The following is a 113,630-nucleotide window of genomic DNA, read 5'->3' as shown; positions in this document are numbered from 1 at the left end:
CCCCGGGGGATCTTATGCGGCGCCCCCGCCGCGCTCGGGGGGGGCGGCGCCCGCGGCGCCGACATCGGCTTCGTCTTCCAGGACCCGCTCAGCAACCTTCATCCGCTGAAGACCATCGGCCAGCAGATCGCCGAAGCGATCACCGCCCACCGCAGGGTGGGACGTGGGGAGCTGCGTCAGCGCGTTCTCGATCTTCTGGCCGATGTCGGCATCCCCGACCCTTCGGCCCGCGTGAACGACTATCCCAGGCAGTTCTCCGGCGGCATGCGCCAGCGCGTGATGATCGCAGCGGCGATCGCGCTCAATCCCGGTCTGATCATCGCCGACGAACCGACGACCGCGCTCGACGTGACCGTGCAGGCGTCGATCCTCGATCTGCTGAAACGAATCCAGCAGGACCACGGCACGGCAATGATCTTCGTCAGCCACGATCTGGCCGTCGTTTCGGACATTGCCGACGATGTCCTGGTGATGCGCGCGGGGCACGTCGTGGAGCAGGCGCCGGCCGAGCTGATCTACAGGGCACCGCGCCAAGCCTACACCAGGGAGCTGCTCGGTGCGGCGCGGCTTGGCGGCCTGGTGGCCCGCGCGGCGCGATCATCGCTACTCCCGGCGCTGCCGTCGATGCCCGATTTGCTCTCCGTCTCGGCAATCGCGCGTTCGTTCGCAGGCCGCTCCGCCGCAGGCGGTCTGATCAGGCCGGTGCTCACGGATATCTCGTTCACCGTCCGCGAAAACGAGATCGTCGGCCTCGTCGGCGAATCCGGTTCCGGCAAGTCGACAATCGGCCGGCTGATCGCCGGGCTCGACCGGCCGGACGAGGGCAGCATCTCCCTGCGGGAGCGTATCTATTCGCGTCCGGGTGTCGGCGGCATCGCCATCGACCGGCAATTGCGGTCGGACATACAGGTTATCTTTCAAGACCCCTATGCAAGCCTCAACCCGCGGCGGCGCATCCGGTCCATTCTGGCGGAACCCTTCATCATCGGCACCAGACTGGACACCGCGGCGATACGCCGGCGCGTGCAGGATCTGGTGCGCGACGTGGAACTTCCCGACGACGTGCTGGATCGTTTCCCGGCCCAGCTTTCAGGTGGCCAGCGGCAGCGTGTCGCCATTGCGCGCGCCATCGCGCTCGAACCCTCGCTGATCGTCGCCGACGAGCCGGTATCGGCACTCGACATCACGACGCAGGCGAAGATCATCAGGCTGCTGCAGACCATTCGCCGGCAGCGAGGCCTGTCGCTGCTCTTCATCTCGCATGATCTCGGCGTCGTGTCGGAACTGTGCGACCGCGTCATCGTGCTGGAGAAGGGCGTCATCGTGGAAGCCGGCGAGACAGGCCGTGTCTTCGGCGCTCCCCGGCATCCCTACACGGTCAGGCTGATAGACGCGATCCCCGGCAAGGTCCTGCGGCGCAACCCGGTTCCCGAGCGGATCGCCGCGCATGCCTGAGATCCGTGCCCTGGCGTCCGTCCAGGACCACGTCCTGCTGGGGCATGGCGAGGTGGTGAATTCCTACAGGTCGCTGCTTCTGCGAGCGCTGCTGCGCGAACGGTCCTTTCGCATCGGCGCGCTGATCATAGGCTTCGTCACCGCCGGTGCGCTGCTGGCGCCAGTGGTCGCATGGCTGCTGGGGCACGGGGTGACGGAGCAGTTCCGCGATACGGCGTTGACCGAGATGGGACTGCCGAGTGGCCCCACGTTCGAATTTCCACTTGGCGCCGACGGCAACGGCCGCGACGTGCTGGTCAGAACGCTCTACGGCGCGCGCGTATCTCTGGCCATCGCCATCCCGGCGACCACGCTTGCCATGATCATCGGCACCGCCATTGGCCTCGTCAGCGGATTTCTTGCCGGTCGCGTCGACCGCGTCATTTCGCAGGCGGTGGACGTCGCTTTGTCGTTTCCGTTCATCGTCACCGCGCTCAGCCTCCTGTCGCTGAACCGGGGCGTCGATGGCAAGCCGTTTGTTGCGCCCTCCCTGGTGGTGGTGCTGATCATAACCCTGTTTTCCTGGACCTACTTTGCCCGGCTGACGCGTGGCCTGGTGTTTGTCCTGCGCCGCAGCCCGCTGGTGGAAGCCGCGCAGACGATCGGCGCCTCGAAGACCAGGATCATCATGCGCGAGATCCTGCCCAACATCGCGCCGGTCATCCTGGTCTACTGGGCGGTACAACTGCCGACCAACATCATCGCCGAAGCGACGCTCTCCTTCCTCGGCGTCGGCGTGCAGGCGCCGCAGCCGAGCTGGGGCAATATGATCGCCGAGGCGCAGCGCTCATCCCTCTACCAGTTGCAGCCATGGTTCCTGCTCGGACCCGGCATCGCGCTGTTTCTGACCGTGGCCGGCTTCAACACGCTGAGCGCTGGCCTGCGCAACGTCCTCGACCCCCATCGCCGCAGCGGGTGACGCCATGATCCGGCACACAGGCAGGCTGATCTTCCGGGCGCTCTCGACGCTGCTGATCGTGCTGGTGATTGCGTTCTTCATCACCCGCATAGCCTATCGCAATCCGGCCGCGATGCTGGCGCCGCGCAACGCCAGCCAGCAGGCGATCGATGCCATAGCACACGCGCTGCGGCTCAACGAGCCATGGTATCTGCAGTTGTGGTACTATCTCTACCGCGGCCCCGACATCCAGGGCGCGCCGATGGGGATCGCTCACTGGCCGCCGGCGCTGGGCTACTCCTTCCGCAAGCAGACACCGGTGACAGACCTCATCCTGTCCAAGGTGCCGGTGACGCTTTCGCTCGCCCTTGGTGCCGTCGTCATTTGGATGACGCTGTCGATCCTGCTTGGCGTGATTGCCGCGCGCCGGCAGGGCTCCTGGCTGGACAGGCTGATATCGGGCTTCGCCTATGCGAGCCTGTCGGTGCCGACGTTCCTCTCCGGCATCCTGATCTCCTATTTCCTGTTCTTCCAGCTCTCCAACCATGGGGTCTTCTGGTTTCCAAGCAGCGGTTATGTGCCGCTGACGAAAGATCCGTTCGAATGGGCCCGGCATCTGGCCCTGCCGTGGCTGACGCTGGCACTTGCCGAGATCGGCATTTTCCAGCAGCTGATCCGCGCAAGCATGCTTGAGGTTCTGGGCGAGGACTACATAAGGACGGCGCGCGCCAAGGGTGTTCCGGAATGGCGGGTCTATTACGATCATGCGTTGAAGGCCGCGCTCAATCCGGTGATCACGCTGGGTGGCCTGGAGCTTGCCGTCATCATGGGTGGGGCGATCGTCACGGAGACGATCTTCGGATTGGACGGCGTCGGCCGGCTGGCGATCAACTCGGCGCTTGAAGGCGATTTTCCGGTCGTCATCGGGACGACGATCTTCGCCGCGGCATCGTTCGTGTTCTGCACCTTCGCCGTCGACATCACAACCAGATGGCGCGACCCGGCGAGCCTGTCGTGACCGCCCGCCATCGGGCAATTCGCTCTCATTTCAGCACGGATATTGGGAAAAATATTCGCTCTGGCTGACATCGATGAAGCATGTTCCCTTATCATAATCCCCTTTGTCTATAATCTTACTACACAAATTCGCACCGCAATTCGCAAGCAGATCGGCCGCGTCATTCGGTGGAGCCACACTCTCCTGCGGAGCGACATCTCAGGCTCCGCGATCAATTACTCGACAAGGTGAATTCACGATGATCTCCCGCCTGTTGCGAACCATCATGCTGTCTCTGGCAGCCACGCTTCTGACGCTGACCGGACTTGCGGCACAGGAGGCAGGCGGGACGCTCAACCTGATCGTCCAGCCGGAACCGCCGACGGTCAATGTCGGCGTCAATCGTCTTGGTCCGACGACTTATGTGGGCAACAAGATCTACGAGAGCCTGTTGACCTATTCAGCCGACCTGAAGCCGCTGCCGCGGCTGGCGCAAAGCTGGTCGATTTCCGATGATGGCCTCGTCTACACCTTCAACCTGCGCCATGACGTCAAATGGCATGACGGTCAGCCCTTCACGGCCAAGGACGTGGTTTTCAGCTTCCAGAAGTTCCTGCCCGCGCTTCAGGCCCGCTCTCGGCTCAATCTGGCGGAGGTGAAGGACATCGCCACGCCGGACGACTACACCGTGGTGTTCACGCTCAAGGCGCCGTATCCGGCCTTCATCTATGTGCACAACACCGCCGTGCTGCCTGCCCATCTCTATGAAGGGGTGAGCGACTTTCGCACCGCCGAGGCAAACAGCAAGTTCATCGGCACCGGGCCGTTCAAATTCGCCGAGTGGAAGAAGGGGTCCTTCATCCACCTTGGCCGCAACCCTGACTATTGGGATGCCGGCAAGCCCCATCTGAACGACATCTTCTTCCACGTCATCCCTGACGCCAACAGCCGCGCCATCGCTTTCGAAACCGGTCAGGTGGATGTGCTGCGCGCCGGCGACGTCGAGAACTTCGACATTACGCGGTTGGCCGGGCTCGATGGCGTGCAACTGACCGAGGCAGGCTGGGAATTTCTTCAACCGGTCGGCTACATCCACCTCAACAACCGCCACAAGCCGCTCGACGATGCGCGGGTGCGCCGGGCGATCGCGCATGCGATCGACCGCCAGTTCATCATCGACACGATCTTTGGTGGATTCGGCCACGAGACCAACGGCCCGCTGTCGCGCCTGTCGCGGTTCAAGGACACATCGGTCGAAACGAAATATGAATTCGACCTGGCCAAGGCGAACGCCATCCTCGACGAGGCCGGCCTGAAGCCCGACGCCAACGGCGTGCGCTTCGAACTGCAGTTCGTTCCGCTGCCCTATGGCGAGCTGTGGCAGCGCGAGGCGGAATATGTCCGGGAGGCGCTGGCGTCTGTCGGCATCAAGGTCAACATCGTGGCGACCGACGTGCCGGGCTGGTTCAAGCGGCTGACCACCTTCGACTATGATCTTGCCGAAAACTTTGTCTACACCACCCCTGACCCGGCAATCGGCATCAGCTATGCCTACACCACGCTCGAAGGCGACAATGCGGGCACGACCGGCGGCAATGTGCATGGCTATTCCAACCCCGAGGTCGACAGACTGCTGGCCGACGCCGCCCATGAGAACGACTTCGACAAGCGCAAGGCGCTCTATTCGCAAGCCCAGAAGATCATCTCCGCCGACGTGCCGCTCATCTGGACGCACGACATCGTCTTTCCGACGCTCTACCGAACCAAGGTTCACAATCTGATCGCGACCGGTCTCGGCACAGATGAAAACTTCGCCGATGTCTGGCTGGCGAAATAGCTGGCGGGCTGGGTAGGATGGATCGTCTTGGCTTCCTGACGGGACGGGCCGCCCGCGCGGTTCTCATCCTGTTTGGGGTTATCGTGCTCAACTTCGTGCTGCTGCGCCTCGCACCGGGAGATGCGGCATCCGTCCTGGCCGGGGATCAGGGCGCGGCCGACCCGGCCTTTGTCGCGGAACTGCGCCACGATCTCGGGCTTGATCGCTCCGTGCCCGAGCAATTGTGGATCTACACCAAGTCGCTGGCGCGTCTTGACTTCGGCCAATCCTACCGCGACCAGCGTCCTGTTATCGATATCATCGCGGAAAGGCTGCCGGCCACACTGCTTCTGACATTGACCGCCTTTGGCTTTGCGTTGGGGACCGGCATTGCGCTCGGGTCTATCGCCGCCCGGCACGCCGGCAGTCTGCTCGACACCGTGCTGACCGGCATTTCGGTGATGTTCTTTGCCATGCCGCTGTTCTGGACCGGCCTGATGGCGATCCTGCTGTTTTCGGTCTGGCTGAACTGGCTGCCGTCCTACGGCATGCAGACGGTAGGCGAGGGCGGGTCGGATCTCTCGCTTGTCGGGGATGTCGCCGTTCATCTCATTCTTCCGGCTCTGACGCTCGGCCTGTTCTACATGGCCATCTACATGCGCGTGACGCGCGCCTCGGTGCTCGACGTGCTCGATCGCGATTTTGTCCGTACCGCCAGGGCCAAGGGCCTGAAACCGGGATTGATCTGGCGCCAGCATGTGCTGAGGAACGCGCTGCTGCCGATCATCACCTTCGCCTCCTTGCAGGCCGGACAACTGATCGGCGGGTCGATCCTGATCGAGACGGTGTTCGCCTGGCCGGGCGTCGGGCGTCTCGCCTTCGATGCCCTCATGCAGCGGGACTACAACCTCTTGCTGGCGATCTTCTTCATCACCTCGACAATCGTCGTCGTCATCAACCTGGCCGCGGATTTTCTCTACGTTGCCGCCGATCCGCGCATCGAAATGGGAGCTTGAGGCGATGGCCTTGCCGCGAACCCCGTTCCTCAGGCATCCGGGCGCTGTCGCCGGCGCGCTGATCCTGATCGCGATCCTCCTGATGGCGATCTTCGCCGGTATACTCTTTCCGGGCGATCCCTGGCGCATGGTTGCGCGCCCGAACCTGCCGCCCTTCAGCCCGGGTCATCTGTTCGGCACCGACATGCTCGGCCGTGATCTTGCGGCCGGCATCGCCCACGGGGCGCAGGTCACGCTGCTGATCGCTCTGGCGGTGACGCTGCTCGCCGTCGCCTTCGGCACGGCGATAGGTGCTGTCGCCGGCTATTTCGGCGGCTGGGTCGACGACGTCGCCATGCGGTTCACCGAGTTCTTCCAGACCATCCCGAGCTTCCTGCTGACGGTCGTCATCGTTGCGATCGTCGCGCCTTCGCTGGCTTCGATCATCCTGGCCATCGCAATCGTCAGCTGGCCGCAGATCGCCCGGCTGGTCCGGGCCGAGGTGCTGAGCCTCGTCAACCAGGACTTCGTGCGGGCGGCACGGGTTGGCGGGCTGTCGACTGCCCGGATCATCTGGGGGCACATCCTTCCCAACGTGCTGTCGCCCGTGATCGTTGCCGCTTCGTTGATGACGGCGACCGTCATCCTGATCGAATCGGGCATCAGCTTCCTTGGTCTGGGCAATCGCGAGTTCGTCTCCTGGGGCTATCTGCTCGGCACCGGCAGGACCGCCTTTCGCGTCAACTGGTGGCTGTCGACCATTCCGGGCCTGGCGATCTTCCTCACCGTTCTTTCCCTGAACCTCGTCGGCGACGGCCTGAACCATTGGCTCAACCCTCGCAACAGCAATCGCGGTGGGCGCGCATGAGTGCCCTGGTCGAGATCGACGGTCTCTCCATCGCCTTGCCGGTCGATGCCGATCGGGCATTGGCCGTCGAGGGCGTATCGTTGCGCATCGACCGTGGCGAAGTGCTTTGCCTGGTCGGCGAATCCGGGTCCGGCAAATCCGTGCTGGCCGCGGCTATTGCCGGCCTGTTGCCTGCCAAGCAGCTCCGGATCGCCGCCGGTACGATCCGTTTCGATGGCCGCGACATTGCCGGGATCAGCGAGGCTTCGTTCCGCCTGCTGCGCGGCAAGCGCATTGGCTTCATCTTCCAGGAACCGATGAGCGCGCTCAATCCGGTGCTGACCATCGGCCGCCAGATCGAGGAAGCGCTCGCCGCGCATGATGGCGGCGACCGCAAGGCGCGCACCGCTCGCGTGCTGGAGCTGGCGCGGGCAACCAGGCTTCCGGATCCCGAGACGATCATTCACCGCTACCCGCACCAGCTCTCGGGCGGACAGCGGCAACGGGTGATGATCGCCATGGCGATCGCCAACGATCCGGACCTGCTGATCGCCGATGAACCCACCACCGCGCTCGACGTCACGACGCAAGCGGAAATCCTGCGGCTGATCCTTGAAATCCGCGAAAGGCTCGGTCTCGCCGTTCTGTTCATCACCCATGATATCGGCGTGGTCGCCGATATCGCCGATCGCGTCATGGTGATGAAGGAGGGCCGGGTGATTGAGAGCGGCAGAGCAGACGACGTCCTCGAAGCGCCATCGCAGCCCTACACACGCCGCCTGATCGAAGCCGTTCCGGTTCTTCATACCAGTGCAATTCAAAGACGGGACGCAGGGGATCCGTTTCTCGTTGTCCGCGGGCTGACCAAGACCTATCGTGATCGCCGCGCCCCTTGGCGGCGGCAGGCCTCCGCCACCAGGGCGCTGGACGGTGTCAATTTGACGATTGGGCGCGGCGAGACGGTCGCCCTCGTCGGTGAATCCGGTTCGGGCAAGACGACGCTCGGCCAATGCGTCGTCGGACTGGCCGACTGGGATGAAGGCAGCCTGAGCTTCGACGGTGGCGATCTCGCCGGCACGACAAGGGAACGCACTTTACGTCCGCGTATCCAGATGGTGTTTCAGGATCCGTTCGCCTCCCTCAACCCGCGCCATCGCGTCCGCCGCATCCTTACCGAAGCCGCCATAGTCAACGGCCTTTCACGCGAGAGGGCGGAGGAGCGCATGTCCCGCCTCCTTGTCGGCGTCGGACTTGACCCCGGTGCGGCCGATCGTTTCCCGCATGCCTTTTCGGGCGGCCAAAGGCAGCGTATTGGCCTGGCGCGAGCACTCATGCTTGAGCCCGACCTGCTCGTCGCCGACGAACCGGTCTCGGCCCTGGATGTCTCGATACAGGCGCAGATTCTCGACCTTCTGGCGGAAATCAAACGCGATCTTGGCCTGTCGATGCTGTTCATCACGCACGATCTTCGTGTCGCCTCGGCGATCGCCGACCGCATCGTCGTCATGCAGAGCGGCAAGATCGTCGAGGACGGACCCGCCGAGCAGGTTTTGACGCGCCCCCGATCCGACTATGCGCGTGCGCTGCTGGCGGCGGTCCCAGGCCTGTCCTGGGAGCGCGGCCGCGAGCGGATCCGGGCGGCCGCGGAGTAGAGATCAACACGTGATACCGGTCACAAATCAAAATCTACCAATCTTGTAGAATTAACAAAAACGCGCTGCCTGTCCTGCACAGGCGATACTGGAATTTCCTCACCTGCCGCCGAAAGGGATGACGTTTTCTTTGTTTCCATCGCCTGCGGTGCGACGCTTCGATCACCAAACGTGAGGATCGACATGAGCAGTTCTGCAGACAAGAGAACGATTCCGGTATTGGATTTTTATCGCTACGAAGCCGATCCGGTGTCTCGCAAAGAATTCATCGAGGGATTGCGGCGGGCTGCACGCGATGTCGGCTTCTTTTACCTGACGGGACATGGCATCGCGCAATCGCTGATCGACGATGTGCTTGGCGCGTCACGACGTTTCTTTGCCTTGCCGGACAGGGACAAGCTCCAGATCGAGATGGTCAACTCGCCGCATTTCCGCGGCTACAACCGGATTGGACAGGAGCTGACGAAAGGCCAGAGGGACTGGCGCGAGCAGGTCGACATCGGCTCGGAGGCACCGGCGCTGCCGCGCAATGCCTCGCTGCCGGCCTGGACGCGCCTGCAGGGGCCGAACCAATGGCCAAGCGCCTTGCCCGAGCTGAAGCCGCTTCTGCTGGAGTGGCAGGATCGCCTCACCGATCTTTCGACGTGCCTGCTGAAAGCCTTTGCCATTGTCCTGGAGCAGGATGAGGGTGCTTTCGAAGCCATCTATGCCGGCACGCCGAACCACCTCATCAAGATCATCCGCTATCCCGGCCGTGACGCGACCGAAAGCGAGCAAGGCGTCGGTGCGCACAAGGACAGCGGCTTCCTGACGCTCCTGCTGCAGGAAAGGCAGAAGGGGCTGCAGGTCGAAAGCGCCGATGGCGATTGGATTGACGCCGAGCCGCGCGCCGGCACCTTTGTCGTCAACATCGGCGAACTGCTGGAAATGGCGACCGATGGCTACCTGAAGGCCACCGTGCACCGGGTCGTAACGCCGCCAGCCGGCACCGACCGGCTGTCGGTCGCCTTCTTCCTCGGCGCTCCGTTCGATGCCGAGATTCCGCTCCTGGATCTGGCGCCGCACCTGAAGGCGCAGGCGAACGGGGTCACCCGCGATCCGCAGAATCCGCTCTACCGCAATTCCGGGCAAAACGCGCTGAAGAGCCGGTTGCGCTCGCATCCCGACGTCGCGCGGCGCCATCACGCCGATCTGCTGGCCGCCCAGGCACGCGCCGAAGCTGTCCCGGTCGCTTGACCGCCACAACCATCAGGAAGGAACGATAAATGACCCTGGAAAATCTTTCTCCCGAGACCCTTGCCCTTCACGGCGGCTCCTGGCGCGCCGATCCCGCCACCGGCGCCGTTGCCGTACCTATTTACCAGACCACGTCTTACCAGTTCCAGGACACCGGCCATGCCGACCGGCTGTTCGCCCTCGATGAGATCGGCCATATCTACACGCGCGTCTCGAACCCGACGCAGGATGCGCTGGAGACTCGCATCGCGGCGCTGGAAGGGGGTGCTGCTGCCCTTCTTGTGTCCTCCGGCCAGGCGGCCTCAGCCTATTCGGTGCTGAACCTTGCCGGCGCCGGCGACAACATCGTCTCCGCCACCGATCTCTATGGCGGCACCTGGGCGCTGTTTGCTGCCACGCTGAAGCACCTGGGCGTGGAAGTACGGTTCGTCGATCCGTCCGACCCTGAGAATTTCCGCCGTGCCACCGATGCGCGGACACGCGCCTACTATGCGGAATCGCTGCCCAATCCGAAGCTGCAAGTCTTCCCGATCAAGGAAGTCGCTGACATCGGCCGGTCGCTCGGCGTGCCGTTGATCGTCGACAACACCGCGGCACCGCTGAGCATCAGGCCGTTCGACCATGGCGCGGCTGTCGTGGTCTATTCGGCGACGAAATACATTGGCGGCCACGGAACCTCGATCGGCGGCATCGTCATCGATGGCGGCAACTTCCCATGGGAAGACCATGCCGAACGCTTCCCGACGCTGAACCAGCCCGATCCAAGCTATCACGGCAAGGTTTGGACCGAGGCGGCCAAAGCGCTTGGACCGGTGGCGTATGTACTGCGCATCCGCACCGTGCTTCTGCGTGACGTCGGTGCCGCGATCAGCCCGTTCAATGCCTTCCAGCTGCTGCAGGGCCTGGAGACGCTGCCCTTGCGCATCCGTCAACACAATGAGAACGCCATCAAGGTGGCGGAGTTTCTGCGCGGTCATCCAAAGGTCAGCAACGTCATCTTCCCACGCTACCAAAGCGGCGAGAGCAAGCGCCGGGCCGACGCCTATTTCCGTCAGGGCAGCTACGGCGCGCTGGTCGGGTTCGAACTCAAGGATGGCCGCGAGGCTGGACGTTCCTTCATCAACGGGTTGAAGCTGCTCTACCACGTCGCCAACATCGGCGATGCACGCTCGCTGGCTATCCATCCATCGACCACGACCCACTCGCAGCTTTCGCCGGAAGAGCAGCTCGCGACCGGCGTGACGCCCGGTTATGTCAGGCTTTCCGTCGGCATCGAGCATCCCGACGACATCATTCGCGATCTTGAACAGGCGCTCGATCAGGCCGTCGGCGATCGCGAATTGAAGGCCGCCTGAGGCATTTCTGCTGGCGAACAAATCGTCGGCTCCACATCGATCCGGTCACAGGAGGGTACAATGACTTCCAGCAGGAAAATCGGGGCAACATCGAAGATCTCGCGGCGCGGCGTGTTGCGCGCCGCCGGCACACTCGGTGTTGGCGCCGCGGCTGTGGCCCTGCTCGCCAGGCCGACCAGCTACGCCATAGCCGGCAATGCGACCAAGGTGCGGTTGTCATGGACCGAGTTCGCGGCCTGCCATTCGCCGATCGCCTTCGCCCTTTCGAAGGGCATCTATGCCAGGCATGATCTCGACATCGAACTCTACTATCAAGGTGCCAGCGGCCAGACGCTGATCCAGTCGATCGCCACCAACAAGACGGATGCCGGCGCCGGCTTGCTCTATGACTGGATCAAGCCGCTGGAGCAGGGGCTGGACGTCAAGCTGTTCGTCGGCTCACATGGCGGCTGTACAAGGCTGCTGGCGTCAAAGGCCTCCGGCGTCACCACGCTCGAAGGTCTGAAGGGCAAGACCATCGTCTCCTACGACGTCGCCAGCCCGCCAAAGCACTCCTTCCAGGTTGCGCTGGCCAAGGCAGGCCTCGATCCCGAAAATGATGTGAACTGGCTCAACGTGCCGTTCGATCTGGTCGGCGAAACGGTTGGCAAGGGTCAGGCCGATGCGCTGGCGCATCTCGATCCGTGGGCCTATTCCCACAAGAAGAAGTTCGACCTTGTGGAAGTCGCCAACACGCAAACCGGCTCGTTCGAAGGTGCAGTCTGCTGTGTGCTTGGCGTCAATTCGGCTTTCCTGGATGCCAACAAGGATGCCATCCGGCGGTTGGCCGAGGCCGACATCGAGATCCACGAATATGCGGCGGCGCATCCAGATGAGGTGGCAAAGTGGTTCGTCGACAATCTCAACCCGGGCTTCCCCTTTGAAGATATCCGCGACGAGATTGCGTCATGGGTGTTGCACAACCATCCGGTCGGCAAGGATCTGCAGGATCAGGTGAAGCATGCGGCCGCTGATCTGTCGCTGATCAAGGTGCTCGATCCCACCACCGACCCGGCGGAACTCGCGCAGCGGGTGACGGTCGACATTCTGGCCTGACGGTTGCGGTGATGAGCGCAGCGATCGACGAGGACGCAGGCGAAAAGAGTGTTTCTTCCGCTTCTGCCGGGCCGGTGTGGAAGCACGGGCTCTATGCCGCCTCGGCTTGGCTGCTCGCTGCCATTGTCACGATTGCCTTCCCCGATGTCGTTCCGTGGGGTAGCCGCGATGTCTTCGTCGCCCTGCTGGTCGCCGGAGCGATGATCCTGGCCGGTCTTGCATTCAGCGTCGAAAAGCTTGGCGGATTTGGCCGCGGGCTGATGCACTACGGTCCATGGCTGATTGTGCTGGGCCTTTGGTTCGCGGTCTGGGAGTTGATCACCGCCAAGCTCGGCTGGATGCCGAAACCATTCTTCACGCCGCCGCACGGCCTCCTGCATGTCTATATCGTCGACTGGCAACGCATCCTCATCTGCATCGCTTACACCGCGCGGCTGTGGACCATCGGTTTCTTCAGCGGCATCATTGTCGGCTTCATCGGCGGCGTGGCGCTAGGCTGGTCCAAAAACTTCGCCTATTGGGGCATGCCGGTGCTGAAGCTGATCGGCCCCGTGCCGGCGAGCGCCTGGATCCCGGCAACCTTCTTCCTGTTCCCGACGACGTTCCAGGCGAGCCTGTTCCTGGTCGCGCTTGCATCCGGCATACCGGTCGCGATCCTGACCGCGTCGGGCGTCAACTCGGTCAACCGCTCCTTCTACGACGTGGCGCGTACGCTTGGCGCCAGCAGCCGCTATCTGGTTCTTCGCGTGGCGATACCGGCCGCTCTGCCGCATGTCTTCGTCGGCCTGTTCATGGGGCTGTATTATTCCTTTGCCGTGCTGGTGGTCGCCGAAATGCTCGGCGCGAAATACGGTCTGGGCTGGTATCTGCAGTTCCAGACGGCCTATTCGGCCTACGCCAACGTCTACGCGATGCTGATCGTCATGGCATTGCTCTGCTCGGGTCTGGTCAAGCTGCTGTTCGTCGCGCGCGACCGGCTGCTCGGCTGGCAGAAGGGGGTCGTGCAATGGTAGCCCTTGCCGCCACCCGCGCCGCATCCGATAGCTCTACCGGCCTCGCCATCGACTTCCAGGCCGTCTCGCATCAGTACGATCTGGATGGACAGCCCTTGCCGGTGCTGCGCCAGATCGACCTGGCCGTGGCGCCAGGCGAGTTCGTGGCGCTGCTCGGTCCGTCCGGCTGCGGCAAGTCGACCCTGCTGCGGCTGGCGGCAGGGCTGGAACGGCCAAGCAGCGGTGAGGTGCTGGCAAACGGGACAATCGTCGCCAGACCGGATCCGTCGCGCGTCCTGGTGTTTCAGGACCCGACGCTGTTTCCGTGGCGGACCGTTCGCGACAATGTCGCCATCGGGCCGGAAGCGCGCGGCGTCCTGCCTGGCAGTCAGAAGCGGATCGATGGTGCGCTTCGCCTGGTCAAGCTCGAGGCTTTCGCCTCCGCCTTTCCGCACCAGCTGTCCGGCGGCATGGCGCAACGCGCCGCGCTGGCGCGTGCCCTGATCAACGACCCGCGCCTGCTGTTGCTCGATGAGCCGCTGGGCCGGCTGGACTCACTCACCCGGCTGACCATGCAGGAGGAGCTTTTAGCGCTCTGGCGGCAGGCCGGATACACGGTCATTCTGGTCACCCACGATGTCGAAGAGGCGCTGCTGTTGTCCGGGCGCGTCATCGTGCTGACCGAGCGCCCGGCACGCATCAAGGCCGAGGTCGCGGTCGATCTGCCCTACCCCCGGCGGCGTGACGATCCGCGCATCGTAACCCAACGCCAGCACATCCTCGAGATTCTCGGGTTCTCGGCATGACCGAAAATACGTCGGCATCGGTCAGAAAACTGTTTTCGCCGCGCTGGCTGGAAGCGGCGGGAATTGTCCTGACGCTCATTGCTCTCGTCTGGTGGGCGATCGTCTACGCACAGGTCATGTCGAACACCGGATTTCCAATCGAGCGCACCCTGCCATGTCTGCTGCAGACGTCTGACCGCTGCTCGCTTGCCATGTCGTTGTGCAAGACTTGGCATTTCCTCGGCATCCGGCGCTATTCGCCCGCACTGTTGTGGGCCGGAGCGATCATTTCCAGCTTCGCGCTTCTGTGGGGGAGCTTCATGCAAAATCCAAAGCAGACAAAAGAAGGAAACTGACCATGCCCAGAATTGTGCCGGTGCTCGATCTGAGCCGTCTCGAACAAGGTGCCTCCGAATATCGTACCTTTCTCCTGGACCTGCGCACGGCGGCGCGAGACGTTGGCTTCTTCTACCTCAGCGGCCACGGAATTTCCGCCTCGGAGATCGACGACGTGCTCGATGCCTCGCGCCGGTTCTTCGCGCTGCCGGAGGCCGACAAGCTGGCGATCGAAATGGTCAAATCCCAGCAGTTCCGCGGCTACACCCGCGCCGGCGGCGAACTGACCAGGGGCGCGGCCGATTGGCGTGAGCAACTCGATTTAGGCGTCGAGCGCCAGCCCATAGCGCAGGGACCTGGAATTGCACCATGGACAAGGTTGCAGGGACCGAACCAGTGGCCGTCTGCACTGCCGGAGCTCAAGCCGGCACTGCTCGCATGGCAGGCCAAGGCGACCGCGGTGGCGATTCGGCTGCTGAAGGCCTTCGCACTATCGCTCGATCAGCCCGAGGGCGCCTTCGACGCGATCTACCGGGACTCGCCCAACCATCGCATGAAGATCGTCCGTTATCCCGGCCGTGACGCGACAGAAGGCGACCAGGGCGTCGGTGCGCACAAGGATGGCGGTTTCCTGACCCTGCTGCTGCAGGACGACACCAAGGGGCTGCAGGTCGAATATGACGGAAGCTGGGTGAATGTGGATCCGCTGCCCGGAACACTGGTCGTCAACATCGGCGAACTGCTCGAATTGGCATCGAATGGATATCTACGGGCCACCGTGCACCGCGTCGTGACGCCGCCTGCCGGCGTCGAGCGGATTTCCGTCCCCTTCTTCTTCAGCGCGCGGCTCGATGCGACCATCCCGCTTCTTGGCCTTTCGGAGGAACTGGCGGCACAGGCGCGCGGACCGGCAAGCGATCCCGACAACCCGTTGTTCCGCGATGTCGGGACCAATGTGCTCAAAAGCCGGCTGCGTTCACATCCCGACGTGGCACGCCGCCACTATGCCGATCTTCTCGAGACCGGAACGGCGGGTTCGTGAGCTCAGCGGCGCATGAATTTTTGCCGTTTCATTTGTTTTTTGGAATGCCATTCGTCGCCAAGGCTTCGAAATAAGCCCAAAAAGGTAAAATCGTTCGGCGGTTTCCTCCCATTTCGCCGAACGGTGTTCCCCTCTGAAGGTTTTGACCTTCTTTTTGGCCGGGCCGTATTCGAGCCCGGCCATTTTTTGCTGCGCGATCTCCATCTTCAGCGGCGCGAACATATCCTTCGCATAGCAATCCATTCGGGAACAGCGCGGTTCGCATTCGCCGCCAATGTGCATTTTCGAAGCAATCTGCTTTCCGGACAGGCAAAAAAATGGATTGCCGTTCCTTAGTCTACCAAAATTATAGAGTTAACTTCGGGGCAGTCGAACAGAGCGGGGGACGTTCCGCGATCGGCTGACAACAATGAACCTCAGGAGTTGACTGACATGACGATTGCAATGCGGCTTGGCGCCGGTTGGAGGACGGCACTGGCGACGACGCTGGTGGTGGCGGCGGGATTGTTTTCGACCGCGACCTATGCGGGCCCGACGCTCGACAAGATCAAGGAGCGTGGCTCCATCAAGGTCGGTGTCGGCACGACACCCGGTTTCTTCTCGCCGGACAGCAACGGTCGCTGGCAAGGCTTCTTCGCCGACTATGGACGCGCCCTGGCGATCACTGTCTTTGGCGACCCGGACAAGGTGGAGTTCACCAACTCTTCGCCGCAGCAGCGCCTGCCGGCGCTCCAGGCCGGTGAGTTCGACATTCTGCTGTCGGGCGTGACGGTAACGATCACGCGTGCCTTCCAGCTCGGCTTCCATTTCGGTCCGACGGTTTTCTACGACGGCCAGGGCATCCTTGTGCGCAAGGACCTCGGCGTCACCAAGGCTGCCGACCTGGACGGTGCCACGATCGGCGTTCAGAGCGGTACGACCGGCGAGTTGAACATCGCCGATTTCTTCCGCAAGACCGGCAAGAAGTTCACACCGGTGACGATCGAGGATACCGGCGAATTCATCAACGCGCTGGAGACAGGGCGCGTCGACGCCATCACGCAGGACTCGTCCGATCTCGTTGGCAAGCGCACCCAGCTGAAGAAGCCCGATGACTACATTATCCTGCCCGAGCGGCTGTCGAAGGAGCCGCTCGCACCGGCAATCGCCGGTGGCGACGACCGCTGGCTCGAAATCGTCAACTGGACGGTCAACGCAACCATCCAGGCCGAGGAATGGGGCATCACCAGCAAGAATGTCGACGAGTTCCTGAAATCGCCGGATCCGGCCATCCAGCGCTTTCTCGGCGTAGACCCGTCGCTCGCCCAGGCGATCGGCCTCGATCCGAAATGGGCCTATAATATCGTCAAGACCGTCGGCAATTACGGCGAAATCTATGACCGGAACCTGAAACCGCTCGGTTGGGAGCGCGGCTACAACAGCCTGTGGACCAACGGTGGTCTGCTGTACTCACCGCCGTTCCGCTGAGACCCTTCAGCCAATGTCATTGACGGACGAAACCGTGCCGGGTCCAGACGGACCCGGCATGTTACGCAAGTTGTCCAGGTGGTGGGGCGACTGGCCGCTGACCCAGATCGCGGTGATCGCGGCTGTCATCGCCCTGTTCTGGCTGCTCGGCCACAACACCGCCGCGACCATGGCGCGCATCGGCATCACGCCGGGGTTCGACTTCCTCGGCAGGCCGGCGAATTTCGAGATCGGCGAGGCGCCGATCGCCTTCAGGGCGGGCGACCCCTATGCGCGCGCGATCCTGGCCGGTCTTCTGAACACGCTGACGGTGGCAGCGCTTGGATGTCTGCTCGCCACGATCCTCGGCGTTGCTCTCGGTGTTGCCGGCCTCTCAGGCAATCTGTTGCTGGCCGCGCTCGTGCGCTGGTATGTCGAGATCGTCCGCAACACGCCGCTTCTGCTTCAGCTGTTCTTCTGGATTTCGCTGGCAAAATCGTTTCCCTCGCCACGCCAGGCGCTCTCGGTCTTCGGCAGTTTCTTCCTCACCAACCGGGGCGTGTTCGTTCCCGGGCTCGCCTTTCATGGTGTGTCGGCGCCGACGCTCTGGCTGCTTGTCGGCCTAGCCTTGGCCTATATGGCTTTCCTTTGGAGGGCGCGGCGCGAGGGCAGCTTGCCTGCCAGGCGGCTGGGCATCGCAACCGCGGGGCTGCTGGCTGGCGTTGTGCTGACCTTTCCTCTAACCGGAGCCGGTGCGAGCTGGGAGATACCGGCGCTGGCTGGCTTCAACATTCGCGGCGGCTACAATCTGACGCCGGAATTCACGGCACTGTTGACGGGCCTGGTGGTCAAGTTTTCGGCGGCAATCGCCGAGATCGTGCGAGCCGGCATCCAGTCGGTCGACCGTGGCCAATGGGAAGCGTCCCGGGCGCTTGGCCTGCACAGCGGCCAGATCATGCGGCTCGTCGTGCTGCCGCAGGCCTTGCGCGTCATCACGCCGCTGACAACGTCCAGCTACCTGGACCTGACCAAGGATTCCAGCCTTGCGGTTGCCATCGGCTACCCTGATCTCGTCAGCATCATCAACACCACCGCCAACACGACCGGGCAGTCGCTGGAAGCGCTGACACTGCTGATAGGCATCTATCTGGCGATCAACCTGTCCGTATCGGCCGCCATGAACCACTACAACCGGCGTGTCGCTCTCAGAGGAATTGCGAGGACATGAGCATCTCCGACACTGTTTACCTACCACCGTGGCGATCGTCGGCAACGCTGCGGACGTTGAAGATCGGGCTTTTCGGCACCCCGCTCAATTCAGTCATCACCCTGGTTACGGTGGCGTTGCTGGGCTGGATCGTACCGCCACTGCTGCGCTGGGGCGTATTCGACGCGACATGGACCGGAACCTCAGCCGACTGTGCACTCGCCAACGGCGCATGCTGGGCGTTCGTGGGGGCGAAATTCCGCTTCATCCTGTTCGCCTTCTATCCGCCGGCGCTGCAATGGCGCCCGCTCGTCGTCATGGTGCTGCTGCTGGGGCTCCTCGTCATCACCGCTCAGCCGCGATTTTGGCGCAAGGGATTGCTCGTCGCCTGGCCTGTCGTCGTCGTCGCCAGCTGGATCCTGATGTCCGGCACGCTGGTGCCTCCCGCCGTCCCATCGAACCAGTGGGGCGGGCTGGCCGTGACGCTGTTCGTATGGTCGGTCTGCTTCGGACTGGCGACGCCGCTGGCGATCCTGCTCGCCCTGGCGCGGCGTTCCGGCATGGGCGGCCTGCGCACGCTTGCGATCGCCTTTATCGAACTGATGCGTGGCACGCCGATGGTGGCCATCCTCTATGTGGCGATGCTCATCCTGCCAATGGCCATTCCGAATGGCCAGCTGATCGACAAGAATGTCCGGGCGATGATCATGATCACGCTGTTCTGGTCGGCCTATGTCGCCGAGGTCGTTCGTGCCGGCCTCCAGGCGATACCGGCGGGCCAGCACGAGGCCGCGACTGCGCTTGGCCTCGGCTATTGGCGCACGATGCAGCTCGTTGTCCTGCCGCAGGCGCTGCGTCTGGTCATTCCCGGCATGGTCAATCTGGCGATCGGCTTCCTACTGGCGACATCGCTGCTTGCCGTCATCGGCGTTTTCGACCTGCTCAATGCGGCCCGATCCTCGGCGGCCGATCCGCAGTGGCTCGGCTACTACGACGAGGCCTATCTGTTCGCTGCGCTGATCTATTTCGTGCTGTGCTTCGGCGGCTCACGCTACAGCCTCTGGCTGGAGACATATCTGCGCCGGTCGCAGCGACACTGAGCCCATAAAGCTCGCCGGCGGAGCGCTGTGCCATTTTGCGCTGGCGGCGGGGAAGCGAATGCTGCGGAAGCGCGTGGCGGGGGAACGCAATACCTTCCCCGTGCCTTGATGGAGGTCGATCCTCGTCGAGATTTGTTCAATCTCCAACGTCCGAGATATCCGCCACATGACACGAAAACAATTGCGCCTCGGCGCCTTCATGCGCCCCGTCAGTCTGCACACCGGCGCCTGGCGTTACCCGGGCGCCTATCCCGATGCCAATTTCAATTTCGCGCATCTGAAACGCTTCGCCCAGACGCTGGAGGCGGCGAAATTCGACGCGTTCTTCATGGCCGACCATCTGGCCGTTCTCAACATGCCGATCGAGGCGCTGCGGCGCAGCCACACGGTCACGTCGTTCGAGCCATTCACGCTGCTGTCGGCGCTCGCCGCCGTCACCGACCATATCGGGCTGGTCGCTACCGCATCGACGACGTTCGACGCGCCCTATCATGTTGCCCGCCGCTTCGCCTCGCTGGACCATATCAGCGGTGGACGCGCCGGCTGGAACATTGTCACCACGTCCAACCCTGACGCGGCGCTGAACTTCGGCCTCGACGAGCATGTCGAGCATGATGAGCGTTATCGGCGGGCACGGGAATTCTACGATGTCGTCACCGGCCTGTGGGACAGCTTCGCCGACGATGCATTCATCCGCGACGCCGAAAGCGGGCTCTATTTCGACCCCGCAAAGCTGCATGTGCTTGACCATAAGGGCGAGCATCTTTCGGTGCGCGGTCCGCTCAACATTGCGCGGCCTATCCAAGGCTGGCCGGTCATCGTCCAGGCCGGCGCCTCGGAGGCGGGGCGACAGCTGGCTGCCGAAACGGCGGAAGTCATTTTCGCCGCCCATGCCGATCTCGCCTCGGGGCAGCGTTTCTTCGCCGACGTCAAAGGCCGTGCGGAGAAACTTGGCCGCTCGCGCGACGACATCAAAATCCTGCCCGGTGCCTTTGTCGTGGTCGGCGACAGCGTCGAGGACGCGCAGGCCAAACGGGCCAAGCTCGACAGCCTCGTCTATTACGAGAGCGGCATCGCCTCGCTGTCGATCGCGATCGGACATGATGCGTCCGGTTTTGATCCCGACGCGCCCTTGCCGGAGATTCCCGAAACCAATGCCAGCAAGAGCGGCCGCGAGCGCGTCATCGAACTGGCGCGCGAGGAGAACCTGACCGTCAGGCAGCTTGCGCAAAGGCTGGGCGGCTATTCCGGGCTTGCTTTTGTCGGCACGCCTGAAACAATCGCCGACGAGATGGAGGAATGGCTGGTTGCCGAGGGCTCCGACGGGTTCAACATCATGTTTCCCTACCTGCCGGCAGGGCTCGATGATTTTGCCGAGAAAGTGGTGCCGGAATTGCAACGGCGAGGCATCTTCAGGCGGCAATATGAGGGGTCGACACTGCGCGAGAATCTCGGCCTGAAGCGGCCGCCCAACCGGTTTTTCGAGTAGAACATCCTTCGCGGAGAGGTCTCCATGTCAATCCAGTCCAACACCCGCATCGTGCTCGCGGCGCGACCGCAAGGCCGGCCAAAGCCGGATCATTTCCGCATCGAGACGGTTGACCTTGACCAGCCGGGAGAGGGCGAACTGCTGTTGCAGATCCTTTATCTGTCGCTCGATCCCTATATGCGCGGTCGTATGAACGCCACCAAATCCTATGCCAGGCCGGTCGATGTCGACGGTGTGATGGAGGGCGGCACCGTCGCGCGTGTGATGATCTCTCGCCATCCGGAGTTTGCTGAAGGCGACATCGTCCTGTCCCACTCCGGATGGCAGAGTTTCGCCCTGTCCGACGGTGTCGGGCTGCGCAAGCTCGATCCCGCGGCGGCGCCCATCACGACCGCACTGGGTGTGCTCGGAATGCCGGGCTTCACGGCCTATGCCGGTCTGCTCACCATCGGACAGCCGAAGCCTGGCGAAACGGTCGTCGTGGCGGCCGCCAGCGGTGCGGTCGGGTCGGCCGTCGGCCAGATCGCGCGCATCAAGGGAGCGCGTCCCGTCGGCATTGCCGGCGGTGCCGAAAAGTGCGCCTTCGTGCGAGACGAGCTGGGCTTTGACGCGGTCGTCGATCACCGGGCCGACGATTTTGCCGAGCAATTGAAGGCAGCTTGCCCCGGCGGCATCGACATCTATTTCGAGAATGTCGGCGGTCCTGTCTGGGACGCGGTGTTTCCGCAGCTGAACGAGTTTGCGCGTGTGCCGGTCTGCGGGCTGATCGCGCAGTACAACGTCATCGCGGATGCCGGCACCGACCGGTTGCCGACATTGATGCAGCAAGTGCTGCACCGCAGCCTGACGATCAGGGGTTTCATCCAGCGCGAATTTGTCGACCAGCGCCCGGCCTTCTACCGCGAGATGGCCGACTGGATAGCATCCGGCCGGGTTCGATACAGGGAAGATATCGTGGATGGCATCGAAAATGCGCCACAGGCCTTTCTTGGCCTTCTCGAAGGCAGGAATTTCGGCAAGCTGATCGTGCGTATCGCGAAATAATTGTTGCGCAACGATCAGTCGGGGCTGCCTCGAGCAATTTCAGGAAAAGTGTGAAACGCTTTTCCGTCCGGAATTGCGTAAACAAGGAGTTAGAGCGGGTCGCCGTTTCCGTGAAACGGTGAACTGCTCTAGAATAGGCAATTTCTGCCGCAGCCGTGGCCGCGCCTTTCTGTTCACCACATCATGAAGGAGGCGACGTCCGCGTCCGAGACCTCGCCGGCGTTGACGTCGGCGATCGCCTGGTCGACGATCGCCACGCCCTCCGCCACTTCGTCTTCCGTCAGCGTCAGCGGTGGCATGAACTCCAGCACATTGGCCTTCAACCCGACATAGGTGAAGGCTGCACCCAGCTCATAGCCGCGATAGATGATCTTGGCCGTGGTCGCCGCCGCAACCGGCTCACGTGTCGTGCGGTCCTTGACCAGGTCGACGCCGATGGCAAGGCCGCGCCCGCGCACATCACCGATGATCTCATGCCTGGCGGCAAGGGCTCGCAGCGCGTCGGAAAACAGCATGCCGATCCGCGCCGAGCGCTCGACCAGGCCGTCCGTCTCGATCGTCTTCAGCACCGCGTTGCCGGCCGATGTCGCCACCGGATTGCCGGCGGTTGTCTGCAGCGCGAAGGCCGGCGCATGGTCCATGATCTCCTTAGGGCCGATCACGGCCGACAACGGCAAGCCACCGCCGATGCCTTTGCCGAAGACGACGAGGTCCGGCGTCAGTCCTTCATGCTGGAAGCAGTGCATCATGCCGCTGCGAGCGAGCCCGACCTTGACCTCGTCGACGACAATCTTGATGTCGTGCCTGCGGCAACGCTCCTGCAATGCCTTGAGAAAGCCAGGCGGTGGCACGATCAGCCCGCCATCCGACATCAACGGCTCGATGAACACCGCCGCGACCTGATGCGGCGGGCAGGTGGTCTCGAACTGGTAGTCGAGCAGGGCAAGCACGTCCTCGCTGCTGAAATTCGGGCGGTACGGATCGGGATAGGGCAGCAGAAGCACGCCCGGCCGGGGTAGCGTGTGGGTCATGGCGGTATGGCCGCTGATGCCCATCGAGCCGGAGAGATTTCCGTGATAGGAGCCGATGAACGATATGAAGCGCGAACGGCCGGTGGCCGCCTGCAGCACGCGCACCGCGCAGTCGTTGGCATCCGACCCGGAATGGCCGAACCAGACGCGCCGTTCGCCTTCTCCGGGCGTAATCGCCAGCAGCCGCTCCGCCAGCGATACGGCGGGCTCGTTCGGGTAGAGCAGCAGGCTGGCGCCGGCCATGTCGCGGATCGACGTCTCGACCGCTTCGACGATGGCCGGATGGCCGTAGCCGAGCACCGCCGGACCGGCCGATCCCGACAGGTCGAGCAAGGAGCGGCCGTCTTCCTCGATCAGCCGGTTGCCCCGGCCGCCGATGACGCTGAGCGGCGAGAAACGCAGCTTGCCGATCTGGGCGATGGTCGCGGCGTCACGTTCGCGCAAGCTGAGATTGCTCACGACACTTTCTCCGCCTTCTGTGCCGGCAGTGCCGCCGCCAGCCGGTCCGCCCATTCCTCGATGCCGCGCCGTGTCGACAAAAGGTCCTGCCGGATCTCGACGAGGACGGCGGCGATGCCGCGATCATCGCCATGGATGGGCACGGCGTAGTCGGCGTCACGGCTGATCACATAGGGCACGTTGGCCGCGACATTGAGCCCGGCGTCGGTGCGCAGGCCCGAAAGGATCGCTTCGGCGAGATCTCTTGCTTGGTCGTGCAGCACGCCGGCATGCCAGGGTCTGCTGACACCGAGGAAGACCGGCGTGAAGGAATGGATCGTCACGATCCGCGTCCGCCGGCCTGCCTGTGCCCGGCAGTCGAGATGCGCGGTCACCCGGTCATGAAACGGCGAAAAGATGATCTCGGCACGCCGGGTCCGCTCCGTCGCGTCGATGCCGACATTGCCGGGAATGCCGGTATCTTCCGACAGCACCGGAATGCTGCCCTGGGTATTGAGCGGCCGGTTGAGGTCGATCAGCAGCCGGGAGTAGCCGCTGAGGAAAGCTGGTGAATCGAGCTTCGCGGACAGCAGGCGGGTCACCTCGGCGGCGCCGATATCCCAGGCGATGTGGCGCTGCAGATGATTGGCATCGAGGCCGAGCTGTCGATACTCGGCCGGCATGTGGTTGGAGGCATGCTCGCACAACAGCACGATATCGGAACGGCCGTGCTCGTTGAGGACCTCGACGGCCTCCGGCCAATCTTTTTCGGTCCGTGCGGTCATCAATAGAGCGTCCGGTAGAGATCGCAGATGGAGGCCGGATCGAGACCGGCAAGACGCTCGGCTTCATGTCGCTTGAGGCCGACGAAAGTTTCGATGAAGACAGGCGCGAACCATCCCGTCACGGTGCCGTCGGCCAGCAACGCGTCCAGTGCCGCGGGCAGGGTTTCGGGCAGGCGCACTAGACCGAGACTTGCGCGCTCCGCCTCGCTCATCAGTGTCGGGTCGCCGGTGACCAAAGGTGGCGACGGCAGGCCCGCCTTCAGCCCTTCCAGCCCGGCGCGGATAATCGCCGCCAGCGACAGATAGGGATTGCCGGTGGCGTCCGCCGCCCGGTACTCGATATTGTACTGCCGCGCCGGATCGCGTCCGCCCATCGTCACAGTCGGGCAGATGCGCAGCGACGCCTCGCGGTCGCGGTCGGCAAGCCAGGTATAGGACGAACTCCAACTGTGCGGCTTCAGCCGGTAGAAGGACGACACGCTCGACGCCGTCATCGCGGTCATTCCAGGCAGATGGCGCAGCACGCCGGCACAGAAGGCGCCGGCTTTGGCGGAAAGACCTCCGGGCTGCGTTGGATCGTATGTCACCGGCTTGCCGGCCTCGTCGACGAAGCTGAAATGGATGTGGACGCCGTTGCCGACGGCAGTTGGCGCTGTCTTGGGCGCGAAGCTCGCACGCCAGCCGGCATTGCGCGCCAATTCGCGCGTGATTTCGCGGATGGCGACGGCGCGGTCGGCTGCCGTCAGCGCGTCCGCCGGCTCGTGCGTCACCTCGAACTGCTCGTCGCCGAATTCGGCGATGACCACTTCGGGTGCGACGCCGGCCTCCTCCAGCGCCGCCATCAGGTTGGGCGCGAAGGGGTCCGTGCGGCGCAATGCGGCGAAAGACATCGAATGCGCCGGCGCGAAGCCGCCGTCGGCGACATTGAATTCATGCTCGAAGGCGGCGATGACCGACAGGCCGGTTGCGGCTTTCAAATCGGCCGACGCCTCTTTGAGCATCGTGCGGGTGCAGCCGAGCCATGGGCTGCCGTCGAGCTCGACGATGTCGCCGGCGACCATGTCGAACGGCGTCGCCGATCCGGTGCGTGTCGTGCGAAAGCGCGCCTTGAGATCGGGGATCAGCCGCAGGTCGCCCGACGAGCCCCAGGGGTTGGGATCGACGATCGAGTTGAACGGCGTCAGCGACAGATTGGCCTGCAGCCAGCCGACCCCGGTCGTGGCGGTCTTCTGCAACTTGCTTTCGGCAACGAAACGGCCCCGCGTGACGGCGGAGAGATCCGTGGTGACGACGGCAACCAGAGGCTCGACGGTCGATGTCATGCCGGTTTTCCCAAAGCGTTGAAGCGGTCGACGACCGTGTCGGTGTCGGCCACCCAGCAGTAGCCGCCGAAGGCCTTGAGCGCGATGTCGTGGCGTTCCTGGGTGATGGTGGCGCAAGCATCCGATACGCAGGTGACGAGATAGCCGCGGTCGGCGCCGTCGCGCACCGCCATGTCGACGCATTGATCGGTCAGCACGCCGACCACGACGAGATAGCGGATGCCGAGGTTCTTGAGGAGATAGTCGACATTGGTCGAATTGAAGATGCCCGACGACGTCTTCGGCAGCATGATCTCGTCGCCAACCGGCGCCAGCGATGCCACCGGCAGTCCCTCGGGGAGGCTGGGTGCAATATGGATCGGTGTCAGCTTGTGGTCGAGCGAGCGGTCGCGGCCGTCTTCGGTCAGGCTCTGGATGATGGTGTGCAGCACCTCGACGCCATTGGCCCGCGCCGCGGCCAGCAGGCGCTCCTGGTTGGGGATCGTCCGCGAGGATGTCTGCCGGTAGAAATAATGATCGGGGCCACGCTCCGGATGCGACGGATCGGCGCCCGGCTCCAGCCAGATGCGCTGCATGTCGACGAGCAGCAGTGCCGTTTCGCCGGCACGGAAGGCTTCGTCTCGTTTGGGTAGGGCCTGGGTCATGCTTTGCCGTCCTGCTTTGCTGATTTGGGTCCCGGTGTCTTGCGGGGGCCGGGTGTCTTGCGCGCGCCGTTCTCTTGCGGGTCGCTGTCGAGCGTCACGGCATTGGCATGCCGCACCCTTTCGAGCCGCTCAATGCGGGCGCGGGCCTCGTCGCCCAGCGTCGAAACGATATGGGCGACCAGCGCCTCCATCTGGGCGATCGCCGGCGCCAGCGTGTCGTAGGGCGAGGCGACTTCGAGCGGGCTGACGATGGTGACTTCGGCGAGATCTGATATCGGCGACAGCCATTGGTCGGTGAAAAGGACGATGCGCACATTGAGCGCTGCCGCTTGGCTCGCATAGGCCATCACATCAAGCTGATAGCGGCGATAGTCGAACACGACGAGCACGTTGCGGCGGTCGAGGTCGGCGAGCGTGTCGAAGGTCTGCGGGGAGAGCACACCAAGATCGCGAACCCCGGAGCGAAACTGCACGAGATAGCCGGCCAGCATGCCGGCGATGTGGCGGCTGAACCGGCCGCCTACCATGACAATCTCGCCCTTGACCTCCATCAGCAGGCGGGCCGCCCGTTCGTATGTCTGGATGGGTGTCGCGGCGGTGGCTTTCTGCAAGGCCGTGGTGACGCTATCGAGATAGGCCAGCACGGCGCTGTCGTTGGAACCGCTCTGCCGCTTGGCCTCCATCATCAGCAGCGGCGAGTGCAGTCTTGCCTCGACTTCGGCCAGAAGCTTCGCCTGGAAGTCCGGAAACCCTTCATAGCCGAGTTTTACGACCAGCCTCACCACGGTCGGATCGCTGACGCCAGCGCGCCGCGCAAGCGACGAAGCGGTGCCGAGGCCGGAGGTCGGATAGTCCGTCAACAGCAGCCGGACGATCTTCTCTTCCGACGGCGTCAGCGCAAGATCCCCGCGCATCAGAACATCGCGTATCGCCATGGGCCTCCCCGAAATCCATGTTCTCTTGTTTTGTCGAGTTTATTACAGAGATTTAAATCTTGGTCAACAATGAAGAGATGTTGACATTGCGTGATCGCTGGCCCTACCTTGTCGGAAAGCAGCCAAGAGACTGTGGGGAACAGCCATGCGAAACGGAAGCGACGTCATCGTCGTCGGTGCCGGTATTGTCGGATCGAGCGCCGCCTATCATCTGGCCAAGGCCGGTGTGAAGGTCACGCTGGTCGAGCAGACCCACCCCGCCGGCGGCCCGTCGGGCAAATCGTCGGCGCTGCTGCACGCCTTCTACCTGATGCCGGAACTGTCGCAGCTGTCCATCCGTGGCCGAGAGATCCTGGTGTCGCTGCCGGAAATCGCGGGCGAAGGATCCTTTGTCACCGAAATCGGCATGATGTGGGTCTGCGGCAACGACAACAAGGTGAGTTGGACGGCGGCAGCCGAACGCATCCGCGGCGAGGGCGCGCGCATCGAGACATTGTCGCCGCAGGCCTTTGCCGACGCGGCACCCGGCTTTGTCCTGGACAATGTCGCAATGGCGCTGTGGGAGCCGGAATATGGCTACGCCGATGCCTTCGGCGCCACCAACGCCATCGCCCGTGCCGCCCGCGCCAACGGTGCTGGGATCATGCAGAACACGTTGGTCGAGAGCCTCCAGCGGCAGGGCGACCGCATCACCGGCGTCACCTTGACCGATGGAACGGTGCTGGAAGCCGGTACCGTCGTCCTGGCCGCCGGGCCATGGACGCGCCGGCTGCTGGCGACAGTGGGCCTCGATCTGCCGCTGCATGTCGAGCGCCATCCGATGGCCGTGCTGGACGCTGCCGGCAAGGCAAGGCAGGTCATGCCGTTCGCCTGGTGCGACGACATTTCCTGCAACTATGCACGGCCCGACAATGACGGCGTCATCCTGGCCGGCACCTGGGCCGGCGGCGGCACCGGCCTGCGCCATGAGCATGCAGGCCGTCCGCGCCTTGTCGAAAATCCCGACAACTACATGGAAGGTGTCGAGGAAGCTGAATCGGTCGAGATCCTGGAGACCTTCGCCAGCCGCTTGCCGGCCATGGCCGAACTTGGCATCCGCCCCGGCTATGCCGGGCTCTACGACATGAGCCCCGACGATCTGCCTGTCATCGGCGCCATGCCTGGGGTCGAAGGGCTGGTCGTTTCTGCCGGATCCTCCGGCCACGGCTTTAAGACCGGTCCAGCCGTCGGCGAGGCCGTGGCCAGGCTGGTCACCGAGGGAGCACAGCCGATCCTGGCGCCGTTTTCGCCCGATCGCTTCAGGGCCGCGTGATGGCGTCGCCGACGATGAGCGAGAGCAACTCACGCGGCCTCATGCCGGCCGCGTTTCGCAACGCCACCGCCGATGCCCTGTGCATGGTCGCGGTGCTGCTGCTGGTGGCGCTTGCCGCCTTTGTCTTCGGCAGCGCCGCCATGCAACGTGTGGTCACCTATGCAGCGATCATGCTGACGGCGGTGCTTGGCCTGCAGATATTCTCCGGCAACAGCGGCATCGTCTCGTTCGGCCAGGCCGCCTTTGTCGGCCTAGGCGCCTACGCTACGGGCATCCTCACCATGCCGACCGCATTGCAGCGAACGGCGCTGCGCGACCTGCCGCAATTCCTCGCAGGCCATCAACTCTCCTTTGTCGCGGCGCTGGCCGTCGTCCTTGCTCTCGCGGTCATCGTCGGCCTGTTGACCGGCACGCCGCTGCTCAGGCTTTCCGGATCGAGCGCTTCGATCGCAACGCTTGCCATGCTGATCATCGTCTACACGCTGCTGGTCGCCGGACGCGAAATCACCCGCGGCAGCCAGCCATTTTACGGCGTGCCGCGCGAGGTCGGGCTGTGGACGGCTGCCGCTGTCGCTTCGGTGGCGCTGGTGGCGGCGAGGTTGTTTCGCGAAACCTCCTTCGGCCTTGCCACCCGCGCCGCCGCCAATGACGAGCGTGGTGCGGCCGCCGTCGGCGTCGACCAGCGCACGGCGCGTCTGGCCGCCTGGGTGGCGGGCGTCGTCGCCGCCATGGCCGCCGGCGCCATGATGGCGCAATTCCTTGGCGCGTTTTCGCCGCGCGATTTCTATTTCGACCTCGGCTTCACCATGCTCGCCATGCTGATCGTCGGCGGCATGACCTCGTCGCTCGGCGCTTTCGCCGGCGTCATCGTCACCATCGTTTTGGTCGAAGTGGTGCGCCGCTTCGAGGGCGGCGGCGAGGTGCTCGGCCTGCATCTGCCTGTCCTGTTCGGCTTGACCCAGGGCGTGCTGGCCATCGCCATGATCCTGGTCATCTGGCGACGCCCGACCGGTCTGTTCGGCGAGCGTGAGCTCAACCTTTTGCGCCGGCCGGGACGCCAGGCCGTGACGGCTTCGGCGGCACCTCCGCAGCATGTCGAGAGTGACCGGCTCACCGCCGACCATCTGTCGCGCCGCTATGCCGGCGTCGTTGCCGTCGATGACGTCAGTTTGAGCTTCGGGACAGACAGCATCACCGGCATCATCGGCCCCAATGGCGCCGGCAAGACGACGCTGCTCAACATGCTGGCCGGTGATATCAAGCCAAGTGCCGGCACCGTGTCGGTGGGTGGCGTGGTCCGGCAGGCTTCGGCCTTCCGCTTCGCCCGCTCCGGCGTTGCCCGCACCTTCCAGAACATCCGCGTTTTTCCGCACATGACGGTGCTCGAAAATGTCGTTGTCGCAGCACGCCAGGTGGAACCTGATCTCGGCCATGCCGAGGCGGCGGCGATGAGCGAGCTTGCGCGCATGGGGCTGGAGAGATTTGCCGATCAGCCGGCCGCCAGGCTCGCCTACGGCCAGCGCCGCCGGGTGGAAGTGGCGCGCGCCCTGGCGTTGAAGCCGCGCTTCCTGCTGCTCGACGAGCCGGCCGCCGGCATGAACGCCGTCGAGACCGCCGAACTGGTCTCGATCCTATCGACGGTCCGCACCGAGCGCCGCATCGGCGTCGTGCTTATCGAGCATGACATGCGGCTGGTGATGAATTTGTGCGAGCGCATCGTCGTCATCGATCATGGCCGCGTCATCGCTGACGGCACGCCCGGCGACGTCCAGAAGAACCCCGCCGTGATCGCCGCCTATCTCGGCAGCCGCACGGCGCGTGCCAAGACCGCAACAGCTGAAAACCAGACCGCATGACCTGCAACGACAACCAATCATAAAAATCCAGAAGGAGAACCGACATGCCAAGCCTCTATCGCCTCCATCGCGCCGCCCTGTGCGCTGCCGTGTTCGGCATCGCCGCAGTTTCGACGGCCAGCGCCGAGGAGATCATCATCGGTGCCGCGACCGCGCAGACCGGCGGCCTTGCCCCTTACGACCAGCCGGCACTTGCCGGCCTGCGCATGTCGCTCGACGAACTCAACGCCAAGGGCGGGCTCGGCGGCAAATACACCGTCAAGCTGCTGATCAAGGACACCCGCTCCGACACCGCGCAGACCGCCACTGTCGCCCAGGAGCTGATCGACGCCGGCGCCAAGATCATGATCACGCCTTGCGATGCCGACCCCTCGATTTCCGCCGGCCAGCTCACCCAGCCGCTCGGCATTCCGACCCTGACGCTGTGCGGCTCCGCCCCGGTGCTCACCGGCGCGGTCGGCGACGTCATGTTCGGCACCTATCCGGCCGACAATGTGCAGGCGACGGCGGTCGCCGACTTCGCCGTCTCGGAAGGCAAGAAGAAGGTGTTCCTGCTGACTTCGCCGGACTCCACCTACACCGCCAATCTGCCGGAATATTTCGGCAAGGTGTTCGAGAAGAAGGGCGGCGCCGTTGTCGGCCGCGGCACCTTCAGCATGGGCCAGCCCGACTTTTCCGCCGAGATCACCAACATCAAGGGCCTGGCCGACAAGCCCGACCTGATCATGACGGCCGCCTACGAGCCGGATTTCCCGGCCTTCATCCAGCAATTGCGTGGCGCCGGCGTCACCATCCCGGTCTATGGCGCCGATGCCATCGGCACGCCGACCATCAAGGCGCTCGGCAAATTGGTCGACGGCGTCGTCTACACCGCGGCCGGCTATGCCGAGCCGGGCAGCAAGCTCGAGGCCTTCAACGCCGCCTTCACCAAATATGCCGGCCACGCACCGGAATCGACCTATGAAGTCAATGGCTATGAGATCGGCCTGATCCTCGACCAGGCGGTCAAGACGGCCGGCTCCGACGACCCGAAGGCGATCCGCGACGCCATCGCCGGCCTCAAGGATTTCGAAGGCATCACCGGCAAGATCACCTATGCCGGCACGGACCGCATGCCGCTGCGGCCGGTGGCGCTGATGCGCTACGAGGGCGGCGACGGCAAGCACGTCGAGACCCTGATCCCTCTTGCTGCCGACGTTCCCGCGCCGTGATGTCATGCTGAGCGTCGAAGCCCTGAAAATCCGGTACGGCGAAGTCGAGGCGGTGCGCCGCGTCGACCTCACCGTCGGCAGCGGCGAGATCATCGCGCTGGTCGGTGCCAACGGCGCCGGCAAGAGCTCGACGCTCGGTGCCGTCGCCGGGCTGGTGCCGGCGGCGTCCGGCAAGGTGATCTTCGACGGTGTCGACATCACCGGCCTGGCGCCGGAGGCGATCGCCCGCAAGGGCGTCGCGCTGGTGCCGGAAGGCCGCCGTATCTTCGCCAGCCTGACGGTGGCCGACAATCTGCGTCTCGGCGGCGCGGTGCATCAGCCGGCGGCCGAGGCAAGGCTGCGCGAGGAGGAGATGCTGGAGTTGTTCCCGATCCTGCGCCGCTACCATCGCGTCAAGGGCGGCAATCTGTCGGGCGGCGAACAGCAGATGCTGGCCATCGCCCGCGCGCTGATGGGCAAGCCGCGCATGATCCTGCTCGACGAGCCCTCGCTCGGCCTTGCCCCGCAACTGATCGACACCGTCTTCGACCTGATCGCCGAACTGCGCCGCAAGGGCCTGACCATCCTTCTTGTCGAACAGAATGTGGCGCTGGCGCTCGAAATCGCCGACCGCGCCGTCGTGCTCGCCAATGGCGAGGTGGTGCTGTCGGGCACGGCAAAAGAACTCGCCTCCTCGGACCTCGTCCGCCAAGCCTATCTGGGAGCTTGAGAAGCATGATCGCGCAGCAGATCATCAATGCGGTGAGCCTCGGCGGCGTCTATGCGCTGCTGGCGCTCGGGCTGGCGATCGTCTTTTCCATCGTCGGTTTGATCAACTTCGCCCATGGCGAGCTGATGACGCTGTCGGGCTACGCGCTTCTGGCCTCGCTGGTGCTCGGCTTTCCCTTCCCTGTGGCGGTGCTCGTCGCCGTCTCCTGCGGCGCGCTCGCCGCTGTCGCCATGGAGCGCATCGCGTTTAGGCCGATGCGCGGCGCCAGCGTCACCAGCTTGCTGTTGACCAGCTTTGCCGTCTCCAGCCTGCTGAAGGTCGTCTTCCAGAACGGCATCTCGGCGCGGCCGCAGGCCGTCGCCATGCCCGGCTGGATGACGGGCGCCTTCTCCTTTGGCGATTTCACCATCGGCGTCGGTCCCAGCATCTCCATCGTCGTCTCCGCACTGGCGCTGATTGCGCTGGAAGTCTTCCTGCGCCGCTCGGTGACGGGCACGGCGATGCGCGCCGCGGCGGAAGATTTCGACGTCGTGCGCCTGATGGGCATTCCGGCCAGCCGCATCATCGCCACCGCCTTCCTGCTCTCCGGGCTGCTGGCCGGGCTGGCGGCCATGCTGTGGGTGGCGCAGCGTGCCTCGGTCGATCCGCTGATGGGCTTTACGCCGGTGCTGAAGGCCTTCATCGCCGCCGTCGTCGGCGGGCTGGGCAGCTTGCCCGGTGCTGTCGCCGGCGGTTTTCTGCTCGGCATCATCGAGGTTTTGTTGCAGGCGACGCTTCCGGGAGCGATCGCCCCTTATCGCGACGCCATCGTGCTGTCAGGCGTCATCGCCGTGCTGCTGGTTCGCCCGCAAGGCCTGATCCCGGCGGTTCGCGCTCAGCGAAGCTGACCTGATGTATACCAAGCCTGAATTTGCGCCGCTGTCGTCGGACGAGGTGTTCGGCCTGATCGAGGCTGCGGCCTTCGCGACGGTGGTGACAGCGGGACCGCAGGGCCTTGTCGTCTCGCATCTTCCCTTCGTGCTCGATCGCGCGCGTGGTGAAAACGGAACGCTGGTCTCGCATCTCGCCGGGGCCAATCCGCACAGCACCTTGATCAGCGAAGGCAGGGAGACGGCCGCTATCTTCCACGGCCCGCATGGCTACATCTCGCCGTCCTGGTATCCGCGCAATCCGGTGCGCGACAGCGCGCCGACCTGGAACTTTGCCGTCGTGCATTGTCATGGGCATCCGGTTCCGCTCGACGGTCACGCCACCGCCCGGCATCTCTTGCAGCTTGTCGACGTGCTGGAAAAAGATCGCGACGATCGCTGGCGCATGCGCGAGCTGGGGCCAGGCGGCATGGAGCGGCGCATACCGCATATCATAGGGTTTGACCTGCCGATCGGGCGGCTCGAAGCCAAGTTCAAGATGGGGCAGGATGAGCGCCTCTACGACACGAGCGAAGCCATCACGGCGCTGGAGCAAAACGATCCGGCGCTGGCGATGATGATGAAGACGCACAACGCGCATCGCCAGGACTGACCGTTTGCATGCGGCAAGGATAAGAAAAAATGATTCCCAATCTCAATATCGTGCCGTTCGTCAGCGTCGATCATATGATGAAGCTGGTGCTGAAGATCGGCGTCGAGCGCTTCCTTGTCGAACTCGCCGGCTACATCGAGGACGATTTCCGCCGCTGGGAACTGTTCGACAAGACACCGCGCGTTGCCTCGCACAGTGCCGAGGGCGTCATCGAATTGATGCCGACCAGCGACGGCGAGGTCTACGGCTTCAAATATGTCAACGGCCACCCCAAGAACATGCGCGAGGGCCGCCAGACGGTGACCGCTTTCGGCATGCTCGCCGATGTCCACAATGGCTATCCGGTATTGCTGTCTGAAATGACCATCCTGACCGCGCTGCGCACGGCGGCGATGTCGGCCTTGGCCGCCAAGTACCTGGCGCCGACCGGCTCGAACTGCATGGCGCTGATCGGCAACGGCGCCCAGGCCGAATTCCAGGCGGTGGCCTTCAAGGCGCTGCTCGGCGTCGACAGGCTGAGGCTTTACGACATCGACCGCAAGGCCACCGAAAAATGCATCCGCAATCTGGCCGGACTCGGCTTCGACATGGTCGCCTGCGGAACCGCGCAGGAGGCGGTGGAAGGGGCCGACATCATCACCACCGTCACCGCCGACAAGCAGTACGCCACCATCCTCACCGACAACATGGTCGGCTCCGGCGTCCACATCAACGCGGTCGGTGGCGACTGTCCCGGCAAGACCGAACTGCATCGCGACATCCTGCTGCGCTCCGACATCTTCGTCGAATACCCGCCGCAGACGCGCATCGAGGGCGAGATCCAGCAGCTTGCGCCGGATCATGAGGTGATCGAGCTGTGGCAGGTGATGTCGGGCGCCGTACAAGGCCGGCGCGATGCGACCCAGATCACGCTGTTCGATTCGGTCGGCTTCGCCATCGAGGACTTTTCGGCACTGCGCTATGTCAGGGATCAGCTGCGCTCGACCGGCCTCTACCAGGAACTCGACATGCTGGCCGACCCCGACGAGCCGCGCGACCTGTTCGGCATGCTGTTGAGAGCGGCCCAGCACGCTTGAGACGAGCGTTGTTCAGCCAGCCAAGCCCCACATGGCATCCGGCACCACCACCAGCTTGCCGACGAAATCCTTGGCCATGAAATCGGCCTGCGCATGGTGGAAATCGGAGAGCTTGTAGACGCCGCCGACCAGCGGCCGGATTTTCTTCGCTTCGATATATCCAACGATGCGGCGGAAATCGGCGCGCGTGCCCTGGCTCGAGCCATGAAGCTGCAATTGCTTCAGATACATGGTCCTGAGATCGAGCTGGACGACCGGGCCGGCAATTGCGCCTGCGGTAGTGTAACGGCCCTCGGGCCTGAGAATACGCAACAGGTCGTTGAAGATGGCGCCACCGACGAGGTCGGCGACCACGTCGATCGGCTGGCCTCCGGTCGCCTCGTTCACGGCTTGCGGCAGGTCGGCGACGCCACGGGTGATGACGGCCTCGGCACCGATGTCGAGCACCGCCTGTTCCTTGCCTTTGCCGACGATCGCATAGGGAATGGCGCCGCGCGCCCGCGCCAGCTGCACGATGCCGGAACCGACACCGCCCGAAGCGCCGGTGACCAGCACGCGCTCGCCGGCCTTGAGCGCGGCGCGCTCCAGCATCTGTTCACCGGTCAGGTAGGCGCAGCAGAAGGTGGCGAGTTCGATATCGCTCATGTCGGTGTCGACGACATGAGCGTTCTCGGCCGGCACCGCCTGGTATTCGGCGTAACCGCCATCGCGGCCATGGCCCATATAGTCGATGTCGGCGAGCGAATCGTCGTCGCGGTTGTAGATCGAGAAATCGACCATCACCCGTTCGCCGATACGGCCCGGCGATACGCCTTCGCCGACGGCGGCGATGGTCCCGGCGGTGTCGGTGCCCTGGATGCGCGGGAAGCTCAGCGTGTTGCCCTGACGCCGCCACGTCGACACGGCGGCAGCATCCTCTTCCGTGCCATAGGCGCCCTGGCGCACCCAGACATCGGTGTTGTTCATCCCGCAGGCGCTGACTTTCACCAGCACTTCACCTGGCGCAGGCGCAGGCACTCTTACATCGCTGCGGTACACGAGCTTTTCCGGTCCGCCGTGCCCGGTAAGCAGCACGGCGGCCATGGTGGCGGGGACGGTTTGGGTCATGGCATTCATGGATCGCTCTCAGAGATTGGAAAACACGCTCTTGACCGCATCGGCTGTCTTCGACACGACGATGTCGGCTTCCTCGCGGGTCAGGCAGAGCGGCGGCGCAAAGCCCAGAATGTCGCCCTGCGGCATGGCGCGGCCGATGACGCCGCTTGCGGCAAGCGCCGTCGCCACCTGCGGCCCGATCTTGAGCGAAGCGTCGAAGAACACCCGGTCGTCCTTGTCGGCAACGAACTCCACCGCCGCCAGCATGCCGTCGCCGCGGACGTCACCGACATTCCTGTGGCCGCCGACCGCTTTGGCCAGTTCGGCGCGGAAATAGGCGCCGGTCTCGCGGTCATTGGTCACCAGGTCCATTTCGTCGATCAGTTCGAGATTGGCGACGCCGGCGGCAACGCAGATCGGATGCGCCGAATAGGTCCAGCCATGGCCGAGCGAGCCGAGCTTGTCGGAGCCTTGCACCAGAACCTGCCACATCTTGTCGGCGACGATGACGCCCGACAGCGGCGCATAGGCCGAGGTTAGGCCCTTGGCGATGGTGATCAGGTCCGGCTTGATGCCGTAGTGGTCGGAGCCGAACATGGTGCCAAGCCGGCCGAAGCCCGTCACCACTTCGTCGGCGACCAGCAGCACGTCGTACTTCTTCAGCACCGCCTGGATCTTCTCCCAGTAGCCAGCCGGCGGCGGCACGATGCCGCCGGTGCCGAGGATCGGCTCGCCGATGAAGGCGGCGACGGTCTCCGGTCCCTCGGCCAGGATCATCTCCTCGAGCTTGTCGGCACAATGCTGCGAAAACTGCTCCTCGCTCATCGAGCGGTCGGCGCGGCGGAAATAATACGGCGCCTCGGTGTGCAGGATCGGCGCGCGCGGCAGGTCGAAGGCGTTGTGGAACAGGTCGAGCCCGGTCAGCGATCCCGTCATCACGCCCGAGCCGTGATAGCCGCGCCAGCGCGAGATGATCTTCTTCTTCTCCGGCCGGCCGAGCACGTTGTTGTAGTACCAGATCAGTTTGATGTTGGTTTCGTTGGCATCCGAGCCTGAGAGGCCGAAATAGACCCTCGACATGCCTTGCGGCGCGCGGTCGATGATCATCTTGGCGAGCGTGATCGAGGCTTCGGTGCCGTGGCCGACATAGGCGTGGTAGTAGGCGAGGTTCTTCGCCTGGGCGGCGATGGCGTCTGAAATCTTCTGCCGGCCGTAGCCGACATTGACGCAATAGAGGCCGGCGAAGGCATCGAGGCTCTTCCTGCCATTGTTGTCCCAGACGGTGACGCCTTCGCCGCCGGCCATGATGCGCGTCGGGCTTTCGCCCCGCGCATGCGTGCCCATATGCGTCGAGGGATGGAACAAGTGGTCGCGATCCCAGGCGGCGAGTTCGTTGGACTGGTCGAGCATTCTTTTGACTCCTGACAAAAGGGTGATTCCGGCGCAGCTTAAGCTACATCGAGACAGAGATATTTTAGACCGGTGAAGGCCTCGAGCCCGTGGCGCGAGCCTTCGCGCCCGATGCCCGATTGCTTGACGCCGCCGAACGGGATCGGCGCGCCGGTGATCTTGACGCGGTTGATGGCGACCATGCCGTAGTCGAGGGCGCGGCCCATGCGTTGCTGCCGGCCACCATTCTCGGTCACGACATAGGCGACGAGGCCATATTCGGTGGCGTTGGCGCGGGCGATCACTTCGGCCTCGCTGTCGAACGGCGTCACGGCGGCCACCGGACCAAAAGTCTCCTCGCGCATGATCAGTGCTTCGTCGGTGACGTCGGCCAGCAGCGTCGGCTGGTAGAACAGCGGGCCAGCCTGGTGCCGCTTGCCCCCGGTGAGGCAGCGCGCGCCGTGAGCGATGGCATCGGCGACCTGTTCCTCGACCTTCTTGACGGCGCGCTCGTGCATCAGCGGGCCGATGTCGGTGCTATCAGCAAGGCCATTGCCGGTCCGCAACGTCTCGATGCGCTTGGCGAAGGCGGCACAGAACCGATCGTAGATCGGACGCTGGACATAGATACGGTTGGCAGCGAGGCAGTCCTGGCCCGACGTGGCGAATTTGGCGCCGATGGCGATATCAACCGCTTTGTCCAGATCGGCATCGGCAAAGACGATCAGCGGCGCGTGGCCGCCTAGCTCCATCACCAGCCTTTTCACGGTCGGCGCACTTTGCGCGGCGATCAGCCTGCCGATCTCGGTCGAGCCGGTGAAACTCATGGCACGGACGCGCGGATCTTCGCACATCCGCCCGACGATGGTCGAAGCCTTGCCGGTGACGATGTTGAAGGCGCCTGCGGGCAGGCCGGCGCGCTCACCGAGTTCGGCCAGCGCCAGCGCCGACAGCGGTGTTTCCGAGGACGGATGCGCAATGATGGTGCAGCCGGCGGCAAGGGCTGCCGCAGCCTTGCGGGTCAGCATCGCCGACGGAAAGTTCCACGGCGTGACGATGCCGACGACACCGAGCGGCTCGCGCCGCACGATCATTTCGGCGTTCGGCAGATGGCTGGTGACGCTCTCGGCGTTCAGGCGTTTTGCTTCCTCGGCATACCACTCGATGAAAGAGGCGGCGTAGTCGATCTCGCCCAGCGATTCCTGCAGCGGCTTGCCCTGTTCCAGCGTCATCAGCAGAGCCAGATCATCCTTGGCGCCGATGATCAACTCGAACCATTTGCGCAGGATTTTGGAGCGCTCCTGCGGCAACAGCGACCGCCATGCCGGAAAGGAGCGTGCGGCGGCATCGATCGCCTTTGTCGTCTGCCGTGCATCTAGCGCGGCGACGAAAGCGACAGTCGTGCCGGTGGCCGGATCGGTGACCTCGAAGCTTTCAGCGGCTTCGCTTGCCGTCCAGTGGCCATCGACATAGGCGAGTTCACGCAGCAGCCGGCGGTCGGTCAGGCGGTCGAGCGCTTCATGGCGATGCGAGCGGGCGAAATGCGCGGACATGGTCAAAGCCTCCCGGTTCGGACTGATGCGGGAAGACTATCCGCCCGATGCAGATAGAGAGGCTGTTTGGATGCCTCGAAGGAGAGAGACTCTCTCTTTTGTCCCGCCCCGACAGATGATCTCTCCGCCTTAAGCCGACGCCGGCAGCAGGTCGGCTATGGGCAGCGCGATCTCGTCCTTCACCGTCTTGGTGACGATGTAGGTGAAGTAGCGGTCGATGCCGATTTCCCGTTCGAGCAAGCCATCGACCAGCCGCTGATAGGCGTCGATGTCGCGCGCCATCACCTTCACCACATAGTCGACGCCGCCGCCGACAGACCAGCAGGCGACGATCTCGGGAACATCGCGGATGACGCGCTCGAAGCGGTCGAAATCGGCCTGGCGGTGGTTTGCCAGCGTCACCTCCATCAGCACGGTGGCAACGGGTGCGACGACGCGCATGGCGATCCTGGCGTGATAGCCCGAGACGATGCCGGCCTTCTCCAGCTTGCGCAGCCGCATCCAGCACGGCGTCGGCGACAGGCCGACCTGCTCGGCCAGCGCCAACTTGGTGATGCGTCCGTCGCGCTGGATGGCGTCGAGGATTTTCAGGTCGATCGGGTCGAGTTTCGCGGATGTCATCAGAGCTCACTTTTCGTCCGAGTACCATGACGGCGCATTATTTCGATTGTCAATTGCACTGATTTCGATCTCTAATAAGTCATGACATTGTGGCAACCCGATCCCGCGCTCATCCGGCGCCCGGCCTATCAATCGCTGGCCGACCAGTTCGCGCGCGCCATCCATGACGGGCGCCTCGCCAATGGCGCGCGGCTGCCGACCCATCGACGTCTGGCCGACGACCTCAAGCTTTCTGTGCAGACGGTGAGCCGCGCCTATGAGGAATTGATCCGCCGCGGGCTGATTTCGGGCGAGATCGGCCGCGGCAGCTTCGTCCAGACGCAGCGCCGCGAGCCGGAACCGCCCTATCTGCCGGAGCGGCTCGGCGAAGTCATCGATCTGTCGATCCTGAAGCCGGTCTGCGAGCCGATGCATCTGGAGCGGCTGAAGCAGGCGCTGGGCTGGCTGGCCGAGAACCTGCCGTCGAGTTCGGCACTGTCGTTTCGGCCCAACATGGTGTTTCCGCGCCACCGCGCGGTGGCGGTCGAATGGCTGAAACTGTGCGGTCTCGACACCTCCGCGCAGAACATCAGCCTGACCAACGGCGCCACCGCCGGCATGACGGTAGCGCTGATGAGTGTCGCCCCGCCGGGCTCGACGGTCGCCACCGAGGCGATCGGCCACCATACGCTGGTGCCGTTGGCACGCTATCTCGGCTTCAACCTGGAAGGCCTGCCGATCGACGACAACGGCCTGATCCCGGAAGCGCTGGACGAAGCCTGCCGGATTTCCGACATCCGCGCGGTCTTCGTGCAGCCCTCGGTGATCAACCCGACGGCGACGTTGATGGATGCGCGGCGGCGCGAAGAAATCGCCGCGGTCGCGCGCAAGCACGACATCGCCATCATCGAGAACGATGTGCTCGGTCCGCTGGTCGAAGACCGGCCGCCGCCGGTTGCCGCGTTCGCGCCGGAGCGCACGCTCTACGTCACCTCCTTCACCAAGATCACCGTGCCCGGGCTGCGCATCGGCTATCTCGTCGCACCCGACCGCTATGTCGCCGCCGTCGCCAACCGGCATCTGGTTTCGAACTGGATGGCGACGCCGCTGGTGGCCGAGATCGCCACAAAATGGGTGACCGACGGGACGGCGATGGAGCTTGTCCACTGGCAGCGCGCGGCTTTGCGGCGCCGGCAGGATATTGCAGCGCAAGTGCTGGCGGGGGTCGGCTATCGCGCCCGGCGAGACGGGCTGCATGTCTGGCTGCAACTGCCGGCCGACCGCGCCGAGGAAAGCTTTGTCGCCCAGGCCCGCCTGCAGGGTGTGGCGATTGCACCCGGCACGTCCTTCCGTATTTCGGCTGCGCCGTGGCATCCGGCGGTGCGTATCTCGCTGGGTTCGACCACCGAGGGGGAACTGCGCGCCGGCCTCGGCGTTGTCACCAAGCTGCTGCTTGGCGATCCCGAGCACCTGCTGCTCGCTATCTAGCGAGTGCGCCGCTATCCGGGTGATGCCGGCCTGCGAAAGGCAGCCTCCTGCGCTTCCGGTACTCACGTACGAAAAGTACGCTCCGTTCCGGTTCTCGGAGGCTCCCATTCTCGGCTCGGCCTGACCCGAATCCCGGCGCACTCTTCGGCACTGGTTGCTCAAGAATTGTGCGGAATCGGAAATATTGTCATGATATTATTTTCCCAATTGACATGATTTGGCGCGTTCCGCATCGTTAAGGGCACAGGCTTCTCCAGCACGGGGAATTTATTTGTCCGCATCAGCGCCCATCATCAAGATCGACGGCATCTCGAAGAGCTTCGGCACTTTCAAAGTGCTGGACGGCCTGTCGATGCAGGTCATGCCTGGCGAAAAGCTGGCACTGATCGGCCCGTCGGGCTCGGGCAAGACAACGATTCTGCGCATCCTGATGACACTGGAGCGTATCGATGGCGGTCATATCCAGATCGACGGCGAGCAACTCTACCACATGGAGCGCAACGGACAGTTGCTGTCCGCTGATGAGCGGCATCTGACAAGGATGCGCCAGAAGATCGGCATGGTCTTCCAGCTGTTCAACCTGTTTCCGCACAAATGCGTCATGGACAATGTCACGCTGGCGCCGATGCTGACCAAGGGCACGCCGCGTGCCGCCGCCGAAAAGCGGGCGATGGAACTGCTCGAAATGGTCGGCATGGCCGACAAGGCCAAGAGCATGCCGGCGCAGTTGTCCGGTGGCCAGAAGCAGCGCGTGGCGATCGCCCGGGCGCTGGCGCTGTCGCCAAAGATCATGCTGTTCGACGAGGTGACGTCGGCGCTCGATCCGGAGCTGGTCGAGGAGGTGATGAACGTCATGCGCAAGCTTGCCGCCGAGACCGACATGACCATGCTGCTGGTCACCCACGAGATGGGCTTTGCCCATGATTTCGCCGACCGGGTGCTGTTCTTCGATCGTGGCAGGATCGTCGAGGAGGGCAAGCCCGACGAGATTTTCCGCAATCCCAAGCAGGAGCGCACGCAAGGCTTCCTGAAGAAGATCATCGCGGCCGGACATCGCGTCTGACCGCAATGCCCAAGGCGACGAAGTCGTCCCGAGGTGGCGAGAGCCGCCTCGTAACAAAGCAAGACAAGAAACAAGGAGTTGGGAACAATGAAAAAACTTGGCATTCTGGCTGGCGTCGCCAGCCTTGCGTTGGCGGCGGTGCTGGCCGCCTCGAACGTGGGTTCGGCCGATGACAGCAAGCTCGAACAGCTCAAGGCGCAAGGTTTCGCCCGCCTCGCCATCGCCAACGAGCCGCCCTATACGGCGGTCGCCGCCGACGGCAAGGTTTCGGGTGCCGCGCCTGATGTGGCCCGCGAGATATTCAAGCGGCTCGGCGTCGCCGACGTCGCCGCTTCGATCTCCGAATATGGCGCCATGATCCCTGGCCTGCAGGCCGGTCGCTTCGATGTCGTCACCGCCGGCCTGTTCATGAAGCCGGAACGCTGCGCCGCCGTCGTCTATTCCGAGCCGGTGCTTTGCGATGCCGAGGCGATGTTGGTGAAGAAGGGCAATCCGAAGGGCTTCAAGAGCTATGAGGATGTCGCCAAGGATACGACTGCGACCATCGGTGCGCCGGGCGGCGGCACCGAGGAGAAGCTCGCCCTCAATGCCGGCGTGCCACGCGATCGCGTCATCGTCGTGCCGGATGGCCAGAGCGGCGTGAAGATGCTTCAGGATGGCCGCATCGACGCTTATTCGCTGCCCGTCCTGTCGATCAATGATCTGGTCAAGAAGGCCAACGATCCGAACCTCGAAGTCATCGCTCCGGTGCAGGGCGCACCGGTCTATTGCGACGGCGCCGCCTTCAAGAAGGGCGACGAGGCACTGCGCGACGCCTTCGACGTAGAACTGGCCAAGATGAAGAAATCAGGCGAGTTCGCCAAGATCATCGAGCCCTACGGCTTCTCGGCGGCGGCCGCGATGTCGACCAGCCGCGACAAGCTCTGCGCGGCGAAGTGAAGTAAGGAAGACCCCTTCATCCGGCCCTTCGGGCCACCTTCTCCCGGCTGGGGAGAAGAGGCTGGCGCCGACGCTGGTGGTCTCCTCTCCCCGCCGGGGAGAGGTCGGCCGAGCGTAGCGGAGGCCGGGTGAGGGGGCTTCGACCAAACGTCCAGGTGGAACAGTACATTAGATGACCCAGTGGTCCGGCTATTTCGGCCTGATATTGCAGGGAGCGCTTGTCACCATCGAGCTGACGCTGATGGGGTCGGTGCTTGCGCTGTTCATGGCCTTTCTTGCCGGAATGGGGCGGCTGTCGCGTTTCTTCGTGCTGCGCGCGCTGGCTACCGCCTATATCGAATTCTTCCGCGGCACCTCGATCTTCGTGCAGTTGTTCTGGGCCTATTTCGTGCTGCCCTTCATCGGCATTTCGCTGACCCCGTTGCAGGCCGGCGTGCTGGCGCTCGGCCTCAATGTCGGCGCCTATGCCGCCGAAGTGGTGCGTGGCGCCATCCAGTCGATCGGCCGCGAACAGTATGAGGCCTGCACAGCGCTCAATCTCGGCCGCTGGCAAGGCATGCGCCACATCATCCTGCCGCAGGCGCTGCTGGTGATGCTGCCGACTTTTGGCAACAATGCCATCGAATTGCTCAAGGCGACCGCCGTGGTGTCGCTGATCTCGCTCACCGACCTGACCTTCCAGGCGCAGGTGGTGCGCGCCCAGACCGGCAACACCCTGGTGCCGTTCACCACCATCCTGATCATCTATTTCGTCCTCGCCCTGCTCATCTCGTGGGGCGTGCGCTCGCTGGAACGACGCATGGCGCGCGGCCTCGATGGGGTGCGTGCCTGATGGCCAATTCCCTTCTGATAAATTGGGCTTGCTGATGGAGTGGGATTGGAACTTCGTCTGGGAAATCATGCCGACGCTGATCCAGGGGGTGAAGATCACCATCCTGGCGACGCTGCTCGGCTCGGTGCTGGCGGCGATCGTCGGGCTTGGCATTGCGCTTGCGCGCCGCTCGCCCAACAAGGCGCTGTCGCGCACGGTCGGCTGGGCGGCTGAATTCATCCGTGGCACGCCGCTGCTGGTGCAGCTCTATTTCATTTTCTACGTGCTGCCCGACATCGGCATCCTGCTGCCGCCGCTGGTAGCCGGTGTCATCGGCCTCGGGCTGCACTACGGCACCTACACGGCGGAAGTTTATCGCGCCGGCATCGACAATGTGCCGCGCGGCCAGTGGGAAGCGGCCAAGGCGTGCAATCTGAGCGCCACGCAGACCTGGACCAACATCATCATTCCGCAGGCTATCCCGCCGATGATACCGGCGCTCGCCAATTATTTCATCGCCATGTTCAAGGAAACGCCGCTGCTGTCGGCGATCACTGTGCTGGAGCTGATGAACCAGGCCAAAAGCGTCGCCAACACCTACTATCGCTATATCGAACCGATCACGCTGGTCGGTGCCTTCTTCCTGGTCATCAGTCTGTTTTCGGTCATGCTGCTGCGCTGGCTGGAACGCCGCTACGGCAAGATCGAGAGGTAGCCGATGAAACCCTTGCCCGAGATCAAGGTCTATCCGAAGCGGCCGGCGCTGGATGCGCGCCCGCTGGAGCGGCGCGTCGGCCTGATTATCCTGGCCACCGACCATACCAGCGAACCGGATTTCCGCCGCATGGTGGCGGGCGAGCGGGTCGGCGTCTATGTCGCGCGCATTCCCTACGCCAACCCGACGACGCCCGAAAACCTGCGCAAGATGCAGCCGGCGCTGACGGCGGGCGCGGCTCTGATCCTGCCGGACGAGAAGCTCGATGCCATCTGCTATTCCTGCACTTCGGCCTCGGTGGTGATCGGCGATGCCGAGATCGAGGCGGCGATCCAGGTCGCAAAGCCCGGCGTTCCGGTAGTCACACCGCCGATGGCGGGCGTGCGCGGGCTGCGTGCGCTGGGCGCAAACAAGCTCAGCATCCTCACTCCCTACACGGTCGAGACATCCAGGCCGATGGCCGCCTATTTTGCGGCACGCGGCTTCGAGATCGTCAGCTTCACCTGCCTCGGTTTCGAGGACGACCGCGAGATGGCGCGCATCGCACCGGCAACGCTTGTCGATCTTGCGCGGGAAGCGACCGACGCCAGCGCCGATGCGCTGTTCGTGTCGTGCACGGCGCTGCGTAGCGCCCTCGCGGTCACCGGCATGGAAAATTCTATTGGACGTCCCGTGGTGACCAGCAACCAGGCGACCGCCTGGAATTGTCTGAGATTGTGCGGGGATGAGGCGCCGCATCCTGAGTTCGGGCGGCTGATGACGTTGCCGTTGGTTCAGTAAGATTATGTCCAGTGTGAGCGAGCACCCCCCTCTGGCCTGCCGGCCATCTCCCCCTCAAGGGGGGAGATTGGCAGTTCATGCGTCACCGCTCTTCCTGCAACATCGACAATTGGCGAAGGTGTTGCAGCCGCTAATCTCCCCCCTTGAGGGGGAGATGGCCGGCAGGCCAGAGGGGGGCGTTTCGTGATGCCCGCCGTCATTCTCACCGACATCCGTACCGCCCGTGAGCGTATCGCTGGTAAAGTCGAGCGCACGCCAACCGTCTTGTCCCACAGCCTCTCGGAACAGTTCGGCGTCCCCGTTCACCTCAAGCTCGAGCATCGCCAGACCACCGGCAGCTTCAAGCTGCGCGGCGCCTCGAACGCCGTCGCCTCGTTGAACGCCGAACAGAAGGCGCGGGGCGTGGTCGCGGCCTCGACCGGCAATCACGGCCGCGCGCTGGCGCATGCGGCGAAGCTTGAGGGCATGCGCGCCGTGATCTGCATGTCGCGCCTGGTGCCCGGCAACAAGCTCGACGAGATCCGCCGGCTTGGCGCGGAGGTCCGCATCGTCGGCGACAGCCAGGACGATGCCCAACAGGAGGTCGATCGGCTGGTCGCGCAAGAGGGGCTGGTGATGCTGCCGCCCTTCGACCATCCGGACATTATCGCCGGGCAAGGCACGCTCGGGCTTGAGATGATCGAGCAGGTCCCGGATGCCGCCCTCGTTCTGGCCCAGATCTCCGGCGGTGGGCTCGCATCAGGGGTTGCTACAGCCATCAAAGGCGTCAGCCCCCGGACAAAAGTCGTCGGTGTCTCGATGGCGCGTGGCGCGGCGATGAAGGCCAGCCTCGATGCGGGCCAGCCGGTGCTGGTGGAAGAATTGCCGACGCTGGCGGATTCGCTCGGCGGCGGCATCGGCCTCGACAACCGGCTGACCTTCGCCATGTGCCGCGACCTGCTCGACGATGTCATCCTGCTTAGTGAAGACGAGATCGCCGCCGGTATCCGCCACGCCTATGCGCAGGAGCGCGAAATCGTCGAGGGCGCCGGCGCGGTCGGTATCGCCGCACTGCTCGCCGGCAAGATTACGGCGAACGGGCCGGTGGTTGTGCTTCTTTCTGGCCGAAACATTGATATGGAGCTGCATCGGAAAATCGTCTGCGGTGACACTTCGATAAATGCGGGTCGCGCCGGATGAAACGTCTTTCACGCCGAGTTTCTTCACATCCCCCTCTGTCCTGCCGGACATCTCCCCCGCAAGGGGGGAGATCGGCAGCTTCGATGCTGCCGCTTTTCTTGCGGCGTCTGAGATTGGCGAAGGCAAAGATGAAGTCCAATCTCCCCCCTTGCGGGGGAGATGTCCGGCAGGACAGAGGGGGGTGTGACAGAACGCTGTCCTTTGCAGAGCTTGCCACTCCGGAGCGCGCCGCATGAGCCGGATGACCATCCTTACCGAGAAAGAGTTGCGGGCGATCGTGACACTCGATCTCGATGCCGTCGCCTGCATTGAAAACGCTTTCCGCGCGCTCGCTACCCTGCCGGTGGCGATGCCGCCGATCCTGCGGCTCGACATTCCCGAGCATCGCGGCGAGGTCGACGTGAAGACCGCCTATGTGCCTGGCATTGACGGTTTCGCCATCAAGATCAGCCCCGGCTTCTTCGACAATCCGAAGCTCGGCCTGCCCAGCGTCAACGGCATGATGGTGCTGCTGTCAGCCAAGACCGGCCTGGTTGAAGCGCTGCTGCTCGACAATGGCTATCTCACCGACGTCCGCACGGCTGCCGCCGGCGCCGTCGCCGCCAAACATCTGTCGCGGCAGGACTCGTCCGTTGCCGCGATCTTCGGCGCCGGCGTCCAGGCCGGATTGCAATTGGAAGCCCTCATGCTGGTGCGGCCGATTGCCGAGGCGCGCATCTGGGCGCGCGATGCGGCAAAGGCCGAGGCGACCGCCGGAGCCCTGCGCGAAAAGCTCGGCATCGCCGTGCGTGCCGAGCCCGACGCGGCAAACGCGGTTGTCGGCGCCGACATCATCGTCACCACCACGCCGTCAACCGAGCCGCTGATCAAGGCGGGGTTTGTTACCGCCGGCCAGCACATCACCGCGATGGGCTCCGACGCCGAGCATAAGAATGAGATCGCGCCGGCAATCCTGCGCATGGCCGATCTCTATGTCGCCGACAGCGCCCGCCAGACGCGGCGGCTGGGTGAGCTGCACCATGCCATCGCGGCGGGTGTGATGGCTGGAGATGCGGAGGTGACCGAACTCGGCCAGATCATCGCCGGCGAAAAACATGGCCGGCGCTCGGCCAGCGACATCACCATCGCCGACCTCACCGGCACTGGCGTCCAGGACACGGCGATCGCCACGCTCGCTCGAGACCGCGCGCGGGTGGTGAAGGCGGGAACCATTTTCGAAAGCTGATACCGGCCGCAAGGCCCAACAAACGAGGACCAAGAACAATGCAACCGAACCTGAGATTCTCGCGCGGCGAATACGCGGATCGCCTCGCGAAGACACGCAAAGCCATGGAGGTGAAGGGCGTCGATCTTCTTGTTATCAGCGATCCTTCCAACATGGCCTGGCTGACCGGCTACGACGGCTGGTCGTTCTATGTGCATCAGGCGGTTATCGTGCCGCCATCGGGCGAACCGGTCTGGTACGGGCGCGGCCAGGACGCCAACGGCGCCAAGCGCACCGCCTATCTCGCGCATGACAACATCGTCGGCTATGCCGACCACTATGTGCAGTCGACCGAGCGCCACCCGATGGATTTTTTGGCCAGCGTGCTTGCGGATCGCGGCTGGGGCAAGCTGACAGTCGGCGTCGAAATGGACAATTACTGGTTCTCGGCGGCCGCCTTCGCGTCGCTGCAGAAGCATTTGCCCAATGCCCGCTTTGTCGATGCCACCGCGCTGGTCAACTGGCAGCGTGCGGTGAAGAGCCCGACCGAGATCGACTATATGCGCAAGGCGGCCCGCATCGTCGAAGCGATGCACCAGCGCATCTTCGACAAGATCGAGGTCGGCATGCGCAAATGCGATCTCGTTGCCGAAATCTATGATGCCGGCACGCGCGGCGTCGACGGTATCGGCGGTGATTATCCGGCGATCGTGCCGCTGCTGCCGTCGGGTGCCGATGCCTCGGCGCCGCATCTGACCTGGGATGACAGACCGATGAAGCGGGGCGAGGGCACCTTCTTCGAGATTGCCGGCTGCTACAACCGCTATCACTGCCCGCTGTCGCGCACCGTCTTCCTCGGCAAGCCGACGCAGGAATTCCTTGATGCCGAGAAGGCGACGCTGGAAGGCATGGAAGCGGGGCTGGCCGCGGCGAAACCCGGCAACGCCTGCGAGGACATTGCCAACGCCTTCTTCGGTGTCCTCAAGCGATACGGCATCATCAAGGACAACCGCACCGGCTATTCGATCGGGCTGTCCTATCCGCCGGACTGGGGCGAGCGCACGATGAGCCTGCGTCCCGGCGACCGCACCGAACTCAAGCCCGGCATGACCTTCCATTTCATGACCGGCCTGTGGCTGGAAACGATGGGACTGGAGATCACCGAGTCCATCCTGATCACCGAAACCGGTGTAGAGTGCCTGGCCAATGTGCCGCGCAAGCTGGTGGTGAAGGATTGAGCCCGATGTCCAGTATTCGCCCGTCGCCCATCGCGCCGACCGTCGATTTTGACCGCGACGGCGTCCAGCATGGTTTCCTGCGTCTGCCTTACAGCCGCGACGATTCCGCGTGGGGCTCGGTGATGATCCCGATCTGCGTCATCCGCAACGGCAACGGGCCGGCAGCTCTGCTTTCCGGCGGCAACCATGGCGACGAGTATGAGGGACCGCTGGCGCTTTACGATCTCGCCAGGACGCTTGATCCGAAACATGTCAGTGGCACGATCATCATCGTGCCGGCGATGAACTATCCGGCCTTCCGCGCCGGCACGCGGACGTCGCCGATCGACAAGGGCAACATGAACCGCAGCTTTCCCGGCCGGCCGGACGGAACGGTGACCGAGAAGATCGCCGATTATTTCCAGCGTGAGCTGCTTCCGCGCGCCGACATCGTGTTCGACTTCCATTCGGGCGGCAAGACGCTGGACTTCGTGCCGTTCTGCGCCGCGCATACTTTGCCCGACAAGGCGCTGGAACAGAAAGCCTTCGACGCGGTCGCGGCCTTCGCCGCTCCGTTCTCGATGCGCATGATCGAGATCGACGCCGTCGGCATGTATGACACGGCAGCCGAGGAGATGGGCAAGGTCTTCGTCAGCACCGAGCTTGGCGGCGGCGGCACGTCGCGCGCGCAAACCGTGCGGATCGCGCGGCACGGCATTCTCAACGTGCTGCGCCACGCCGGCATTGTCGCCGGTGCGGTGGAGAAGACCTCAACCCAGTGGTTGGATATGCCATCAGGCGATTGTTTCTCCTTCGCCGAAGATGACGGCATGATCGAAACCATGGTCGATCTCGGTGAACCCGTCGAAAAGGGCGCGGTGCTGGCGCGCATCCATTCCACCGGCCGCACCGGCATCGCCCCGCAGGAGATCCAGGCAAAAATGTCGGGCATGCTGGCGGCGCGGCATTTCCCCGGGCTGGTCAAGGCCGGCGACTGCGCGGCGGTGGTGGCTGTGCACGTCTGAACGATTCCGCCGGGGCTTGCTCCACCCCGTTCGCGTCCATCGTCACTTGCTCTTGGTCCGTTGTGGAGCCTTCGGCGCGGCGGAAAGAAGCAGCATGGCGAGCGGAGTCGACATTGCAGGAGGATGTCACTATATAGCGGCGGCTTCGACCCGCGCGCCCGAGGGCAGCACCTCGAAGCAACTGTGAATGTGTAGTGTGTTGCGCCATCTATTGTGACGGAAATCGGCTCGGAAACCGGAAAAAAGCAAATAGAAACAGTCGCGCAGCGCTGGGTGTGACCCAGCCAACGGTACCGACCCCTCCAGAATCAGAAAATGCTCTTGACCCCTCGATTTCCTATGGCTCTGTGGACCTTGGACGGCATTGGCTTGCCGGCTGGTCGCGACTCGGCTGGAATGGGGACATGCATCCTTTGCGGGATGTCGACGTTTATGATTACCAACCGGCTTTGCCGCCAGGGAACAGCAGTATGAGTGAACACGCCATCGAATTCTTGCGGGGATGGATCGGCGAAAAGGTCCATTGCCAGTCCTCCCAGGCAAGGATCGACAAGCAGGCCGAAACCCTGGCCAAGGAGTGCGCTGCCGAGGCGGCCGAGGTCGGCATCCCGCTGGAGGACATCCAGGAAGAAGTCGGCGATATCCAGGAACTTATCGCATCCCGGCTTGAGGAAGCCGCCGAGGCCGAGGAAAGCCAGCAGCCCCCCAGAAAAGCCGCGGAATGATCGCATAGCGCGGGCTTCTGGCCCGCGTTTTTGTCTTCAGCCAAACTTTTCCTTCAGCCACGCCTTCGGCAGCGCCGGCACGAAATTTCCGTCGCGTCCGGTCATATCGTCATTGGCAACCAGCGCGTTGAGGATTGCTTCCTCGACGGTCTGGATCACCGCATCGAAAAACGGATCGATATCGGTGTCCGGAATAAAATCGGCGCTGGCGGTGCGGCCGGAGGGCGCCAGCGCCGCGCTCGCATTGGCGGTTGAGAAGGCGATAAAAATGTCGCCTGAGCTGTGATAGCCGAAGCCGCCGGTCATGGCGACGCCGAGCGGCACCCGGCGGGCCAGCCGCTTCATCTGATGCGGCAGGAACGGTGCGTCGGTGGCGACGACGGCAATGATCGAGCCCTTTTCAGCACGCGGTGTGCCTTCGCGGACCGCCGGCTCGACGAGTTCCGGCCCGACGCGCAGGCCGCGAATGGTGATATTGCGCCGTTTTCCAAAATTAGACTGCACGAAGGCGCCGACGGTGTAGGCACGGCCGTGCCATTCGACGATGCGCGATGCGGTGCCGGAGCCGGCCTTGAAGCCGAAAGTGATCATGCCGGTACCGCCGCCGACGCTGCCTTCCTCGATCGGTCCGCCGGCGGCGCCGTCGAGGGCCTGCGCAACATGCGCTGACGTCAAATGGTGACCGTTGATGTCGTTGAGGAAGCCGTCATAGGTCTCCGCCGCCACCGGCAGCCCCCAGCCGCTGTCGAGTGCCGCCGGCAGCACGCTTTGCATCCAGCGCAGCGTGCCGTCGCGCGAAACACCGCAGGAATGCGTGTTGGCGATGGTGATCGGGAAGTTGAAAGCGCCGGTTTCCTCGACGATGTGCGAGCCGGTCAGTTCGCCGTTTCCGTTCTGGCTGAAGATGCCGGCGAAGACCGGGGTGGCGAGATCCGCCAGCGGTCTGGGCAGGATCGCGGTCACGCCGGTGCGCACCGGTCCCTCGCCGACGACAAGCGCGCCATCGCCCGAAATCAGCGTCGCATAACCGACCGCGACGCCGGGCACATCGGTGATCGCGTTAAACGGTCCGGGCCGCCCGTCGAAGCCGATGCCGAAATTTCGCGCGCGCGGTTTGCCTGAGGGCGTTGTCAGATGATGCGGATTGTTGGTCATGGTGTCAGAACAGGGATCCCTGATTGCCGGGCTCTTTGGCCTTGGCCGCCGGCTTGGCTACGGCTTTCGGTTTTGCCGTGCCGGTGATCGCCACCGCATCGGCGACGCCGTCGGCGAACTCGAGCGAAAGCGCCATTCCCGACGCCACATCGGCAGCCTGCTTGATCACCGCGCCATCCGCATCCCTCACCAGCGCAAAGCCGCGCGCCAGGACGGCCTTGTGCGACAGTGTTGCCATCAGCCTGTCGGCCTGGACGACACGGCCGCGCAAACGCTCCAGCCTGAGCACCACTGCTTGCGTGCCGCGTCTTGTCAAAGCTGTCAGCAAATCCCTCTGCACGCGTTGCCGCCGTGCCGTCGGCTCGATCGTGATGCGGCCTTGCAGCATGGCCAGTTGCTGCTTGTGCCGCTGCAGCGATGCCCTGGCACATTTTGGCAATTGATCCGCCGCTCGGTTAAGCTCCGCACGCCGGGCTCTTGCCAACGTGCGCAATGCCCCTTGTGCTCGCAAAAGATTGCGTTCGTTGGTGCGCCGCGCCTCGGCAATGCGCTGCGACAGCATTGCCGGTGTCAGCTTTACGGCAAAAAACCTTGCACGCTTGCGTTCGGTGGAGACCAACAGGCCCCGGCCGAGCCTGGATGTCGCCTCATCGAGGCGTCGGCGCGGCAGCGCCAGCAATTGATCGGGCGAGGGCAGAGCCCGGGCGGCGGCACGGGCAGCCTGCCCTTTGCGCTCGAAATTGCGCAGGACCGCCGCTTTCAGCCGTGCACCGAGGCTGGCAAGCGTTGCTTCGAGATCGGCCTTCACCGGCACGGCGATTTCGGCTGCACCCGTTGGTGTCGGCGCCCGCACATCGGCAACGAGATCGATCAGCGTCCAGTCGGTCTCGTGGCCGACAGCCGAGATCACCGGAATGCCGGAAGCAGCAACCGCGCGGGCGAGCGCCTCGTCGTTGAAGCCCCAGAGGTCTTCGAGGCTGCCGCCGCCACGCGCCACGATCAACAGATCGGGACGCTGGACGGCGCCATCCCATGCCAGCGCGTTGAAGCCGTTGACCGCAGCAGTCACTTCCGTGCCTGACGTCTCGCCCTGAACACGCACCGGCCAGACCAGGATGTGCAGCGGAAAGCGGTCCTTGATGCGGTGGATGATGTCGCGGATGACGGACCCTGTCGGCGAGGTGACGACGCCGATGATGCGCGGCATGAATGGCAGCAACCGCTTGCGGCCGGTGTCGAACAGACCCTCGGCCTGTAGCCGCCGCTTGCGCTCCTCCAGCAGCGCCATCAGCGCGCCGGCGCCGGCAGGCTCCAGATTGTCGATGACGATCTGGTAGTTGGACTTGCCGGGATAGGTGGTGAGCTTACCGGTGGCGATCACCTCCATGCCCTCTTCGGGACGGAATTTCAGCCGGCTCATCGTGCCTTTCCACACCACGGCGTCGAGCCGGGCGCGGTCGTCCTTCAGCGCGAAATAGGCATGACCTGAGGAATGCGGCCCGCGATAGCCTGATATTTCGCCACGCACCCGCACATTGCCGAAAACGTCCTCGACCGTGCGCTTCAGCGCGCCGGAAATCTCGCTCACCGTATATTCGGCGGCGTTGGTGCGTGATTCGGATGCTGCTTCGCTCATCGGCCAATTGGGGAACGGTTGGGCGCCGGCGTCAAGGCGGTTGCGTCGGGCCAGCCGTTCATCACCCGCATACCTGACCCTGCCTACCAGCCGGGCAGAATCTGGTTCGGCTTGGTCCGCCGCAGCTTGGTGAAGGCCAGTGCTGCGAAATCGAATGTCCCGGGGTCTTCGCCGACCGGGACGGAGATATTGTCCAGGCTTTCCGAAATATGGCGGGCGAGCGCATCGACGATCTCCGGCCGCGACGTCTGGCCGCGCATGATACCGATGCGGCAGTCGGGCAGGGCGCCGAAGCCGTCGGCTTCGCTCAGCACCCGCATGCCGGGCCGCAGCGCGCATTCCGGCAGCACCGAGATCGCCAGCCCGGAAAGCACCGCGGCGGTGATGACGGTGGCCGAGAAACTGGTGAACAGGATGCGATAGTCGCGGTTCTGCTGGTCGAGCACATCGACGGCGGCGCGCCGCCAGATGCAGTTCGGCCGGCCAAAGGCCATCGGCAGCGTTTCCTGCTCATGCGTTGCATGGTTCGCCGAGGTGACCCACAGCAGCGGTTCGCGCCGCACCACCTCCGACTGGCCGCGTACGTCGTTGTGAGTCACCAGCGCGAGGTCGAGATTGCCGCGCTTGATATGCTCGACCAGCCCCGGCGTCGGCTCGCAGATGACGGTCAGTTCGACGCGCGGATTGGAGCGCGTGAACCGCGCCATGATCTCGGGCAGGAAACGATCGGCATAGTCGTCGGGCGTGCCGATGCGGATCGTGCCTTCGAGCCGCCGGTCGTCGAAGGCGGCCAGCGTTTCGCGGTTGAGATAGAGCAGCCGCCGCGCATAGGAGAGCAGCTTGTCGCCTTCCTCGGTCAATCTGTTGGTGCGCCCGTCCTTTTCGAACAGCGGCTTGCCGAGCCGCTCCTCCAGCCGGCGCATCTGCATCGAAACCGCCGACTGGGTCCGGTGCACCTCTTCGGCCGCCCTGGTGAAGCTGCCGGTATCGGCGATCGAGATGAAGGTCTGCAATTGATCGAGATCGAGCGGCGATTTCATCGACATGATCCATCACTGGTGTTGATGGTAAAGATTAGAAACATTCGTTGGATTAATCAATCACTCGATGGCAAATTGGTATTGTCCACATGAAGGCATGTGAATCGAAGCCGGAACGGCCGCTGTCGCCAGCGCCGATAGCAAGGCTTTGCCCGTTCGAGTCTGAAGGAGACCGACAATGACCACGTTCGATTTCGCCACCGAGACCTCGCGCATCACCTCGCGTCCGGCCGTTGCGACTCGCGTGGCCAACACCGTCTCCAACATCTATCGCGCCTGGAAAAACCGCCGCGCCTTTTATCGCCTTGGCGAGATGTCGGACGCCGAACTCGCCGATATCGGCCTGACGCGCGCCGACCTGCACGTCGCCATCGACGTGCCGTTTGGCCGCGACCCGACGGCGATGCTGCGCGAAATCGCCAGCGATCGCGTCGAAACAATCGAGGACATCGCCCGCAAGGTGGCCTGATCTGATGCTTGTTGTTTGGGTTGCCGCGAACCTTCTCGGGGCTCGACGCGACTGACGAGTATGCAGGCTCCCACTCCCTGCCGGATCCCCCCGGCCCGCCTGCACTCTGCCCGGTCCTCCCAGGACCGGGCTTTTCTCTTTCTACCTCAGCGAAGACCGCCTACCGTCGGTCCATATCCCGCTTGAACTGGTCGAAGATCGTTTCCACGCCCTTCTGGTAATCGTCACGCTGCTGGGCGCCGGTCTCGAACATCTTGCCGAACAGGTCGTCGAACGGATTCGTTGGCCGGCCGCTCGGATTGGGCTGTGGCTGCGGTGCCTGACGCTGCTGCGGGGGCGCTTGAGGCTGTTGCGGCGCCGGCTGTCCGCCAGGGATGCCGCCTAAGCCACCGCCACCTTGCCGCAGCATCTCCTCGAAGATTTTCCCCAGCGGATTGTCTCCGTAGGGGCTTTGTGTCTGCTGCTGCGGCTGCGCCCGCCCTTGCGGCTGCGGCTGAGGCTGAGGCGCGCCACCGCCGAACATGTCCTGCAGCACCTTGCCGAGCGGATTGTCGCCGTAGGGATTAGGCTGCGGCTGCGGCTGGCTTTGCGGCTGTGGCTGAGGCGCACCGCCGCCGAACATGTCCTGCAACACCTTGCCGAGCGGATTGTCGATTGGATTCTGGGGCTGCGGCGCCTGGCGCGGCTGCGGCGCCGGGGCCTGCATGGCGCCGCCTTGGCGCATCATCTGCTCGATGATCTCGCCGAGCGGATTGTTGCCGCCGCCGCCAAAACCGCCGGCGGCCTGCATCTGATTTGTCGTCTGCTTGAACAGCCCGCCCATGACCATCGAGGCGATCGCCGGCAGCATCTGCTGCAGGATCTGCTGATTGACGCCGCTGGCTTGCGCCGCCTGGCTGGCCACGGCGCGAGACAGGTCTTTCGAGCCGAACAGGTGCCCGAGAATGCCGTTGCCCTCATCGACTCCCTGCGGCGAGAAGGCCCGGGTTGCGTCCTCGAAATACTTGGCGTGCTGGCCGCTGGCCATCGCCGTCATGAAGGCGCCGAGCCCGTAAGGGTCGGCGGTGTTGCGCTGCAGCCCTTGCGAAAAGGCCGGCAGCAACGCGGCGACCGCCGCTTGCGTCTGCTGCATCGAGAGCCCGTATTGCTGGGCAAGGGCCTGCATGCCGTTGCCGTTCTGGGCCTGCGTCAGCATGTCGAACAAGGAAGGCATTGGTCTCTCCTCCGGAAATCCTCGCCGAAGAAGCCTAGTTTGTTTCCACTTCCGATTGAAGCGACTTTTGCCGGCCGGTCAGCTTTGCCAAATCCGAGGGTTAATAGGCGTATTCCATGAAAACCGGCTCGATCGAGCCGCCCCAGCGCGTGTGGTAGGCCGACAGCATCTCCTCGGCGCTGGTGGTGCCGCGCGCCACGACTTCGTCCAACGTGTTGAGGAAGGAGGTCTCGTCGTAGCCGTCGCGGTTCTTCTTGCCACGGTTCTTCAGGCCCATGCGGGAAATGACCATCACGTCACGCGCGATCTCGCGCAGCGTGGTGTTGCGGAACGGTGCGGAAATGCCTTGTTCCGGCACCGCGTTGCGCATCGCCAGCGTTTCTTCATACGTCCAGCTCGAGGTCAGCGCCTCGGCGGCATCGAGTGCGGCCTCATCATAAAGCAATCCGACCCAGAAGGCCGGCAGCGCGCAGATGCGCCGCCATGGCCCGCCATCGGCGCCGCGCATCTCGAGGAAGCGCTTCAGCCGCACGTCCGGGAACAGCGTTGACAGATGGTTCGCCCAGTCGCCCATTGTCGGCAGCCCGTCCGGCACTTCATTGCGCGCGGCCCCGGCCATGAACTGGCGGAAGGTGATGTGGGTCATGTCGTGATAGCGGTCGTCCCGGATGACGAAATACATCGGCACGTCGAGCGCCCATTCGACATAGTCGGCAAAGCCGAAATCGGGCGAGAAGCAGAATTCGAGCAGGCCCGAGCGCTGGTTGTCGGTGTCGCGCCAGATGTCGCCGCGCCAGCTCTGCAGACCGTTCGGGTGGCTTTCGGTGAAAGGCGAATTGGCGAACAATGCCGTCGACAGCGGCTGCAGCTTCAGCGACACCTGCATCTTGCGGCGCATGTCGGCCTCGCTCTCGAAGTCGAGATTCACCTGGATCGTGCAGGTGCGGTACATCATGTCGAGGCCCTTGGTACCGACCTTGGGCATGTAGCGCGTCATGATCTCGTAGCGCGATTTCGGCATTTTCGGCGTCTCGGCCAGCGACCATTTCGGGCTGCCGCCGAGGCCGAGGAAGCGGATGCCCATCGGCTCGGCGATCTCGCGCACCTGCGCCAGATGGGCGTTGCCCTCCCGGCAGGTCTGGTGGATCGTCTCCAGCGGTGCGCCGGAAAGTTCGAACTGGCCGCCGGGTTCCAGCGAAATCGCTCCCTGACCGGTCGGTTCGACCAAGCCAATGATGCGGCCGTCATCGACGATCGGGTCCCAGCCGAGCTTTGACTGCATGCCTTCGAGAATGGCGCGGATGCCGCGCTCGCCGCCATAGGGGACCGGTGCATTGCCGTCGACATAGAACGGGAATTTCTCGTGCTCGGTGCCGATGCGCCATTTGTCGCGCGGCTTGTTGCCTTCGGCCAGATGCTCGACGAGTTCGTCGATGCCTTCGATGGGCCGGAAATCGGTTGTGTCGCGCGCCATGATCAAGCCCTCAGAGGCGGTTGGAGAACCGCCGGCGCTAAATGGACGAAATGTCAGTAGCCGATCAAGCGAAAAATCCTGAGCCACAGGTCAACAGGAATTGAACCTTACCGCGCTCACCGTCCCTTGCAAGAGATGACGTTTCACCAGTCTCCGACTGTCGCCTGCATCACCGCGAGCGCGGCCACCGCCGCCGTGTCGGCGCGCAGGATGCGTGGGCCGAGCGGAATGGCGGTGACGAAGGGCAGGGCGCGCAGCATCTTGCGCTCGTCGTCGGAAAAGCCACCCTCCGGCCCGACCAGCAGCCCAAGCTTCTTTTCCTTGACCGCCTGCAGCGCGGCCAGCGGATTGTTGGTCGAAGCATCCTCATCGCAGAAGATCAGCCGTCGCCCTGTGTCCCAGCCGATCAGCAGGCGGTCGAATTTTTCGGCTTCGTGCACCTGAGGTACCGCCAAGATGCCGCATTGTTCGGCGGCTTCGACGACATTGGCGCGCAGGCGATCGATCGACGGCTTGGCCACTTGCGTGTGCTGGGTGATGACCGGCTGCAGGACGCCGGCGCCCATCTCGACCGCCTTCTGCACGAGATAGTCGAGCCGGCCCTGCTTCAGTGGCGCAAAGCAGTAGACGAGATCGGGCAGCGGCGGCTGCGGCCGCTGCAGCGCCGACACCTTCAATCGAACCGACCTTTTCGTCTTCGCCGCGATGGCCGCCGACCACTCGCCGTCGCGGCCATTGAACACCAGGATTTCGGCGCCTTCGCCAAGCCGCAGCACATGCAGGAGATAGTGGCTCTGCTGTTGGCCGGCTTCGAACTCTACATCCGGCGCGAGATCGTCGGGCACGAACAGACGTTGCATCTTGTAATTGGCGCGCATCGCCGAGGAATGAGCGAGCCGGCTGCCGGCGTCAAGCCTCGGCGGTCGGATGCCACACCGGCCGAAAGCCATGCCGCAGCACGGCGAGCGTTGTGGCCGGCGTCAGCAGCGAGAGTGTCTTGCCGTTGAGCAGGCCGAAATCGCCGGGATGCTCATACCCGGCAAACGACCAGCGCAGCGTCTTGCCCCGACGCAAAGCATAAACCGTGGCGCCATCCGCGACCATGGCGCCGTCGGGCAGCCGGGCAAGGTCTTCAACAGCAACCCCTGGCGGCCTGCCACCCGAAGCCAGCCGCTCCTTGTGCAGCCGCTTGTCGACCATCGGCGCACGCGGTTCGGCAATGCCGAAGGCTTCGCCGAAGCGGCCGACGAAATCCCTGGCCCGTTCGCGCTGGCAAAAGAAGCAGGGGCGATGCCCGGCCGCCAGTGCCGTTACTTCGTCGAGGAAGAACAGCTCGGTCCAGCCCGCTTTGCCGCCCTTCCGGTTGCGGCCCATCGGTTCGCGCCGCACATTGCGGAATTGGCAGACGCAGATGATCCAGGCCTGAAGCGCCCAGCGCTTTTTCTTGAGCGTCTTCGTCTCGGGGTCGTGGATGATGCCGCGATTGCCGGTGAACAGGCCGCGATCAGGCACGGCGTGGATGGTACCGAACGGATCGACCCGGTTCTGCAGTGGCATAGTTTTCTCTCCGGACACGCATCTTGGCTGCAATGCGAGCGGCATGGTATCGCTCGTCGCATCTTTTTCATGTCAGCAGGGTTTTGTGATGCGGGTGCTGGTGGTCCAGAACTACGACAATACCGGCCTTGGCCAGGTCGGCGCAGCACTTGCGGAAGCGGGTGCCGATCTCGACCTGCGTCTCCCTTACAGGGGCGATCCCCTGCCGGATGACGCGGCCGGGCATGATGCCATGGTGGTGCTCGGCGGTGGCCAGAATGCGCTGGCCGACGATGAGTACCCCTATTTCCCGGCGCTGCTCGAACTGACCCGCGATTTTGCCGACAAGGATCGCGCCGTGCTCGGCATCTGCCTCGGCAGCCAGCTCGTCGCCCGTGCCTTCGGCGGCGAAAACCGCATCGGCGGCGCCAATGAGTTCGGTTGGCGCGGCGTATCGCTGACGGCGGACGCCAAGGCCGATCCGGTGCTGGGGGCGCTGCCGGAGAAATTCCCGATCTTCCAGTGGCATGACGACACCTTCGTGCTGCCCGAGGCCGCCGTGCGGCTCGCCGGCAACGATGTCGCCGAGAACCAGGCGTTTCGCGTCGGACGCGCCGTCTACGGTTTCCAGTTTCACTTCGAGGCCGACCGGCCGATGGTCAAGGACTGGAGCACGTCCTTTGCCCCGACCATCGCCGCGCGCCATCCCGACTGGGCCGGCAAGCTCGATGGCGAAATGGCCCGCAACGGACCCGATGCGGATGCCGCTGGCCTCGCCATTGCCCGTGCCTGGGTAGCAACCATCTGAGCGTTGGTCTCTCCGTACCCTCCAGCGTGACATAATTGGCACGCGGCGGTGAAACCGCCTGGGGAAAACCGTTTCATTCTTGGCTTATGTCCGCCCGCCATCCTAGAAGGCGCGCGCTCTGCATCTTCTGTGCAACGGCCATGAACCTTTTGTGTGACCCGCGCGACACACCGTTGATACAGAACATGCCTAGAAGCGCAAAATCGTCGAAACTTTGAAGCGAATTCTCCGTTTCAACGCATTGGTAACCGCCTGGTGCACAGATGCAGAAAGCTCAACAAGAGATGACCTCCGTGAAAGCAGCGCTTCTGTCCTTTGCCATGTTGTCCGCCATCGTGCTGTGCGGTCTCGGCATCTATGCCGCCGACGCAGCCAACAACCACAACGCCGTAGACGGTTACGGCGTCACCGCCTCGCTGCGCTAAAGGCGGGAAGCGCCTTTCGCGTCCACGCGCGACGCTCAAGCTTCCTTGATCGTCATTGTCAGGATGCGTTTATCCGCGCCGTCGACGACGAGCGCGCTCAGCATGCCTGATTGCCAGGCAAGCGTGTCGACATTGACGCGGTTGGCCATCACTTCCGCCTCCGGCACCGGGGTGTGGCCGTGCACCACGATCTTCGGATAGAGGTCGGTGTGGTTGTGGAAGACGTCGCGGATCCAGATCAGGTCCTGTGGGTTTTGCTTCTCCAGAGGATTACCCGGCCTGATGCCGGCATGACAGAAGAAGAAGTCCCCGAAAATCGCGGAGAACGGCAGCGATCGCAGGAAGTCGATGTGGCTTTGCGGCACGGCCTCGACCAGGGCCTGATGTCCTTTGCGCACGGCCGATTCGGCTTTGCCGAACCACACGCTTGTGCCTTCACTGATCGCCACGCCGTAGGACTGTGCCGTCTGGATGCCGCCGAACCGGATGAAAAGCCCTTCCGGGTCAGGGGTCTTGAGAAAGTCGAGAAAACCGATGTCGTGGTTGCCGGCCAGCATCAGGTGACGAGGGTCGCGCTCTTGCGCTTCGATCAGGAAATCGATGACGTCCTTCGAGTCCGGCCCGCGGTCGACATAGTCGCCAAGATGGATGACGCGCCAGTCGGCAGGCGCCTGCTGCTCGATCTCGGCCCTGATGCGCCGATGCATGGCGGCCAGCAGGTCGAGCCGGCCGTGGACGTCGCCGATCGCATAGAGACGCACACCTTCCGGCCCATGCGCGTCGAGAAAATGGATGCCGGGTTCTACCAATTTTTCGGTGTCTCCGTGGTCAGGCGGTCACGGGACCTGGCGCCGGAGCTGGTCCTTGCCCATGTCGGTGACAAGACGCTTTCCGCACAGCGCCAGCGTGATGTCCATCTCCTTGCGGATGATTTCCAACGCTTTGGTAACCCCTTCCTTGCCAAGCGCACCCAGGCCGTAAAGAAATGGCCGGCCGATATAGGTTCCCTTGGCACCGAGGCAAAGCGCCTTCAGCACATCCTGGCCGGAGCGGATGCCGCCATCCATATGCACTTCGATCGTGTCGCCGACCGCGTCGGCAATCTCTTCCAGCACACCGATCGACGACGACGCACCGTCGAGCTGGCGCCCGCCATGGTTGGAAACGATGATCGCGTCGGCGCCGGTCTTGGCCGCCATCAGCGCGTCCTCCTTGTCGAGAATGCCCTTGAGAATCAGCTTGCCGCCCCAGCGCTCCTTGATCCAGGCGACGTCCTTCCACGACAGATGCGGGTCGAACTGCTCCGTCGTCCACGATGCCAGCGAGGCCATGTTGCCGACGCCCTTGGCGTGGCCGACAATGTTGCGGAAGGTTCGCCGCTTCGTGCCGGCCATGGCGGCGCACCAGTGCGGGCGGATGGCCATGTCGACGATGTTCGTCAGCGTCAGCTTGGGTGGCGCCGAAAGCCCGTTGCGGATGTCCTTGTGGCGCTGACCGAGAATCTGCAGGTCGAGCGTCAGCACGAGCGCCGAGCATTTCGCCGCCTTTGCCCTGTCGATCAGGTTGAGCACGAAATCCTTGTCACGCAGCACATAGAGCTGAAACCAGAACGGCTTCGTGGTTACCGAGGCGACATCCTCGATCGAGCAGATGCTCATCGTCGACAAGGTAAACGGCACGCCGAATTCCTCCGCCGCCTGAGCCGCCAGCATCTCGCCATTGGCGTGCTGCATGCCGGTCATGCCGGTTGGCGCCAATGCCACCGGCATCGACACTTTTTCGCCGATCATCGTCGATGCCAGCGAACGGTTGTCCATGTCGACGAGAACGCGCTGGCGGAATTTGATCTTCTGGAAATCCTCTTCGTTGGCCCGATACGTGCCTTCGGTCCACGAACCGGAATCGGCATAGTCGAAGAACATCTTCGGCACGCGCCGGCGGGCGAGGTCCTTGAGGTCGGCGATGGTCAGGATCTGGCTCATGGGCTTCCCGTCTCGATAGCTAGGAGCGTTTGCGTGCTGGTTCTGTATCGGTGGCGTCGACGCGCTGTTTCAACCTCAGTCGCGAGACGCGCTGCCAGTCGCCGCTGCGCTCGGCCTCCGCCATCGACCGTTCGACATAGGTGATGTGGTCCATCGCCGCTTGCCGGGCAGCATCCGGGTCGCCGGCCTTCACCGCCGCATGGATCGCGCGGTGCTGCGCGAGCAGGGCGTCGCGCGCGCCGGGCACGCTGAACACCAGCAGCCGGTTCTGGAACACGCCCTCCGACAACAGCCGGTAACAGGAGCGCAGCGTGTGCAAAAGGATGATGTTGTGCGCGCATTCGCAGATCGCGTGGTGGAACTCGACATCGATCTCGGCTTCGTCGTCGAAGTCGCCGGTCCGGTGCGCATCGTCCATGCGTGCCATGATCTTGTCGAGCAGCGCCATGTCGTCCGCAGTGGCGCGCCGTGCCGCGTATTCAGCCGCGACCCCTTCGATCTCGCGGCGGTATTCCAGATAATCGGTCACTGCCTTGCGGTGCATCGAGATCAGGTCCGTCACCGGTTTGGTGAAGAGCTGGCCGATGACATCGGCGACATGCGTGCCGCCGCCGGGCCTTGTCGTCAAAAGGCCGCGTCCTTCCAGTGACTTCAGCGCATCACGCAGGATCGGCCGGGATACGTCGAACTGGCGTGCAAGCTCGCGCTCGCCCGGCAGCCGGTCGCCGGTGCGCAGCACGCCTTCGAGGATGAGGCTCTCGATCTGCTGCACCACCTCGTCGGCGGTGCGCGAATGCTCGATCCTGGAAAAAATGTCGCTCAACAGAATGCCTGGAAGGTGAACCGGTGTCGCAGAATAGAGCCAGCCTCGCCAACTGGTCAAATTATTTATCCAATTGACAAAAGCGTGCCGATTTTTCGCCCTGATGCCATCATCTTCGGCTAACTTTGCTGTTTGCGTCATAAGGCCATTGGCACTAGAGGGACGCACGTGCAAGAGGGTTCAAGGAACCCAGGGAACAAGCCGTGTCAGACGACCCGTCCGATCTCGAATTCCAGCCGCGCGCCAAGGGCAGCGTCATGGGCTTTCCCGCGCATGAGGGGCGGCCCGGCGCACTCGGCGAGGTTCATGCCCGGCCGCATCCGCTGATCGAAAAGCCACGCGTCCTGATGCAACTCGCCTTCATGACGGAGGGTGGCTCCGGCGTCGACCACGCGGTGCTTTCCGAACTGTCGCGGCGCCTCGGCATCGCCGCGCCCGACCGCCAGGCCCGCCACCATGCCATGAAATGGGGCAAGGGCTCGCTGCGCTGGGAGCGGCACACCGAATTCTCGACCTATTTGTGGGAAGGGCCGCTTTCCGAAAGCGGCAGGACGCCGGAGGACTCCCCGTTCGGCAACGGGTTCTCGCCGCCGGGAACCTGCATCTCCGGCATCAGGCTCGAAATCCGCAAATGGACGCAAGCGAGCGAGCAGCTGATAGCCGGTTTCGATCCGACCAGCCTGTGCTACTCGCTGGTCGAGCGCGGAAACGCCGCCATCGTCACCGATTTTCGCCAGGATGGCGATGGCCTGACCCGCATGCTGCTGCTCGATCGCGGCTTGACCCCGGCGCGCACCGGCGCGTTGTCGCAGCGGCTTATCGATATCGAAACCTATCGGACGCTGGCCATGCTCGGCCTGCCGCTGGCGTTGACCTTGTCCGGCCGCGCCCGCCGCATCGAAGACCGGCTGGCGCAGACCACGCTGGAGATGAAGGTCGCCGGGACACGCGACAGCCAGACCTTGCTGGCCGATCTGACCGAACTTGCGGCGGAGCTGGAGGCGGACGCGGCATCGAGCCTTTATCGTTTCGGCGCCAGCCGCGCCTATGACGGCATCGTCGGCGAACGGCTGGAGGCGCTCGAGGAAGAGGCTGTGCCCGGTTATGACACATGGCGCGGGTTCCTGCAGCGCCGTGTGGCACCCGCAATGCGCACCTGCCGCTCGGTCGAGGAGCGGCAGGAAAACCTGTCGCGAAAACTGACCCGCGCCACGACGCTGCTGCGCACCTGGGTCGATGTCGAGGTCGAGAAGCAGAACCGCGACCTGCTTGCCTCGATGAACAACCGCGCCCGCCTGCAACTGCGCCTGCAGCAGACCGTCGAGGGGCTCTCGGTCGCCGCCGTTTCCTATTATGTGGTCGGCCTTGTCGGCTATGTCGCCAAGGGCGCCTCGATCTTCGGCCATGCCTTCGCGCCGGAGATCGTTACCGCGGCTTCGGTGCCTGTCGCCATCCTGCTGGTCTGGTGGGGCGTACGCCGCGTGCGCAAGATGCATTCCGAGCCCGGCAAGCCGCCCGGCGAATAGATCTGCTCACCCTCCCCTTGTGGGGAGGGTCGGCTCATGATCGCAGCGAAGCGAAGATCGTGAGACGGGGTGGTGGTCCCTCGTAGAGCGCCGCGCGGACCCCCACCCCGCTCGCTTCGTTCGCGACCCTCCCCACAAGGGGAGGGTGAGGGAGCGGCAGATTGCCGCTGAGGAAGCTTGCCTCAGCCTTGAAGCGGATTCCCCGCCGCCACAGGATTTGCACCCAACGCGCTTCACTGGTAAAAGATTTTGACCAGTCAAGCGAAATGAGGCTGCTGATGTCCGGCTTGGCCATGCCGAAACCAGACGACGCCACGATGCGCCGGCGCGACGAGATCGTCGCCGACATGCGCATCATCGTGCCGGGTGAGGGCGTCGTCGACGCCGCCAATTCCATGCGCGCCTTCGAGAGCGACGGCCTGACCGCCTATCGGCAGCTGCCGCTGGTTGTCGTGCTGCCGCAAACCGTGGCGCAGGTTTCGCGCGTGCTGAAATACTGCAACGACCGCAACATCCGCATCGTGCCGCGCGGCTCCGGCACCTCGCTGTCGGGCGGCGCACTGCCGCTCGAGGACGCGGTGCTTTTGGTCATGAGCCGCTTCAACCGCATCCTCGGGATCGATTTCCCCAATCGCGTCGTCGTTGCCCAGCCGGGCGTCACCAATCTCGGCATCACCGCCGCCGTCGAGCAGGAGGGCTTTTACTACGCCCCTGATCCATCCTCCCAGATCGCCTGCTCGATCGGCGGCAATGTCGCGGAGAATTCCGGCGGTGTGCACTGCCTGAAATACGGCCTAACCGCCAACAATGTGCTCGGCATCGAGATGGTGCTGATGAATGGCGAAGTGGTGCGGCTGGGCGGCAGTCATCTCGATGCGGAAGGCTACGACCTGCTCGGCGTCATGACCGGCTCCGAAGGGCTGCTCGGCGTCGTCACCGAGATTACCGTGCGCATCCTGAAGAAGCCGGAGACGGCACGTGCACTGCTGATCGGCTTCCCGACCAGCGAGCAGGGCGGCCAGTGCGTCGCCGACATCATCGGCGCCGGCATCATCCCGGGCGGCATGGAGATGATGGACCGGCCGGCGATCCATGCGGCGGAAGATTTCGTTCATGCCGGCTATCCCCTCGATGTCGAGGCGCTGCTGATCGTCGAGCTCGACGGCCCCGGCGTCGAGGTCGATCATCTGATCGGGCTGGTCGAGGCGATCGCCTACAAGAACGGCTCGACCACCTGCCGCATTTCGCAGTCGGAACAGGAACGGCTGAGCTTCTGGGCCGGCCGCAAGGCGGCGTTTCCGGCCGTTGGCCGCATCTCGCCCGACTACTACTGCATGGACGGCACCATCCCGCGCAAGGAGCTGCCGCGCGTGCTCGCCGGCATGCGCGAGCTGTCGGAAAAATACGGTCTCGGCGTCGCCAATGTCTTTCATGCCGGCGACGGCAATCTGCATCCGCTGATCCTCTACGATGCCAACGTACCGGGCGAACTCGACAAGGCCGAAAGCTTCGGCGCCGACATATTGCGGCTCTGCGTCAAGGTCGGCGGCGTCTTGACCGGCGAACACGGTGTGGGCGTGGAAAAACGCGACCTGATGCCGGAAATGTTCACCCAGATCGATCTCGACCAGCAGATGCGGGTCAAATGCGCCTTCGATCCCAACCATCTTCTCAACCCGGGAAAAGTGTTCCCGCAGCTGCGGCGATGCGCCGAACTCGGCCGCATGCACATTTCCGGCGGCAAACTGCCGTTCCCAGACATTCCGAGGTTTTGAGGGATATGTCGGCGCTTGAACACCCCCCTCTGTCCTGCCGGACATCTCCCCCGCTAGGGGGGAGATTGGATGTCGTTTTGGCTTTCGCCAATCACCAAGGTTTGAAAGGCGCGGTCGTGCGAGCTGCCAATCTCCCCCCTTGCGGGGGAGATGTCCGGCAGGACAGAGGGGGGTGTGAAGAAACGCGGCCGATGTGGCCTTCCCCGCTTCGCTGGGCGAGGAACAGGGGTCGCCCATGACCACCTTCACCCCGACCACCTCATCCGAAGTCCCCTCCACCGTCGCCTGGGCAGCGGCGGAAGGCTCGCCGCTGGAAATCCTCGGCCACGGCTCCAAGCGTGGGATCGGCCGGCCGCTGCAAACCGAACACACGCTCGACCTGTCGAGGCTCACCGGCGTCACGCTCTATGAACCGGCTGAACTGGTGCTGTCGGCAAAAGCCGGCACACCGCTGGCCGAGATCGAAAAGCTGCTGGCGGAAAACGGCCAGCAGCTTGCCTTCGAGCCGATGGACTACGGCCCACTGCTCGGCGGCGAAGCTGGCAAAGGCACAATCGGCGGCGTGCTCGCCGCGAACCTCTCCGGTCCGCGCCGGCTGAAGGCGGGCGCGGCGCGCGATCATATCCTGGGCATCAATGTGGTGTCCGGGCGCGGCGAGGCCTTCAAGTCGGGCGGTCGCGTGGTCAAGAACGTCACCGGCTATGACATGTCCAAGCTGATGGCCAACAGCTGGGGCACGCTGGCCGCCTTCACCGACGTCACCTTTAAGGTGCTGCCGGCAGCCGAGACCGAAGTCACGCTCGCCATCCGTGGCTTGCTCGACGATGCCGCTGCCGCCGCCATGGCCCTGGCGCTCGGTTCAAGCGCGGAAGTGTCGAGTGCCGCGCACCTGCCGGAGCGCATCGCTGCACGGGTCGCTGGCAGCGCGCTCGGCAGCGACGCTGCCACGCTGCTGCGTGTCGAGGGTTTTGGCCCGTCAGTCGCCTACCGCATCACCGCGCTGAAAACGCTGCTCGGCAAGGCCGGGCCGCTGCAGGAGATTGCCGGTGAGGCTTCACGGCTGATCTGGCGCGATGTGCGCGATTGCAGGCCTTTCGCCGACAACGGCGAGAAACCGGTCTGGCGCGTGTCGATGACGCCGGGCGAGGGCCACCAGATGGTCCTGACGCTGCGCATGCGGGCCGCCGTCAGCGCCTTCTATGACTGGCAGGGCGGGCTGGTGTGGCTGCGCATGGAAGAGGGCGATCCGGAAGCTGCTTTGCTGCGCGGGCTGTTGAGGAAACATGGCGGCGGCCATGCGACGCTGGTGCGTGCCGCACCTTCGCATCGTGCTGCTGTGCCGGTGTTCGAGCCGCAGCCGCCGGCGCTTGCCGCACTAGCGGCGCGCCTGAAACAGGAATTCGACCCGAAGAATATCCTCAATCCCGGCCGAATGGCCTAGGACGTCAGCGATGCAGACCAATTTTTCGCTTGCCCAGCTTGCCGATCCGCATGTCGCGGAATCGGAAAAGATCCTGCGCAAATGCGTGCATTGCGGCTTCTGCACCGCTACCTGCCCGACCTATGTGACGCTTGGCAACGAGCTCGATTCACCGCGCGGGCGCATCTACCTGATCAAGGACATGCTGGAGAACGGCCGTCCGGCCGACAAGGAGATCGTCACCCATATCGATCGCTGCCTGTCGTGCCTTGCCTGCATGACCACCTGCCCGTCGGGCGTCAACTACATGCATCTGGTCGACCATGCCCGCGCCCATATCCAGGAGACCTACAAGCGGCCGCTGCTCGACCGCCTGACCCGCGCCATGCTGGCCTTCGTGCTGCCCTATCCCCAGCGTTTTCGCGCCGCGCTCAAGCTGGCGAAGCTGGGCAAGCCGTTTATGGGCTTGTTCGACAAGGTTCCGGCGCTGAAGCCGCTGAGTGCGATGCTCAAGCTCGCGCCGGCCTCGATCCCGACAGCATCGTCGATAGCTTCACCTGGCATCCATGCCGGGCAGGGGAGCAAAAGAGGCCGCGTCGCCATCCTCACCGGCTGCGCGCAATCGGTGCTCGATCCCGCCATCAACGACACCACGATTTCGCTGCTGACGCGGCTCGGTGTCGAGGTCGTGGTGCCACCGGGCGAGGGCTGCTGCGGGGCGCTGGTTCATCATATGGGGCGCGAGCAGGCCGCGCTTGCCTCTGCGAGGCAGAATGTCGATGCCTGGACGCGCGCCATCGAACAAGGCGGGCTCGATGCCATCGTCATCACTGCCTCCGGCTGCGGCACGACGATCAAGGACTACGGCTTCATGCTGCGGCTCGACCCGGCCTATGCCGACAAGGCGGCGCGCGTTTCGGCGCTGGCCAAGGACATTACCGAATATCTCTCGACCTTCGACCTGCCTGAACCGGCGCGCAAGCCGGGCACGGTCGTCGCCTATCACTCGGCCTGTTCGATGCAGCACGGCCAGAAGATCACCCGCCAGCCGAAGGAACTGCTCGCCAAGGCCGGCTTCATCGTGCGCGAGCCGCGCGAAGGGCATTTGTGCTGCGGTTCGGCCGGCACCTACAACATCCTGCAGTCCGAAATCTCGGCCAAACTGCGCGACCGCAAGGTGACAAACATCGAGGCGACGGGGGCTTCGATCGTCGCCACCGGCAACATCGGCTGCATCACCCAGATCGCTTCCGCCGCCAAGCTGCCGGTGGTGCACACGATAAAACTGCTCGACTGGGCCTATGGCGGACCGATGCCGGAAGGGGTCCCCGAGGAAAGGCTGGTTGCGGCTGAGTAGCGTGGCGTTGCCGCTGTCAGAGTTAACGGCAAGTCTCCCTCATCCGGCCGCTTCGCGGCCACCTTCTCCCCGAGGGGAGAAGAGGTTTGCGCCGGCGGTGACAATCTCCTCTCCCTCGGGGAGAGGTCAGCCGAGCGAAGCGGAGGCTGGGTGAGGGGGCTGGCGCCGCTCTGTGCTTACTCCGCCGCGAGCCTGTCCGCCGTGCCGTAGGTCGCCTCATAGAGCGCGCGCTGGCGGCTGAGCGCGACCATGGTGTTGCGCAGCAGGATGGCGACCGTAATCGGGCCGACACCGCCCGGCACCGGGGTGATCCAGGAGGCGACCTCGCGCACGCTTTCGGTGTCGACGTCGCCGACGATGCGGCTTGAGCCGTCGGGGCCGATTTCGGAATTGATGCCGATGTCGATAACGGCCGCACCCGGCTTGACCATGTCGGCCTTGATCAGCCGCGGCTTGCCAACGGCGACGAACAGCGCATCGGCACGTCGCGCATGGGCGGCGACCGACCGCGTCATGTGGTGGCACACGGTCACCGTCGCGCCTTCGCTCATCAACAGGAAGGCGATCGGCTTGCCCACGATTTCCGAATGGCCGACGATGACGACTTCCAGTCCCTTGAGGTCGAGGCCGGTTTCCTTGAGCAGTTCGACCGAGGCCGCCGCCGTGCAAGGCGCGAGATCGAGCTGGTTGTAGACGATGTTGCCGATCGAGGCCGGATGCATGCCTTCGACATCCTTGAGCGGATGCACCGCCGCCTGCAGCGTCCTGATCGGGATATGCACTGGGACCGGCCGCTGAATGATGATGCCGGTGACGCGCGGATCGGCGTTCAGGCCGTGGATCGCCGCTTCCAGTTCGCCTGACGTGATGGTGGCGGGAAAGCGCCGTTCCTCGAAATCGATACCGGCCAGTTGCGCCTTGGCGCGCTGGTTGCGCACATAGACGTCCACCGCATCGGTGTCGCCGACGGTGATCGAGATCAGCTTGGGCGGAAATCCCTCGGCTTTGGCAATCGCGGCATCCTCGCGCACGGCGGCGATGATGCGCTGGGCGACCGGGCCGCCTCTGAGATAACGGCTGTCATCGGACAGGGGCATGAATGAACTCTCTGGCTGGAACGTGCCGCCGAGATAGCAAAAGAATACGGCGAAGGGCAGCATGAAAGCGAACCGCTGTGCCCCTGGCGCGACGTTCAGGCGCAGTCTTGCCTGCTGTCAGGCCAATTTTTACTCGAAAACGGAAAGGGCAGCGCGGTTTCCCGTGCTGCCCTTCCTGACCGGCCGCATCCCCATACGGCCCGTCCCCGTTGTCCCTAACTGGCCTCGAAAAGCGGACTGCTTTGCCGGCCAGGTGATTCGCAGGGATTATTATATCACCTCGACTGTGGTTCCGACATTGACCCGTTCATAGAGGTCGACGACGTCCTCGTTGCGCATGCGGATGCAGCCCGATGACACCGCACCGCCGATCGTCCACGGCTGGTTGGTGCCGTGGATGCGGTACTCGGTCGTGCCGAGGTAGAGCGCGCGGGCGCCAAGCGGGTTCTCCGTGCCGCCGGCAAGATAGGTCGGCAGGTAGCGGCCCTTGGCGGCTTCGCGCTTGATCATCTGCGCCGGCGGGCGCCAGTCCGGCCACTCGCGCTTGTTGGTGATCTTGTGCGTACCCGACCATTCGAAGCCCGGCTTGCCGGTGCCGACGCCATAGCGCCTTGCCTTGCCGTTCTTCTCGACGAGGTAGAGGAAGTTCTGCGTGGTGTCGATGACGATCGTGCCCGGCTTCTGGCCTCCGTCATAGTCGACTTCCTGGGGCAGGTAGATCGGGTTGATCTGAGGACGCGCGACCATGCGCTTGGCCGGCGGCTGCACCGCCGCAGTCTGCACTCGGTCGGGCTGCGCCAGGCGCAGGCGCCGCTGTTGCTGGACGACCTGGCGGTTCTGGCGCACGATACCGGGCGCATGGCCAAGCTGCAGCACCCAGGGTGCCGAAAGGTCGGGGCTCACCATCACCGGCGGCCTGTCGGCATAGCGGTCGCCGGCGGTTGAGGGTGTGACGCCGGCGGCAAACACAGCCACGGCGCCGAGCACGGGAAACAGAACTGTCTTCATCGTAACGCACCTTGATCGTCTGATACAAAACGGGTGGAAACGTCCTCCCGGTTCGGCGATCATTGGCGCGCAAGCAGCAACCGAAACATGAATCGGAATGCGTAAAATGCAGAACTGTCGGTAAACCTTTTGGTGTGGTTACCGCCGGGTTCAGGAATCTGGTAAAGCCGCAGTAAATGCCGCGCAAAAGCGCGTTAACGAACGGATTTTGGCTTATGGACAAGGAAAACACCGGCCTGCTCGCCGGTCCTGATGGTGTCGCGCGCTGCTTCTGGCACGGCAATCTGCCCGACTATCTGCACTACCATGATCATGAATGGGGCCGGCCTGTGGCCGACGACCGCAGGCTGTTCGAAAAGATCTGCCTCGAAGGCTTTCAGTCGGGCCTGTCGTGGCTGACCATTCTGCGCAAGCGGGAGAATTTTCGCGAAGCCTTCGCCAATTTCGAATTCGACAAGGTCGCCGCCTTCACCGACAAGGATGTCGAGCGCCTGCTCGGCAATGCCGGCATCATCCGCCATCGCGGCAAGATCGTCTCGACCATCAACAACGCCAAGCGCGCCCGCGAAATGGTGGATGAATTCGGCTCGCTGGCCGCCTGGTTCTGGAAGTTCGAACCCGGCAAGGATGAGCGGCCCGTGATCGTCGATCTCGCGCATCTGCGCGCCAACCCGACCACGGCCGTCTCGGTGCGGATTTCGAAGGAGCTGAAGAAGCGCGGCTGGAGCTTCGTCGGCCCGACCACGGTCTACGCCTTCATGCAGGCCATGGGCCTGGTCAACGACCACCTCGAGGGCTGCGTCTGCCGCAAAGAGGTTGAGAAGCAGCGGAAGGCTTTCAGGCGGCCGAAATAGGGCTCCCCACCTCTCCCTTGTGGGGAGGTCGCGCCGAAGGCGCGGGTGGGGGTAACTTCAGGTGCCGTTGGCGCTGGCCAGCACCAGGCCGGCGACAATCGCCACCACCGTGGCCACGGTCGGATAGATCACCAGCAGGCCGGTTATCAACGCGTCGCGCATGGATGGACCCTTGCCGGTGTCGGCCGGGACTTCGAACGGGCCGGCAGCCTGGCTGACCATTTTCGGAGCGTCGATGTCGGCCGGGCGCAAACGTGCGGGCAATTCGCCGGCATCGCTGCCGATGGCATGGAATCTTGCTGTGCTGCTCATCGCCGCGAACCCCCCCATTTCGGCGCGTTTATCTCTTGCGATTGTGTCGGCACGATGCCGCGCGCATGGCGGGATTGTTTCATTCTCGGTGCGGTTTTGTTTCAGAGGCAAATGAAACGAAGGCGAGAACTCATGTGCTTCGCCTCGAGGGGGCGGAAACGGTGCGCCTCGGCGGCCTTGCCGCACCAAGCCGCTTCGGTTAGGACACGCCCACCCGCAATATGTCATCGATTACTTAGCAAAAAGACCCCAGCTCATGGCCGACAAATCGGAAAAGACGAAAGCGCGACTGCCGCGCGGTTTTGCCGACCGCAGCGCCGAGGACATCCGCGCCGTCGAGAAGATGATGGCGACGATCCGCTCGGTCTATGAGCTTTACGGTTTCGAGCCCGCTGACCAGCCGCTGATCGAATACACCGATGCGCTTGGAAAATTCCTGCCCGACCAGGACCGGCCGAACGAAGGCGTGTTCTCCTTCCAGGATGACGACGACCAGTGGCTGTCGCTGCGCTATGATTTGACGGCGCCGACGGCCCGTTACGTCGCCGAGAATTATGAGCGGCTGCCCAAACCCTACCGCAGCTATCGCTCCGGCTGGGTGTTCCGCAACGAGAAGCCAGGCCCCGGCCGCTTCCGCCAGTTCATGCAGTTCGACGCCGACACGATCGGCACGCCGGGCGTGGCCGCCGACGCCGAAATGGCGATGATGATGGCCGACGTGATGGAAGCGCTCGGCATCAAGCGCGGCGACTACGTCATTCGCGTCAACAACCGCAAGGTTCTGGATGGCGTGCTGGAGGCGATCGGGCTTGGCGGCGAGGAGAATGCCGGACGAAGGCTGACGGTGCTGCGCGCGATCGACAAACTGGACAAAATCGGCGCAGACGGCGTGCGCAACCTCCTCGGCAAGGGCCGCCTGGACGAGAGCGGCGATTTCACCAAAGGCGCGGGGCTGGATGAGGTTGAGGTTGATCTGGTCCTTGCCATCGTGCACGCCACTGTCGCAATTGAAGGAAAGGCCGGAGGTGGCGAAGCTTACGGGGATGGGGCAGCTTTCACGCCCGACCCTCGCTTTCCCTTCAATCAGCTGTTTGGCCGCACCGGCAACATCGCCTTTGCCGAAGGCACAGCAGAGTTAGCTCAAATTAAACTGCTCGTTCTTGCTGCAGGTTATGGTCCCGATCGCATCCGCATAGACCCTTCGGTCGTGCGCGGCCTCGAGTACTACACCGGCCCGGTCTTCGAAGCGGAACTGCTGGCCGAAATCCCCAACGAGGACGGCCAGATCGTGCGCTTCGGTTCGGTCGGCGGCGGCGGCCGCTATGATGGCCTCGTCTCGCGCTTTCGCGGCGAGCCGGTGCCGGCGACCGGTTTTTCCATCGGCGTGTCCAGGCTGATGACGGCGCTGAAGAACCTCGGCAAGCTCGACGCCTCGGACGTGATCGCACCTGTCGTCGTGCTGGTGATGGACAAGGACACCGACAGCCTCGGCCGCTACCAGAAGATGGTGGCGGAGCTGCGCGCCGCCGGCATCCGTTCCGAAATGTATCTCGGCGGCGCCGGCATGAAGGCGCAGCTCAAATATGCCGACCGCCGCGGCTGCCCGGTCGCCATCATCCAGGGTGGCGACGAGCGCGCCAAGGGCGAACTGCAGATCAAGGATTTGATCGAAGGCGCGCGCATGTCGGCCGAAATCACAGACAACGCCGAATGGCGCGCCGCCCGCCCGGCGCAGGTGACGGTGGCGGAAAGCGAGCTGGTCTCCGAGGTTATGAAGATCCTGGGGGCGCAGGCTGCTGATCGCGCGAAAGGTGGCGCTTGAACACCCCCCTCTGGCCTGCCGGCCATCTCCCCCGCAAGGGGGGAGATTGGATGCCGTCGAGGCTTTCGCCAATCTCCGGTGTTGAAGATGGCGCGCCAAGCTCGAAGCTGCCAATCTCCCCCCTTGCGGGGGAGATGGCCGGCAGGCCAGAGGGGGGTGCCTCGCGCCCATCCGATCGATGACCTCCCGCTACCCCGCAATATCAACCGACATCACCAACCTCTTCGCCACCCGCAACACGCATGCGGTCGAAGTCGCCATATTGCAGCCGGCCGACCCGTTCCTCGACATGGCCGGCGAGGATCTACGCCGCCGTATCTTCCTGACCGAAAGCGAAACCGGGCAGACATTGTGCCTGCGGCCGGAATTCACCATTCCGGTCTGCCTCGACCACATAAGCTCGCAGGCCGGCACGCCGCGCCGTTATTCCTATCTGGGCGAGGTGTTTCGCCAGCGCCGCGAAGGCGGCAACGAGTTCTTCCAGGCCGGCATCGAGGATCTCGGCGACCGCGATACCGCTGGAGCCGATGCCCGCTCGGTGGCCGATGCGCATGCGCTGCTGTCGCTGGTGCTGCCCGGCCAGGCATTGGCGATCACGCTCGGCGACCAGACTATTTTCGAGGCGGTTCTGGCTGCCCTTGGCCTGCCGCGCGGCTGGCGCATGCGCCTTGCCCGTGCGTTCGGCTCGGCGCCGATGCTTGAGGCGGCACTCGCCGATCTCGCCAACCCGCCGCGCAACGGCCAGCTCTCCGGGCCGGTCGCGGCCCTTGTGCTAGACGGTGATCTGGACGGTCTTTCCGCCCATATCGCCAGAGGCATGGAAGAGGCGGGCCTGTCGGCGTCCGCCGGACGCGCGCCGTCCGACATTGCCCGGCGGCTGATCGAGAAAGCCGAATTGCGCAGCGTTCGGTTGTCGAGCGAGGCCTTTTCCGCGCTGAAGGATTTTCTGGCGATCGACGTTCCGCTTGATGGCGCAACCCAGGCGCTGGAGTCCTTCGCCACCGGCGCCGGTCTGTCGCTCGATGTCGCGCTGGAAAAGTTCGCTGCCCGCGCCAAGGCGATCGAAACGCATGGCTTGCCGGCCGATAAAGTCCGCTACGACGCCGCCTTCGGCCGCCCGCTCGATTACTACACCGGCCTGGTTTTCGAAATCGCGGCCGACAATGGCGACCGGCCGCTGGTCGGCGGCGGCCGCTATGACCGGCTGCTGACCTTGCTTGGCGCGAAGACGCCTATCCCCGGCGTCGGCTTTTCGGTCTGGCTCGACCGCATCGAGGCATTGCGGGAGACGGCGCCATGATCACGCTGGCGATCCCGTCGAAAGGCCGCCTGAAAGAGCAGGCGCTGCAAATACTGGCCAAAGCCGGCCTCGCCGTCAGCCTGCCCGGTGACGAGCGCAAATACCACGCCCGCGTCGAGGGTCTGGATGATGTCGAAGTGGTGTTCCTGTCGGCTTCCGAAATATCAGGCGAGATCGGCCAGGGCGCCGTCGATCTGGGCATCACCGGCGAGGATTTGGTGCGTGAAAACCTCGCCGACTGGGAGACCCGCGCCGAAATTGTCGCCCGTCTCGGCTTCGGCAATGCCGATGTCGTGGTTGCCGTGCCCGACATATGGCTCGATGTCGACACCATGGCCGATCTCGACGACGTCGCCGCCGATTTTCGCCAGCGCCATGGCCGGCGGCTGCGCATCGCCACCAAATACTGGCGGCTGACGCAGCAATTCTTCTCGCAGAAGCACGGCATCCAGGTTTATCGCATCGTCGAGAGCCTAGGGGCTACCGAAGGCGCGCCGGCGGCCGGTCTGGCCGATGTCATCGTCGACATCACGACCACCGGCTCGACGCTGCGCGCCAATCATCTCAAGATACTCGGCGATGGCCTCGTCCTGCGCTCGCAGGCCTGTCTGGTGGCGTCGAAGAGGACACGGGCAGCGGCGGATGAGGCACTCTTGCGCGACATCGCGGCGAAGATGGCGTCAGCGGTCGGATAGCGGCGGGCCTTCGCCCGCTGCCCTCAGGGCTCCAAACCCAGCTTCAAAACCCCTACGGCGGTCCGTCCTGCGGTGTCGGTAACTTTGCGCCAGGGTTTTTCCTGTATAGGAATTATTTCCTTGACCGGTGCAGTCAGCTATGGTACATTTTTGCCTATGGTGCTGATTTGCGCCAGTGACCCGCCGCCCAGGCGGGTTTTTGCGTTTTGATGTTCGTCAACCAACGAAGAGCCCCGAAGCGTCGTGGACCGTATCGTTGCCCGGCCCCGACCATCGGCGGGATTTTCACCACCCCCTCGGGCTGATAGGCTCGGCCAGTCCCGGGAGGAGAGAGCGATGCCGGTCAATCTCGACGAGTTGAAGAATGCCAGCAATTTGCGCGGACGCGGCGCGCGTGCTGGCGGTGTGTTCGTCGCACCCGTTGACAACAGGGCGCATGTCTCTGGCGAACGCAGCGTGCCGTTGCTCGACAAGACCATCCCCGCGCTGTTTTCCGACACCGTCAGCAAATACGGCACGCTCGACGCCGCCGTTTTCGTCGACCAGGACAAGCGCTTCACCTGGAGCGAACTGTCGGACACGGTGGACGCGCTGGCTGCCGGCTTCCTGGCACTGGGGTTGGCAAAGGGCGATCGCGTCGGCATCTGGTCGCCCAACCGCTGGGAATGGCTGGTGACGCAGTTCGCCACCGCCCGCATCGGCCTGATCCTGGTCAACATCAACCCCGCCTATCGGTTGACCGAGCTCGACTATGCGCTGAACAAGGTCGGCTGCAAGGCGCTGGTCACCGCTGCCAGGTTCAAGACGTCAGACTATCTCGGCATGATCGAGACGCTGGCACCCGAGATCGCCAAGGCCACGTCGGGCAAGCTCAAGGCACAGAAACTGCCGGCGCTGAAGATCGTCATCCGCATGGGCGACGAGAATTCGCCCGGCATGTTCAATTTCGGCGACGTGCTGGCCATGGCCGGGCGTGACGAGCATGACAGCCTCGACCGCATCTCGGAGAAGCTGAAGCCGGGCGAGGCCATCAACATCCAGTTCACCTCAGGCACCACGGGAGCCCCCAAGGGCGCGACGCTGACCCACAGCAACATCGTCAACAACGGCAATTTCGTCACTTCGGCGATCAAGCTGACCGCCGACGACCGGCTGTGCATTCCGGTGCCGCTCTATCACTGCTTCGGCATGTCGATGGGCACGATGGGTTGCGTCTCGAAAGGCGCGACCATGGTTTTCCCGGGAGAAGGGTTCGACGCCGGCGCCACACTGAAGGCGGTGGCTCAGGAACGCTGCACCGGGCTTTATGGCGTGCCGACCATGTTCGTCGCCCTGCTGGATCATCCGGATTTTTCCGCCTTCGATCTCTCCAGCCTGCGCACCGGCATCATGGCCGGCTCGCCATGCCCGATCGAGGTGATGAAGAAGGTGGTGTCGCTGATGCATATGGAAGAGGTGACCATCGCCTACGGCATGACCGAGACCAGCCCGGTCTCGTTCCAGAGCGGCGTCGACGACCCGCTGGAAAAGCGCGTCTCGACCGTCGGGCGTATCCACCCCCATGTCGAGGTCAAGGCGGTCGATGCCGATGGCGCCACCGTCGCCGTCGGCGCGCCGGGCGAGCTTTGCACGCGCGGCTATTCCGTGATGAAGGGCTACTGGGACGACGAGGAGAAGACCCGCGAGGCGATCGACAGCGACGGCTGGATGCACACCGGCGACCTCGCCACCATCGACGCCGAAGGCTATTGCAACATCGTCGGCCGGGTCAAGGACATGGTCATCCGCGGCGGCGAGAACGTCTATCCCAGGGAGGTCGAGGAATTCCTCTACCGACACCCCAAGGTCAAGGAGGTGCAGGTGTTCGGCATTCCCGACGCCAAATATGGCGAGGAGCTGTGCGCCTGGATCGTGCTCAAGCCCGGCCAGATCGCCACCGAGCAGGAGGTCAAGAACTTCTGCGCCGGCCAGATCGCCCATTACAAGATCCCCCGCCACATACGCTTCCGCACCGAATTGCCGATGACGGTGACCGGCAAGCCGCAGAAGTTCTTGATGCGCGAGGCGATGGTGGAGGAACTGGGGCTGGTGGCGCAGAAGACGGCGTGAGCGAAGGCGGCGCTTCGGTTTGTCCGGCGCGCTGGGTGCGGTCAGGTCGCGATCCTGCTGCATCATTTGGAGCGCGTTGTTTGTGAGGGGGCGAACGCCGGCCGTCGGGCCTGCCGGATGTTTTCCAAGGCGCTCCACACTCCGCATGGGTTTTCCGCAAGGTTCGCAGAAGCGCATAGGGGCTTGAATGGGTGGTTTCAAACGATCGGTGGTTTCTTATGCGATGCCCTTGGCCGCCTTGGTGATGGCTGTTGCAGTAAGGGCAGGCGGGCTGTCGGCGGACGAAGGTTCGCTGAGCGCCAGGATACTCGTCGGAGCGCTTTCGAGTGCGATTATGTTCACCACCATTTTCGTGGTGCTCGACCACGCCGAGGCGGTGGCCCGGCGTGTAGGAGAGCCCTATGGCACATTGGTGCTGACTTTTGCCGTGACGGCAATCGAGGTGTCGATCATCGTTTCCATGATGCTGCATGGAGAGAACAACCCTACGCTTGCACGTGAGTCCGTCTTCTCAACGGTGATGATTGCATCTACCGGCGTCGTCGGCACGTGTCTTGCGCTCGGCGGCTGGCGTCATCGCAAGCAGGCAATTGTTCGACAAGGGACCAGCGCATATTTGGCGGTTCTGATCGCGCTGACCATCATGACGCTTATTCTGCCGACCTACACACAAGCTACGGGGCCGGGCACATTTTCGGCAGCTCAACTTGGCTTTGTGAGCGTGCTTTCGGTGCTGCTTTATGCAAGTTTTGTGTTCGCGCAGACTGTCCGCCACCGAGAAGACTTTGTCGAAGGGCAGGCCCGCGGCGTTGCGCTGCGGACCGCCCCTCACGAAAGCGTCTTTGCCGGCGCATTGCTGCTCTTGATCGGGCTGATTGGCATTGTCATGCTCGCCGAGCAGGTCGCCGCAAGTGTTGAAAATACGCTCGTTGCCTATCAGGTGACACAGGCTGACAGCATTGTGGGGGCATTGATCGCCGGGCTGGTTTTGATGCCAGAGGCCATTTCGGCGGTTCGCGCTTCACTCAACAATGAGCTGCAACGCGGTTTGAATGTCGCGATGGGTTCCGCTTGCGCCACAATTGGTTTGACAATACCGGCGGTCGCAGCCGCCAGCCTGCTGACGGGAAGAGGGTTAACCCTGGGGCTTCCAGCGACTGACACAGTGCTTTTGATTTTAGCGCTGTTCATATGCAACGTAAGTTTTAGTACTGAAAGAACAACATTCTTGACGGGTGCGGTCCATATCGTGGTATTTCTTACATATTTATTTCTTATATTTGTACCGTGAAAATTTTGGTCCAGGCAGGCAATTGGATGCGGCGATGAGACGGCCGCCGGTCGTCAACGGACTGCTTGGGTTCTTCAGTCTGGAAGCCGACAGGAACTGCAGACGACCGCCCTTTGCCTGAGATGGCGTTTCCGCTTCCGCGCCGAATTGCCGAGGACGTGACCGGCAAGCCGCAGAAGTTCTTGATGCGCGAGGCGATGGTCGAGGAACTGGGGCTGCTGGCGCAGAGACGGCTTGAGGGCTGGCTCGCGCTGCGGCTGGGCAACGACCGGCGTCGACTGCGAACCCCGATGGCATCCAACACCGGTGGGCCGTCCACGTTGACATTGAGCCAGCTTCAATTGATAGCAATCTCGATGTTTCTCGAGATGCCGTGCTTTTGGGTGAGCAGCCAAGGTGCCGCTACACTACTCGGTTGATTGCGGGCTAAGGCGGGAGAGTAGTCCGTGAATCGAGAAACGCAGGCCATCCGATGCGAAGACGAGATCAGGAGGCTCTCCAAACAGGCTGGTCAGGGCGGCGCGCATATAGCGTGTGCCGTATCCTACTCGCGAGGGCTGAACGACCGGCGGTCCTCCCGATTCTGTCCATCTCAGCGCCAGAACTGGTTCCGAACTCGAAGCGATCTTCCATTCCAAATCTATCCTTCCTTCGGGATAGGACAATCCGCCATATTTGATCGCATTCGTTGCAAGCTCGTGGAGCGAGAGAGCGAGCGTCGTGCCGGCCTCGCGCGAAAGCAACACCTCGGGCCCCTGAATCGTAATGCCGTGTTGTCCGCTGGAAATGTACGGCGCGAGGACCGAATTCACGACATCTGTCAAAGGTACGGCCTCGCCGCCGGCCGCAAATACAGCGGAATGAACATCCGCCAAGGCTCTCAAGCGGCCCTTGAAGTCTTCGGACAGGCTGGCTGCCGAGGTTGCGCCGCGCCGTGTCATGTCAAAGATTGATACGACTGTTGCGAGGATGTTTTTTACCCGATGATTGAGTTCGAGGCGCAGCTCGGTTTCCCGCTCAAGGTAATCGCGTACGTCGCGCTGGCGGGCTCTGGTGAGGAGTGCCGACTGTATCCCGCTGATCAGTTCCAACGCGGCCACGGGACGTTGGTAAAAAATCTGGCGTGAACGTGGCCAGGCAGCGTTCAGGGCGGCCTGGACGCGCACTTGGGGCGCCGCGCGGTCGAGTAGGATCACGATGGGTATTTCCGACCAGTTCGGCTGATGCTGAAGGAAACTGGCAACAGTTGCGATGGCCGTGGGGTCCAAGGCTTCATGCGTAACGACCAGCACCCCGGGAGATAACGCAAGCAGGTTGTTCAAATCCGCGGGGTCGGCCGCTTGAGCCCGAACACCGCGCTCCTGCAGCAGGGAGGTTGTGTAAGCAGCGTCCTTGCGGTAGGGCGCCAAAATGAGCACCCAATCGAGCGTTCCCAGACCGTTGGAATCGGTGCCGCTCACGTCTCAGGCAGAGGATTGTAGGCAACGACCGAAACCCCGGAGCTTGCAATGAAGAGTTCCCGGACATCGAGGTCGTGCGGACCGTGGCGCTTTTTGACGACTGTAATGTTGCGCCTCAACCGGCCCTCGTGCTCGGCCATACGAAGTAGAAGCACGGTATCCCCGAGAAAGCTGACATCGACGTCAATCCCGACATTCTGCCCGAGCAATCCATGCTGCGCGACGATGAGCATTGTCAGCACGTCCGCACGCGCGAGATGTTTCAGGAGAGATTGGATGTCGAGCACCGCCTTTTCGCGGTGGGGAAGTGAATTCAGATAGCCCGTGAAGCTGTCAATCACCACCACACGTGTATTGTTGCGGCTGACGACTTGCTGCACGATCTGGCCGAACTCGCCTGGCGAGATTTCGTTCGGGCTAAAATCGTAGATGACCAGTTGGCCATCCTTGTGGAACTGCCGCAGGTCCATCCCGAGCCCTTCGGAGCGGCGAAAGAAGGTCTCCAACCGCTCCTCGAACAGGAAGAGGGCAACGCTCTCGCCTCGCTTGAGAGAAGCCGTCGCGTAAAGAGACGACATAGTTGACTTGCCGGTTCCGGACTGACCGATAACCAGTGTTATTGTTCCTGACTCCTGACCGCCGCCAAACATCTCGTCGAGAGCCTCGACTCCCGATTTGATCAGTTGCGGCTTGGTCACCTCGGGAGGCGAGCCCGGCACAATCCTTGGAAACACAACGACGCCTTCACCCTCGCGAATGGCCATGTCATGATAACCGTCGGCATAAGGCACGCCACGCATCTTGCTGACTTCGATCCGCCGGCGCACCGCACCATAGTCCTCGAGCGATTTATCAAGGCGGATGACGCCGTGGGCGATGCCCTCGATTTCCTCGCCATTGTGATCGCCGCCACTGGTTTGGGTATCGAGCAAAACAGCCACAATGCCCCGCCTGGCCAGGAAGGCTTTGAAGCCGATCAGTTCCCGCCTAAACCTTGGCGTATCGCCGGTGATCAGCCGGATTTCGAGCAAGGAGTCGTACACCAGTCTGTGTGGTTTGTATTCTTCGATCGCGCGTTCGATCGCCTTACGCGTCTCATCCAAGCGAAGGTCGGCGGTCTGGAAAATCGTCTGATCGGCTGCGCCACTCACGGCTTCGGAGGCCGAAAGCTCTTCGACGCGAATTCCATCGAGCGTCCAGCCGTGTGAAGAGGCAATCGCCTGCAGTTCGGAAGCGGTTTGCGAAAGGCTGACGTAGATGCAGCGTTCACCGGCCGCCACGCCGGCACGCAGAAACTGCAAGGCTGCCGTGGTTTTGCCTGCGCCGGGATCGCCCTGCACGATATAAAAGTTCGAAGCGGGCAGACCACCACGAAGAATTTCGTCCAAGCCGGCGATACCGGAACTTACAACGGGCTGCTTTTTTCGCTCGGCCATTCCGCCCCTAGTCTCCACCAGAAACTGTCAGCCCGTCATTGGGCATCAATAATGTAGAACGGTTGCACCGCTTGGCCACCTGGCCCAGGGAAACATCGATTTTCTGGAGCTAATTCTAGTAATCGGCGCGCTGCTGGGAGGCAAGTAAATCTCCTTGAAATGGCGGACGAAGTTGGGATGCACACTGGTGCGAGGTCCACCACATGTCCGTCGGCACCAGTTCATTTGATTTAGCGTGGAACCATAAGGGGCCGGCGGCGGTTTTCTCCCGTTGCAGCGAAGTAAATGGATGGGGGAATGATTCAAGGGACCGTCAATCCAGCCGATGAGGATCGCTACCGCGTTCTCGTCCAGGCCGTTACCAATTACGCGATCTACATGCTGGATCCTTCCGGGATCGTGACGAGCTGGAACGCGGGCGCCGAGCGATTCAAAGGCTATGCTTCCCGCGAGATCATTGGCCAGCATTTTTCCCGGTTTTACACGCCGGAGGATCGGGACTCCGGCCTGCCCGCGCGTGCTCTGGAGACAGCAGCCCGTGAGGGCAAGTTCGAGAGCGAAGGCTGGCAGGTCCGAAGCGAGGGGAATCGTTTCTGGGCTCACATTGTGATCGATCCCATCCGCGATCCAGGCGGCAACCTGGCCGGCTTTGCCAAAGTCAGCCGTGATCTGACCGAACAAAAGAAAGCGGAGGAGGAACTCCGCAAAAGCCAGGAGCAGTTCCAACGTCTGGTCCAAGGCGTCACGGACTACGCGATCTATATGCTCGATCCACAAGGGATAATTACGAGCTGGAACTCAGGCGCCGAGCGTATCAAAGGCTATTCGGCGAACGAAATCATCGGGAAGCATTTTTCCCAATTCTATACGCCCGAGGATCGCGAGCGAGGCGGTCCGCAAAGCGCCCTGGAGACCGCCGCGCGTGAGGGTCGAGTTGAGCGGGAAGGTTTGCGCATCCGCAAGGATGGCACCGCGTTCTGGTCCCACGTGGTCATTGACTCGATACGGCACGACAATGGCGAGCTTCTGGGTTTTGCGAAGATTACCCGCGACATCACAGAGCGGAAGAAGGCGCAGGAGTCACTGGATCAGGCACGTGAGGCCCTTTTTCATTCACAGAAAATGGATGCGATCGGCAAGCTGACGGGCGGCGTGGCTCACGACTTCAACAATCTGCTGATGGCGGTTTTGGGCAGTCTTGAACTCCTTCGCAAACGGCTGCCCGACGATCCACAGCTGTTGCGTCTCCTCGACAATGCCGTGCTCGGTGCGCAACGGGGTGCCTCGTTGACGCAGCGCATGCTGGCTTTTGCGCGGCGACAGCAACTCGATCCAAGACCCGTTGACATAATTAGCTTGATACAGGGAATGAAGGAGTTGCTAGAGCGATCGCTAGGCTCAAGGGCGAGTATACAGACAAAATTTCCCCTTTCCCTCAATCAGGTCATGATTGATGAGAGCCAAATCGAACTCGCATTGCTGAATCTATGCGTTAACGCCAGGGATGCCATGCCTGACGGGGGAACGATCTTGATTTCCGCCCGGCAGGAACGGATTGGTGAAAGGCATGGCGCTGGCTTGGCGCCAGGCGAATATGTCTGCCTTTCAATAATGGACAGTGGCGAAGGAATGGACGAGGATACGCTTGCCCGCGCGACAGAACCGTTCTTCACCACAAAAGGAGTTGGCAAAGGGACGGGACTGGGTCTGTCGATGGTGCACGGGATGACGGAACAGATGGGCGGGCGCCTGGTTCTCATCAGCCACAAGGGAGCAGGCACGACTGCGGAAATGTGGCTGCCAGTGGCTGCCGCGACATCAGACCGCGCGCGGGAGCAGGAGCCCCTCAGCCCGAAAACCGCCGAGGCTGCCTCTCTCCGGATTCTGGCAGTGGATGACGACGTTCTAGTGCTGTTGAACACCGCTGCGATGCTTGAGGATCTTGGGCATGCCGTTACCGAGGCGCATTCGGCCGCAGCAGCCCTTGACCTGCTGGAGGAGCAGCCGTTCGACCTCGTCATAACGGACCATGCGATGCCAAAGATGACAGGCCTGCAGCTATCGGACGCAATGAAAACCAAGTGGCCGAAAATCCCCGTCATTATAGCGACGGGCTATGCCGAACTACCGGGCGCTCGCGAGATGAACGTTCTCAGCAAGCCGTTCACGGAAAAAGAACTGGCGTGCTCGATAGCTTGTGTTAGTCGTATTTAGGTCGCCCGCCCACCGAACCTCAGCGAGCCTCGACCTTCCTTCGCGACAGTCATTTGTCGCGTTGACAACAATGCGCTTGGCGTTTCGTCCCGCCCTTTTTTAGCAGTGTCACGTTGAGAGCACCGTTCTTACGCGCGCACGCACCTGCAGCCTACTGTCTGCGGTGTCGGCTCTCAGGCATTTGGCAACACTAACCTCAACGACCGAGATGGGGCGCAAAGCTCCCATCTAAGGCCGCGCCTATCCAAGCCGTGATTGGGGAGGCCTGGCGGGTCTATCGTGCCAATCACTCAGGCGCGGGCCATGGCCCGCGCCTTCGTATTCAACCCTCCAAAGCTCAATCCTTCTCAAACACCCGCGCCTTCGCAACCACGCCGGCGATGGCGCCGCCGATCAGCGGTGCAACGATGAACAGCCAGAGCTGGCCGATCGCGGCAGTTCCCGAAAACAGCGCCGGGCCGATCGAGCGGGCCGGGTTGAGCGACGTTCCGGTCACCGGGATGATGGCGAAGTGCAATCCTGCCAGCGTCAGGCCGATGACCAGTCCGGCGAACGCCGTCGAGTGCTTTTCAGCCGTGACGCCAAGGATCACGGTGACGAAGGTGAAGGTGCCGATCACTTCCCACAGAAATGCCGAGCTGACGCCCCATTTCGTCACATCCCAGCCATTGGCGCCGAAGCCGGTCGTGTGTCCGCCAACCTGGCCGGAAACGATGATCCACAACGCCAGCGAAGCAAGGACGCCGCCGATGACCTGCGCGATCCAGTAGGGGATGACGTCTTTGGCCGGCAGCCGGCCGGCAAGGAAGACGCCGAGCGTCACCGCCGGATTGAGATGCGCGCCCGAAATCGGGCCGATCGCATAGGCCGCCGCGATGAGGCCGATGCCGAACGCCAGACCGATGCCTTCCTGGCCGAGCGGCAGCGCGCCACCGAAGCCGCCCGTCACCACAGAAGCCGTACCGATGAACACCAATAGAAATGTGCCTAGAACTTCCGCCAGATAAGTCTTCATTGCCCTCTCCTCAGGTCGATCCGCCGGTCCACCTTTTGCGCGCCGCGAATCACAACCGGAAGAGTATTCGCAACCAGAAAAGTTGGAAAGCAGAGCGGTTGTGCAGGCCGACCTGCTTGTGCGCGCCGGTTGCGCGCTCTAGAGCAGGGCCGGAATAATTTTCTGCGTGACGGAACAAGACCATGCGATTGGGCGGACGGCTGGCTGCGGCCATCGAAGTGCTGGAAGACATCGGCCGGCGCCACCGGCCGGTGGCGGACGCGCTGAAGGATTGGGGCCTGTCGCATCGCTTCGCCGGCGGCGGCGACCGTGCGGCGATCGGCAACATCGTCTATGACGCCTTGCGCCACAAGCGTTCCGCCGGCTGGCTGCTGGGGCAGGACACGCCGCGCGCCATCGGCTTCGGCGCGCTGCTGCTCGAATGGGGCCAGACGGCCCAGTCGCTCAACGAGGCGCTTGATGGCGACAAGTTCGGACCGCCGCTGCTGACCGCCGCCGAGCTTCAGGCCATCGCCGACCATCGGCTCGCCGACGCGCCGGACGCGGTGCGGGCGGATGTTCCCGACTGGTGCGCGCCGCTTTTCGAGCGAGCCTTTGGCTCGACCTGGGCCGACGAGGGCGCGGCGCTGGCAACGCGCCCGCCGCTCGACCTCAGGGTCAACACCTTGCAGGCCAATCGCGACAAGGTGCTGGCCGAACTGACGGGAACTGGCGCGAAACCCTCGGCAATCGCGCCACACGGCATCCGCATCCCGCCGATCGACGGCGACGGCCGGCACCCGAACGTGCAGGCCGAGCCGGCTTTCCAGAAGGGCTGGTTCGAGGTCCAGGACGAAGGCTCGCAGATCGCGGCCGCCCTTGCCGGGGCCGAAGCCGGCATGCAGGTGCTGGATTTCTGCGCCGGCGCCGGCGGCAAGACGCTGGCACTGTCGGCTTCGATGGAAAATCGTGGCCAGATATTTGCCCACGATGCCGAAAAGGCGCGACTGGCGCCGATCTTCGACCGCATCCGCCGCTCTGAAAACCGCAATGTCCAGATCGTCACCAAGCCGGCCGAACTCGCCCCGCTCGGCAACCACATGGACATCGTGCTGGTCGACGCCCCATGCACCGGCAGCGGCACCTGGCGCCGCCGTCCCGACGCCAAATGGCGGCTGACGCAGAGACAACTCGATGCCCGCAAGGGCGAGCAGTCGGCGATCCTCGATGCGGCCAAAGCCTATGTCAAACCGGGCGGCCTGCTGGTCTACATCACCTGCTCGGTGTTTGATGAGGAAAACGGTGAGCAGATCGCGGCCTTTCGGGACCGTAACAGCGGTTATGTTCCCGTCGACCACCGCAAGCTCTGGGACAGCCGTTTTCCCGGCCATGAGGCAGCCGCACGCATCGGCGCCAAAGGCGACATCTCGCTGTCGCCGGCGCTCAGCGGCACCGATGGGTTTTATCTCTGTGCGTTACGCAGATCGGCCTGAATCCAATTCCTGACGGATGCGCGGCGCCGGCCGGCAGGCCAGGTCGATTGTGCAGTGCAGCAAAAGCATTGCCTGCCGCCCATGCCTCTGCAATAAGCTTATCCGCGTAAAGGAAGGCAGCGGCAATGGCAGCAAAGATCGTACCCGCCCCGGACTATGAGGATCGCGTCAGGACCTCCTTCGCGCGCCAGAAGGCGATGGCCACGATCGGCGCCGAACTGACGCTGGTGACGCCCGGCATCATCGAGATCGAGATGCCCTATTCGGCGGCACTCACCCAGCAGCATGGCTTCCTCCATGCCGGCGTCATTTCGACGGCGCTGGACTCGGCCTGCGGCTATGCCGCCTTTTCGCTGATGCCGGAAAATTCCGGCGTGCTGACCATCGAGTTCAAGGTCAACCTCCTGGCGCCGGGCAGGGGCGAGCGCTTCCTGTTCCGCGGCTCGGTGACCAAGCCGGGCCGCACCATCATCGTCGCCGACGGCCAGGCCTACGCCTTTGCCGCCGACGGCGAGGCCAAGCTGATCGCCACCATGACCGGCACCATGATGACGGTGGTCGGGCGTGATGGCATAGAAGGTTGAGGAGCGGTCCGCGGAGCGGACGGAAAGCTCCCAAATGGGCTTTCCGAGCACGAACGCCCGGAGCCATAGCGGAGGGCTGGGCGCCGGTGAGGGCACGTCGCCGTTCTTACCTTCCGGTGTAGGTGATTGGGTAGAGAGGAATAGATCATGACCGGTAAAGTGTCGCGCCTGGCGGGCAAGGACGTCCTCTTCGTCATGGCGGCGCAGGCCGAATACGGTCCGCACCTCAAGCAACTGTTCACGCCGTTGATGACCGGTGTCGGTCCCGTCGAGGCCGGCGTTAGGCTGGGTGCGGAACTCTCCTGGCTGAAATCGCAAAAAGCACTGCCGGATCTCGTTGTTTCGCTCGGCTCAGCCGGCAGTCGGACGCTGCAGCAGACGGAGATCTACCAGGCGGTTTCGGTCAGCTACCGTGACATCGACGCTTCGCCGCTTGGCTTCGAAAAGGGCGCCACACCCTTCCTCGACCTGCCGGTAACCGTGCCATTGCCCTTCAAGATACCGGACATCAGGCAGGCGACCCTGTCGACCGGCGCAGCGATCATCACCGGCGCGGCCTATGATGCTGTTAGCGCCGACATGGTCGACATGGAGACCTTCGCCTGCCTGCGCGCCTGCCAACTGTTCGACATTCCGCTGATCGGTCTGCGCGGCATTTCCGACGGGGCGGCGGATCTGCGGCATGTCGGCGACTGGACCGAATATCTTGAAGTCATCGACGAGAAGCTGGCGGACGCCGTCATGCGGCTCGAACGGGCGATCGGCGACGGCGCCCTTCGGACGGAACCATCCCATGAAGATGCCAGACCAGCCTGAAAGTCGGGCTACGCAACCCATTGCGCCGACTCGTTTCTTTCTCTAAACGCTCGCCATGAAAACAGCCAATCATCCCGACACCGTCCTGATTGTCGATTTCGGCAGCCAGTTCACCCAGCTCATCGCCCGCCGCATCCGCGAGGCCGGCGTGTTTTCCGAGATCGTGCCGTTCCAGTCGGCCGAAGCGGCATTCAAGCGCATCAATCCGAAGGCCGTCATTCTGTCCGGCGGTCCGGCTTCGACCGGCGATATAGGCAGCCCGCGCGCGCCGCAGATCGTCTTCGATTCCGGCGTGCCGGTGCTTGGCATCTGTTACGGCCAGATGGCCATGTGCGTGCAGATGGGCGGCGTTGCCGAAAGCTCCGACCATCGCGAGTTCGGCCGCGCCTTCGTCGAGATCCAAAAGGACAGCCCGCTGTTCGAGGGCCTGTGGGCACCCGGCCAGCGCCACCAGGTGTGGATGAGCCATGGCGACCGCGTCATCTCCTTGCCCAAGGGCTTCGAAGTGTTCGGCAAGTCGGAAGGCTCGCCCTTCGCCATCTTCGGCAACATCGAGCGCAAGATGTACGGCATCATGTTCCATCCCGAGGTGGTGCATACGCCCGACGGCGCCCGGCTGCTCAGGAATTTCGTCCACAACATCGCCGGCATCGAGGGCGACTGGACCATGCGCGCCTACCGCGAGCACGCGGTCGAGACGATCCGCAAGCAGGTCGGCAAGGGCAAGGTCATCTGCGCGCTGTCGGGCGGCGTCGATTCCTCCGTTGCGGCGCTGTTGATCCACGAAGCGGTCGGCGACCAGCTGACCTGCATCCTTGTCGACCACGGCCTGATGCGCAAGGACGAGGCCGCGGGCGTGGTGGCGATGTTCCGCGAACACTACAATTTGCCGCTCATTCTGGTGAACGCGTCGGACCGTTTCATCGACGCCCTCAAGGGCGAGTCGGACCCGGAGAAAAAACGCAAGACCATCGGCCGGCTGTTCATCGAGGTGTTCGAGGAAGAGGCCAAGAAACTCGGCGGCGCCGAATTCCTGGCGCAGGGCACGCTCTATCCCGACGTCATTGAAAGTGTCTCCTTCACCGGCGGCCCGTCGGTGACGATCAAGTCGCACCACAATGTCGGCGGCCTGCCCGCGCGCATGAACATGCAGCTTGTCGAGCCGCTGCGCGAGCTGTTCAAGGACGAGGTCAGGGCGCTAGGCAAGGAGCTTGGCCTGCCCGAAAGCTTCATCGGCCGGCACCCGTTCCCAGGCCCGGGTCTTGCCATCCGTTGCCCCGGCGGCATCACCCGCGAAAAGCTGGAGATCCTGCGCGAGGCCGACGCCATCTATCTCGACGAGATCCGCAAGGCCGGCCTCTACGACGCCATCTGGCAGGCCTTCGCCGTGCTGTTGCCGGTGCAGACGGTCGGCGTGATGGGCGATGGCCGCACCTACGAGTTCGTCTGCGCATTGCGTGCCGTCACCTCGGTCGACGGCATGACGGCGGATTTCTATCACTACGACATGACGTTCCTCGGCGCTGCCGCCACCCGCATCATCAACGAGGTCCGCGGCATCAACCGCGTCGTCTACGACGTGACGTCGAAGCCGCCGGGAACAATCGAGTGGGAGTAGGAGTTAGCGTAGTCTGGAATGCTCCGGCGTAGTTTTTCGCAGAAAAAGCAACGATTTGCGGTTTATCTCATTCACTATCGACGCTGCATCAGCCGCACGTCCTACCGTCAGCGCAAGTCCGCATTTGTGAGATTGGGCGCCGGTGTGTCTTGAGATCGCCTCATTGGCTGACCGCAATCAGAATTCTAGGCGATGCCGCCCAAAAGTTCCTCCGCCCTGGAAACAGCGGCCGCCTGATGTGGCTGCAAGGGTTGGCCGGCATAGCTTTCGAAGACCGGCAGGAACGGGTCGTCGATATGCGTCCTGATGCCGGACAGTTGCTCCATCACCGCCAGGCCGCAATAGGGAACGTAGGAGGCCGAATAGCCGCCCTCATGCGACATCATCAGGCGCCCGCCGCAGAGGTCGTCCGCCGCCTGCATCAGCATCCGCGTCATGTCGCGGTAGCTGCCGCTATGCAGCATCATGCGCCCCAGCGGATCGGCCGCCGAGGCGTCGAAGCCCGACGGCACGACGATGAGATCAGGCTTGTAGCGATTGAGCGCCGGTAGCACGACGCGTTCGAAGACGGACATGTAAGCGCCGTGGCCGCAGCCGGCCGGCAGCGGTACATTGATGTTGTAGCCTTCGCCCTTGCCCTCGCCGCGTTCCTTGTGAAGACCGCTGTCATCCGGATAAAGACCGTCCTGATGGATCGAGATGGTCAGTACCGACGGGTCCGAATAGAAGGCGGACTGGGTGCCGTTGCCGTGATGAACATCCCAGTCGACGCTGGCGACCCGCTCGAAGCCATGTTTGGCCCGGTTCTTCAGGATAGCGACCGGAACGTTGCCGAACAGGCAAAAGCCCATGCCTTGCCCGCGCTCGGCATGATGGCCGGGCGGTCGTACCAGCGCATAGCCATTGTCGGCATCGCCGCTCAACACCGCATCCATCACCGCTGCCGTGCCGCCAGCGGCCAGACAGGCGATTTCGTAGCTGCCATGGCCGAAGGGGGTGAGATAGCTCGCATCGCCGCCGCGCCCATCACTGAGCAGCTTGATACGGCTGATGTAGTCGCGGTCGTGAAACAGGGCGAGGTCATCCTCGCTCACCGCGACGGAGGCGATCTTATACAGTTTCTCGGTCAGGCCTGAAACCTCCATCAGATTGCGGAATCGGCGTTTCGTGTCGGCATTCTCCGCATGCTCGCCCGGCTCGATGGTCAGGCTCGGCTGAAAGAACTGCGCGGCATTGCCGGTCTCGTGCCAGAGATAGAGTTCGTGGAAATTCCAGCCTGTCGTCATGTTTTGTTTCCTAGCCGGCCAGGATCATTGACGCGGCGCGTTCGGCGATCATGATCGTCGGCGCGTTGGTGTTGCCCGACACCATTTTCGGAAAGACCGAGGCGTCGGCGATGCAAAGCCCGTCCAGCCCATGAACCTTCATCGACGTGGGATCGACGACGGCCATCGCATCTGAACCCATGCGGCAGGTGCTGGTCGGGTGATAAAGCGTCGTGCAGTGGCCGCGTATATAGTCGGCGATCTCGGCGTCGCTCTCGCATTCGGCGCTCGGCGTGATTTCGCCGACGAGCATTTCGGCAAGCGGCGACTGCGCCGCGATGCGCCGGCTGATGCGGATGCCTTCGACCAGCGTGGCGATGTCCGAGCCATCCTCGTCGCTGATGAAGTAACGTGGGTCGATCGCCGGATATTCGATTGGATTGGCCGAGCGCAGGCGAATCTCGCCGCGGCTGTCTGGCCGCTGCAGCGTGGTGTGCAGCGTGATGCCGGGTCTGGACGAAAGGAACCGAACATAGTCGCGATGCGGGCTGATGGCGCCGTAAAGCTGCAGGTCCGGCTCGATATCGGGCCGGCTCTTGACGAAGCCGCCCGCCGCCACCCAGGGTGAGGAACGCGGACCGCTGCGCGATGTCTGCCATTCCGCGAAGTCGCGCTGCAGCGTCTCGTCGGTCCAGGCGCCGACGCCGATCTTGTCCTTGGTATAGAAGGTGATCGGAATGTTGATGTGGTCCTGCAGATCCTTGCCCACGCCCGGGAGGTCGTGCACGGGAGCAACGCCGACCTGGGCGAGTTCGTCGGCCGGCCCGATGCCCGAAAGCAGCATCAGCTGGCAACTGCCGATCGAGCCCGAGGACAGCACCACCTCGCTGTCGGCGAAAGCGGTCTCAGGTTCGCCATTGACGAGATAGCGGATGCCCTTGACCCGGCCCTTCTCGACGATCAGGCCCGTCGCCAGCACACCGGTTTTCACGGTCAGGTTGGGTCGTTCCCGCGCCGGGCGCAGATAGGCCTTGCCGGTGCCCCAGCGTTCGCCATTCTTGATGGTGAACTGGAACAGGCCGACGCCTTCCTGCTCGACGCCGTTGAAATCGCGGTTCTGCTTGTAGCCTGCGGCCTTGCAGGCCTCGATCCAGGCAAGCTCGTTGGGATCGACATGTCCGACATTGCCGATATGCAGCGGCCCGTCGGCGCCGTGCAGCGGGTCGTTGCCGAGTTCGGCATTGCTTTCACTGGCCTTGAACACCGGCAGCACGTCAGCCCACGCCCAGCCGGGGCAGCCCATCGTCGCCCAGCCATCATAGTCGGACGGCAGGCCGCGAATATAGATCATGGCGTTCAGCGCGCCGGAGCCGCCGATCATCTTGCCGCGCGGCCAGAACACCCGCCTGCCGCGGCAGCCGGCCTGCGGCTCGGTGTAGTAGCTCCAGTCGACTTGCGTGTTGAACATGGTCGGCCAGTCCGACGGCACGTCCGAGGCGAGCGGCGCCTCGCGCCCGGCCTCGAGCAGCAGCACCTTGCGGGCAGGATCGGCGCTGAGCCGGTTTGCCAGCACGCAGCCGGCCGAGCCGGCGCCCACTATGATCGTATCGAACATCGTCAGTCTCTCACTTTCCGGCCGGGGTCGGGCTTTGCACAATGCTGCTTGCTGCCGGCTTGCTGTCGGGGCTGGCGCGACGGCGCCCGAGCCAGTCGATGAGATCACCAAAACGGCCGACCAGCCCCTTGGGCATCAACACCACCGACAGGGCGATGATCAGGCCGAGCCCGAGCGTGCGGAACTCGCCGCTCTCTCGCATCAATTCGTCAGCCAGCACCAGCACCACCGTCCCGACCAGCGGTCCCCAGAACGTGCCGACGCCGCCGACCACGACGATGGCGATGATGAACATAAGTTGCGACATCGACAGCACACCGGGGCCGATCGCCTGGAAATGCGCGGCATAGAAACCGCCGGCCAGCCCGGTGAAGAAGGCGGAGATGCCGAACACCAGAAGCTGCGCCTGGAAGCGGTTGACGCCGCGGGCCACCGCATAGCCCGGATTGTCCTTCAGCGCCCGGAAGGCAAGGCCGATAGGGCTTTTGACGATCGCGTAGGTGAAGACCATGGTGAGCGCGAACAGCACCGCGATGATGGCGTAATTGCCGACCAGCCACTGCGCCCGGAGCAAGGCCCTGGTGCCGAGGTCGCCGAAGCGGGCAAAGCCGACGGCGCCGCCGGTGAACTGGCGGCAGACGGAGCCGACCATGACGAAACATTCGGTGTCGGTGACGATCAGCAGATACATCGTCTGGGCGATCGCCAGCGTCAGCAGCGCCACATAGACGCCGGTCAGGCGAAGGCAGGCGAGGCCGACGACCAGCGAGAACAGCACGGCGCCCAGCGCGCCAGGCACAAGTGCTGCCCAGACGTTCCAGCCGAAATAGAAGCAGAGCATCGCCGTCGCATAGCCGCCGAACGCAAAGATCGCCATTTGCGCTAGCGAGAAGATGCCCGAGAAGCCGAACAGGAGGTTCCACTGCGAGGCGATCGTCGCATAGAACAGCGCCAGCACGATCTGGCCAAGGATGTAGCGGCTGTCGACCAGGAACGGCAGCGCGATCGCCGCCGCGATCAGCATGAGGCTGATGGCAAGATCAGTCCTGCCCGAGCGAGACATGGAGGAACGGGACATGGGACGTGTCTCTGTCATGATGCCCCTCACATGCGCCGGATTTCGACGTGGCCGAAAAGGCCGGACGGCCGCCAGATCAGCACGGCAATGACGACGAACAGCAGCGATGGAAAGCCCCACCTGGCGCCCAAGGCGTACTGGACGAAGGATTCGAGCAACGCCAGCCCAAGTGCTGCTGCGATGGCGCCCGGCAGATTGCCGAGACCGGCGACCACGCACATGATGAAGGCCTTCAGCATCGGGTCGTTGCCGAGTGGCGGCGACAATTGCGTCATCGACGAGACCATGACGCCGCAGATGCCGGCGAGCGCGCCCGACAGCATCAGCACCTGCAGGTAGACGCGGTTGACGGCGACGCCCATGAGCTGCGCCGCGTCGCGGTTCTGCGCCGTCGCCCGGATCGCACGGCCCATCCGCGTGCGGCCGAGCGCCGCCGAGACGACCACCATCATCACGACCACCACCGCGATGATCAGAAGGTTCTGCCAGGGCAGCGTCAGCGGTCCCAGGCGTAAGGCACCGGCGATCGAAACCGGCTGCTTCAGCGGCTGCCCGCCATAGGTCAGGAGGATGGCATTCTCGAGGGCGATGCCGATGCCGACCGTGGCGATCATGACGTTGGCTTCGAATGTCGATTTGTCATTCTGCAGGAGATTGCGAACGATCGCGAAATAGAGGATGGCGCCGGCCAAAGCACCCGCGACGATGGCACCGGCGAAACCGATCGCGACCGGCAGGCCGAGCGAGGTGATCACCGTGAAGGCGACGTAGCCGCCAAGCGTCAGCATCGCCGCATGGGCCATGTTGAGCATGCCCATCGAACCCCAGACCAGCGACAGCCCGACCGTCGCCAGCGCATAGAGCGCGCCCGAGGTGAAGCCGGCGACGAGAATGGCCATGAGAACGTCGGTCATGGCGTCAGCCTCCGAGGTAGGTTGCGAGGAGTTCGTCGCGCGCCATCAGTTCGGCGGGCTTGCCTGACCAGACGATGGCGCCGTCGTCGAGCAGATGCAGGCGGTCGGCGAGGTCCTCGACCCGGGCCGGGTTCTCCTCCACCAGCAGGATCGTGCGCCCAGCCTTGCTCAGTTGCGAAATGACGTCGTAGACCTGATCGATGATCAGTGGCGCGAGGCCAAGCGACGGCTCGTCGATCAAAAGGATGCGCCCGCCCATCATCAGGCCGCGGCCTATGCCGACCATGCGCCGTTCGCCGCCCGATAGGCTCGAGGCGATCTGGTTGCGACGGTCGGCAAGCTTCGGCAGAAGCGCGTAGACCTCGTCCAACCGACGCGCGATCTCGGCCTTGTCCGGCGCGAGATAACCGCCCATCAAAAGGTTTTCGAGCACGCTCATCTGCGCGAACAGCATATCGCCCTGCGGCACGTGGGCGACGCCCAGCATCGCCGTCTCATGCGGCTTGCCGGACAGGCGCCGGCCGTCGATGCTGATCTGACCGCCGCGCAGCGGCACCAGGCCGGAAATGGTCTTGAGCAATGTCGACTTGCCATGGCCGTTCGGGCCGACGACGGTGATGAATTCACCGGCATGAACGGTCAGCGAAATGCCCTTGAGCACGTCGAGTCCGTCATAGCCGCAGACGATGCCGTCGAGTTGCAGGACAGGTGGTTTTGCGGCTGCGCCCGTCATGGCGTTCCCCCCACCGCCGGATTCGTCATGGCGGCTTGCTCATCGAAGAATTTCTTCAGCCGTTTCTGCGTGCCCTGGCCGAGATAGGTTTCGACAACGGTCTGGTCCTCGGCGACCTTGTCCGGCCGGCCTTCAAATATCACCTTGCCATGGTGCATGATGATCACGCGGCTGGAGAGCGCCAGGAGAAAGCGCATGACGTGCTCGATCAGGACGATGGTCAGTCCCTGGTCGCGCAGTTTCAGCACCATCGCCATGATCTGGTCGATCTCGGCGACGTTGAGCCCGCCCACCGGCTCGTCGAGGAAGAGCATTTTCGGCCGGGTGGCGATGGCGCCGGCAATCATCAGCAGCTTGCGGTCGAGCACCGGCAGCCGCGCCACGGTCTCGTCGGCCTTGGCCGCAAGCCCGACGAAGTCCAGCGCTTCGATCGTTGCCTGCCGGACATCCTCGCCGAGGCGGAAGCCGGCCAGCCTTCGCCGCTGCCGGCCGAAATAGGCGGCGATCTCGATGTTTTCGCGAACGGTCAAGCTGTCGAAGGCGGCATTGAGCTGGAAAGTGCGGGCCATGCCGAGTTGGCAGATGCGGTCGGCCGGAAGCGCCGAAATGTCGGTGTCGCCGAAATGCACCCGGCCGCCACTGGCCGGCGTGATCCCTGTCACCACGTCGAAGAAGGTCGTCTTGCCGGCGCCGTTTGGCCCACCAATGCCAACGATCTCGCCCGCATTGACCACCATCGACACGCCGTCGACGGCGGCCAGCGAGCCGAACCGTTTGACCACACTGTCACAAACCAGCATCGGACCGGCGGCCTCAGTCATATTTCTCACCCAATGGAGCCGGTCGGGCAAAGGGCCCGGCCGGTGTCGTTGGTTTCATTTCCGCGTCCGGTCACTTGATCCATGGCGGCAGGATGAAGCTGTCCGTGGCATAGAGCGCCGGCGCGATCAGCTTCGGATCGGTTTTGTAATCCTGATGCTGCAGGAACTGGTGCGGCATGCCAAGCGACGGATCGGCCACCTGCGTCGGATAGCAGAAGGCCGATTGGCCGGCCGGATCGGCCCGGTAGGTGCCGTTGACCCCGCGATAGACCAGGCGCTTCATCGCATTGGCCACCTTGGTGGTCTGCGCCTTGTCCATCGGTTCGCCTGGACCACCGGCGATTGCCGCGGCAAGCGCCCACATCCACAGGCCGTCATAGGTCTGCGATCCCGTGATGTAGGCCGAGTTCGGACCGAATTTGGCCCGGTAGCTCTCGCGGAACGGCTTGGAGAAGTCGTCCGGCAGGCAGCCGATCACCGTCGAATAGACGACGCCGTTGACCGCCTCGCCGCCGATCTCGCGGAAAGCCGGCAGCGATGGTCCGTACTGCATGTAGATCAGGCTGTTGATCGGCTCGGCGAGGAATTGGACCATGAACTGCGCCAGGTCCTGCGGCAGGAAGTGCGTGACCAGGATCGCCGCCGGCGGGTCCTGGCGGAGTTTCGCCAGCGTCGGTCCCCACTGGTTGGTCGGGAACGGAACGGTCTCGAACAGGCTGACCTCGAAGCCATATTCGGCGGCCTTGTCGCGGATCGCGTTGGCGATGACGATCGAATATTCGTTGGCAGACGGGATGATGGCGATCTTCTTGTTGGGCGCCTTCCATTTGCCGTCCGCGGCAAGCGTCTTGAGGAAGTTCAGGCAGCCCGGTCCATACCAGAACTCCGGCGGATCGCCCTGGAAGGAGCTGTAATAGCGGGCAGGGTCGGTCTTGAACTTCTCATTGTGCGAAATCAGCGTGTTGTAGTGCATCATGATGACGTCGTTGTCGGCGGCGACGTCCATCTCGATCATGTTGGTGCCGAGATTATAGCCATTGATGATGACCGGCGCCTCGAAGCGGTCGATCAGGCGCTGCATCGACTGGCTGACGAGGTCGGCGCCCATTTCCTTGGTGTCTTCGATGTGGATCTCGACAGGCCGGCCGAGAATGCCGCCCGCCGCATTGATCTCCTCGGCGGCAAGTTCGAGACCGTTCTTGAACTCGATGCCGTCGGCGGCGGCGATGCCGGACATCGGCAGGGCCGAGCCGACCGGAATGGGCTTGGTGTCCTGGGCGATCGCCGCAGTGTTCATATCGGCAAGAAGCGCGGCACCGGCCGCACCCGCGCCGACCACGCCCTGCAGCATTGCACGTCTGTTCATCATGGCAAAGTTCCCCTTTTGGCGTTGGTTAGAGTCTTTTCTTCATGCGAAATCTTTCACACCAGATCTTTCTGGCGAAACGCGTGGGTCATGGGCACGAAAGCGGCTTCCAGGTCGGCTGCCGCCGAAAGCACGCGGGCATCGTCGCCGCGCGCGCCGATGATCTGGAAGCCGACGGGCAGGCCCGCCTCGGTCATGCCGCAAGGAATGACGCAGGCCGGTTGCTGGCTGAGATTGATCGGGTAGCTGAACGCCGCCCATTCGATCCATCGCGAGAGGCCGCTGCCCAGAGGCACTTCAAGGCCAACGTCGAAGGCTGGAATCGATGTCCCCGGCGAAACGATGAAATCATAGTCGTCTAGCAGCCGGTCCATGGCGGCGCCGAATTCGGCGCGCTCCAACTGTGCGGCGACGAGCGTATGGACGTCGAACGCCGCCCCAGCCTGCGCGATCTCCAGGAAGCCCGGATCGATGCCCGCCCGTTCGCTCGGCGGAACCAGCGCCAGCCGCGCCGCGGCGCCGGTGAACCAATGATGCTGGAACAAATCGAGGAGATCGCCACCGGGAAGGTCAATCGGCTCGACCGTCGCGCCGAAGGCGTCGAAACACGTCAAGGCGTGGGAGACGACGGCGGCGATCCCGGAATCCAGCGCTCCTGAAGGCGGCTTCGACCAGTAGCCGATCCGGGCGCCCCGCAAAACTTCTTCGATCCGGCCAAGCGGCGCCAGCGTTCCCACGCCTTGCTGCCAGTCGCTGATATCGCGGCCGGACATGGCGCCGGCCATGACGGAAAGATCGAGTGCTGTCCGCGCCATCGGTCCGATATGGGCGACGGTTCCGAACGCGCTGGACGGATAGGCGGGCACGCGGCCGAAGGTCGGCTTCAATCCGGCGATGCCGGTGAACGAGGCCGGAATGCGGATCGAGCCCCCGCCATCGGTACCGAGATGGAAGACGCCGGCGCCGGTGGCGGCGGCCACCGCCGCTCCGCCGGAGGAACCGCCGGGGGTCTTTTGCGCATTCCAGGGATTGCGCGTGATGCCGCAGAGGCCGCTGTCGGTAATCGCCTTCCAGCCGAATTCGGGCGTCGTCGTCTGTCCGATGAAGACGGCGCCGGCTCTGCGCAGCAGGGCAACGGCGGGGGCATCCTTGTCATAGGCGGCGGAAGTCGTCGTCCTGCTGCCGTAACGCACGCTCCAGCCCTCGACCCAGACGATGTCCTTCAGCGTCGTCGGTATGCCGTCGGCTTCCGACAGCGGCTCGCCTGCCCGCCAGCGTTTCTCGGAAGCACCTGCGGCCTCGATCGCACCCTTGCGGTCGATCATGGTGAAAGCATTGAAAAGCGGATTGATCGCTTCGGCGCGATCCAGCGCCGCCAGCGTTACCTCGACGGGCGACAGCGATCCAGCGCGGTAGGCGGCGCTAAGCTCCGCAGCAGCCAGGCGGCACAGAACATCGGCGTCGGCAATGGGAGACAGCCCATTCGGCATGCAGTTCGAACCCCTCACTTCATGGCCGCTCTTGCGGCAGCCTTGTCAGCCCGGGCAATCTGGCGGGTTTTTTCATCACCATAAAATGTATTGTTGTGGGGAACATTCGCTATTTAATGTAACAAAGAGCCATGAATCTGACCATTCGGCAGTTGCGCTATGTCTGCGAAGTCGCCCGCCTTGGCAGCGTGCTGGCGGCCTCCAGATCGCTCTACATCTCGCAATCCTCCATCCTCGGGGCGATCACTCTGGCCGAGGCCGGGATGGGGGCGCGCATTTTCGACAGGCGGCCGGCGCGCGGCGTCTCCATCACGCCGGCCGGCCAACGCTTCGTCGCCGCCGCCCGCATCATGCTGGCGGCGGAAACGGAGTTCAACCGGTCGATCGGAGACCTCAACGGGCGCGTGCCGAAGGTCCTGCGCATCGGCTGCTTCGAGCCGTTCGGCGCGCTGTTCATGCCGGAGATGCTGCGCAGCTATCTCGACAGCGTCGGCGATGTCGAGATCGACCTTGTCGAGGCCGACCAGGTCCAGTTGCAGGAACGGCTTGTCGCCGGCCAGATCGATCTGGCCATTCTCTACGATATCGGTCCAATCGGTATCGACAGCGTCATCCGCATCTGCAAGGTACCGGCGCATGCCGTGCTCAATGCAGACGATCCCCTTGCCGCGCGCGACGGCATCTGGCTGGCGGAACTGGCGGCACGTCCGCTGGTGCTGCTCGACCTGCCGCACACGGCGACCTATCTCCTGACCCTGTTCGACGTGCTGGCGAAACGGCCGGAGGTGCGCTTTCGCACGCGCTCTTACGAAACGGTGCGCTCGGCCGTCGCCTCCGGCTTCGGCATGGCCGTCCTCAACATGCGGCCGATCGGCCGCGCCACCGCCGATGGCGAGGAGATCGTTCGAAGACCAATCCTCGATGAACTGCCGCCACCGACGCTGATCGTCGCCGACATGTACGGTTCGGCAAAGCCACTCTTCGTGCGTGTCTTCATCGACATGTTCCATCGCTTTTTCAGCGCGGTGGGCCCTTCGGGCTTTTCGGTGACGACGCCGGAGCGCGAACCTTTTCTACTGGTCGCCAGGGAGGATGGCTGAGCCGCCCCCTTGGCGTTGCGGACATTTACAGGACTGGCGTTGCAACCGCGCCGGAGGCGCGGGTTCCGGATCGAGATGTTCGAGATCGACGGCCGGCTCGGCGAAGCCTACCGGCGCGACAAATGACGAAGCCGGCGCATAGATTGCATGAGCACTGGCCGTTGCCGCTAAACTGAAGTTTTGGCGCAACCACTCGGTTGCGGGCGCGTTTGTGAGCAAGGGCATCGATTGGAGGGATAGATTCGTCAACAGTTCCAAGCAAAAGCGCCCGAATTACGAAACTCGCTGCGGTGCGCTGGCTCGCGCTGTGGTTATGCTTGGGAACCTGTTCCAGCTGCTCGGGAGCCCAGTCGGCGCTTGATCCGGCTGGAGAGGAAGCGCGCCAGATCGCTGACCTTTTCTGGCTCATGGCCATTGCTGGCGGTTTTATCTGGCTGACGGTCATCGGTCTTCTGGTCCACGCGACGCGTCATGAGCGCACTCCCATAGACGAGCGTATTGCAAGCCGGCTAATTTTCTGGGGCGGGGCAGCCATTCCTTCGCTACTCCTCTTTCTCTTGCTAGGCTATGCGCTTTGGTTGATGCCTGGACTGAGACCTTTCGCACGAGCCGGCGAAGCCAATGGTCTCAGGATCGAAGTGACCGGTGAGCAATTCTGGTGGCGGGTCGCCTACCACCCGGCTGACGGCGGAGTTCCTATTCTTTCCGCCAACGAGATCAGGCTGCCGGTTGGCGAGCGCGTCGAGTTCTTGCTGAAAAGCACCGACGTCATCCATTCCTTCTGGATTCCCGCGCTCGGTGGCAAGATGGACATGATCCCGGGTCGCGTGAATCGGCTCTCGTTGCTGGCTACCAAACCTGGCACCTACCGCGGCCCTTGCGCGGAATATTGCGGGACCTCGCACGCGCTGATGACCTTCACGGCCGTCGCCATGCAGCCCGCTGCCTTCCGGGAATGGCTGGCTGTGCGGGCGAACCCTTCGCCCGGCGCATCCTTGCCCGGACGCGACATATTCCTTCGCAACGGCTGCGGCGCGTGCCACCGCGTTGCGGGCACACAAGCTGAGGGTGGTGTCGGCCCGGATCTCTCGCATATGGGTTCGCGGGGAACGATTGGTGCCGGCGTTTTGCCCACCGACGATGAGGCCGTTCGTAGCTTCATCGCCCATCCGCATTTGATCAAGCCGGGTTCGAAGATGCCCGACTTCAACATGTTGCCCCAACAGGACATCGCCGAAATCGCCTCCTGGCTGAAGGGGCTCGAATGACAACCCTCAAAGCCCGCATCAAGCGAAACGCCTTGCCCTCCGCAGAGAAGATCGAGGAAGAACAGCTGCGCCTCGTCTGGAAGACGCCGATCGGCTGGCGTTACTGGACTTCGGTCAACAATACGCAGGTTGGCCTCTGGTACGGGGGTGCGGCCTTTGCCTTCATGCTGTTTGGCGGCGTGCTGGCGCTTCTTGTGCGCACGCAACTCGCGGTTCCGGGAAACAATTTCCTCTCTGCCGACTTCTATAACCAGGCCTTCACGCTGCACGGCACCGTGATGATGTTCCTGTTTGCCGTGCCCATCTTCGAGGCCGTCGCCATCTTTCTGCTGCCGCCAATGCTCGGTGCGCGTGAACTGCCATTTCCCCGTCTCGGCGCCTTCGGCTTCTGGAGCTTTCTGATCGGCGGTGTCTTCGTTTGCGGTTCGATCTTCTTCGACGCCGCTCCCTCTTCAGGCTGGTTCATGTATCCGCCTCTTGCCACTGACAAGGCATATTCCGGCATTGGTGCCGACATCTGGCTGCTGGGCCTCTCCTTTATCGAAGTCGCCTCCATTGCTGCGGCGGTCGAACTGATCGTCGGCATCATGAAGTGCCGCGCGCCGGGCATGCGCATCAACCTAATGCCACTGTTCGCCTGGTACCTGCTGATCGTCGCGGGCATGATCCTATTCGCTTTTCCGCCGCTGATCGCCGGCGACATCTTGTTTGAGATGCAGCGCATGTTCGACTGGCCGTTCTTCGACCCGACGCGGGGCGGCGACCCACTGCTGTGGCAGCACCTGTTCTGGATCTTCGGGCACCCCGAGGTCTACATCATCTTCTTGCCCGCCATCGCGCTGATGGCGATGATCGTGCCAACCTTTTCGCAACGTCCGATCGTCGGCTATTCCTGGATCGTGCTTGCCGCTGTCGGCACCGGCTTCCTATCGTTCGGCCTCTGGGTCCACCACATGTTCGCGACCGGCCTGCCGCAGATCTCGCTGGCATTCTTCTCGGCCGCCTCGGAAGCGGTCGCGATTCCAACCGGCGTGCAGATCTTCGTCTTCATCGCCACCATGCTGGCCGGACGTGTCATCTTCTCGGTGCCGATGCTGTTTGGCGCTGGCGGGCTCGCTATCTTCGTCATCGGCGGGCTGACCGGCGTGATGGTCGCGCTCGTGCCGTTCGACTGGCAGGCGCACGATACCTATTTTATCGTCGCACATCTGCATTACGTGCTGATCGGTGGAATGCTGTTCCCGCTGGTCGCCGGCGTTTACTATTACTATCCGCTGATCAATGCGCGGATGCTCTCGCCCCGTCTCGGGCGCACCGCCTTCTGGCTGATGTTTGCCGGCTTCAACGTCGCCTTCTTTCCGATGCATCTCAGCGGCCTGCGCGGGATGCCGCGCCGCGTCTTCACCTACCCCGAGGGGATCGGTTGGGACTGGCTGAATCTCATCTCCACGATCGGCGCCTATGTTTTCGCGGCAGGGGTGCTGGTGGTTGTCTTCGATGTTGTACGGCCGAAGCATCGCGAACCTCGCAGCGAGCAGAATCCGTGGAAGGCGGGCACGCTCGAATGGCTGAACGAGCCCGAGGAGAATTGGGGCGTTCGATCCATTCCGATCATCGAGAGCCGGTATCCGCTTTGGGACCAGGCGGATCTGATGCAAAAGGTCAATGAGGGCGCCTATTATCTTCGCAGTGCCAAGGAGAATCGCCGCGAGACGCTCATCACCTCGGTGCTCGACGCCCATCCGCTGCAGTGCCAGCGCGTGGCGACATCAACCACGATCACAATAATCTCGGCCGCATTGCTCGGCGGCGTCTTCGTCGCGCTCACCTTCGAACTCTGGATCCTTGCCCTATTGTCGGGCATCGGCACGCTCTCTGCCATTTTGTGGTGGCTCTGGACCGGCACCGGCGAAACCCCGGAAAAGAAGACCAAGGATGTCGGCCTTGGACTGCGCTTGCCGCTCTATGCCTCCGGCCCGGATTCTGTTGGCTGGTGGGCGATGTTCATTACGATGGTTGGCGACGGAACTGCCTTCGCCAGCCTCATCTTCGGCTATTTCTTCTACTGGACCATCCATCCCGACTTCACTCTGGGGCAGCCGGGTCCCGGTATGCGGTGGCCGATGATCGCGCTCTCTCTCTTCGCCGCCGCATGGGTCGCGATGCTTGGTGCGCGCCGACTGAACGCAAGCGGGTGGATCGACGGCGCACGCGTTGCGCTTGTTGCCGCGTTTCTGCTGACGCTTGCTGCCTCTGCAGCCGGTTTTGCCGGACCCTGGCAGCATGACATGCAGCCGACCGCGCATGTCTATCCGGCGATCGTCTGGATTCTCGTCATCTGGGCGCTTGCTCATGCCGCGGTCGGATCCGTCATGCAGCTCTATTGCCTTGCGCGCAGCCTCGCCGGTCGCCTGACGCGGGAGCACGACATGGAACTGCACAACGTCGCGCTCTACTGGCATTTTATGGCGATCACCGCTGTCATCACCTTCGCCGTCATCGGTCTTTTCCCTGAAGCGATGTGAGACGGTGATGCGCATCATTCCCAAAGAGGTCGAAACGCTCTGGACGCTCTTCACCGCGCCCGTGATCTGGGCCGGACATTTCCTCGCCTGTTACGCACTGGCCGCAATCTGGTGTGCAAAGCGCGGTGACCTCGGTTTCGCTGTCGTCCAGGCTGGCATAGTGGCTATGACGCTGGCGGCACTCGCGATGATCGTCTTGTCCGGGTGGCTCGCCTGGAGGCAGTGGGGCTTCGGCACGAACGATCCGCCGCACGACGATCCCACAGCGACGGACCGCAACCTCTTCCAGGGGTTTGCCACGCTGCTGCTTTGCGGCCTGAGCTTCGTCGCCGTGCTCTACGTGGCGCTGCCGCTGCTCTTCATCGACGGATGCTCCTCATGAGGACGGCAAGCCTGTTGCTGGGCTTCGTCACCCTCGCGCTGGTCTGGGCGGGACCGCTGCTCGATGCGTGGCGTGGCTCGTTCGCGGCCCACATGCTTGCCCACATGGGCGTCGTCGCGATCGCGGCGCCGCTGATCGCGATCGGTATTGCCAGGACGATACGCTCCGTGGCCACCGCCGCTCCCCTTATCGCCTCTCTCGTCGAACTGATTGTCGTCTGGGGCTGGCATGCGCCGGCTGCGCGCCAGTGGGCCGAGACATCGACCATCGCCACCATGATCGAGCAGGTGTCCTTCCTTGGCGCCGGACTGTTCCTGTGGCTGACGTGCGTGGCGCCGCGCAATTCCGATGCGCCGGCTAGGGACGCTGCCGGCGCCTTCGCGTTGCTCCTGACCTCCATCCACATGACGTTGCTTGGCGCGCTGCTCTCGCTCGCCTCGCGACCGCTCTATGGCCTCGGCGATGTGACGTGCTTCGGCCTCGTGCTCGGGGCGGGACAGGACCAGGCGCTCGGCGGCATCATCATGTTGATGATCGGCGCTGCCGCTTACCTCGCTGGAGGCGTCTTCCTGCTTGCCAGGCTCCTAGGCGGCAAAACCGAGAGGCTGGCCGGCTGATGCACGTCAACTGGAAACACTTGGCGATAGGCCTGGCGATTTTGCCGGTCGCCGTGCTTTTCGCGACCTGGATCGGCTTCTTCAACGTTGGCGCCTCGACCGGCCACTGGAAGGTGACCGAGTGGTTCCTCCACTTCGCCATGCGCTCGGCCGTACGGACATACGCACTCACGGTCAAGGTGCCGGACGAGCTGCCGCGCTACGCTATTCAGCCGGCTGCCGGCCATTTCGCGCGCGGCTGCGCCATCTGCCACGGCGCGCCCGGCGAACCGCGATCGCCCGCCGTCCTTGCGATGCTGCCGCAGCCGCCGGACCTTGTCGGTAAGGTCGGCGAATGGACGGACGCCGAACTCTTCCGCATCGTCCAGCACGGCGTGCGCTTCACCGGCATGCCGGCCTGGCCGACGCAGCAGCGCGACGATGAAGTCTGGGCGATGGTTGCCTTCCTGCGCGAACTGCCGATGATGGACCAGGCGCGGTGGCGCGACCTTGCTTATGGCAGTAGCGAACCGCCGACTGGCCAAACACGAGGCCTCGAACGCGCACTCGCCGACTGTACCCGCTGCCACGGCACGGATGGGCTCGGCCGGAGCCCCGCAACGCCCGTCTTGGCCTCTCAGCGCGAAACCTATCTTCTTGAAAGTTTGAGAGCCTACGCTGCCGGCCACCGCCAGAGCGGTGTCATGGGAATTTCTGTCACCGCTGTCGACCCTGCACTCCTCGCCGATCTCGCGCGGCATTTTTCCGCGCTGCCTGCGCCTGCAACGTCGACGCAACCGGACCGTGCCCGGATCGCGCGTGCCGATGAGATCGCGCGACGCGGCATTCCGGAGCGCGACGTTCCGGCATGCCTGGGTTGCCACGGTCGTCCGGACCGCAACCCCATCTATCCGGAACTGTCCGGACAGCCCGCCAAATACATTGCGACCCAGCTCGAGCTTTTCCGCGAGGAAAAGCGCAGCGGCACGCGCTTCGCCCATCTGATGCGCAACGCTGCTAAAAACCTCTCGGACGAAGATATTGCCGCACTGGCCGCCTATTTCGCGCAAATGTCGCGTGCCGCCGCAACCGGAACGCCCTGATGGCGTTACGTCACTGTCCCAATCTCGGGAATATCTGATGCGAAAAATTCTCGGCGTTTTACTCGTTATTGTCGCCTTCGTCGTAATCGCGGGGGCGAGCTTGTTCTTCTTCTCGCGCGAACAGGCCACCGTTCCGATCGAGCAGACCTACGGTCCAAACCCGACGCTCGCCGAACCCAATCCGACCTGGATACCCACGGTCCACGTTGCCGAGGCGACCCCTTGGCCCCAAGGCAAGATGCCGGTCGCCGCCCAAGGCTTCGCCGTCAACGAATTCGCTGGCGGCCTCGACCATCCGCGCTGGCTGCACGTGCTGCCCAATGGCGACGTGCTGGTCGCCGAAAGCAACGCGCCGCCAAAACCTGACGAAGGTTTTTCCATACGTGGCTGGTTCATGAACCTGTTCCAGAGCCGGGCTGGCGCCGAGGTGCGGAGCGCCAACCGTATCTCGCTGTTACGCGACGAGAACGGCGATGGCGTGGCTGAGACCAGGACAGCCCTCCTCAGCAGCCTCTTCTCGCCCTTCGGCATGACGCTGCTCGACGGCAAGCTCTATGTCGCCAATGCCGACGCGGTCGTCACTTTCCCCTATCGCGACGGCACCACCGAGATCACTGCTCCGTCCGAGAAGATCGTCGACCTTCCGGCCGGCCGCAATCACCATTGGACCAAGGACGTCATTGCCAGTCCGGACGGAACGAAGCTCTATGCCACCGTGGGCTCCAACTCCAATGTCGGCGAAAACGGCATGGAGGAGGAAGAAGGCCGCGCCGCCGTGCACGAAATCGACCTCGCGACGCGGCAGACGCGGCTCTTTGCGTCGGGTCTGCGCAACCCGAACGGCCTCTCCTGGAACCCTGAAAGCGGGGAACTCTGGGCGGTCGTCAACGAGCGTGACGAGATCGGCAGCGACCTCGTTCCCGACTACATGACATCGGTCAGGGATGGCGCCTTCTACGGCTGGCCCTACAGCTATTTCGGCCAACACATCGATGTCAGGGCGCAGCCACCACGTCCGGACCTCGTCGGCAAGGCGATCGTGCCCGACTACGCACTCGGGGCGCACACCGGGTCGCTTGGGCTCACCTTCAACACCGCCGACCTGTTCGGCCCGCACATGAAGAATGGCGCCTTTGTCGGCCAGCATGGTTCATGGAATCGCATGCCGCGAAGCGGCTACAAGGTGATCTTCGTGCCGTTTGCCGACGGCAAGCCGTCGGGGCCGCCACAGGACGTGCTCACCGGATTTCTGAGCAACGATGACAAGGCATTCGGCCGTCCGGTTGGCGTCGCCATCGACCGAACTGGCGCATTGCTGATCGCGGATGATGTGGGCAACAAGATTTGGCGGATTATCCCGGCGGCCGACTAGGCCGGCGCGTTGCTTCGGCGCGTGGAAGGGTTGGGCTCATGGGCCAAAACGACCGAGGAGCCGAGCGGATCGTTTTTGGCGAAACAGGGTTTCTCGGGGGACGATCGAGATGCCGATGGCGCTCGGTCTGGTTGGCGGCGCCACCAGACGCGTCCGCTGCCCACATCGCGCTCAAGATCCTCGGGGTGAAGGGTGCGCAGGAACTGGCCGAGGCGGCGGTGACCGTCGGCCTGGCACAGAACATGGCGGCGATCCCGGCGCTGGCCAACTTATCCTGAATGAGTGTGCGAGAAGAATGCATGGCTCCAAGTTGGCTTGCGGTTTGCGCGCCCAAGGCTGGTTTGATCAACTGCACACCAGGACCGTGACGATAATTGAAACCGTCGCGAGCTCCGGCCCTTGGGCCAAACGGCCACATAAGTTTATTCGTTTTTGACCAATACGCGCCGGCGGATTCCTGTAATCTTCAGAAAAACACCGGGCTAACCGGGGCCAACCAGAAAGGTCGGGGAATGAAATACGTCGTCGATACGATCGGCGGTCCCACAGGCGGTGATGCCTGGCAAGCCGCTGTTACCGAAGCCTATTTTCCGCTCGACACCGAGTATCGGAACCGTCGTGAATTTTCAGGCACGCTGGAAACCTTCTCGCTTGGGCTCGTCAGCGTGTCTAAAATGCGCTGCGATGCCGTAAGCTATCGCCGCCATCGCCGCCACTTCCTCAACGAACGTGACGCCAGCCTGCTCATCACCATCCCGGAGATGTCGGAGGTGAATTTCTCGCAAGGGTCGAGGACCGTCAATTGCGGTCCGGGGGGCTTCCTCGTTGAGAGGGGAGATGCGCCTTACGAATTCTGGCACGGTAAGCCAAACGCGCTGTGGGTCCTGAAGGTGCCGTCGTCGAGCGTTCGGGCGCGGATCGGGTCTGCCGAACGGCTCAGTGCGCTCAGTTTCGACGCAACCCAAGGCGTCGCCGCGCTCTTCCTTGACACGGTGCGAACCACGATCGGCCATGTCGATGAGATCACTGAAGTCGCTCGTGAGATGATGGGCAGGCACATCCTGGAAATGCTGTGCCTGTCGATCGTGAGCGACGATCGCGTGCTGGACAGCAGCATCTCGTCGATCCGGGCCGGCCATTTGCATCGTGCCGAGCAGTATATTCGCGACAATCTGAAGAATTCCGGCCTCGGCCCGCAGGCGGTGGCCGATGCCTGCGGGATTTCCCTGCGTTACCTGCAGGTTCTTTTTCAGGACAGCAATCAGTCGATCAACGGCTTCATCCGCGACGCCCGGCTTGAACTTTGCTCCGAGGAACTGATGTCGGTGACCAACATCAGCAGCGTTGCCGAGATTGCTTACCGCTGGGGCTTTGCCGACCAGTCTCAATTCTGCAAGCACTATCGGACGCGGTTCGGTTGCGCACCGACTGATACCCGTCGCGAAGCAGCTAACCGGGCAGGCCGCGCTTCGACCTCAAGAGAGCGGCACTAGACCCGGCGAAATCCGGGCCAATTCCATAATCTATTGCGACGTCGCCCCGGCAAGGGCGGCGAAAGCCGGGCCTTGCCCGCAAATATCCCGCGAAGGAACTGTCATGAGCAGAATAAGAGTTGCCGTCGATGTCGGAGGGACTTTCACCGACATCTGCATCATGGACGAAGATAGCGGCGCGATCCGCATCGAGAAGACCGCCTCCACGCCTGACGATCCCATGCAGGCGATCATGAATGGCGTGGAGCAGGGCCGCATCGATCTTTCGGAGGTGACGCTGTTCTCTCATGGTACGACGGTCGCCACCAATGCGCTGATCACCCGCCGCCTGCCACGCACCGCAATGGTCTGCACCGAGGGTTTCCGTGATGTTGTCGAGATCCGCCGCGCCAACAAGGAAGACCTCTGGGACACCTACAAGGATGTCGCCAAGCCCTATATCCCGCGCCGCGACCGGCTGACAGTCCGGGAACGGGTCAGTGCCGAGGGCACGATCCTGGAAGCACTGGACGAAGAGGCCGCTCACCGCGTCGCGGAAATTCTCGTCAAACGGCAGGTCAAGTCCATCGCCGTCTGCTTCATGAACTCCTATGTCAACGGCGCCAATGAGCGCCGTATGCGTGAGATTCTGAAGGAGGCCATGCCGGATCTGCCGGTTTCGATCTCCTCGGAGGTGATGCCGGAAATCTTCGAGCACGAGCGTTTTTCCACCACCATGGCCAACGCCGTCTGCGCCCCGGTCGTCGTCGACTACGTGTCGCGTCTCGGAGAAAAGCTTGCCGCGGCCGGATACAAGCGAGATCTCCTGTTGCTGCACAGCGGTGGCGGGGTCATGACACCCGCAAGCGTCAGGGATTTCTCAGCCCGGCTCGCAGGATCGGGCATCGCCGCCGGTGCGATCGCAAGCCGCTTCATCGGAAATCTCTGTGGCTTCCAGAACTCGATCGGCTTCGACATGGGCGGCACCAGCACCGACGTCTCGCTCGCATGGAACGGGGAGTCGCGCATCACAAAAGACTGGTACATCGAATTCGGATATCCGATCCGCTTCCCCTCCATCGAGGTGCTGACCATCGGCGCGGGCGGCGGTTCGTTGGCATGGCAGGACGAGGGCGGCAGCTTGCGCAACGGACCGCAGTCCGCCGGCGCCTTTCCGGGCCCGGCCTGTTACAAGAATGGCAACCGCACCGCCACCAACACTGATGCCAATGTCGTGCTCGGTCGTCTCGGCACCAGCCTTGCGGGCGGCAAGATCACGCTCGACCCCGCTCTGGCCGCCCAGGCGGTTCAGGAGACGGTGGCGGAACCCTTCGGCATGGAACTCCACCAGGCGGCTGAGGCGATCATCGCCGTCGCCAACGCCAATATGGGCAATGCCGTCCGGCTTCTCTCCATCAGCCGGGGCTATGACCCACGAGACTTTGCGCTCGTCGCATTCGGCGGTGCAGGCGCTTTGCACGGAGCGGCCGTGGCGAAGGAGCTTTCGATTCCAACCGTGATCGTGCCGCCCAATCCTGGCGTCACCTCCGCGCTCGGTTGCCTTCTCGTCGACGTGCAGCATGATTTCTCCGAAAGCTTCATGGCCGATGCTTCGACGGTCTCGCCCGCCGAGATGCAGACGGCCTTTGTTCTGATGGAAGAACAGGCGGTTGAGCGCCTGACCCATGAGGGCGTGGCGCGCGAAGACATGGCGCTGCAGCGTACGGTCGAGATGATGTACCAGGGCCAGTGGCGCTCGCTCGCGGTGTCAGCCCCGGCGCGGATCGAGAGCATCTGCTCGCTGATAGAGGCATTCCACAACGAGCACGAACGCGAGTTCAACTACCGCCGCGAAGAGGCGCCGGTGTCGATCTTCCGCATCGCGGTCAAGGCGATCGGCATCGTACCGAAAGCCGAGATGCCGCGGCATGAAGTCTTGCCGCACAAGCCACAGCCGGTCGGCCGCCGCGGCGTCTGGTTCGACGGCGTATCTCATGATGCGGCTGTCTATGAACGCGACCAACTCAGCGCCGGCGCTGCCTTTGCGGGACCCGCCATCGTCGAACAGTTCGATTCCACCACCGTGGTTCCGCCGGGAATGAGCGCCACCGTCGACGACTTCCTGAACATTCTCATCGTGACGAAAGGCTGAGACATGACAAAGCTGATTGAAACGAGCCCTGGCCTCGATCCGGTAACGTTCGAGGTGCTGAAAAACTCCTTCATCACCACCGTCGACCAGATGGCCGAACAGATGCTTCGCACCTGCTATTCCTTCGTCATCTACAACCGAGACTTTTCGAACGCCCTGCACGACGCCGATGGCAACTCCGTTGCCCAGGGCAACTACGACATCGCGGTCCATGTCGGCACACTGCACAACACATGCAAGGAGGTGATCCGGGTCTTCGAAGGCGATATGGCACCCGGTGACGTCTACGCAATCAACGATCCCTATGCCGGCGGTACGCATTTCAGCGATGTTCGGCTCGTCCGACCGATCTTCGATGAAGACAAACTGATCGGCTTCTCCCAGTCGAACGGACACTGGTCGGATCTCGGCGGCTCGGTGCCGGGTTCCTTCGACGTCACCGCCCGCGACATGTTTCGCGAAGGCCTGCGGATCACGCCGTTGCGCCTTTTCCAGCGCGGCCGCTTCTGCTCCGACGTCGCCAACATGATCGCGGCCAACACGCGCGATCCCGCGTCGATCATTGGCGACATCCATTCCCAGGCGCAGGCGACGCAGGCCGCCGAGCGCGAACTGTTGCGGCTGGTCAAGAAGTACGGACGCGGCCAGGTCATGCGCGGGATGGAGGAGGTTCAGGACTACGTCGAACGTGCCGTGCGAAAGCGTCTCGCGGAGCTGCCCGACGGCACTTGGGAGACGGTCGACTACATCGACCGGGATCTCGGTGCCGGCGAAGGCATGATCCCGATCCGCATCAAGATGACGATCAAGGGCGACACGATCCACTACGACTTTACGGGAAGCCATTCGACCATTGCCTCGATGTACAATTCCGCCCCGGGCGCGACCTTCTCGGCCGTGGTCGCCGGCATGAAAACCTTCTTTCCGGACCTCCCGCTCAACAGCGGATTTTACCGGATGATCGAGGTGACTGCGCCAAAGAACAGCATCGTCAGTGCGGAATGGCCGGTGGCGGTGACCGGGTTCCTGATGCCGTTCGAAAAGATCATGAACGCGATCTTCGAGATGTGGTCGAAGATCATGCCCGAACGCGCTATCGCCTGCGCCTTCAACCTCGAATATCTGCTGGCCGGGGGACGGGACGCGCGCAAACCCGAAAAGCCGATCTTCATGTTCTACGAATGGCTGCCGGGCGGTTGGGGCGGGCGCAACGGCAAGGATGGTGCCGATGTCACCACCGCCTGCTTCGGAACCGGGTTGATGTCGCAACCGAACGAAGGCAACGAACGGGTGAATCCGACTCGGACGGTCGAGTTCCAGATCAAGCAGGATTCAGCCGGGCCTGGCAAATGGCGGGGCGGCGTCGGCGTGCAGAAGACCTCGTTGCTGCTTGAGGCTGAAAATGCCGTCATGTCCTATATTTGCGACCGCGAGCGCGCTGTCGTCTGGGGTGTCGAAGGAGGCCTGCCGTCGATGCCCCACGGCTTGACCATGAAGCGCGCCGGAGAAGAGACCGAGATCTGGCTCGGCTCCGTATTCTCCGATTACTCCGTCCACACAGGCGACCAGTTCGCTCGTCCGACGGCCGGCGGCGGCGGTTTCGGCGATCCACTGCAGCGCGAGCCCCGCAAGGTGATGGAGGACGTGATCGACGACTACGTTTCCCTGGAGCGCGCCAAGACTGACTACGGCGTGGTGATCCGCGAAATCGACCGCGACCTGTGCCAGTACGAAATCGACGGGACGGCAACCGAAGCCTGCCGTGCCGACATCCGGGCGAAACGGAAGGACTGGGCACGCATGGATCCTGAGGAGGTCGCGCGCAAATATCGCTCCGGCGAGATCGATACGCTCGATGCGGTTCGGCACTATGCCGTGATCCTCCACTGGGAGACTGGCGAACTCCTCCCCAGAACCACCGCCCAGTTCCGTGAGAGCTTTGAGAAACGCACGGTCGCTCACTGGGCCTGAGCGCCAAAGAGCACGCCGCAGAGTTATCTGTTTTTTCGATACGATACTCAAAGAATTACTATTTCACAGGAGCCTAAAGCTGGAGCAACAATGCTGCAGCGCCGCGAAAGTTGGCTGCTTCCGAGGGGTATGACAGATGGCACCAAGCGTGGAACGATCGTTCACCGCAGCCAGCACGATTGAAGAGGCAATGGCCGCACGCCGGCAAGGCGCGGC

General features: G+C 63.5%; 103 protein-coding genes (1 of these 103 only partly in view). 68 read left to right on the top strand and 35 right to left on the bottom strand.

Annotated features, from left to right (window positions below; genetic code table 11):
• The 7 genes from NKK51_RS15255 to NKK51_RS15225 all read left to right on the top strand — a co-directional run.
• Nucleotides 1-1,455: dipeptide ABC transporter ATP-binding protein (locus NKK51_RS15255; protein ID WP_352553672.1), on the top strand; the 1,455-nt coding region annotated here is incomplete at its 5' end.
• Nucleotides 1,448-2,413, top strand: coding sequence for an ABC transporter permease (locus NKK51_RS15250; protein ID WP_352553671.1), 966 nt, complete (start codon nucleotides 1,448-1,450; stop codon nucleotides 2,411-2,413). The genes NKK51_RS15255 and NKK51_RS15250, both read left to right, overlap by 8 nt.
• Nucleotides 2,414-2,417: 4 nt before the next feature.
• Nucleotides 2,418-3,410, top strand: coding sequence for an ABC transporter permease (locus tag NKK51_RS15245; protein WP_352553670.1), 993 nt, complete (start codon nucleotides 2,418-2,420; stop codon nucleotides 3,408-3,410).
• 238 nt (nucleotides 3,411-3,648) lie between these two features.
• Nucleotides 3,649-5,226, top strand: coding sequence for an ABC transporter substrate-binding protein (locus tag NKK51_RS15240; RefSeq protein ID WP_352553669.1), 1,578 nt, complete (start codon nucleotides 3,649-3,651; stop codon nucleotides 5,224-5,226).
• 17 nt (nucleotides 5,227-5,243) lie between these two features.
• Nucleotides 5,244-6,221: an ABC transporter permease gene (locus NKK51_RS15235; protein ID WP_128302602.1), complete on the top strand. Its 978-nt coding sequence runs from the start codon at nucleotides 5,244-5,246 to the stop codon at nucleotides 6,219-6,221.
• A gap of 4 nt (nucleotides 6,222-6,225) precedes the next feature.
• Nucleotides 6,226-7,068: an ABC transporter permease gene (locus NKK51_RS15230; protein ID WP_023809081.1), complete on the top strand. Its 843-nt coding sequence runs from the start codon at nucleotides 6,226-6,228 to the stop codon at nucleotides 7,066-7,068.
• Nucleotides 7,065-8,699, top strand: coding sequence for a dipeptide ABC transporter ATP-binding protein (locus tag NKK51_RS15225; protein ID WP_352553668.1), 1,635 nt, complete (start codon nucleotides 7,065-7,067; stop codon nucleotides 8,697-8,699). Before NKK51_RS15230 ends, NKK51_RS15225 begins: the two co-directional genes overlap by 4 nt.
• 20 nt (nucleotides 8,700-8,719) lie before the next feature.
• On the opposite strand, the gene NKK51_RS15220 is transcribed toward NKK51_RS15225, so the two are convergent.
• Nucleotides 8,720-8,884: a hypothetical protein gene (locus NKK51_RS15220; protein ID WP_352553667.1), complete on the bottom strand. Its 165-nt coding sequence runs from the start codon at nucleotides 8,882-8,884 to the stop codon at nucleotides 8,720-8,722.
• Here NKK51_RS15220 and NKK51_RS15215 point away from each other — a divergent pair.
• Genes NKK51_RS15215 through NKK51_RS15185 form a run of 7 tightly spaced genes read left to right on the top strand, consistent with a single transcriptional unit; the run spans nucleotide 8,883 to nucleotide 15,540 of the window.
• Complete coding sequence (locus NKK51_RS15215; protein ID WP_352553666.1) at nucleotides 8,883-9,935, top strand: isopenicillin N synthase family dioxygenase; 1,053 nt, start codon at nucleotides 8,883-8,885, stop codon at nucleotides 9,933-9,935. The two genes, NKK51_RS15220 and NKK51_RS15215, sit on opposite strands and share 2 nt — an antisense overlap.
• 29 nt (nucleotides 9,936-9,964) lie before the next feature.
• Nucleotides 9,965-11,290 (top strand): O-acetylhomoserine aminocarboxypropyltransferase/cysteine synthase family protein, encoded by a 1,326-nt coding sequence (locus NKK51_RS15210; protein ID WP_352553665.1) that lies wholly within the window; start codon nucleotides 9,965-9,967, stop codon nucleotides 11,288-11,290.
• Nucleotides 11,291-11,350: 60 nt separating this feature from the next.
• Nucleotides 11,351-12,385 (top strand): ABC transporter substrate-binding protein, encoded by a 1,035-nt coding sequence (locus tag NKK51_RS15205; RefSeq protein ID WP_352553664.1) that lies wholly within the window; start codon nucleotides 11,351-11,353, stop codon nucleotides 12,383-12,385.
• An 11-nt stretch (nucleotides 12,386-12,396) separates the two neighbouring features.
• The gene (locus NKK51_RS15200) at nucleotides 12,397-13,398 is read left to right on the top strand and encodes an ABC transporter permease (protein WP_128302599.1); all 1,002 of its coding nucleotides are present in this window, start codon (nucleotides 12,397-12,399) and stop codon (nucleotides 13,396-13,398) included.
• Nucleotides 13,392-14,183, top strand: a complete 792-nt coding sequence (locus NKK51_RS15195; RefSeq protein WP_352553663.1) for an ABC transporter ATP-binding protein — start codon at nucleotides 13,392-13,394, stop codon at nucleotides 14,181-14,183. Before NKK51_RS15200 ends, NKK51_RS15195 begins: the two co-directional genes overlap by 7 nt.
• Nucleotides 14,180-14,518 (top strand): hypothetical protein, encoded by a 339-nt coding sequence (locus NKK51_RS15190; protein WP_352553662.1) that lies wholly within the window; start codon nucleotides 14,180-14,182, stop codon nucleotides 14,516-14,518. Before NKK51_RS15195 ends, NKK51_RS15190 begins: the two co-directional genes overlap by 4 nt.
• Before the next feature lie 2 nt (nucleotides 14,519-14,520).
• Nucleotides 14,521-15,540 carry an isopenicillin N synthase family dioxygenase gene (locus NKK51_RS15185; protein ID WP_352553660.1) on the top strand — a complete coding sequence of 340 codons (1,020 nt, stop codon included), beginning with the start codon at nucleotides 14,521-14,523 and terminating at the stop codon, nucleotides 15,538-15,540.
• Here NKK51_RS15185 and NKK51_RS15180 read toward each other — a convergent pair.
• Complete coding sequence (locus NKK51_RS15180) at nucleotides 15,475-15,762, bottom strand: hypothetical protein (protein ID WP_352553658.1); 288 nt, start codon at nucleotides 15,760-15,762, stop codon at nucleotides 15,475-15,477. The genes NKK51_RS15185 and NKK51_RS15180 overlap by 66 nt on opposite strands.
• A gap of 222 nt (nucleotides 15,763-15,984) precedes the next feature.
• Between NKK51_RS15180 and NKK51_RS15175 the strand changes: the two genes are divergently transcribed.
• From NKK51_RS15175 to curA, 5 genes are all read left to right on the top strand, one after another.
• Nucleotides 15,985-17,007 (top strand): amino acid ABC transporter substrate-binding protein, encoded by a 1,023-nt coding sequence (locus tag NKK51_RS15175; protein WP_127293017.1) that lies wholly within the window; start codon nucleotides 15,985-15,987, stop codon nucleotides 17,005-17,007.
• Nucleotides 17,008-17,065: 58 nt separating this feature from the next.
• Complete coding sequence (locus NKK51_RS15170) at nucleotides 17,066-18,214, top strand: amino acid ABC transporter permease (protein ID WP_352553657.1); 1,149 nt, start codon at nucleotides 17,066-17,068, stop codon at nucleotides 18,212-18,214.
• Nucleotides 18,211-19,293 (top strand): amino acid ABC transporter permease, encoded by a 1,083-nt coding sequence (locus NKK51_RS15165; protein WP_352553654.1) that lies wholly within the window; start codon nucleotides 18,211-18,213, stop codon nucleotides 19,291-19,293. Before NKK51_RS15170 ends, NKK51_RS15165 begins: the two co-directional genes overlap by 4 nt.
• Nucleotides 19,294-19,459: 166 nt before the next feature.
• Nucleotides 19,460-20,782 (top strand): LLM class flavin-dependent oxidoreductase, encoded by a 1,323-nt coding sequence (locus tag NKK51_RS15160; protein WP_352553652.1) that lies wholly within the window; start codon nucleotides 19,460-19,462, stop codon nucleotides 20,780-20,782.
• 24 nt (nucleotides 20,783-20,806) lie between these two features.
• Nucleotides 20,807-21,826, top strand: a complete 1,020-nt coding sequence (gene curA, locus NKK51_RS15155) for an NADPH-dependent curcumin/dihydrocurcumin reductase (protein ID WP_352553650.1) — start codon at nucleotides 20,807-20,809, stop codon at nucleotides 21,824-21,826.
• A gap of 173 nt (nucleotides 21,827-21,999) precedes the next feature.
• Here the strand turns inward: curA and NKK51_RS15150 are convergent, their stop codons facing one another.
• The 5 genes from NKK51_RS15150 to NKK51_RS15130 are packed head-to-tail and all read right to left on the bottom strand — an operon-like array spanning nucleotide 22,000 to nucleotide 26,981.
• The gene (locus NKK51_RS15150; protein WP_352553648.1) at nucleotides 22,000-23,316 is read right to left on the bottom strand and encodes an aspartate aminotransferase family protein; all 1,317 of its coding nucleotides are present in this window, start codon (nucleotides 23,314-23,316) and stop codon (nucleotides 22,000-22,002) included.
• Nucleotides 23,313-24,080 (bottom strand): N-formylglutamate amidohydrolase, encoded by a 768-nt coding sequence (locus tag NKK51_RS15145; RefSeq protein WP_352553647.1) that lies wholly within the window; start codon nucleotides 24,078-24,080, stop codon nucleotides 23,313-23,315. The genes NKK51_RS15150 and NKK51_RS15145 overlap by 4 nt, the downstream gene beginning before the upstream one ends.
• Nucleotides 24,080-25,402 carry a type I glutamate--ammonia ligase gene (locus tag NKK51_RS15140; RefSeq protein ID WP_352553645.1) on the bottom strand — a complete coding sequence of 441 codons (1,323 nt, stop codon included), beginning with the start codon at nucleotides 25,400-25,402 and terminating at the stop codon, nucleotides 24,080-24,082. The genes NKK51_RS15145 and NKK51_RS15140 overlap by 1 nt, the downstream gene beginning before the upstream one ends.
• Nucleotides 25,399-26,046: a cysteine hydrolase family protein gene (locus NKK51_RS15135; protein WP_023809063.1), complete on the bottom strand. Its 648-nt coding sequence runs from the start codon at nucleotides 26,044-26,046 to the stop codon at nucleotides 25,399-25,401. Before NKK51_RS15135 ends, NKK51_RS15140 begins: the two co-directional genes overlap by 4 nt.
• Nucleotides 26,043-26,981: a MurR/RpiR family transcriptional regulator gene (locus tag NKK51_RS15130; protein ID WP_352553643.1), complete on the bottom strand. Its 939-nt coding sequence runs from the start codon at nucleotides 26,979-26,981 to the stop codon at nucleotides 26,043-26,045. Before NKK51_RS15130 ends, NKK51_RS15135 begins: the two co-directional genes overlap by 4 nt.
• A gap of 145 nt (nucleotides 26,982-27,126) precedes the next feature.
• Between NKK51_RS15130 and NKK51_RS15125 the strand changes: the two genes are divergently transcribed.
• The 7 genes from NKK51_RS15125 to ocd are packed head-to-tail and all read left to right on the top strand — an operon-like array spanning nucleotide 27,127 to nucleotide 34,666.
• A complete protein-coding gene (locus tag NKK51_RS15125) occupies nucleotides 27,127-28,293 on the top strand; it encodes an NAD(P)/FAD-dependent oxidoreductase (protein WP_352553641.1) in 1,167 nt (388 codons plus the stop codon).
• A gap of 14 nt (nucleotides 28,294-28,307) precedes the next feature.
• Nucleotides 28,308-30,149 carry a branched-chain amino acid ABC transporter ATP-binding protein/permease gene (locus NKK51_RS15120; RefSeq protein ID WP_352553640.1) on the top strand — a complete coding sequence of 614 codons (1,842 nt, stop codon included), beginning with the start codon at nucleotides 28,308-28,310 and terminating at the stop codon, nucleotides 30,147-30,149.
• Between the two features lie 44 nt (nucleotides 30,150-30,193).
• Complete coding sequence (locus NKK51_RS15115) at nucleotides 30,194-31,360, top strand: ABC transporter substrate-binding protein (protein ID WP_352553638.1); 1,167 nt, start codon at nucleotides 30,194-30,196, stop codon at nucleotides 31,358-31,360.
• 4 nt (nucleotides 31,361-31,364) lie between these two features.
• Nucleotides 31,365-32,069, top strand: coding sequence for an ABC transporter ATP-binding protein (locus NKK51_RS15110; RefSeq protein ID WP_127382641.1), 705 nt, complete (start codon nucleotides 31,365-31,367; stop codon nucleotides 32,067-32,069).
• 5 nt (nucleotides 32,070-32,074) lie between these two features.
• Entirely contained in the window at nucleotides 32,075-32,956 is an 882-nt protein-coding gene (locus NKK51_RS15105) for a branched-chain amino acid ABC transporter permease (RefSeq protein WP_027035600.1), read from the top strand.
• A gap of 4 nt (nucleotides 32,957-32,960) precedes the next feature.
• Nucleotides 32,961-33,590 (top strand): FMN-binding negative transcriptional regulator, encoded by a 630-nt coding sequence (locus NKK51_RS15100; RefSeq protein ID WP_352553636.1) that lies wholly within the window; start codon nucleotides 32,961-32,963, stop codon nucleotides 33,588-33,590.
• 29 nt (nucleotides 33,591-33,619) lie between these two features.
• Complete coding sequence (gene ocd, locus NKK51_RS15095; protein ID WP_352553635.1) at nucleotides 33,620-34,666, top strand: ornithine cyclodeaminase; 1,047 nt, start codon at nucleotides 33,620-33,622, stop codon at nucleotides 34,664-34,666.
• 12 nt (nucleotides 34,667-34,678) lie between these two features.
• Here ocd and NKK51_RS15090 read toward each other — a convergent pair whose 3' ends face one another.
• The 4 genes from NKK51_RS15090 to NKK51_RS15075 all read right to left on the bottom strand — a co-directional run bounded on the left by NKK51_RS15090 (nucleotide 34,679) and on the right by NKK51_RS15075 (nucleotide 39,324).
• The gene (locus NKK51_RS15090; RefSeq protein ID WP_352553633.1) at nucleotides 34,679-35,782 is read right to left on the bottom strand and encodes an alcohol dehydrogenase family protein; all 1,104 of its coding nucleotides are present in this window, start codon (nucleotides 35,780-35,782) and stop codon (nucleotides 34,679-34,681) included.
• Between the two features lie 9 nt (nucleotides 35,783-35,791).
• Nucleotides 35,792-37,171: an aspartate aminotransferase family protein gene (locus tag NKK51_RS15085; protein WP_352553631.1), complete on the bottom strand. Its 1,380-nt coding sequence runs from the start codon at nucleotides 37,169-37,171 to the stop codon at nucleotides 35,792-35,794.
• A 38-nt stretch (nucleotides 37,172-37,209) separates the two neighbouring features.
• Nucleotides 37,210-38,703 carry an NAD-dependent succinate-semialdehyde dehydrogenase gene (locus tag NKK51_RS15080; RefSeq protein WP_352553629.1) on the bottom strand — a complete coding sequence of 498 codons (1,494 nt, stop codon included), beginning with the start codon at nucleotides 38,701-38,703 and terminating at the stop codon, nucleotides 37,210-37,212.
• Between the two features lie 129 nt (nucleotides 38,704-38,832).
• Nucleotides 38,833-39,324: an Lrp/AsnC family transcriptional regulator gene (locus NKK51_RS15075; protein WP_023809051.1), complete on the bottom strand. Its 492-nt coding sequence runs from the start codon at nucleotides 39,322-39,324 to the stop codon at nucleotides 38,833-38,835.
• A gap of 81 nt (nucleotides 39,325-39,405) precedes the next feature.
• On the opposite strand from NKK51_RS15075, the gene ehuR reads away from it, so the two are divergent.
• The 11 genes from ehuR (at nucleotide 39,406) to NKK51_RS15020 (ending at nucleotide 50,449) form a co-directional block, all read left to right on the top strand.
• On the top strand, nucleotides 39,406-40,791 hold the full coding sequence (ehuR, locus tag NKK51_RS15070; protein WP_352553628.1) for a MocR-like ectoine utilization transcription factor EhuR: 1,386 nt from the start codon (nucleotides 39,406-39,408) through the stop codon (nucleotides 40,789-40,791).
• A 271-nt stretch (nucleotides 40,792-41,062) separates the two neighbouring features.
• Entirely contained in the window at nucleotides 41,063-41,854 is a 792-nt protein-coding gene (ehuA, locus tag NKK51_RS15065; RefSeq protein ID WP_352553626.1) for an ectoine/hydroxyectoine ABC transporter ATP-binding protein EhuA, read from the top strand.
• Nucleotides 41,855-41,941: 87 nt separating this feature from the next.
• Nucleotides 41,942-42,793: an ectoine/hydroxyectoine ABC transporter substrate-binding protein EhuB gene (gene ehuB / locus NKK51_RS15060; RefSeq protein ID WP_023809048.1), complete on the top strand. Its 852-nt coding sequence runs from the start codon at nucleotides 41,942-41,944 to the stop codon at nucleotides 42,791-42,793.
• Nucleotides 42,794-42,965: 172 nt separating this feature from the next.
• Nucleotides 42,966-43,625 (top strand): ectoine/hydroxyectoine ABC transporter permease subunit EhuC, encoded by a 660-nt coding sequence (ehuC, locus tag NKK51_RS15055; RefSeq protein WP_023809047.1) that lies wholly within the window; start codon nucleotides 42,966-42,968, stop codon nucleotides 43,623-43,625.
• Nucleotides 43,626-43,659: 34 nt separating this feature from the next.
• A complete protein-coding gene (gene ehuD / locus NKK51_RS15050) occupies nucleotides 43,660-44,319 on the top strand; it encodes an ectoine/hydroxyectoine ABC transporter permease subunit EhuD (RefSeq protein ID WP_023809046.1) in 660 nt (219 codons plus the stop codon).
• A gap of 3 nt (nucleotides 44,320-44,322) precedes the next feature.
• Entirely contained in the window at nucleotides 44,323-45,099 is a 777-nt protein-coding gene (eutA, locus tag NKK51_RS15045; RefSeq protein WP_023809045.1) for an ectoine utilization protein EutA, read from the top strand.
• 186 nt (nucleotides 45,100-45,285) lie between these two features.
• Nucleotides 45,286-46,278, top strand: a complete 993-nt coding sequence (eutB, locus tag NKK51_RS15040; protein ID WP_352553623.1) for a hydroxyectoine utilization dehydratase EutB — start codon at nucleotides 45,286-45,288, stop codon at nucleotides 46,276-46,278.
• Between the two features lie 232 nt (nucleotides 46,279-46,510).
• Nucleotides 46,511-47,503, top strand: a complete 993-nt coding sequence (gene eutC / locus NKK51_RS15035) for an ectoine utilization protein EutC (protein ID WP_352553621.1) — start codon at nucleotides 46,511-46,513, stop codon at nucleotides 47,501-47,503.
• 38 nt (nucleotides 47,504-47,541) lie between these two features.
• A complete protein-coding gene (gene doeA / locus NKK51_RS15030; protein ID WP_352553619.1) occupies nucleotides 47,542-48,720 on the top strand; it encodes an ectoine hydrolase DoeA in 1,179 nt (392 codons plus the stop codon).
• Between the two features lie 5 nt (nucleotides 48,721-48,725).
• Nucleotides 48,726-49,724 (top strand): N(2)-acetyl-L-2,4-diaminobutanoate deacetylase DoeB, encoded by a 999-nt coding sequence (gene doeB, locus NKK51_RS15025; RefSeq protein WP_352553617.1) that lies wholly within the window; start codon nucleotides 48,726-48,728, stop codon nucleotides 49,722-49,724.
• A 404-nt stretch (nucleotides 49,725-50,128) separates the two neighbouring features.
• Nucleotides 50,129-50,449: a hypothetical protein gene (locus NKK51_RS15020; protein ID WP_352553615.1), complete on the top strand. Its 321-nt coding sequence runs from the start codon at nucleotides 50,129-50,131 to the stop codon at nucleotides 50,447-50,449.
• Nucleotides 50,450-50,485: 36 nt separating this feature from the next.
• Here the strand turns inward: NKK51_RS15020 and NKK51_RS15015 are convergent, their stop codons facing one another.
• The 3 genes from NKK51_RS15015 to NKK51_RS15005 all read right to left on the bottom strand — a co-directional run bounded on the left by NKK51_RS15015 (nucleotide 50,486) and on the right by NKK51_RS15005 (nucleotide 54,280).
• The gene (locus NKK51_RS15015; RefSeq protein WP_352553613.1) at nucleotides 50,486-51,604 is read right to left on the bottom strand and encodes a DmpA family aminopeptidase; all 1,119 of its coding nucleotides are present in this window, start codon (nucleotides 51,602-51,604) and stop codon (nucleotides 50,486-50,488) included.
• A gap of 4 nt (nucleotides 51,605-51,608) precedes the next feature.
• Nucleotides 51,609-53,240, bottom strand: coding sequence for an exodeoxyribonuclease VII large subunit (gene xseA / locus NKK51_RS15010; protein WP_352553611.1), 1,632 nt, complete (start codon nucleotides 53,238-53,240; stop codon nucleotides 51,609-51,611).
• An 83-nt stretch (nucleotides 53,241-53,323) separates the two neighbouring features.
• Complete coding sequence (locus NKK51_RS15005; protein ID WP_027035580.1) at nucleotides 53,324-54,280, bottom strand: LysR substrate-binding domain-containing protein; 957 nt, start codon at nucleotides 54,278-54,280, stop codon at nucleotides 53,324-53,326.
• A gap of 178 nt (nucleotides 54,281-54,458) precedes the next feature.
• On the opposite strand from NKK51_RS15005, the gene NKK51_RS15000 reads away from it, so the two are divergent.
• Nucleotides 54,459-54,749, top strand: a complete 291-nt coding sequence (locus NKK51_RS15000; protein ID WP_127254768.1) for a DUF1127 domain-containing protein — start codon at nucleotides 54,459-54,461, stop codon at nucleotides 54,747-54,749.
• Between the two features lie 160 nt (nucleotides 54,750-54,909).
• Here the strand turns inward: NKK51_RS15000 and NKK51_RS14995 are convergent, their stop codons facing one another.
• The 4 genes from NKK51_RS14995 to NKK51_RS14980 form a co-directional block, all read right to left on the bottom strand.
• Nucleotides 54,910-55,962: a DUF937 domain-containing protein gene (locus NKK51_RS14995; protein ID WP_352553609.1), complete on the bottom strand. Its 1,053-nt coding sequence runs from the start codon at nucleotides 55,960-55,962 to the stop codon at nucleotides 54,910-54,912.
• Nucleotides 55,963-56,062: 100 nt separating this feature from the next.
• Nucleotides 56,063-57,436: a glutamate--cysteine ligase gene (locus NKK51_RS14990; protein ID WP_127292773.1), complete on the bottom strand. Its 1,374-nt coding sequence runs from the start codon at nucleotides 57,434-57,436 to the stop codon at nucleotides 56,063-56,065.
• A gap of 143 nt (nucleotides 57,437-57,579) precedes the next feature.
• Entirely contained in the window at nucleotides 57,580-58,314 is a 735-nt protein-coding gene (locus NKK51_RS14985) for a 16S rRNA (uracil(1498)-N(3))-methyltransferase (protein ID WP_352553607.1), read from the bottom strand.
• Nucleotides 58,315-58,345: 31 nt separating this feature from the next.
• On the bottom strand, nucleotides 58,346-58,993 hold the full coding sequence (locus tag NKK51_RS14980) for a hypothetical protein (RefSeq protein ID WP_352553606.1): 648 nt from the start codon (nucleotides 58,991-58,993) through the stop codon (nucleotides 58,346-58,348).
• A gap of 88 nt (nucleotides 58,994-59,081) precedes the next feature.
• Here NKK51_RS14980 and NKK51_RS14975 point away from each other — a divergent pair, with 88 nt between their 5' ends.
• Nucleotides 59,082-59,780 (top strand): type 1 glutamine amidotransferase, encoded by a 699-nt coding sequence (locus NKK51_RS14975; RefSeq protein WP_127292765.1) that lies wholly within the window; start codon nucleotides 59,082-59,084, stop codon nucleotides 59,778-59,780.
• 293 nt (nucleotides 59,781-60,073) lie between these two features.
• A complete protein-coding gene (locus NKK51_RS14970; RefSeq protein ID WP_013893872.1) occupies nucleotides 60,074-60,205 on the top strand; it encodes a hypothetical protein in 132 nt (43 codons plus the stop codon).
• 35 nt (nucleotides 60,206-60,240) lie between these two features.
• Here NKK51_RS14970 and NKK51_RS14965 read toward each other — a convergent pair whose 3' ends face one another.
• Genes NKK51_RS14965 through NKK51_RS14955 form a run of 3 tightly spaced genes read right to left on the bottom strand, consistent with a single transcriptional unit; the run spans nucleotide 60,241 to nucleotide 63,010 of the window.
• Entirely contained in the window at nucleotides 60,241-61,014 is a 774-nt protein-coding gene (locus NKK51_RS14965; RefSeq protein WP_352553604.1) for a metallophosphoesterase family protein, read from the bottom strand.
• A 27-nt stretch (nucleotides 61,015-61,041) separates the two neighbouring features.
• Nucleotides 61,042-62,187 carry an alpha-hydroxy acid oxidase gene (locus tag NKK51_RS14960; RefSeq protein WP_127292760.1) on the bottom strand — a complete coding sequence of 382 codons (1,146 nt, stop codon included), beginning with the start codon at nucleotides 62,185-62,187 and terminating at the stop codon, nucleotides 61,042-61,044.
• Between the two features lie 19 nt (nucleotides 62,188-62,206).
• Complete coding sequence (locus tag NKK51_RS14955; RefSeq protein ID WP_352553602.1) at nucleotides 62,207-63,010, bottom strand: FCD domain-containing protein; 804 nt, start codon at nucleotides 63,008-63,010, stop codon at nucleotides 62,207-62,209.
• 203 nt (nucleotides 63,011-63,213) lie between these two features.
• Between NKK51_RS14955 and NKK51_RS14950 the strand changes: the two genes are divergently transcribed.
• The 4 genes from NKK51_RS14950 to glcF all read left to right on the top strand — a co-directional run bounded on the left by NKK51_RS14950 (nucleotide 63,214) and on the right by glcF (nucleotide 69,088).
• The gene (locus NKK51_RS14950; RefSeq protein WP_352553600.1) at nucleotides 63,214-64,536 is read left to right on the top strand and encodes a DUF3422 family protein; all 1,323 of its coding nucleotides are present in this window, start codon (nucleotides 63,214-63,216) and stop codon (nucleotides 64,534-64,536) included.
• A 278-nt stretch (nucleotides 64,537-64,814) separates the two neighbouring features.
• Nucleotides 64,815-66,311, top strand: a complete 1,497-nt coding sequence (locus NKK51_RS14945) for an FAD-linked oxidase C-terminal domain-containing protein (protein ID WP_352553598.1) — start codon at nucleotides 64,815-64,817, stop codon at nucleotides 66,309-66,311.
• A gap of 235 nt (nucleotides 66,312-66,546) precedes the next feature.
• Nucleotides 66,547-67,752 (top strand): FAD-binding protein, encoded by a 1,206-nt coding sequence (locus tag NKK51_RS14940; protein WP_352553596.1) that lies wholly within the window; start codon nucleotides 66,547-66,549, stop codon nucleotides 67,750-67,752.
• Nucleotides 67,753-67,762: 10 nt separating this feature from the next.
• Nucleotides 67,763-69,088, top strand: coding sequence for a glycolate oxidase subunit GlcF (glcF, locus tag NKK51_RS14935; RefSeq protein ID WP_023809025.1), 1,326 nt, complete (start codon nucleotides 67,763-67,765; stop codon nucleotides 69,086-69,088).
• Nucleotides 69,089-69,264: 176 nt separating this feature from the next.
• Here the strand turns inward: glcF and NKK51_RS14930 are convergent, their stop codons facing one another.
• Nucleotides 69,265-70,185 carry a bifunctional 5,10-methylenetetrahydrofolate dehydrogenase/5,10-methenyltetrahydrofolate cyclohydrolase gene (locus NKK51_RS14930; protein WP_352553594.1) on the bottom strand — a complete coding sequence of 307 codons (921 nt, stop codon included), beginning with the start codon at nucleotides 70,183-70,185 and terminating at the stop codon, nucleotides 69,265-69,267.
• A 270-nt stretch (nucleotides 70,186-70,455) separates the two neighbouring features.
• Nucleotides 70,456-71,193, bottom strand: a complete 738-nt coding sequence (locus NKK51_RS14925) for a L,D-transpeptidase (protein WP_352553592.1) — start codon at nucleotides 71,191-71,193, stop codon at nucleotides 70,456-70,458.
• Between the two features lie 215 nt (nucleotides 71,194-71,408).
• On the opposite strand from NKK51_RS14925, the gene NKK51_RS14920 reads away from it, so the two are divergent.
• Entirely contained in the window at nucleotides 71,409-72,047 is a 639-nt protein-coding gene (locus NKK51_RS14920; protein ID WP_352553590.1) for a DNA-3-methyladenine glycosylase I, read from the top strand.
• A 57-nt stretch (nucleotides 72,048-72,104) separates the two neighbouring features.
• On the opposite strand, the gene NKK51_RS14915 is transcribed toward NKK51_RS14920, so the two are convergent.
• Nucleotides 72,105-72,359, bottom strand: a complete 255-nt coding sequence (locus NKK51_RS14915) for a hypothetical protein (RefSeq protein ID WP_352553588.1) — start codon at nucleotides 72,357-72,359, stop codon at nucleotides 72,105-72,107.
• A gap of 256 nt (nucleotides 72,360-72,615) precedes the next feature.
• On the opposite strand from NKK51_RS14915, the gene hisS reads away from it, so the two are divergent.
• The 6 genes from hisS (at nucleotide 72,616) to NKK51_RS14885 (ending at nucleotide 79,995) form a co-directional block, all read left to right on the top strand.
• On the top strand, nucleotides 72,616-74,181 hold the full coding sequence (gene hisS / locus NKK51_RS14910; protein ID WP_352553586.1) for a histidine--tRNA ligase: 1,566 nt from the start codon (nucleotides 72,616-72,618) through the stop codon (nucleotides 74,179-74,181).
• A 178-nt stretch (nucleotides 74,182-74,359) separates the two neighbouring features.
• The gene (locus NKK51_RS14905; RefSeq protein WP_128302572.1) at nucleotides 74,360-75,481 is read left to right on the top strand and encodes an ATP phosphoribosyltransferase regulatory subunit; all 1,122 of its coding nucleotides are present in this window, start codon (nucleotides 74,360-74,362) and stop codon (nucleotides 75,479-75,481) included.
• Nucleotides 75,478-76,176, top strand: coding sequence for an ATP phosphoribosyltransferase (gene hisG / locus NKK51_RS14900; protein WP_352553584.1), 699 nt, complete (start codon nucleotides 75,478-75,480; stop codon nucleotides 76,174-76,176). The genes NKK51_RS14905 and hisG overlap by 4 nt, the downstream gene beginning before the upstream one ends.
• A 336-nt stretch (nucleotides 76,177-76,512) precedes the next feature.
• Entirely contained in the window at nucleotides 76,513-78,285 is a 1,773-nt protein-coding gene (locus NKK51_RS14895; protein ID WP_352553582.1) for an AMP-binding protein, read from the top strand.
• A gap of 187 nt (nucleotides 78,286-78,472) precedes the next feature.
• The gene (locus tag NKK51_RS14890) at nucleotides 78,473-79,576 is read left to right on the top strand and encodes a calcium:cation antiporter (RefSeq protein WP_352553580.1); all 1,104 of its coding nucleotides are present in this window, start codon (nucleotides 78,473-78,475) and stop codon (nucleotides 79,574-79,576) included.
• A 113-nt stretch (nucleotides 79,577-79,689) separates the two neighbouring features.
• Nucleotides 79,690-79,995: a lysophospholipid acyltransferase family protein gene (locus NKK51_RS14885; RefSeq protein ID WP_155930537.1), complete on the top strand. Its 306-nt coding sequence runs from the start codon at nucleotides 79,690-79,692 to the stop codon at nucleotides 79,993-79,995.
• On the opposite strand, the gene NKK51_RS14880 is transcribed toward NKK51_RS14885, so the two are convergent.
• Together NKK51_RS14880 and NKK51_RS14875 are read right to left on the bottom strand one after the other, a co-directional pair.
• Nucleotides 79,984-81,036: a sensor histidine kinase gene (locus tag NKK51_RS14880; RefSeq protein WP_352553578.1), complete on the bottom strand. Its 1,053-nt coding sequence runs from the start codon at nucleotides 81,034-81,036 to the stop codon at nucleotides 79,984-79,986. The genes NKK51_RS14885 and NKK51_RS14880 overlap by 12 nt on opposite strands.
• Nucleotides 81,033-82,472, bottom strand: a complete 1,440-nt coding sequence (locus NKK51_RS14875; RefSeq protein ID WP_023809013.1) for a DUF7125 family protein — start codon at nucleotides 82,470-82,472, stop codon at nucleotides 81,033-81,035. The genes NKK51_RS14880 and NKK51_RS14875 overlap by 4 nt, the downstream gene beginning before the upstream one ends.
• Before the next feature lie 297 nt (nucleotides 82,473-82,769).
• Here NKK51_RS14875 and NKK51_RS14870 point away from each other — a divergent pair, with 297 nt between their 5' ends.
• Entirely contained in the window at nucleotides 82,770-84,686 is a 1,917-nt protein-coding gene (locus NKK51_RS14870) for a hybrid sensor histidine kinase/response regulator (protein ID WP_352553576.1), read from the top strand.
• A 337-nt stretch (nucleotides 84,687-85,023) separates the two neighbouring features.
• Here the strand turns inward: NKK51_RS14870 and NKK51_RS14865 are convergent, their stop codons facing one another.
• Nucleotides 85,024-85,701: an MIP family channel protein gene (locus NKK51_RS14865; RefSeq protein WP_023809011.1), complete on the bottom strand. Its 678-nt coding sequence runs from the start codon at nucleotides 85,699-85,701 to the stop codon at nucleotides 85,024-85,026.
• A gap of 182 nt (nucleotides 85,702-85,883) precedes the next feature.
• On the opposite strand from NKK51_RS14865, the gene NKK51_RS14860 reads away from it, so the two are divergent.
• The 4 genes from NKK51_RS14860 to guaA all read left to right on the top strand — a co-directional run bounded on the left by NKK51_RS14860 (nucleotide 85,884) and on the right by guaA (nucleotide 90,191).
• Nucleotides 85,884-87,173 carry an RsmB/NOP family class I SAM-dependent RNA methyltransferase gene (locus tag NKK51_RS14860; protein WP_352553574.1) on the top strand — a complete coding sequence of 430 codons (1,290 nt, stop codon included), beginning with the start codon at nucleotides 85,884-85,886 and terminating at the stop codon, nucleotides 87,171-87,173.
• A 125-nt stretch (nucleotides 87,174-87,298) separates the two neighbouring features.
• Nucleotides 87,299-87,757, top strand: coding sequence for a PaaI family thioesterase (locus NKK51_RS14855; protein WP_013530371.1), 459 nt, complete (start codon nucleotides 87,299-87,301; stop codon nucleotides 87,755-87,757).
• A gap of 147 nt (nucleotides 87,758-87,904) precedes the next feature.
• Complete coding sequence (locus NKK51_RS14850; RefSeq protein ID WP_352553572.1) at nucleotides 87,905-88,573, top strand: 5'-methylthioadenosine/S-adenosylhomocysteine nucleosidase; 669 nt, start codon at nucleotides 87,905-87,907, stop codon at nucleotides 88,571-88,573.
• Nucleotides 88,574-88,628: 55 nt separating this feature from the next.
• Complete coding sequence (guaA, locus tag NKK51_RS14845; protein ID WP_352553570.1) at nucleotides 88,629-90,191, top strand: glutamine-hydrolyzing GMP synthase; 1,563 nt, start codon at nucleotides 88,629-88,631, stop codon at nucleotides 90,189-90,191.
• 185 nt (nucleotides 90,192-90,376) lie between these two features.
• On the opposite strand, the gene NKK51_RS14840 is transcribed toward guaA, so the two are convergent.
• The 8 genes from NKK51_RS14840 to NKK51_RS14805 all read right to left on the bottom strand — a co-directional run bounded on the left by NKK51_RS14840 (nucleotide 90,377) and on the right by NKK51_RS14805 (nucleotide 99,473).
• The gene (locus tag NKK51_RS14840) at nucleotides 90,377-91,477 is read right to left on the bottom strand and encodes a histone deacetylase-like amidohydrolase (protein ID WP_023809007.1); all 1,101 of its coding nucleotides are present in this window, start codon (nucleotides 91,475-91,477) and stop codon (nucleotides 90,377-90,379) included.
• Nucleotides 91,478-91,487: 10 nt separating this feature from the next.
• Nucleotides 91,488-93,071, bottom strand: coding sequence for a GMC family oxidoreductase (locus NKK51_RS14835; protein ID WP_352553568.1), 1,584 nt, complete (start codon nucleotides 93,069-93,071; stop codon nucleotides 91,488-91,490).
• Between the two features lie 10 nt (nucleotides 93,072-93,081).
• Nucleotides 93,082-94,149 carry a branched-chain amino acid ABC transporter permease gene (locus NKK51_RS14830; RefSeq protein WP_352440686.1) on the bottom strand — a complete coding sequence of 356 codons (1,068 nt, stop codon included), beginning with the start codon at nucleotides 94,147-94,149 and terminating at the stop codon, nucleotides 93,082-93,084.
• Nucleotides 94,150-94,175: 26 nt separating this feature from the next.
• Nucleotides 94,176-95,063 (bottom strand): branched-chain amino acid ABC transporter permease, encoded by an 888-nt coding sequence (locus NKK51_RS14825; RefSeq protein ID WP_352440685.1) that lies wholly within the window; start codon nucleotides 95,061-95,063, stop codon nucleotides 94,176-94,178.
• Between the two features lie 4 nt (nucleotides 95,064-95,067).
• Complete coding sequence (locus NKK51_RS14820) at nucleotides 95,068-95,796, bottom strand: ABC transporter ATP-binding protein (RefSeq protein WP_127294286.1); 729 nt, start codon at nucleotides 95,794-95,796, stop codon at nucleotides 95,068-95,070.
• Nucleotides 95,793-96,617: an ABC transporter ATP-binding protein gene (locus NKK51_RS14815; RefSeq protein WP_352553566.1), complete on the bottom strand. Its 825-nt coding sequence runs from the start codon at nucleotides 96,615-96,617 to the stop codon at nucleotides 95,793-95,795. Before NKK51_RS14815 ends, NKK51_RS14820 begins: the two co-directional genes overlap by 4 nt.
• A 70-nt stretch (nucleotides 96,618-96,687) precedes the next feature.
• Nucleotides 96,688-97,986 (bottom strand): ABC transporter substrate-binding protein, encoded by a 1,299-nt coding sequence (locus NKK51_RS14810; RefSeq protein WP_031212361.1) that lies wholly within the window; start codon nucleotides 97,984-97,986, stop codon nucleotides 96,688-96,690.
• Nucleotides 97,987-98,039: 53 nt separating this feature from the next.
• The gene (locus NKK51_RS14805) at nucleotides 98,040-99,473 is read right to left on the bottom strand and encodes an amidase (RefSeq protein ID WP_352553564.1); all 1,434 of its coding nucleotides are present in this window, start codon (nucleotides 99,471-99,473) and stop codon (nucleotides 98,040-98,042) included.
• Nucleotides 99,474-99,604: 131 nt separating this feature from the next.
• Here NKK51_RS14805 and NKK51_RS14800 point away from each other — a divergent pair, with 131 nt between their 5' ends.
• The 12 genes from NKK51_RS14800 to NKK51_RS14745 all read left to right on the top strand — a co-directional run.
• Nucleotides 99,605-100,573, top strand: a complete 969-nt coding sequence (locus tag NKK51_RS14800; protein ID WP_352553562.1) for a LysR family transcriptional regulator — start codon at nucleotides 99,605-99,607, stop codon at nucleotides 100,571-100,573.
• 290 nt (nucleotides 100,574-100,863) lie between these two features.
• The gene (gene coxB / locus NKK51_RS14795) at nucleotides 100,864-101,841 is read left to right on the top strand and encodes a cytochrome c oxidase subunit II (protein ID WP_281040870.1); all 978 of its coding nucleotides are present in this window, start codon (nucleotides 100,864-100,866) and stop codon (nucleotides 101,839-101,841) included.
• Nucleotides 101,838-104,366: a cytochrome c oxidase subunit I gene (gene ctaD / locus NKK51_RS14790; RefSeq protein WP_352553560.1), complete on the top strand. Its 2,529-nt coding sequence runs from the start codon at nucleotides 101,838-101,840 to the stop codon at nucleotides 104,364-104,366. Before coxB ends, ctaD begins: the two co-directional genes overlap by 4 nt.
• Before the next feature lie 7 nt (nucleotides 104,367-104,373).
• Nucleotides 104,374-104,748, top strand: coding sequence for a hypothetical protein (locus tag NKK51_RS14785; protein ID WP_127294296.1), 375 nt, complete (start codon nucleotides 104,374-104,376; stop codon nucleotides 104,746-104,748).
• Nucleotides 104,745-105,365 carry a cytochrome c oxidase assembly protein gene (locus NKK51_RS14780; RefSeq protein WP_245486037.1) on the top strand — a complete coding sequence of 207 codons (621 nt, stop codon included), beginning with the start codon at nucleotides 104,745-104,747 and terminating at the stop codon, nucleotides 105,363-105,365. The genes NKK51_RS14785 and NKK51_RS14780 overlap by 4 nt, the downstream gene beginning before the upstream one ends.
• Before the next feature lie 41 nt (nucleotides 105,366-105,406).
• Nucleotides 105,407-106,447: a c-type cytochrome gene (locus NKK51_RS14775; RefSeq protein ID WP_352553559.1), complete on the top strand. Its 1,041-nt coding sequence runs from the start codon at nucleotides 105,407-105,409 to the stop codon at nucleotides 106,445-106,447.
• A 37-nt stretch (nucleotides 106,448-106,484) separates the two neighbouring features.
• Complete coding sequence (locus tag NKK51_RS14770; RefSeq protein WP_352440680.1) at nucleotides 106,485-107,819, top strand: PQQ-dependent sugar dehydrogenase; 1,335 nt, start codon at nucleotides 106,485-106,487, stop codon at nucleotides 107,817-107,819.
• Between the two features lie 38 nt (nucleotides 107,820-107,857).
• Complete coding sequence (locus tag NKK51_RS14765; RefSeq protein WP_352553557.1) at nucleotides 107,858-108,097, top strand: hypothetical protein; 240 nt, start codon at nucleotides 107,858-107,860, stop codon at nucleotides 108,095-108,097.
• A 234-nt stretch (nucleotides 108,098-108,331) separates the two neighbouring features.
• Nucleotides 108,332-109,312 carry an AraC-like ligand-binding domain-containing protein gene (locus NKK51_RS14760; RefSeq protein ID WP_023808993.1) on the top strand — a complete coding sequence of 327 codons (981 nt, stop codon included), beginning with the start codon at nucleotides 108,332-108,334 and terminating at the stop codon, nucleotides 109,310-109,312.
• Nucleotides 109,313-109,415: 103 nt separating this feature from the next.
• Nucleotides 109,416-111,443: a hydantoinase/oxoprolinase family protein gene (locus tag NKK51_RS14755; protein WP_023808992.1), complete on the top strand. Its 2,028-nt coding sequence runs from the start codon at nucleotides 109,416-109,418 to the stop codon at nucleotides 111,441-111,443.
• Between the two features lie 3 nt (nucleotides 111,444-111,446).
• Entirely contained in the window at nucleotides 111,447-113,414 is a 1,968-nt protein-coding gene (locus tag NKK51_RS14750) for a hydantoinase B/oxoprolinase family protein (protein WP_352553555.1), read from the top strand.
• A gap of 136 nt (nucleotides 113,415-113,550) precedes the next feature.
• A protein-coding gene (locus NKK51_RS14745) for an FAD binding domain-containing protein (protein ID WP_352553553.1) crosses the window boundary here: on the top strand, nucleotides 113,551-113,630 show its beginning. 772 nt of this gene lie beyond the right edge of the window; only the first 80 of its 852 coding nucleotides appear in the window; it begins with the start codon at nucleotides 113,551-113,553; its stop codon lies off the right edge, out of view.

It is taken from the genome of Mesorhizobium sp. M0011, assembly GCF_040324155.1.
GTDB lineage: Bacteria > Pseudomonadota > Alphaproteobacteria > Rhizobiales > Rhizobiaceae > Mesorhizobium.
This window is presented reverse-complemented; position numbering and strand designations above follow the sequence as displayed.

Bases quoted from the DNA above. Each gene is read 5' to 3' on its own strand.
- NKK51_RS15250 (WP_352553671.1), top strand. From the start codon at position 1,448: ATGCCTGAGATCCGTGCCCTGGCGTCCGTCCAGGACCACGTCCTGCTG.
- NKK51_RS15245 (WP_352553670.1), top strand. From the start codon at position 2,418: ATGATCCGGCACACAGGCAGGCTGATCTTCCGGGCGCTCTCGACGCTG.
- NKK51_RS15240 (WP_352553669.1), top strand. From the start codon at position 3,649: ATGATCTCCCGCCTGTTGCGAACCATCATGCTGTCTCTGGCAGCCACG.
- NKK51_RS15235 (WP_128302602.1), top strand. From the start codon at position 5,244: ATGGATCGTCTTGGCTTCCTGACGGGACGGGCCGCCCGCGCGGTTCTC.
- NKK51_RS15230 (WP_023809081.1), top strand. From the start codon at position 6,226: ATGGCCTTGCCGCGAACCCCGTTCCTCAGGCATCCGGGCGCTGTCGCC.
- NKK51_RS15225 (WP_352553668.1), top strand. From the start codon at position 7,065: ATGAGTGCCCTGGTCGAGATCGACGGTCTCTCCATCGCCTTGCCGGTC.
- NKK51_RS15215 (WP_352553666.1), top strand. From the start codon at position 8,883: ATGAGCAGTTCTGCAGACAAGAGAACGATTCCGGTATTGGATTTTTAT.
- NKK51_RS15220 (WP_352553667.1), bottom strand. From the start codon at position 8,884: ATGTCGATCCTCACGTTTGGTGATCGAAGCGTCGCACCGCAGGCGATG.
- NKK51_RS15210 (WP_352553665.1), top strand. From the start codon at position 9,965: ATGACCCTGGAAAATCTTTCTCCCGAGACCCTTGCCCTTCACGGCGGC.
- NKK51_RS15205 (WP_352553664.1), top strand. From the start codon at position 11,351: ATGACTTCCAGCAGGAAAATCGGGGCAACATCGAAGATCTCGCGGCGC.
- NKK51_RS15200 (WP_128302599.1), top strand. From the start codon at position 12,397: ATGAGCGCAGCGATCGACGAGGACGCAGGCGAAAAGAGTGTTTCTTCC.
- NKK51_RS15195 (WP_352553663.1), top strand. From the start codon at position 13,392: ATGGTAGCCCTTGCCGCCACCCGCGCCGCATCCGATAGCTCTACCGGC.
- NKK51_RS15190 (WP_352553662.1), top strand. From the start codon at position 14,180: ATGACCGAAAATACGTCGGCATCGGTCAGAAAACTGTTTTCGCCGCGC.
- NKK51_RS15185 (WP_352553660.1), top strand. From the start codon at position 14,521: ATGCCCAGAATTGTGCCGGTGCTCGATCTGAGCCGTCTCGAACAAGGT.
- NKK51_RS15180 (WP_352553658.1), bottom strand. From the start codon at position 15,762: ATGTTCGCGCCGCTGAAGATGGAGATCGCGCAGCAAAAAATGGCCGGG.
- NKK51_RS15175 (WP_127293017.1), top strand. From the start codon at position 15,985: ATGCGGCTTGGCGCCGGTTGGAGGACGGCACTGGCGACGACGCTGGTG.
- NKK51_RS15170 (WP_352553657.1), top strand. From the start codon at position 17,066: ATGTTACGCAAGTTGTCCAGGTGGTGGGGCGACTGGCCGCTGACCCAG.
- NKK51_RS15165 (WP_352553654.1), top strand. From the start codon at position 18,211: ATGAGCATCTCCGACACTGTTTACCTACCACCGTGGCGATCGTCGGCA.
- NKK51_RS15160 (WP_352553652.1), top strand. From the start codon at position 19,460: ATGACACGAAAACAATTGCGCCTCGGCGCCTTCATGCGCCCCGTCAGT.
- curA (WP_352553650.1), top strand. From the start codon at position 20,807: ATGTCAATCCAGTCCAACACCCGCATCGTGCTCGCGGCGCGACCGCAA.
- NKK51_RS15145 (WP_352553647.1), bottom strand. From the start codon at position 24,080: ATGACCGCACGGACCGAAAAAGATTGGCCGGAGGCCGTCGAGGTCCTC.
- NKK51_RS15140 (WP_352553645.1), bottom strand. From the start codon at position 25,402: ATGACATCGACCGTCGAGCCTCTGGTTGCCGTCGTCACCACGGATCTC.
- NKK51_RS15135 (WP_023809063.1), bottom strand. From the start codon at position 26,046: ATGACCCAGGCCCTACCCAAACGAGACGAAGCCTTCCGTGCCGGCGAA.
- NKK51_RS15130 (WP_352553643.1), bottom strand. From the start codon at position 26,981: ATGGCGATACGCGATGTTCTGATGCGCGGGGATCTTGCGCTGACGCCG.
- NKK51_RS15125 (WP_352553641.1), top strand. From the start codon at position 27,127: ATGCGAAACGGAAGCGACGTCATCGTCGTCGGTGCCGGTATTGTCGGA.
- NKK51_RS15120 (WP_352553640.1), top strand. From the start codon at position 28,308: ATGAGCGAGAGCAACTCACGCGGCCTCATGCCGGCCGCGTTTCGCAAC.
- NKK51_RS15115 (WP_352553638.1), top strand. From the start codon at position 30,194: ATGCCAAGCCTCTATCGCCTCCATCGCGCCGCCCTGTGCGCTGCCGTG.
- NKK51_RS15110 (WP_127382641.1), top strand. From the start codon at position 31,365: ATGCTGAGCGTCGAAGCCCTGAAAATCCGGTACGGCGAAGTCGAGGCG.
- NKK51_RS15105 (WP_027035600.1), top strand. From the start codon at position 32,075: ATGATCGCGCAGCAGATCATCAATGCGGTGAGCCTCGGCGGCGTCTAT.
- NKK51_RS15100 (WP_352553636.1), top strand. From the start codon at position 32,961: ATGTATACCAAGCCTGAATTTGCGCCGCTGTCGTCGGACGAGGTGTTC.
- ocd (WP_352553635.1), top strand. From the start codon at position 33,620: ATGATTCCCAATCTCAATATCGTGCCGTTCGTCAGCGTCGATCATATG.
- NKK51_RS15090 (WP_352553633.1), bottom strand. From the start codon at position 35,782: ATGAATGCCATGACCCAAACCGTCCCCGCCACCATGGCCGCCGTGCTG.
- NKK51_RS15085 (WP_352553631.1), bottom strand. From the start codon at position 37,171: ATGCTCGACCAGTCCAACGAACTCGCCGCCTGGGATCGCGACCACTTG.
- NKK51_RS15080 (WP_352553629.1), bottom strand. From the start codon at position 38,703: ATGTCCGCGCATTTCGCCCGCTCGCATCGCCATGAAGCGCTCGACCGC.
- NKK51_RS15075 (WP_023809051.1), bottom strand. From the start codon at position 39,324: ATGACATCCGCGAAACTCGACCCGATCGACCTGAAAATCCTCGACGCC.
- ehuR (WP_352553628.1), top strand. From the start codon at position 39,406: ATGACATTGTGGCAACCCGATCCCGCGCTCATCCGGCGCCCGGCCTAT.
- ehuB (WP_023809048.1), top strand. From the start codon at position 41,942: ATGAAAAAACTTGGCATTCTGGCTGGCGTCGCCAGCCTTGCGTTGGCG.
- ehuC (WP_023809047.1), top strand. From the start codon at position 42,966: ATGACCCAGTGGTCCGGCTATTTCGGCCTGATATTGCAGGGAGCGCTT.
- ehuD (WP_023809046.1), top strand. From the start codon at position 43,660: ATGGAGTGGGATTGGAACTTCGTCTGGGAAATCATGCCGACGCTGATC.
- eutA (WP_023809045.1), top strand. From the start codon at position 44,323: ATGAAACCCTTGCCCGAGATCAAGGTCTATCCGAAGCGGCCGGCGCTG.
- eutB (WP_352553623.1), top strand. From the start codon at position 45,286: ATGCCCGCCGTCATTCTCACCGACATCCGTACCGCCCGTGAGCGTATC.
- eutC (WP_352553621.1), top strand. From the start codon at position 46,511: ATGAGCCGGATGACCATCCTTACCGAGAAAGAGTTGCGGGCGATCGTG.
- doeA (WP_352553619.1), top strand. From the start codon at position 47,542: ATGCAACCGAACCTGAGATTCTCGCGCGGCGAATACGCGGATCGCCTC.
- doeB (WP_352553617.1), top strand. From the start codon at position 48,726: ATGTCCAGTATTCGCCCGTCGCCCATCGCGCCGACCGTCGATTTTGAC.
- NKK51_RS15020 (WP_352553615.1), top strand. From the start codon at position 50,129: ATGCATCCTTTGCGGGATGTCGACGTTTATGATTACCAACCGGCTTTG.
- NKK51_RS15015 (WP_352553613.1), bottom strand. From the start codon at position 51,604: ATGACCAACAATCCGCATCATCTGACAACGCCCTCAGGCAAACCGCGC.
- xseA (WP_352553611.1), bottom strand. From the start codon at position 53,240: ATGAGCGAAGCAGCATCCGAATCACGCACCAACGCCGCCGAATATACG.
- NKK51_RS15005 (WP_027035580.1), bottom strand. From the start codon at position 54,280: ATGAAATCGCCGCTCGATCTCGATCAATTGCAGACCTTCATCTCGATC.
- NKK51_RS15000 (WP_127254768.1), top strand. From the start codon at position 54,459: ATGACCACGTTCGATTTCGCCACCGAGACCTCGCGCATCACCTCGCGT.
- NKK51_RS14995 (WP_352553609.1), bottom strand. From the start codon at position 55,962: ATGCCTTCCTTGTTCGACATGCTGACGCAGGCCCAGAACGGCAACGGC.
- NKK51_RS14990 (WP_127292773.1), bottom strand. From the start codon at position 57,436: ATGGCGCGCGACACAACCGATTTCCGGCCCATCGAAGGCATCGACGAA.
- NKK51_RS14985 (WP_352553607.1), bottom strand. From the start codon at position 58,314: ATGCGCGCCAATTACAAGATGCAACGTCTGTTCGTGCCCGACGATCTC.
- NKK51_RS14980 (WP_352553606.1), bottom strand. From the start codon at position 58,993: ATGCCACTGCAGAACCGGGTCGATCCGTTCGGTACCATCCACGCCGTG.
- NKK51_RS14975 (WP_127292765.1), top strand. From the start codon at position 59,082: ATGCGGGTGCTGGTGGTCCAGAACTACGACAATACCGGCCTTGGCCAG.
- NKK51_RS14960 (WP_127292760.1), bottom strand. From the start codon at position 62,187: ATGAGCCAGATCCTGACCATCGCCGACCTCAAGGACCTCGCCCGCCGG.
- NKK51_RS14945 (WP_352553598.1), top strand. From the start codon at position 64,815: ATGTCCGGCTTGGCCATGCCGAAACCAGACGACGCCACGATGCGCCGG.
- NKK51_RS14940 (WP_352553596.1), top strand. From the start codon at position 66,547: ATGACCACCTTCACCCCGACCACCTCATCCGAAGTCCCCTCCACCGTC.
- glcF (WP_023809025.1), top strand. From the start codon at position 67,763: ATGCAGACCAATTTTTCGCTTGCCCAGCTTGCCGATCCGCATGTCGCG.
- NKK51_RS14930 (WP_352553594.1), bottom strand. From the start codon at position 70,185: ATGCCCCTGTCCGATGACAGCCGTTATCTCAGAGGCGGCCCGGTCGCC.
- NKK51_RS14925 (WP_352553592.1), bottom strand. From the start codon at position 71,193: ATGAAGACAGTTCTGTTTCCCGTGCTCGGCGCCGTGGCTGTGTTTGCC.
- NKK51_RS14920 (WP_352553590.1), top strand. From the start codon at position 71,409: ATGGACAAGGAAAACACCGGCCTGCTCGCCGGTCCTGATGGTGTCGCG.
- NKK51_RS14915 (WP_352553588.1), bottom strand. From the start codon at position 72,359: ATGAGCAGCACAGCAAGATTCCATGCCATCGGCAGCGATGCCGGCGAA.
- hisS (WP_352553586.1), top strand. From the start codon at position 72,616: ATGGCCGACAAATCGGAAAAGACGAAAGCGCGACTGCCGCGCGGTTTT.
- NKK51_RS14905 (WP_128302572.1), top strand. From the start codon at position 74,360: ATGACCTCCCGCTACCCCGCAATATCAACCGACATCACCAACCTCTTC.
- hisG (WP_352553584.1), top strand. From the start codon at position 75,478: ATGATCACGCTGGCGATCCCGTCGAAAGGCCGCCTGAAAGAGCAGGCG.
- NKK51_RS14895 (WP_352553582.1), top strand. From the start codon at position 76,513: ATGCCGGTCAATCTCGACGAGTTGAAGAATGCCAGCAATTTGCGCGGA.
- NKK51_RS14890 (WP_352553580.1), top strand. From the start codon at position 78,473: ATGGGTGGTTTCAAACGATCGGTGGTTTCTTATGCGATGCCCTTGGCC.
- NKK51_RS14875 (WP_023809013.1), bottom strand. From the start codon at position 82,472: ATGGCCGAGCGAAAAAAGCAGCCCGTTGTAAGTTCCGGTATCGCCGGC.
- NKK51_RS14870 (WP_352553576.1), top strand. From the start codon at position 82,770: ATGATTCAAGGGACCGTCAATCCAGCCGATGAGGATCGCTACCGCGTT.
- NKK51_RS14865 (WP_023809011.1), bottom strand. From the start codon at position 85,701: ATGAAGACTTATCTGGCGGAAGTTCTAGGCACATTTCTATTGGTGTTC.
- NKK51_RS14860 (WP_352553574.1), top strand. From the start codon at position 85,884: ATGCGATTGGGCGGACGGCTGGCTGCGGCCATCGAAGTGCTGGAAGAC.
- NKK51_RS14855 (WP_013530371.1), top strand. From the start codon at position 87,299: ATGGCAGCAAAGATCGTACCCGCCCCGGACTATGAGGATCGCGTCAGG.
- NKK51_RS14850 (WP_352553572.1), top strand. From the start codon at position 87,905: ATGACCGGTAAAGTGTCGCGCCTGGCGGGCAAGGACGTCCTCTTCGTC.
- guaA (WP_352553570.1), top strand. From the start codon at position 88,629: ATGAAAACAGCCAATCATCCCGACACCGTCCTGATTGTCGATTTCGGC.
- NKK51_RS14840 (WP_023809007.1), bottom strand. From the start codon at position 91,477: ATGACGACAGGCTGGAATTTCCACGAACTCTATCTCTGGCACGAGACC.
- NKK51_RS14835 (WP_352553568.1), bottom strand. From the start codon at position 93,071: ATGTTCGATACGATCATAGTGGGCGCCGGCTCGGCCGGCTGCGTGCTG.
- NKK51_RS14830 (WP_352440686.1), bottom strand. From the start codon at position 94,149: ATGTCCCGTTCCTCCATGTCTCGCTCGGGCAGGACTGATCTTGCCATC.
- NKK51_RS14825 (WP_352440685.1), bottom strand. From the start codon at position 95,063: ATGACCGACGTTCTCATGGCCATTCTCGTCGCCGGCTTCACCTCGGGC.
- NKK51_RS14820 (WP_127294286.1), bottom strand. From the start codon at position 95,796: ATGACGGGCGCAGCCGCAAAACCACCTGTCCTGCAACTCGACGGCATC.
- NKK51_RS14815 (WP_352553566.1), bottom strand. From the start codon at position 96,617: ATGACTGAGGCCGCCGGTCCGATGCTGGTTTGTGACAGTGTGGTCAAA.
- NKK51_RS14810 (WP_031212361.1), bottom strand. From the start codon at position 97,986: ATGATGAACAGACGTGCAATGCTGCAGGGCGTGGTCGGCGCGGGTGCG.
- NKK51_RS14805 (WP_352553564.1), bottom strand. From the start codon at position 99,473: ATGCCGAATGGGCTGTCTCCCATTGCCGACGCCGATGTTCTGTGCCGC.
- NKK51_RS14800 (WP_352553562.1), top strand. From the start codon at position 99,605: ATGAATCTGACCATTCGGCAGTTGCGCTATGTCTGCGAAGTCGCCCGC.
- ctaD (WP_352553560.1), top strand. From the start codon at position 101,838: ATGACAACCCTCAAAGCCCGCATCAAGCGAAACGCCTTGCCCTCCGCA.
- NKK51_RS14785 (WP_127294296.1), top strand. From the start codon at position 104,374: ATGCGCATCATTCCCAAAGAGGTCGAAACGCTCTGGACGCTCTTCACC.
- NKK51_RS14780 (WP_245486037.1), top strand. From the start codon at position 104,745: ATGAGGACGGCAAGCCTGTTGCTGGGCTTCGTCACCCTCGCGCTGGTC.
- NKK51_RS14770 (WP_352440680.1), top strand. From the start codon at position 106,485: ATGCGAAAAATTCTCGGCGTTTTACTCGTTATTGTCGCCTTCGTCGTA.
- NKK51_RS14765 (WP_352553557.1), top strand. From the start codon at position 107,858: ATGGGCCAAAACGACCGAGGAGCCGAGCGGATCGTTTTTGGCGAAACA.
- NKK51_RS14760 (WP_023808993.1), top strand. From the start codon at position 108,332: ATGAAATACGTCGTCGATACGATCGGCGGTCCCACAGGCGGTGATGCC.
- NKK51_RS14755 (WP_023808992.1), top strand. From the start codon at position 109,416: ATGAGCAGAATAAGAGTTGCCGTCGATGTCGGAGGGACTTTCACCGAC.
- NKK51_RS14750 (WP_352553555.1), top strand. From the start codon at position 111,447: ATGACAAAGCTGATTGAAACGAGCCCTGGCCTCGATCCGGTAACGTTC.